General features: G+C 72.6%; 97 protein-coding genes, 1 tRNA gene and 1 riboswitch (1 of these 99 only partly in view). Of the genes, 35 read left to right on the forward strand and 63 right to left on the reverse strand.

Going from position 1 to position 114,462, the window contains the following annotated elements; all coding sequences use genetic code 11:
- Positions 1 to 177: 177 nt before the first annotated feature.
- From ACIOGZ_RS31065 to ACIOGZ_RS31075, 3 genes are all read right to left on the reverse strand, one after another.
- A complete protein-coding gene (locus ACIOGZ_RS31065) occupies positions 178 to 1,878 on the reverse strand; it encodes a methylmalonyl-CoA mutase family protein (RefSeq protein ID WP_363582040.1) in 1,701 nt (566 codons plus the stop codon).
- Between the two features lie 199 nt (positions 1,879 to 2,077).
- Complete coding sequence (locus ACIOGZ_RS31070) at positions 2,078 to 2,419, reverse strand: DUF3817 domain-containing protein (protein WP_363582038.1); 342 nt, start codon at positions 2,417 to 2,419, stop codon at positions 2,078 to 2,080.
- A 77-nt stretch (positions 2,420 to 2,496) separates the two neighbouring features.
- Complete coding sequence (locus ACIOGZ_RS31075) at positions 2,497 to 3,036, reverse strand: MarR family transcriptional regulator (protein WP_363582036.1); 540 nt, start codon at positions 3,034 to 3,036, stop codon at positions 2,497 to 2,499.
- A gap of 493 nt (positions 3,037 to 3,529) precedes the next feature.
- Here ACIOGZ_RS31075 and ACIOGZ_RS31080 point away from each other — a divergent pair, with 493 nt between their 5' ends.
- Positions 3,530 to 5,167, forward strand: a complete 1,638-nt coding sequence (locus ACIOGZ_RS31080) for a M4 family metallopeptidase (RefSeq protein ID WP_363582034.1) — start codon at positions 3,530 to 3,532, stop codon at positions 5,165 to 5,167.
- Between the two features lie 435 nt (positions 5,168 to 5,602).
- Positions 5,603 to 7,231: a M4 family metallopeptidase gene (locus ACIOGZ_RS31085; protein WP_363619292.1), complete on the forward strand. Its 1,629-nt coding sequence runs from the start codon at positions 5,603 to 5,605 to the stop codon at positions 7,229 to 7,231.
- A 116-nt stretch (positions 7,232 to 7,347) separates the two neighbouring features.
- On the opposite strand, the gene ACIOGZ_RS31090 is transcribed toward ACIOGZ_RS31085, so the two are convergent.
- Positions 7,348 to 7,659 carry a DUF3817 domain-containing protein gene (locus tag ACIOGZ_RS31090; RefSeq protein ID WP_371517107.1) on the reverse strand — a complete coding sequence of 104 codons (312 nt, stop codon included), beginning with the start codon at positions 7,657 to 7,659 and terminating at the stop codon, positions 7,348 to 7,350.
- Between the two features lie 290 nt (positions 7,660 to 7,949).
- Between ACIOGZ_RS31090 and ACIOGZ_RS31095 the strand changes: the two genes are divergently transcribed.
- From ACIOGZ_RS31095 to ACIOGZ_RS31115, 5 genes are all read left to right on the forward strand, one after another.
- The gene (locus ACIOGZ_RS31095; RefSeq protein ID WP_363582030.1) at positions 7,950 to 8,747 is read left to right on the forward strand and encodes a DUF2127 domain-containing protein; all 798 of its coding nucleotides are present in this window, start codon (positions 7,950 to 7,952) and stop codon (positions 8,745 to 8,747) included.
- Positions 8,748 to 8,827: 80 nt separating this feature from the next.
- On the forward strand, positions 8,828 to 9,466 hold the full coding sequence (locus tag ACIOGZ_RS31100) for an AIM24 family protein (RefSeq protein WP_079135621.1): 639 nt from the start codon (positions 8,828 to 8,830) through the stop codon (positions 9,464 to 9,466).
- Positions 9,466 to 10,116, forward strand: a complete 651-nt coding sequence (locus ACIOGZ_RS31105; protein ID WP_363582028.1) for an AIM24 family protein — start codon at positions 9,466 to 9,468, stop codon at positions 10,114 to 10,116. Before ACIOGZ_RS31100 ends, ACIOGZ_RS31105 begins: the two co-directional genes overlap by 1 nt.
- A gap of 203 nt (positions 10,117 to 10,319) precedes the next feature.
- Positions 10,320 to 11,129, forward strand: a complete 810-nt coding sequence (locus ACIOGZ_RS31110) for an AIM24 family protein (RefSeq protein ID WP_363582156.1) — start codon at positions 10,320 to 10,322, stop codon at positions 11,127 to 11,129.
- 39 nt (positions 11,130 to 11,168) lie between these two features.
- Positions 11,169 to 11,684, forward strand: coding sequence for a MarR family transcriptional regulator (locus tag ACIOGZ_RS31115; protein WP_350879579.1), 516 nt, complete (start codon positions 11,169 to 11,171; stop codon positions 11,682 to 11,684).
- A 59-nt stretch (positions 11,685 to 11,743) separates the two neighbouring features.
- Here the strand turns inward: ACIOGZ_RS31115 and meaB are convergent, their stop codons facing one another.
- Positions 11,744 to 12,700 carry a methylmalonyl Co-A mutase-associated GTPase MeaB gene (meaB, locus tag ACIOGZ_RS31120; RefSeq protein ID WP_363371930.1) on the reverse strand — a complete coding sequence of 319 codons (957 nt, stop codon included), beginning with the start codon at positions 12,698 to 12,700 and terminating at the stop codon, positions 11,744 to 11,746.
- A 79-nt stretch (positions 12,701 to 12,779) separates the two neighbouring features.
- Positions 12,780 to 13,988, reverse strand: coding sequence for an acetyl-CoA C-acetyltransferase (locus tag ACIOGZ_RS31125; protein WP_363582026.1), 1,209 nt, complete (start codon positions 13,986 to 13,988; stop codon positions 12,780 to 12,782).
- A 301-nt stretch (positions 13,989 to 14,289) separates the two neighbouring features.
- Between ACIOGZ_RS31125 and mce the strand changes: the two genes are divergently transcribed.
- The 3 genes from mce to ACIOGZ_RS31140 all read left to right on the forward strand — a co-directional run bounded on the left by mce (position 14,290) and on the right by ACIOGZ_RS31140 (position 21,008).
- Positions 14,290 to 14,733, forward strand: coding sequence for a methylmalonyl-CoA epimerase (gene mce, locus ACIOGZ_RS31130; protein ID WP_363582154.1), 444 nt, complete (start codon positions 14,290 to 14,292; stop codon positions 14,731 to 14,733).
- A gap of 498 nt (positions 14,734 to 15,231) precedes the next feature.
- On the forward strand, positions 15,232 to 19,971 hold the full coding sequence (locus ACIOGZ_RS31135) for a hypothetical protein (protein ID WP_400988536.1): 4,740 nt from the start codon (positions 15,232 to 15,234) through the stop codon (positions 19,969 to 19,971).
- 107 nt (positions 19,972 to 20,078) lie between these two features.
- Positions 20,079 to 21,008: a hypothetical protein gene (locus tag ACIOGZ_RS31140; protein WP_063347784.1), complete on the forward strand. Its 930-nt coding sequence runs from the start codon at positions 20,079 to 20,081 to the stop codon at positions 21,006 to 21,008.
- 159 nt (positions 21,009 to 21,167) lie between these two features.
- On the opposite strand, the gene ACIOGZ_RS31145 is transcribed toward ACIOGZ_RS31140, so the two are convergent.
- Positions 21,168 to 21,479: a hypothetical protein gene (locus ACIOGZ_RS31145; protein ID WP_363582022.1), complete on the reverse strand. Its 312-nt coding sequence runs from the start codon at positions 21,477 to 21,479 to the stop codon at positions 21,168 to 21,170.
- Entirely contained in the window at positions 21,476 to 22,273 is a 798-nt protein-coding gene (locus tag ACIOGZ_RS31150; protein WP_363582020.1) for an alpha/beta hydrolase, read from the reverse strand. Before ACIOGZ_RS31150 ends, ACIOGZ_RS31145 begins: the two co-directional genes overlap by 4 nt.
- Before the next feature lie 92 nt (positions 22,274 to 22,365).
- Here ACIOGZ_RS31150 and ACIOGZ_RS31155 point away from each other — a divergent pair, with 92 nt between their 5' ends.
- Together ACIOGZ_RS31155 and ACIOGZ_RS31160 are read left to right on the forward strand one after the other, a co-directional pair.
- A complete protein-coding gene (locus tag ACIOGZ_RS31155; RefSeq protein WP_363582018.1) occupies positions 22,366 to 23,370 on the forward strand; it encodes an ABC transporter ATP-binding protein in 1,005 nt (334 codons plus the stop codon).
- Position 23,371: 1 nt separating this feature from the next.
- Entirely contained in the window at positions 23,372 to 24,139 is a 768-nt protein-coding gene (locus tag ACIOGZ_RS31160) for an ABC transporter permease subunit (RefSeq protein ID WP_363628712.1), read from the forward strand.
- Positions 24,140 to 24,144: 5 nt separating this feature from the next.
- Here ACIOGZ_RS31160 and ACIOGZ_RS31165 read toward each other — a convergent pair whose 3' ends face one another.
- Positions 24,145 to 24,468 carry an ATP/GTP-binding protein gene (locus ACIOGZ_RS31165; RefSeq protein WP_363582013.1) on the reverse strand — a complete coding sequence of 108 codons (324 nt, stop codon included), beginning with the start codon at positions 24,466 to 24,468 and terminating at the stop codon, positions 24,145 to 24,147.
- 390 nt (positions 24,469 to 24,858) lie between these two features.
- Here ACIOGZ_RS31165 and ACIOGZ_RS31170 point away from each other — a divergent pair, with 390 nt between their 5' ends.
- Positions 24,859 to 26,019 carry an LLM class flavin-dependent oxidoreductase gene (locus tag ACIOGZ_RS31170; protein ID WP_400988600.1) on the forward strand — a complete coding sequence of 387 codons (1,161 nt, stop codon included), beginning with the start codon at positions 24,859 to 24,861 and terminating at the stop codon, positions 26,017 to 26,019.
- A gap of 119 nt (positions 26,020 to 26,138) precedes the next feature.
- On the opposite strand, the gene ACIOGZ_RS31175 is transcribed toward ACIOGZ_RS31170, so the two are convergent.
- Positions 26,139 to 26,531, reverse strand: a complete 393-nt coding sequence (locus ACIOGZ_RS31175) for an SCO5389 family protein (protein ID WP_063347790.1) — start codon at positions 26,529 to 26,531, stop codon at positions 26,139 to 26,141.
- 480 nt (positions 26,532 to 27,011) lie between these two features.
- Here ACIOGZ_RS31175 and nucS point away from each other — a divergent pair, with 480 nt between their 5' ends.
- Entirely contained in the window at positions 27,012 to 27,671 is a 660-nt protein-coding gene (gene nucS / locus ACIOGZ_RS31180) for an endonuclease NucS (protein ID WP_280676005.1), read from the forward strand.
- A gap of 4 nt (positions 27,672 to 27,675) precedes the next feature.
- On the opposite strand, the gene ACIOGZ_RS31185 is transcribed toward nucS, so the two are convergent.
- From ACIOGZ_RS31185 to ACIOGZ_RS31205, 5 genes are all read right to left on the reverse strand, one after another.
- A complete protein-coding gene (locus ACIOGZ_RS31185; RefSeq protein WP_400988538.1) occupies positions 27,676 to 30,051 on the reverse strand; it encodes an ATP-binding protein in 2,376 nt (791 codons plus the stop codon).
- Positions 30,052 to 30,365: 314 nt separating this feature from the next.
- The gene (locus ACIOGZ_RS31190) at positions 30,366 to 30,686 is read right to left on the reverse strand and encodes an STAS domain-containing protein (RefSeq protein WP_363582008.1); all 321 of its coding nucleotides are present in this window, start codon (positions 30,684 to 30,686) and stop codon (positions 30,366 to 30,368) included.
- Positions 30,687 to 31,074: 388 nt separating this feature from the next.
- Positions 31,075 to 31,944: a 3-hydroxyacyl-CoA dehydrogenase family protein gene (locus ACIOGZ_RS31195; RefSeq protein ID WP_400988539.1), complete on the reverse strand. Its 870-nt coding sequence runs from the start codon at positions 31,942 to 31,944 to the stop codon at positions 31,075 to 31,077.
- Between the two features lie 245 nt (positions 31,945 to 32,189).
- A complete protein-coding gene (locus ACIOGZ_RS31200; protein WP_350879592.1) occupies positions 32,190 to 32,840 on the reverse strand; it encodes a response regulator transcription factor in 651 nt (216 codons plus the stop codon).
- Entirely contained in the window at positions 32,837 to 34,039 is a 1,203-nt protein-coding gene (locus tag ACIOGZ_RS31205) for a sensor histidine kinase (RefSeq protein ID WP_400988541.1), read from the reverse strand. The genes ACIOGZ_RS31200 and ACIOGZ_RS31205 overlap by 4 nt, the downstream gene beginning before the upstream one ends.
- Positions 34,040 to 34,195: 156 nt before the next feature.
- On the opposite strand from ACIOGZ_RS31205, the gene ACIOGZ_RS31210 reads away from it, so the two are divergent.
- Complete coding sequence (locus ACIOGZ_RS31210; protein WP_363582004.1) at positions 34,196 to 34,798, forward strand: hypothetical protein; 603 nt, start codon at positions 34,196 to 34,198, stop codon at positions 34,796 to 34,798.
- Positions 34,799 to 34,826: 28 nt separating this feature from the next.
- On the opposite strand, the gene ACIOGZ_RS31215 is transcribed toward ACIOGZ_RS31210, so the two are convergent.
- The 26 genes from ACIOGZ_RS31215 to ACIOGZ_RS31340 all read right to left on the reverse strand — a co-directional run bounded on the left by ACIOGZ_RS31215 (position 34,827) and on the right by ACIOGZ_RS31340 (position 62,907).
- Positions 34,827 to 35,399 carry a cob(I)yrinic acid a,c-diamide adenosyltransferase gene (locus ACIOGZ_RS31215; RefSeq protein WP_363582002.1) on the reverse strand — a complete coding sequence of 191 codons (573 nt, stop codon included), beginning with the start codon at positions 35,397 to 35,399 and terminating at the stop codon, positions 34,827 to 34,829.
- Between the two features lie 148 nt (positions 35,400 to 35,547).
- The gene (locus ACIOGZ_RS31220) at positions 35,548 to 36,048 is read right to left on the reverse strand and encodes a DUF2550 domain-containing protein (protein ID WP_063347798.1); all 501 of its coding nucleotides are present in this window, start codon (positions 36,046 to 36,048) and stop codon (positions 35,548 to 35,550) included.
- Between the two features lie 149 nt (positions 36,049 to 36,197).
- A complete protein-coding gene (locus tag ACIOGZ_RS31225; RefSeq protein ID WP_363582000.1) occupies positions 36,198 to 36,581 on the reverse strand; it encodes a F0F1 ATP synthase subunit epsilon in 384 nt (127 codons plus the stop codon).
- 182 nt (positions 36,582 to 36,763) lie between these two features.
- Positions 36,764 to 38,209 (reverse strand): F0F1 ATP synthase subunit beta, encoded by a 1,446-nt coding sequence (gene atpD / locus ACIOGZ_RS31230; protein ID WP_363581998.1) that lies wholly within the window; start codon positions 38,207 to 38,209, stop codon positions 36,764 to 36,766.
- A gap of 2 nt (positions 38,210 to 38,211) precedes the next feature.
- Positions 38,212 to 39,126 (reverse strand): F0F1 ATP synthase subunit gamma, encoded by a 915-nt coding sequence (locus ACIOGZ_RS31235; protein WP_400988544.1) that lies wholly within the window; start codon positions 39,124 to 39,126, stop codon positions 38,212 to 38,214.
- Positions 39,127 to 39,158: 32 nt separating this feature from the next.
- Entirely contained in the window at positions 39,159 to 40,733 is a 1,575-nt protein-coding gene (atpA, locus tag ACIOGZ_RS31240; RefSeq protein ID WP_363581994.1) for a F0F1 ATP synthase subunit alpha, read from the reverse strand.
- 161 nt (positions 40,734 to 40,894) lie between these two features.
- Positions 40,895 to 41,710, reverse strand: coding sequence for a F0F1 ATP synthase subunit delta (locus ACIOGZ_RS31245; RefSeq protein WP_363581992.1), 816 nt, complete (start codon positions 41,708 to 41,710; stop codon positions 40,895 to 40,897).
- Positions 41,707 to 42,264: a F0F1 ATP synthase subunit B gene (locus ACIOGZ_RS31250; protein ID WP_363581990.1), complete on the reverse strand. Its 558-nt coding sequence runs from the start codon at positions 42,262 to 42,264 to the stop codon at positions 41,707 to 41,709. The genes ACIOGZ_RS31245 and ACIOGZ_RS31250 overlap by 4 nt, the downstream gene beginning before the upstream one ends.
- Before the next feature lie 34 nt (positions 42,265 to 42,298).
- Entirely contained in the window at positions 42,299 to 42,535 is a 237-nt protein-coding gene (atpE, locus tag ACIOGZ_RS31255; protein ID WP_350879602.1) for an ATP synthase F0 subunit C, read from the reverse strand.
- A gap of 93 nt (positions 42,536 to 42,628) precedes the next feature.
- Entirely contained in the window at positions 42,629 to 43,444 is an 816-nt protein-coding gene (gene atpB / locus ACIOGZ_RS31260; RefSeq protein WP_350879603.1) for a F0F1 ATP synthase subunit A, read from the reverse strand.
- A 285-nt stretch (positions 43,445 to 43,729) separates the two neighbouring features.
- Positions 43,730 to 44,173: a hypothetical protein gene (locus tag ACIOGZ_RS31265; protein ID WP_371517123.1), complete on the reverse strand. Its 444-nt coding sequence runs from the start codon at positions 44,171 to 44,173 to the stop codon at positions 43,730 to 43,732.
- A gap of 301 nt (positions 44,174 to 44,474) precedes the next feature.
- A complete protein-coding gene (locus ACIOGZ_RS31270) occupies positions 44,475 to 45,752 on the reverse strand; it encodes an MraY family glycosyltransferase (RefSeq protein ID WP_363581986.1) in 1,278 nt (425 codons plus the stop codon).
- Positions 45,753 to 45,927: 175 nt separating this feature from the next.
- Complete coding sequence (glyA, locus tag ACIOGZ_RS31275) at positions 45,928 to 47,208, reverse strand: serine hydroxymethyltransferase (protein WP_363581984.1); 1,281 nt, start codon at positions 47,206 to 47,208, stop codon at positions 45,928 to 45,930.
- Between the two features lie 180 nt (positions 47,209 to 47,388).
- Positions 47,389 to 48,030 (reverse strand): protein-tyrosine-phosphatase, encoded by a 642-nt coding sequence (locus ACIOGZ_RS31280; RefSeq protein WP_363372045.1) that lies wholly within the window; start codon positions 48,028 to 48,030, stop codon positions 47,389 to 47,391.
- Between the two features lie 32 nt (positions 48,031 to 48,062).
- The gene (locus ACIOGZ_RS31285; protein WP_063347809.1) at positions 48,063 to 48,710 is read right to left on the reverse strand and encodes an L-threonylcarbamoyladenylate synthase; all 648 of its coding nucleotides are present in this window, start codon (positions 48,708 to 48,710) and stop codon (positions 48,063 to 48,065) included.
- Positions 48,711 to 48,888: 178 nt separating this feature from the next.
- Positions 48,889 to 49,755: a peptide chain release factor N(5)-glutamine methyltransferase gene (gene prmC, locus ACIOGZ_RS31290; RefSeq protein ID WP_063347810.1), complete on the reverse strand. Its 867-nt coding sequence runs from the start codon at positions 49,753 to 49,755 to the stop codon at positions 48,889 to 48,891.
- Positions 49,756 to 49,817: 62 nt separating this feature from the next.
- On the reverse strand, positions 49,818 to 50,894 hold the full coding sequence (gene prfA, locus ACIOGZ_RS31295) for a peptide chain release factor 1 (protein WP_363581982.1): 1,077 nt from the start codon (positions 50,892 to 50,894) through the stop codon (positions 49,818 to 49,820).
- A 156-nt stretch (positions 50,895 to 51,050) separates the two neighbouring features.
- Entirely contained in the window at positions 51,051 to 51,272 is a 222-nt protein-coding gene (gene rpmE / locus ACIOGZ_RS31300) for a 50S ribosomal protein L31 (RefSeq protein ID WP_030057539.1), read from the reverse strand.
- Between the two features lie 138 nt (positions 51,273 to 51,410).
- Positions 51,411 to 52,523 carry an LCP family protein gene (locus ACIOGZ_RS31305; RefSeq protein ID WP_363581980.1) on the reverse strand — a complete coding sequence of 371 codons (1,113 nt, stop codon included), beginning with the start codon at positions 52,521 to 52,523 and terminating at the stop codon, positions 51,411 to 51,413.
- A 138-nt stretch (positions 52,524 to 52,661) separates the two neighbouring features.
- The gene (rho, locus tag ACIOGZ_RS31310) at positions 52,662 to 54,779 is read right to left on the reverse strand and encodes a transcription termination factor Rho (protein ID WP_363581978.1); all 2,118 of its coding nucleotides are present in this window, start codon (positions 54,777 to 54,779) and stop codon (positions 52,662 to 52,664) included.
- Between the two features lie 596 nt (positions 54,780 to 55,375).
- A complete protein-coding gene (thrB, locus tag ACIOGZ_RS31315) occupies positions 55,376 to 56,314 on the reverse strand; it encodes a homoserine kinase (RefSeq protein ID WP_350879612.1) in 939 nt (312 codons plus the stop codon).
- A 361-nt stretch (positions 56,315 to 56,675) separates the two neighbouring features.
- On the reverse strand, positions 56,676 to 57,773 hold the full coding sequence (thrC, locus tag ACIOGZ_RS31320; RefSeq protein WP_063347816.1) for a threonine synthase: 1,098 nt from the start codon (positions 57,771 to 57,773) through the stop codon (positions 56,676 to 56,678).
- 9 nt (positions 57,774 to 57,782) lie between these two features.
- Positions 57,783 to 59,075: a homoserine dehydrogenase gene (locus ACIOGZ_RS31325; protein WP_363581974.1), complete on the reverse strand. Its 1,293-nt coding sequence runs from the start codon at positions 59,073 to 59,075 to the stop codon at positions 57,783 to 57,785.
- Positions 59,076 to 59,213: 138 nt separating this feature from the next.
- Entirely contained in the window at positions 59,214 to 60,656 is a 1,443-nt protein-coding gene (gene lysA / locus ACIOGZ_RS31330; RefSeq protein ID WP_363581972.1) for a diaminopimelate decarboxylase, read from the reverse strand.
- A gap of 85 nt (positions 60,657 to 60,741) precedes the next feature.
- The gene (gene argS, locus ACIOGZ_RS31335) at positions 60,742 to 62,403 is read right to left on the reverse strand and encodes an arginine--tRNA ligase (protein WP_363581970.1); all 1,662 of its coding nucleotides are present in this window, start codon (positions 62,401 to 62,403) and stop codon (positions 60,742 to 60,744) included.
- An 84-nt stretch (positions 62,404 to 62,487) separates the two neighbouring features.
- The gene (locus tag ACIOGZ_RS31340) at positions 62,488 to 62,907 is read right to left on the reverse strand and encodes a response regulator (protein WP_363582150.1); all 420 of its coding nucleotides are present in this window, start codon (positions 62,905 to 62,907) and stop codon (positions 62,488 to 62,490) included.
- A gap of 198 nt (positions 62,908 to 63,105) precedes the next feature.
- Between ACIOGZ_RS31340 and ACIOGZ_RS31345 the strand changes: the two genes are divergently transcribed.
- Positions 63,106 to 63,177: transfer RNA gene (locus ACIOGZ_RS31345), tRNA-Arg, on the forward strand.
- Positions 63,178 to 63,286: 109 nt separating this feature from the next.
- Here the strand turns inward: ACIOGZ_RS31345 and ACIOGZ_RS31350 are convergent.
- The 4 genes from ACIOGZ_RS31350 to ACIOGZ_RS31365 form a co-directional block, all read right to left on the reverse strand.
- Complete coding sequence (locus tag ACIOGZ_RS31350; RefSeq protein WP_363628707.1) at positions 63,287 to 64,315, reverse strand: serine protease; 1,029 nt, start codon at positions 64,313 to 64,315, stop codon at positions 63,287 to 63,289.
- A gap of 116 nt (positions 64,316 to 64,431) precedes the next feature.
- Complete coding sequence (locus ACIOGZ_RS31355; RefSeq protein ID WP_400988547.1) at positions 64,432 to 65,349, reverse strand: carbohydrate kinase family protein; 918 nt, start codon at positions 65,347 to 65,349, stop codon at positions 64,432 to 64,434.
- Positions 65,350 to 65,430: 81 nt separating this feature from the next.
- Positions 65,431 to 66,951, reverse strand: a complete 1,521-nt coding sequence (locus ACIOGZ_RS31360) for an MFS transporter (protein WP_363628705.1) — start codon at positions 66,949 to 66,951, stop codon at positions 65,431 to 65,433.
- 179 nt (positions 66,952 to 67,130) lie between these two features.
- Entirely contained in the window at positions 67,131 to 68,837 is a 1,707-nt protein-coding gene (locus ACIOGZ_RS31365) for a DUF885 domain-containing protein (RefSeq protein WP_363581966.1), read from the reverse strand.
- Between the two features lie 162 nt (positions 68,838 to 68,999).
- Between ACIOGZ_RS31365 and ACIOGZ_RS31370 the strand changes: the two genes are divergently transcribed.
- Positions 69,000 to 69,755: a TetR/AcrR family transcriptional regulator gene (locus tag ACIOGZ_RS31370; RefSeq protein WP_363581964.1), complete on the forward strand. Its 756-nt coding sequence runs from the start codon at positions 69,000 to 69,002 to the stop codon at positions 69,753 to 69,755.
- Between the two features lie 51 nt (positions 69,756 to 69,806).
- On the opposite strand, the gene ACIOGZ_RS31375 is transcribed toward ACIOGZ_RS31370, so the two are convergent.
- The 8 genes from ACIOGZ_RS31375 to ACIOGZ_RS31410 form a co-directional block, all read right to left on the reverse strand.
- Entirely contained in the window at positions 69,807 to 70,658 is an 852-nt protein-coding gene (locus tag ACIOGZ_RS31375) for a fumarylacetoacetate hydrolase family protein (protein ID WP_363628704.1), read from the reverse strand.
- Between the two features lie 208 nt (positions 70,659 to 70,866).
- Entirely contained in the window at positions 70,867 to 72,075 is a 1,209-nt protein-coding gene (locus ACIOGZ_RS31380) for a serine/threonine-protein kinase (RefSeq protein WP_400988548.1), read from the reverse strand.
- A 93-nt stretch (positions 72,076 to 72,168) separates the two neighbouring features.
- Positions 72,169 to 73,155, reverse strand: a complete 987-nt coding sequence (locus ACIOGZ_RS31385) for an ABC transporter substrate-binding protein (RefSeq protein WP_400988550.1) — start codon at positions 73,153 to 73,155, stop codon at positions 72,169 to 72,171.
- Positions 73,156 to 73,337: 182 nt separating this feature from the next.
- Complete coding sequence (locus ACIOGZ_RS31390; RefSeq protein ID WP_400806379.1) at positions 73,338 to 74,129, reverse strand: amino acid ABC transporter ATP-binding protein; 792 nt, start codon at positions 74,127 to 74,129, stop codon at positions 73,338 to 73,340.
- Entirely contained in the window at positions 74,126 to 75,223 is a 1,098-nt protein-coding gene (locus ACIOGZ_RS31395; protein WP_400806382.1) for an amino acid ABC transporter permease, read from the reverse strand. The genes ACIOGZ_RS31390 and ACIOGZ_RS31395 overlap by 4 nt, the downstream gene beginning before the upstream one ends.
- Before the next feature lie 28 nt (positions 75,224 to 75,251).
- Positions 75,252 to 76,202 (reverse strand): ABC transporter substrate-binding protein, encoded by a 951-nt coding sequence (locus ACIOGZ_RS31400; RefSeq protein ID WP_363581952.1) that lies wholly within the window; start codon positions 76,200 to 76,202, stop codon positions 75,252 to 75,254.
- A gap of 10 nt (positions 76,203 to 76,212) precedes the next feature.
- Entirely contained in the window at positions 76,213 to 76,725 is a 513-nt protein-coding gene (locus ACIOGZ_RS31405; protein ID WP_400988552.1) for a GNAT family N-acetyltransferase, read from the reverse strand.
- The gene (locus ACIOGZ_RS31410) at positions 76,722 to 77,882 is read right to left on the reverse strand and encodes an LLM class flavin-dependent oxidoreductase (protein ID WP_400988554.1); all 1,161 of its coding nucleotides are present in this window, start codon (positions 77,880 to 77,882) and stop codon (positions 76,722 to 76,724) included. Before ACIOGZ_RS31410 ends, ACIOGZ_RS31405 begins: the two co-directional genes overlap by 4 nt.
- 660 nt (positions 77,883 to 78,542) lie before the next feature.
- Here ACIOGZ_RS31410 and ACIOGZ_RS31415 point away from each other — a divergent pair.
- From ACIOGZ_RS31415 to ACIOGZ_RS31425, 3 genes are all read left to right on the forward strand, one after another.
- The gene (locus ACIOGZ_RS31415) at positions 78,543 to 79,544 is read left to right on the forward strand and encodes an amino acid ABC transporter permease (RefSeq protein WP_400988556.1); all 1,002 of its coding nucleotides are present in this window, start codon (positions 78,543 to 78,545) and stop codon (positions 79,542 to 79,544) included.
- Positions 79,541 to 81,592, forward strand: coding sequence for an FAD/NAD(P)-binding protein (locus tag ACIOGZ_RS31420; protein ID WP_400806390.1), 2,052 nt, complete (start codon positions 79,541 to 79,543; stop codon positions 81,590 to 81,592). The genes ACIOGZ_RS31415 and ACIOGZ_RS31420 overlap by 4 nt, the downstream gene beginning before the upstream one ends.
- Before the next feature lie 199 nt (positions 81,593 to 81,791).
- Positions 81,792 to 84,077: an FdhF/YdeP family oxidoreductase gene (locus ACIOGZ_RS31425; protein ID WP_363581943.1), complete on the forward strand. Its 2,286-nt coding sequence runs from the start codon at positions 81,792 to 81,794 to the stop codon at positions 84,075 to 84,077.
- Between the two features lie 53 nt (positions 84,078 to 84,130).
- Here ACIOGZ_RS31425 and ACIOGZ_RS31430 read toward each other — a convergent pair whose 3' ends face one another.
- Positions 84,131 to 85,744 carry an NlpC/P60 family protein gene (locus tag ACIOGZ_RS31430; protein WP_400806393.1) on the reverse strand — a complete coding sequence of 538 codons (1,614 nt, stop codon included), beginning with the start codon at positions 85,742 to 85,744 and terminating at the stop codon, positions 84,131 to 84,133.
- A gap of 333 nt (positions 85,745 to 86,077) precedes the next feature.
- Between ACIOGZ_RS31430 and ACIOGZ_RS31435 the strand changes: the two genes are divergently transcribed.
- Both ACIOGZ_RS31435 and ACIOGZ_RS31440 read left to right on the forward strand, forming a co-directional pair.
- A complete protein-coding gene (locus tag ACIOGZ_RS31435) occupies positions 86,078 to 87,262 on the forward strand; it encodes an inorganic phosphate transporter (protein WP_363581939.1) in 1,185 nt (394 codons plus the stop codon).
- Between the two features lie 26 nt (positions 87,263 to 87,288).
- Complete coding sequence (locus tag ACIOGZ_RS31440; protein ID WP_063347835.1) at positions 87,289 to 87,537, forward strand: hypothetical protein; 249 nt, start codon at positions 87,289 to 87,291, stop codon at positions 87,535 to 87,537.
- Between the two features lie 101 nt (positions 87,538 to 87,638).
- Here ACIOGZ_RS31440 and ACIOGZ_RS31445 read toward each other — a convergent pair whose 3' ends face one another.
- Positions 87,639 to 89,186 (reverse strand): MDR family MFS transporter, encoded by a 1,548-nt coding sequence (locus ACIOGZ_RS31445; RefSeq protein ID WP_063347836.1) that lies wholly within the window; start codon positions 89,184 to 89,186, stop codon positions 87,639 to 87,641.
- A gap of 197 nt (positions 89,187 to 89,383) precedes the next feature.
- Complete coding sequence (locus ACIOGZ_RS31450; protein ID WP_363581937.1) at positions 89,384 to 89,833, reverse strand: MarR family transcriptional regulator; 450 nt, start codon at positions 89,831 to 89,833, stop codon at positions 89,384 to 89,386.
- A 112-nt stretch (positions 89,834 to 89,945) separates the two neighbouring features.
- Here ACIOGZ_RS31450 and ACIOGZ_RS31455 point away from each other — a divergent pair, with 112 nt between their 5' ends.
- Positions 89,946 to 90,998: an ABC transporter permease gene (locus ACIOGZ_RS31455; protein WP_363581935.1), complete on the forward strand. Its 1,053-nt coding sequence runs from the start codon at positions 89,946 to 89,948 to the stop codon at positions 90,996 to 90,998.
- Between the two features lie 69 nt (positions 90,999 to 91,067).
- Here the strand turns inward: ACIOGZ_RS31455 and ACIOGZ_RS31460 are convergent, their stop codons facing one another.
- From ACIOGZ_RS31460 to ACIOGZ_RS31475, 4 genes are all read right to left on the reverse strand, one after another.
- Positions 91,068 to 92,288 (reverse strand): ROK family transcriptional regulator, encoded by a 1,221-nt coding sequence (locus tag ACIOGZ_RS31460; protein WP_363581933.1) that lies wholly within the window; start codon positions 92,286 to 92,288, stop codon positions 91,068 to 91,070.
- Between the two features lie 18 nt (positions 92,289 to 92,306).
- Positions 92,307 to 92,849 (reverse strand): GtrA family protein, encoded by a 543-nt coding sequence (locus ACIOGZ_RS31465; RefSeq protein ID WP_363581931.1) that lies wholly within the window; start codon positions 92,847 to 92,849, stop codon positions 92,307 to 92,309.
- A gap of 91 nt (positions 92,850 to 92,940) precedes the next feature.
- The gene (lon, locus tag ACIOGZ_RS31470) at positions 92,941 to 95,337 is read right to left on the reverse strand and encodes an endopeptidase La (protein ID WP_363581929.1); all 2,397 of its coding nucleotides are present in this window, start codon (positions 95,335 to 95,337) and stop codon (positions 92,941 to 92,943) included.
- 167 nt (positions 95,338 to 95,504) lie between these two features.
- Complete coding sequence (locus ACIOGZ_RS31475; RefSeq protein ID WP_363581928.1) at positions 95,505 to 96,302, reverse strand: rhomboid-like protein; 798 nt, start codon at positions 96,300 to 96,302, stop codon at positions 95,505 to 95,507.
- 565 nt (positions 96,303 to 96,867) lie between these two features.
- Here ACIOGZ_RS31475 and ACIOGZ_RS31480 point away from each other — a divergent pair.
- The 6 genes from ACIOGZ_RS31480 to ACIOGZ_RS31505 all read left to right on the forward strand — a co-directional run bounded on the left by ACIOGZ_RS31480 (position 96,868) and on the right by ACIOGZ_RS31505 (position 105,345).
- Positions 96,868 to 97,605 (forward strand): response regulator transcription factor, encoded by a 738-nt coding sequence (locus ACIOGZ_RS31480; RefSeq protein ID WP_063351140.1) that lies wholly within the window; start codon positions 96,868 to 96,870, stop codon positions 97,603 to 97,605.
- A 92-nt stretch (positions 97,606 to 97,697) separates the two neighbouring features.
- Positions 97,698 to 98,828 (forward strand): cell wall metabolism sensor histidine kinase WalK, encoded by a 1,131-nt coding sequence (locus ACIOGZ_RS31485; protein WP_063347842.1) that lies wholly within the window; start codon positions 97,698 to 97,700, stop codon positions 98,826 to 98,828.
- Positions 98,829 to 99,110: 282 nt separating this feature from the next.
- A complete protein-coding gene (locus ACIOGZ_RS31490; protein WP_400988557.1) occupies positions 99,111 to 102,872 on the forward strand; it encodes a multifunctional oxoglutarate decarboxylase/oxoglutarate dehydrogenase thiamine pyrophosphate-binding subunit/dihydrolipoyllysine-residue succinyltransferase subunit in 3,762 nt (1,253 codons plus the stop codon).
- Between the two features lie 126 nt (positions 102,873 to 102,998).
- Positions 102,999 to 103,178 (forward strand): DUF6104 family protein, encoded by a 180-nt coding sequence (locus ACIOGZ_RS31495; protein ID WP_063347844.1) that lies wholly within the window; start codon positions 102,999 to 103,001, stop codon positions 103,176 to 103,178.
- Positions 103,179 to 103,403: 225 nt separating this feature from the next.
- On the forward strand, positions 103,404 to 104,312 hold the full coding sequence (locus ACIOGZ_RS31500; protein ID WP_363581924.1) for a DUF4097 family beta strand repeat-containing protein: 909 nt from the start codon (positions 103,404 to 103,406) through the stop codon (positions 104,310 to 104,312).
- Position 104,313: 1 nt separating this feature from the next.
- The gene (locus ACIOGZ_RS31505; protein WP_363619329.1) at positions 104,314 to 105,345 is read left to right on the forward strand and encodes a PadR family transcriptional regulator; all 1,032 of its coding nucleotides are present in this window, start codon (positions 104,314 to 104,316) and stop codon (positions 105,343 to 105,345) included.
- A gap of 284 nt (positions 105,346 to 105,629) precedes the next feature.
- Here the strand turns inward: ACIOGZ_RS31505 and ACIOGZ_RS31510 are convergent, their stop codons facing one another.
- Together ACIOGZ_RS31510 and ACIOGZ_RS31515 are read right to left on the reverse strand one after the other, a co-directional pair.
- Entirely contained in the window at positions 105,630 to 106,592 is a 963-nt protein-coding gene (locus ACIOGZ_RS31510) for a zinc-binding dehydrogenase (protein ID WP_400988559.1), read from the reverse strand.
- 125 nt (positions 106,593 to 106,717) lie between these two features.
- Positions 106,718 to 107,911 (reverse strand): NADP-dependent malic enzyme, encoded by a 1,194-nt coding sequence (locus tag ACIOGZ_RS31515; protein WP_363588855.1) that lies wholly within the window; start codon positions 107,909 to 107,911, stop codon positions 106,718 to 106,720.
- A 1,007-nt stretch (positions 107,912 to 108,918) separates the two neighbouring features.
- Here ACIOGZ_RS31515 and ACIOGZ_RS31520 point away from each other — a divergent pair.
- From ACIOGZ_RS31520 to ACIOGZ_RS31535, 4 genes are all read left to right on the forward strand, one after another.
- Entirely contained in the window at positions 108,919 to 109,848 is a 930-nt protein-coding gene (locus tag ACIOGZ_RS31520) for an ABC transporter substrate-binding protein (RefSeq protein ID WP_400988560.1), read from the forward strand.
- 37 nt (positions 109,849 to 109,885) lie between these two features.
- A complete protein-coding gene (locus ACIOGZ_RS31525) occupies positions 109,886 to 110,860 on the forward strand; it encodes an amino acid ABC transporter permease (protein WP_350879646.1) in 975 nt (324 codons plus the stop codon).
- Positions 110,857 to 111,654 (forward strand): amino acid ABC transporter ATP-binding protein, encoded by a 798-nt coding sequence (locus tag ACIOGZ_RS31530; protein WP_363588850.1) that lies wholly within the window; start codon positions 110,857 to 110,859, stop codon positions 111,652 to 111,654. The genes ACIOGZ_RS31525 and ACIOGZ_RS31530 overlap by 4 nt, the downstream gene beginning before the upstream one ends.
- Before the next feature lie 113 nt (positions 111,655 to 111,767).
- The gene (locus ACIOGZ_RS31535) at positions 111,768 to 112,358 is read left to right on the forward strand and encodes a CGNR zinc finger domain-containing protein (RefSeq protein ID WP_363588848.1); all 591 of its coding nucleotides are present in this window, start codon (positions 111,768 to 111,770) and stop codon (positions 112,356 to 112,358) included.
- Positions 112,359 to 112,384: 26 nt separating this feature from the next.
- Here ACIOGZ_RS31535 and sodX read toward each other — a convergent pair whose 3' ends face one another.
- On the reverse strand, positions 112,385 to 112,819 hold the full coding sequence (gene sodX, locus ACIOGZ_RS31540) for a nickel-type superoxide dismutase maturation protease (protein WP_363588859.1): 435 nt from the start codon (positions 112,817 to 112,819) through the stop codon (positions 112,385 to 112,387).
- A 223-nt stretch (positions 112,820 to 113,042) separates the two neighbouring features.
- Between sodX and sodN the strand changes: the two genes are divergently transcribed.
- Both sodN and ACIOGZ_RS31550 read left to right on the forward strand, forming a co-directional pair.
- Entirely contained in the window at positions 113,043 to 113,438 is a 396-nt protein-coding gene (gene sodN, locus ACIOGZ_RS31545) for a superoxide dismutase, Ni (protein ID WP_063347853.1), read from the forward strand.
- An 88-nt stretch (positions 113,439 to 113,526) separates the two neighbouring features.
- Positions 113,527 to 113,665: riboswitch (cobalamin riboswitch) on the forward strand.
- An 89-nt stretch (positions 113,666 to 113,754) separates the two neighbouring features.
- Positions 113,755 to 114,462 carry the 5' portion of a FecCD family ABC transporter permease gene (locus ACIOGZ_RS31550; RefSeq protein WP_400988561.1) on the forward strand. It continues 375 nt past the right edge of the window, so only the first 708 of its 1,083 coding nucleotides appear in the window; it begins with the start codon at positions 113,755 to 113,757; its stop codon lies beyond the right edge, outside the window.

The raw sequence follows: 114,462 nt of genomic DNA on the forward strand, positions 1-114,462 counted from the left end.
CGGTCCGATATCCGCTCACTCGCAGGCGCCTTGACCTGCCCCACCCTCGCCACACCACAACCAACGAGACACCGACCACAAAGTCACCGGCATTGCAACTAGGCCCTGTCCGGCCGAACGCACGGCGAAGCCGCCCCGCACGGAGAAGCTCCGTAGGGGGCGGCCCACCGGCACGTCCTAGAAGGACGCGTTCTCCCGGTACGTCCCCCACTCCTCGCGCAGCGCGTTGCAGATCTCGCCCAGGGTCGCCTCGGCGCGCACCGCGTCCAGCATCGGCGGGATCATCGACTCGCCCGAGCGCGCGGCCGCCAGCATGGCGTCCAGCCCGGCCCGCACCGCCGCCTCGTCCCGGGCCTCCTTGCGCTCGCGCAGCACCCGCACCTGCTCGCGTTCGACCTCGTGGCTGACCCGCAGGATCTCCAGTTCGGGGGTGACGCTGCGCGGGTGGCAGTTGACGCCGACCACGCGCTTGTCCCCCTTCTCCACCGACTGCTGGTACTGGAAGGCCGCCTCGGCGATCTCGCCGGTGAACCAGCCCTCCTCGATCCCGCGCAGGATGCCGGAGGTGATCGGGCCGATCCCGTGGTCCTCGCGGCCCTTGTCGAGACGGCTCTTGTTCAAGATCTGCTGGAAGATCGCCTCGGCCTGCTGCTCGATCCGGTCGGTGAGCGCCTCGACGTACCAGGAACCGCCCAGCGGGTCGGCCACGTTGGCGACGCCGGTCTCCTCCATCAGCACCTGCTGGGTGCGCAGGGCGATCTCGGCGGCCTGCTCGGACGGCAGCGCCAGGGTCTCGTCCAGGGCGTTGGTGTGCAGCGAGTTGGTGCCGCCGAGCACCGCGGACAGCGCCTCCACGGCGGTGCGGACCACGTTGTTGTACGGCTGCTGCGCGGTCAGCGAGACGCCAGCGGTCTGGGTGTGGAAGCGCAGCCACTGCGCCTTGTCGGTCTTGGCGCCGAAGCGGTCGCGCATCCAGCGGGCCCAGATCCGGCGCGCGGCGCGGAACTTGGCGATCTCCTCGAAGAAGTCCAGGTGCGCGTCGAAGAAGAAGGACAGGCCGGGCGCGAAGACGTCCACGTCCAGGCCCCGGGACAGGCCCAGCTCGACGTAGGCGAAGCCGTCGGCGAGGGTGTACGCGAGCTCCTGCGCGGCCGTCGCCCCGGCCTCGCGGATGTGGTAGCCGGAGACGGACAGCGGCTTGTACGCGGGAATGCCCTGGGCGCAGTACGCCATCAGGTCGCCGATCAGCCGCAGGTGCGGCTCGGGGGCGAAGAGCCACTCCTTCTGGGCGATGTACTCCTTGAAGATGTCCGTCTGCAGGGTGCCGTTGAGCACCGCCGGGTCGACGCCCTGGCGCTCGGCGGCGACCAGGTACATGCAGAAGATCGGGACGGCCGGGCCGCTGATCGTCATCGAGGTGGTGACCTCGCCGAGCGGGATGCCGTTGAACAGCACCTCCATGTCGGCGGCCGAGTCGATGGCGACGCCGCAGTGGCCCACCTCACCGAGCGACTTGGCGTCGTCGGAGTCGTAGCCCATCAGGGTGGGCATGTCGAAGGCGACCGAGAGGCCCCCGCCGCCCGCCTCCAGGATCATCCGGTAGCGCTCGTTGGTCTGCTGCGCGTTGCCGAAGCCGGCGAACTGGCGGATGGTCCAGGTGCGGCCCCGGTAGCCGGTGGGGTGCAGCCCGCGGGTGAAGGGGTACTCGCCCGGCCAGCCGATCCGCTCGAAGCCCTCGACGGCCTGCCCGGGGGCGGGACCGTACGCCGGCTCGACCTCGTCGCCGGACAGGGTGGTGAAGTCCGCGTCCCGCTTGCGGGCGCTGTCGTACCGCTGCTGCCAGCGCTGCCGTCCGCGCTCGATCTCCTCGGCGTCCATGACCCCGAACTCCGCTCCGTACGGCCGCCACGGCACCGGGGCGGCACAGCTATTAGGACGTCCTACTAATTTACTCGGACGTCCTAGCAGCTGTCGATGGATGCCCGGGTCGAAACGCCGCGGGCCGCCCTCCCGGGGCCCGGAAACACGCGAGTGCCCCTTCCCCCGCGGGGGAAGGGGCACTCGCCGGGGCGTCGGATCAGACGCCGGCGGGCTGGCGGGCGTCCGTGCCGGTCGAGAGCCGCTCGGCGGCCTCGCGGACCACCTTGCGCTCGAAGACGAAGGACGCGAACGGGATGCAGCCGGCGGCCAGGGTCAGGATCATCCGGCCGAGCGGCCACTTCAGCTTCTGCCCGAGCAGGAAGGTCACCACGAAGTACCCGATGTACAGGTAGCCGTGCAGCATCGCGACGTACGTGGTCAGGTCCTCGGCCGCGTCGAAGCCGTACTTCGCGACCATGAAGCCGCAGAACACCAGCAGGGCCACACCGGTCGCAATGGCCAGGGCCCGGTACCAGCCCAGCAGGGGGGTCGCCTTCATACTCTTCATCGCCTCGTTCGGCAGGGATCGACCGGTACGCCCGGATCCGCGCACCGCTCCCACGAGGGTAACCGTCCTCACGGCCGCTCCCGCGCAGCCCCCTCGCCGCGGTCGTCGGTGAAGTCGCCGGCGGCGATCCGCAGCGGCCTGAGCAGTTCGAACACCTGCCGACACTGCTCGGTGTCGTACTCCTCCAGCCCGAACTCCATCGCCATGAGTTCCCGGGTGGCCTCCTCGACCGTCTCGCGGCCGCGGCCGGTGATCGTGGCGAGCACGCCGCGGCCGTCCAGCGGGTTGGGGCGGCGGGCGACCAGGCCGGCCCGCTCCAGCCGGTCGACGGTGTTGGTGACGCTGGTCGGGTGGACCATGAGCCGCTCGCCGATCTTGGACAGCGAGAGCTCGCCGGTCCGGCTGAAGGTCAGCAGCACCAGCGCCTCGTACCGGGCGAAGGTCAGCCCGTACGGCTTGAGCACCGCGTCGACCCGGGAGAGCAGGATCTGGTGGGCTCGCATGATCGAGGTGATCGCCGCCATCGAGGGGACCCCGCCCCAGCGGCGGGTCCAGAGCTCGTCGGCGCGGGCGATCGGGTCGAAGTCGAGGGCTAGGGGCTTGGGCACCTCCTTACCGTACCGGCGGAGGGGGCGGGCGCTACCAGCCGTCCTGATGGTGGACAAGCGCGACGCGTGGCGGGAACCCGCCAAAAGGGCGGCCAGGTCCATACCAGGACATTGCGCCGGTGTGAATGCGGGGCAACGGGACCGGGGCGCGGCGGAGTTGACGGCCGATCGGTCCGCAGCCGCACTATCAGGCCTCGGTTCGGATGGTAACCCGCTGAAAGGCCGGGTGATTCACACCTTTTGTCCGCCCGTTCACAATCCCTCCGGCTGGCGGGACTTGGCCAATTCATGAGCAAGACCTGTCATTTGATTTGCTCGATTGTCATGCTTTCCGCCAACCCCGTCCGGTAGCCACCACCCCCACCCACCGGTGGCCCGCCGCTCGACCGCACGGGGTCCGCACGTCAGCGCCCGTCCCGCCCCTCAGGTGCCGACCCCGGCCCCCGGGACGCGGCGCGACCGCCCACACGCGGTTACCCGGAAGGACTCGTCCGTGAAGCGAAAGCTCGCAGCAGTCGCCGTACTCTCCGCCACCGCCCTGCTCACCGGCGTCGTCCAGGTGAGCACCGCCGCCCAGGCCAGCCCGATCCCCGCGGCGCAGGCGCAGGCCGCCGAGCAGCACGCGGCGGCGCTCGCCCTGGCGGGCGGCCAGTCCGGCCCGCTGGCGAAGGCCCTCGCCCTCGGCGGCCAGGAGCAACTGGTGGCGAAGGACGCCGTGGTGGACCAGGACGGCACCCGGCACCTGCGCTTCGAGCGCACCTACGCCGGCCTGCCGGTGCTCGGCGGCGACCTGGTCGTCCACCAGAGCGCCCGCGGCGCGGTGGAGTCGGTCGACAAGGCGGTCTCCGCGCAGCTGAGCCTGCCGAGCCTGGCCCCGCAGATCCCGGCCGACAAGGCCGCCGCGCAGGCCACCGGCGCCGTCCAGGCCACCGTCGGCGTCGCCGCGGACAAGGACGAGTCCCCGCTGGCGGCCGTGCACCAGACCGGCAAGGCCGAGCTGGTGGTCTGGGCGAGCGACGGCAACCCGCGCCTGGCGTACCGGACCACCGTCGAGGGCGTGCGCGCCGACGGCACCCCCAGCAGCCAGCTGCTGGTCACCGACGCCGCCACCGGCCAGGTGCTGTCCACCCACGAGCAGGTGCAGACCGCCTCCGGTACCGGCAAGGGCGTCTTCGTCGGCAACGTCCCGCTGACCACCACCCAGAGCGGCACCTCGTACCAGCTGAAGGACGCCACGCGCGGCGGCCAGTCGACCGTCAACCTGAAGAACAAGACCTCCGGCACCGGCACGCTGGTCGCCAACTCGACCAACGCCTTCGGCAACGGCCTGGCCTCCAACAGCGAGTCCGCCGCCGTGGACGCCCAGTACGGCGCCGCGGCCACCTGGGACTTCTACAAGAACACCTTCGGCCGCAACGGCATCAAGAACAACGGTGTCGGCGCGACCAGCCGGGTGCACTACGGCTCCAACTACGTGAACGCGTTCTGGAGCGACGCCTGCTTCTGCATGTCCTACGGCGACGGCAGCGGCAACACCCACCCGCTCACCGAGATCGACGTGGCCGGCCACGAGATGAGCCACGGCGTCACCTCCGCCACGGCGAACCTCAACTACTCCGGCGAGTCCGGCGGCCTCAACGAGGCCACCTCCGACATCTTCGGCACGATGGTCGAGTTCTACGCCAACCTGCCCTCCAACCCGCCGAACTACTGGATCGGCGAGTTGATCAACCTGAACGGCGACGGCACCCCGCTGCGCTACATGGACAAGCCCAGCAAGGACGGCGCCTCGGCGGACTCCTGGTACTCGGGCGTCGGCAACCTCGACGTCCACTACTCCTCGGGCATCGCCAACCACTTCTTCTACCTGCTGTCCGAGGGCAGCGGCGCGAAGAGCATCAACGGCTTCAGCTACAACAGCCCGACCTCCAACGGCTCGGCCGTCACCGGCATCGGCCGGGACAAGGCCGCGCAGATCTGGTACCGCGCGCTGACCGTCTACTTCACCTCCACCACCAACTACGCGAGTGCCCGCACCGGCACCCTGAAGGCCGCCTCCGACCTGTACGGCGCCACCAGCGCCGAGTACAAGGCGGTCGCGGCCGCGTGGAGCGGCGTCAACGTCAACTGACGCACGGCGCACGGTGACAGGACGTCCGGGGCCCCCGTGGAGGGCGGCCCCGGGCGTCCGCGCACCCCCTCGCACGCCCGCCCCTGCACGCCCGCCCTCCCCCGCGCGTGCCCGACCGCTCCGCTCCCGGGGTGGCGAAGTCCCGCCAGCCGGACGAACCGCCCGTAGCGGGCACTGGGCGGCAGCCGAACCATCCGCACCGACAGTGGCGGATCCCGGCCAATCCCTGTCCGTGGTCTGTCATTTCCTGCCATCGATTGTCATGCTTCTGCCCAAGCCCCGTCCGACGCCCGTCACCCCCACCCGTCGACGGATCGTCAGGTACCGCACGGGAGCAGCACGTCCGCGCCCTACCGCCCCACGGCGCCAACCCCGGCGCCCCGGTACGCGGCGCAACCGCGCGCACACGCGGTTTCGTGGAAGGAACCCCCGCACGTGAAGCGAAAGCTGACAGCCGGCGCCATACTCTCCGCCACCGCCCTGCTCGCCGGCGTGATCCAGATCGCCATCGTCCCCGCCGCCCAGGCCGCCGCCCCGTCGCCGGAGCAGCAGCGCGCCGCGCTGCTCGCGGTGGCCGCCGGGCAGAGCAGCCCGGTCGCCCAGGCCCTGGCCCTCGGCGGCCAGGAGCGGCTGGTGGTCAAGGACGTCGTCGCGGACGCCAACGGCGAACGCCACCTGCGCTACGAGCGGACCTACGCCGGCCTGCCGGTGCTCGGCGGCGACCTGGTCGTCCACCAGCGCGCCGACGGCTCGGTGGACTCGGTCGACCGGGCCTTCGACGGCAGCCTGTCGCTGCCGAGCCTGGCCCCGGGCCTCGCCGCCGGGCAGGCGGCCGAGCGGGCCACCGCCGCGGTGCGGGCGACCGTCGGGACGGCCGCCGACGAGGACGAGGCGGCGCTCAGCCGGGTCGACGGCGCGGGCGCGGCCGAGCTGGTGGTGTGGGCGGCCGACGGCGCGCCGCGGCTGGCCCACCGCACGGTGGTCCGCGGCGAGCGGGCCGACGGCACCCCGAGCAGCCAGCAGGTCGTCACCGACGCCGCCACCGGCGAGGTGCTGTCCACCCGCGAGCAGGTGCAGACCGCCTCCGGCACCGGCAAGGGCGTCAACGTCGGCACCGTCACGCTGACCACCACCCAGAGCGGCTCGACCTACTCACTGAAGGACGCCACCCGCGGCGGCCAGTCCACCACCGACCTCAAGGGCGCCACCTCGGGCAACGGCACGCTGTTCGCCAAGACCAGCAACTCCTGGGGCAACGGCCTGGCCTCCAACCGCGAGTCCGCCGCCGTGGACGCCCAGTACGGCGCCGCGGCCACCTGGGACTACTACAAGAACACCTTCGGCCGCAACGGCATCAAGAACAACGGCGTCGGCGCCGCCAGCCGCGTCCACTACGGCTCCAACTACGTCAACGCGTTCTGGGACGACTCCTGCTTCTGCATGACGTACGGGGACGGCTCCGGCAACACCAACCCGCTGACCGCGATCGACGTCTCCGGCCACGAGATGACCCACGGCGTCACCTCCGCCACGGCGAACCTCAACTACTCCGGCGAGTCCGGCGGCCTCAACGAGGCCACCTCCGACATCTTCGGCACCATGGTCGAGTGGTCGGCCAACCTGCCCGCGGACCCGCCGGACTACCTGATCGGCGAGAAGCTCAACATCTTCGGCAACGGCAAGCCGCTGCGCTACATGGACAAGCCCTCCAAGGACGGCAGCTCCGCGGACTCCTGGTACTCGGGCGTCGGCAACCTCGACGTCCACTACTCCTCGGGCATCGCCAACCACTTCTTCTACCTGCTGTCCGAGGGCAGCGGCGCCAAGGTGGTCAACGGGGTCAGCTACAACAGCCCGACCTCCAACGGCTCGACGGTCACCGGCATCGGCCGGACCAAGGCGGCCGCGATCTGGTACCGCGCGCTGACCGTCTACATGACCTCCACCACCAACTACAAGGCCGCCCGCACGGCGACCCTGAAGGCCGCGACCGACCTGTACGGCGCCACCAGCACCGAGTACAAGACCGTGGCGGCCGCGTGGAGCGGCGTCAACGTCAACTAGTGCGCGCCCCAGCACCCCCCAGCCACCCCCGGTAAGAAACGGCGACAGGCTGCCGCGGCCCTTTGGGAGAGGAGGCCGCGGCAGCCTGTCGACCGTCGCGTGGCGGGCGCGCGTCCCTACGCGGTGGCCGGCTTCAGCTCGCCGCGCTCCTCCTTGGCGAGCATCCGCTCGGCGAAGAAGCCGCCGGTGGGCAGCACCGAGAGGACGAACAGCAGCACGCCGCGCTTGGCGTCCCACTTCTGCGCCTGCCAGGCCTGGATCCAGAAGACGACGTACAGGATGAACAGGATCCCGTGGACCATGCCCATCACCGGGACGCCGTCGAAGGACGTGGTCCGCTTCAGCACGGAGCAGATCAGCAGCAGGATGAACGAGACCCCTTCGGGGCCGGAGACCAGGCGCAGGCGGTGGACGGCGCTGCTGTTCACGATGGGTACCTCAATACGGGGGTCGGAGGCGTACCTGCTTGTGAAGCGACTCACAAGCCTTCCGGCCATTATCACCGAGCACCTGTCCGAAGCCCCGGCCGGGGTGGTCACCGTGCCCGACGCCACAACCACCGTGTCCCGCCCCGGCGCCACGGCCGTCGTGTCCGTGTCACAGCTGTGCGCCAGAACCCGGCTCGTCGCGCCGGCCCGTCACCCGCTGCCCCTATCCTGCTGCCCGCGCCCGACGCACCGGGCGCCGTAGACATCGGACGACCGGGGGTAGCGACCACATGTTCAAGCGGGACTGGGACCGAAGGACCTGCGCCAAGCGCGGCCACACCACCTACGCGCCGACCGAGCCCGAGCTGGCCGCCCGGCTGCACGCCGCCACCGCCCTCGGCGACGCCTGGCGCTGCCTGCGCTGCGGCGACTTCGCGCTCGGCGCCCCGCACGGCTCCGGCCCGGCGCAGGACGCCCCGCTGGTGCCGCGCGGCAAGGCGCTGCGGGACCTCTTCATCCTGCGCTTCCTCGCCGTCGAGCGGGTGCTGCGCGGCCTGCTGATCATCATCGTGGCCTGGGCCGTCTGGAAGTTCTCCAACAGCCAGGACGCCGTGCACCGGGTCTTCGACGAGAACCTGTCGGTCTTCCGGCCGGTCACCGACCACTTCCACTGGGACCTCGAACACTCCCCGATCGTCGACACCATCCGCAAGACCTTCGACTACAGGAAGAGCACCCTGCTGATCGTCGCGGGCGCGCTGCTGGCCTACGCGCTGATCGAGATCGTCGAGGCGGTCGGCCTCTGGCTGGGCAGGCGCTGGGCCGAGTACCTCACCGTCGTGGCCACCGCCGCCTTCCTGCCGCTGGAGGGCTACGAGCTGAGCGAGCACGTCAGCGCCGTGAAGATCGGCACGCTGGTGCTGAACATCGCCGCGGTGCTCTGGATCATGCTGTCCAAGCGGCTGTTCGGGCTGCGCGGCGGCGTGGTGGCCTTCGAGGCGGAGCGCCACTCGGCCTCGCTGCTGGAGGTCGAGGAGGCGGCCGGCGCCGTCCCGCACGCCGCACGGGGGGCGCACGCGCGGGCGTGACCGGCGCGTTTGTCGCAGACCGGTACCAGTTCCGCCCCCGCCCCTCCCCCCGCACCGGCCGCGCCCGCTAGATTGCGGCCGTGGCACAGTTCAGACTCCAGGGATCCCGGGTACTCGCGGTCGAGTTGGCCGGCGAGGCCGTCAAGGCCAGACACGGCTCGATGGTCGCCTACACCGGCCAGATGAGCTTCAAGAAGCTGACCGGCGGCGGGGACGGCCTGCGCGGCATGGTCGCCCGCCGGCTCACCGGCGAGCAGATGACCGTCATGGAGGTGAAGGGCCAGGGCACCTGCTACTTCGCCGACAAGGCCACCGAGATCAACCTGGTCCGGCTGAACGGCGAGACGCTGTTCGTCGAGGCGGACAACCTGCTCTGCACGGAGGGCTCGCTGCGCACCGGCACCACCTTCACCGGACTCAACGGCATGTCCTCCGGCAACGGCCTCTTCACCACCAAGGTGGAGGGCCACGGCTGGGCCGCCGTCACCTCGAACGGGCCCGCGATCATCCTGCGGGTCGGCCAGGGCCAGCCGCTGCGGGTGGACCCGGGCGCCTACGTGGCGCACACCGGCAGCCTGCACCGCAGCCTGAAGTCGGGCGCGGGCTGGACCACGGTGATCGGCGAGGGCGGCGGCGAGGCCGTCCAGGTGGAGTTCACCGGAGAGGGCCTGGTGTACGTGCAGCCGTCGGAGAAGGTCACCATCGGAGGCGACGTCTGATGGGCTTCACGAAGATCAACGGCAAGATGGTCGAGGCCGTGGTGCTGCCCGGGCAGCGGCTGTTCAGCCAGCGCGGCGCGATGCTCGCGTACACCGGGGACGTCCGCTTCACGCCGAACATCACCGGCGGGCAGGGCGGCGTGATGTCGATGATCGGCCGCCGGGTGGCCAACGAGGACACCCCGCTGATGACCGTCGAGGGCCAGGGCCGGGTGATGTTCGGCCACGGCGGCCACCACGTGCACGTGATCGACCTGGCCGGCGACACCCTGTACGTCGAGGCGGACCGGCTGCTGGCCTTCGAGGGCACGCTGCGCCAGTCCACCATGTTCATGGGCTCGCAGGGCGGGGTGATGGGCATGGTCCGCGGCCAGGTCACCGGCCAGGGCCTGTTCACCACCCAGCTGGACGGCAAGGGCTCGGTCGCGGTGATGGCGCACGGCGGCGTCTTCGAGCTGCCGATCGTCCCGGGCCGGCCGGTGCACGTCGACCCGCAGGCGTACGTGGCGCACCGCGGCCAGGTGCAGAACAAGCTGTCCACGGCGCTGGGCTGGCGCGACATGATCGGCCGCGGCTCCGGCGAGGCCTTCCAGCTGGAGCTGTCCGGACAGGGCGCGGTGTACGTCCAGGCGAGCGAGGAGAAGCTCTGATGTCCTACCCGCCGCAGCCGCCGCACGGGCAGTCGCCGTACGACCAGCCGACCCAGCCCGGCTTCGCCGCCCCTCCCCCGCCGGGCTACGCGCCGCCGCCCGCGCAGGGTTACCCCCAGCAGGGCGGGTACCCGCCACCGCCTCCCCCGCAGCAGCCCCAACAGGCCTACGCCCAGGAGCAGTTCGGCGGCCCGCAGGCCCCGCTGCCGAGCGCGCACGGCGGCTCCGGCCCGGTGGTGCACGACGCGTACAGCCTGCCGGTGAACGACAACGTCAACCCGTACGCCTTCTCGGTCGACCTGAACGGCTCGTACTTCCTCCAGAAGGGCAAGATGGTCGCCTACTACGGCGACATCACCTTCAAGGGCGTCGGCGCCGGCATGCTGGACCGGGCGATCGGCCAGCACTTCAACTCGCCGATGCACGCGGCGGACTGGGTGGTCGCCCAGGGCCGCGGCAAGCTGCTGCTGGCCGACCGGGCCTTCGACCTCAACTCCTACGACCTGGACGACGGCAACCTGACCGTCCGCTCGGGCAACCTGCTGGCCTTCGACCCGTCGCTGCGGCTCAAGCAGTCGATCATCCCGGGCTTCCTGACCCTGATCGGCACCGGGAAGTTCGTCGCCGCCTCCAACGGGCCGGTGCACTTCGTCGAGCCGCCGATCCGGGTGGACCCGCAGGCGCTGGTGGGCTGGGCGGACTGCCCGGCGCCGTGCCACCACTACGACCACGACTACATGCACGGGCTGATCGGCGGCATCCGACGGCTGACCGGGCTGGGCGGGGCCTCCGGCGAGGAGCACCAGTTCGAGTTCATCGGCGCCGGCCAGGTGCTGCTGCAGTCCAGCGAGAAACTGATGGCCGAGCGGTCGGTGGGCCAGGTGGACGCCGAGGCGGGAGTGCCGGTGGGCGGGGTGCCGTCGCAGCCGGCGGCGTCGGGCCACGGCGGGGGCAACCTCAACGTGCCGGGTCTCGGCAATCTGGGCGATCTGGGGCGACGTTTCGGCCTGTAAACTTGTACAAGATTGAACTAAATAGGGTATGCTGAGCCCATGGATACGCACACGATCAACACTGCGGACACCCCTCCGTCGCAGCCCGAGGAGGAGACTCCCTGGCTGACCGCCAGGGAGCAGCGGATGTGGCGCGCCCATCTGGAGGTCGCCAAACTGCTGGAGTACCAGCTCAGCCGTGAACTCCAGCCGCACAACCTGGCGATCAACGACTACGAGATCCTGGTGGTGCTCTCCGAGGCCCCCGACCGCCGGATGCGGATGACCGACCTCGCCACCGCCACCCTCCAGTCCAAGAGCCGGCTCTCGCACCAGATCACCCGGATGGAGAACGCCGGCCTGGTGCTGCGCCAGGAGTGTCCCGGCGACCGCCGCGGCCTCTACGCCCACCTCACCGAGCACGGCTGGGAGACCATGCAGCGGGTCGCCCCCGACCACGTGCGCAGCGTCCGGGCCCACTTCATCGACCGCTTCACCCAGGAGCAGCTCGACGCCATGTACGAGGCCCTCGCCCCGGTCGCCGAACACCTCCGCGGCCTCCGCGGCCGCGCCTGACGCGCCGCCCCCCCGGCACACCGGGGCCGGCCCCACCGGGGGCCGGCCCCGCGCCGTCCTCAGCCCCGGGTGAGGCCGGCCACGAGTTCGTCGGCCGCGCCGTACGGGTCCAGTTCGCCCGCCACCACCCGCTCGGCCAGGCCGGCCAGGTGGCGGTCCCCGCGCAGGTCGCCGATCCGGGTGCGCAGTTCGGCCAACGCGATCGCCTCGATCTCGTCGGAGGCCCGACGGCGGCGGCGCGCCGCCAGTTCGCCGTGCTCCTCCAGCCAGGCGCGGTGCTTCTCCAGCGCCTCGACCAGCTCGTCGACGCCCTCGCCGCGGGCGGCGACGGTCTTGACGATCGGCGGGCGCCAGTCCCCCGCCCCGCGGGCCTCGCCGAGGCCGAGCATGTGGTTGAGCTCGCGCGCGGTGGCGTCGGCGCCGTCCCGGTCGGCCTTGTTGACCACGAAGACGTCGCCGATCTCCAGGATCCCGGCCTTGGCGGCCTGGATGCCGTCGCCCATGCCGGGGGCGAGCAGCACCACGGTGGTGTCGGCCTGGGCGGCGATCTCCACCTCGGACTGGCCCACCCCGACGGTCTCGACCAGGATCACGTCGCAGCCGGCCGCGTCCAGCACCCGCAGGGCCTGCGGCGCCGTCCAGGACAGCCCGCCGAGGTGGCCGCGGGTGGCCATCGAGCGGATGAACACCTCGGGGTCGGTGGCGTGGTCCTGCATCCGGACCCGGTCGCCGAGCAGCGCCCCGCCGGAGAACGGCGAGGACGGATCGACGGCCAGCACCCCGACCCGCTTGCCGAGCCGCCGGTAGGCGGAGACCAGCGCCGAGGTGGAGGTGGACTTGCCGACCCCGGGCGAGCCGGTCAGGCCCACCGTGTAGGCCTGACCGGTGTACGGCGCGAGCGCGGCCATCGCCTCGCGCAGTTGCGGGGCGGCGTTCTCGACCAGCGTGATCAGCCGGGCGACCGCCCGCGGCCGGCCCGCCCGGGCCTGTTCGACCAGCGTGGCGACATCGATCATCGGGAGCTCCTCGCGCGGATGCCTTCGGGGCTGCGGCGCCGCTCGTGGCGGTCCGCAGCCCCGAAGGCATGTCAGCTGATCAGGCCTTCGGGCTGGCGTCCTTGGGGACGCGCACGATCAGGGCGTCGCCCTGGCCGCCGCCGCCGCACAGCGCGGCCGCGCCGACCCCGCCGCCGCGCCGCTGGAGCTCCAGCGCCAGGTGCAGCACCACGCGGGCGCCGGACATCCCGATCGGGTGGCCGAGCGCGATCGCGCCGCCGTTGACGTTGACGATGTCCGAGGAGACGCCCAGGTCCTTGGTCGACTGGTGGGCGACGGCCGCGAACGCCTCGTTGATCTCGATCAGGTCGAGGTCGGAGACCTCCAGGCCCTCCTTGGCCAGCGCGTGCTTGATCGCGTTGGACGGCTGCGACTGCAGCGAGTTGTCCGGGCCCGCCACGTTGCCGTGCGCGCCGATCTCGGCGATCCAGCTCAGACCCAGCTCCTCGGCCTTGGCCTTGCTCATCACGACCACCGCGGCGGCGCCGTCGGAGATCTGCGAGGAGGTGCCGGCCGTGATCGTGCCGTCCTTGGCGAACGCCGGACGCAGCTTGGCCAGGCCCTCGACGGTGGTGTCCGCGCGGATGCCCTCGTCCTGGCCGAACAGCACCGGCTCGCCCTTGCGCTGCGGGATCGCGACCGGGGTGATCTCGGCGTCGAAGACGCCGTCGGCCTGCGCCTTGGCGGCCCGCTGGTGGGAGGCCGCGGCGATCTCGTCCTGCACCTCGCGGGCGATGCCCAGCCGGGTGTTGTGCTTCTCGGTCGACTCGCCCATCGGGATGTTCTCGTAGGCGTCGGTGAGGCCGTCGTGGGCCATCGAGTCGAGCATCCCGATCGCGCCGTACTTGTAGCCCTCGCGGGACTTCGGCAGCAGGTGCGGGGCGTTGGTCATCGACTCCTGGCCGCCGGCCACCACGACGTCGAACTCGCCGGCCCGGATCAGCTGGTCGGCCAGCGCGATGGCGTCCAGGCCGGAGAGGCAGACCTTGTTGATGGTGAGCGCCGGGACGCTCATCGGGATGCCGGCCCGGACGGCGGCCTGGCGGGCCGGGATCTGGCCGGCGCCGGCCTGCAGCACCTGGCCCATGATCACGTACTGGACCTGCTCACCCGTGATGCCGGCCCGCTCCAGCGCGGCCTTGATCGCGAAGCCGCCGAGGTCGGCACCGGAGAAGCCCTTGAGGGAACCGAGCAGGCGACCCATCGGGGTCCGCGCACCGGCAACGATCACAGAGGTGGTGTTGGTCATGGGACGAGCCCCTTCGCACGTCGTGGCCAGGTGAGGATGCGCTCAATGTACTGACCCGTTACCCGCCCGTCACCGGAGCGACGGTGTGATCGAGCGCACTGGCACCTTCCAGTCAACACCGTGTCAACGCGGCCCGGGTGAACCCCGGCGTCCGCCCCGGGTGAGCCCCCGGTGTGCGGCCCGGGTGGACCTCCGGCGTGTGAGCAGACTCGCACGTCCGGCGCTGGCGCCGGTCAGCGGCGATGCGCTGCACTGGTGCCACCTGGTTCCCGAGGTACCCAACCCGCCCCCGGAGGTCGCCGTGCTGACCCGTATCGACCACATCGGCATCGCCTGCCGCGACCTCGACAAGACGGTCGAGTTCTACCGCGCCACCTACGGCTTCGAGGTGTTCCACACCGAGGTCAACGAGGAGCAGGGCGTCCGCGAGGCCATGCTCAAGATCAACGACACCGGCGACGGCGGCGCCTCCTACCTCCAGCTGCTGGAGCCCACCCGGCCCGACTCGACCGTCGCCAAGTGGCTGGAGAAGAACGGCGAGGGCGTGCACCACATCGCCTTCGGCACCGCCGACGTGGACGGCGACGCCGAGGCCGTCCGGGCCAAGGGCGTGCGGGTCCTCTACGACGAGCCCCGGATCGGCTCGATGGGTTCGCGGATCACCTTCCTGCACCCCAAGGACTGCGGCGGCGTCCTGACCGAGCTGGTCACCTCCGCCGAACCGGGCGTCCACGACGCCCACTGACCCCCGCCAGGTGCCGCCCACGACCGGGCGGCACCCCCGAATCGCCGGTCATGACCCGTCAGTAACCTCGTCCGACAGCCGGAAAACCACCACGCGGCCATTCCCCCGCGGTGCGCTCCCACTACAATGCCCAGGTGCGCGAAGGCTCCGGGGGACGGAGGCGACGGGCACGGCCGATGACAGGCCCGTCCGCCCAGCGGTGGCCGGCCCGTCGCAGGGGAGTCCACAACGCGGGCACGGCTGAACAGTCGCAACACTGATCTGTCACCATTCTCCACAAGGCAAGAGTTCGCCCAGGAGTCCACCCGGACGGGGGAACGCGGCATCACCGCGCTTCCACGCCCAGGGCTCCGACGACCGCGGCGGGCGGCCCCGGATTGACCGGCGGGCCGTCCACCGGCTGCGGATGCAAGGAGCCAGTCGGACCAGTACCCGGACAACGGGTGCCCTGGACCGGCCGGGTCGAGGACGCGACCAGGAGATGGATGGGACCGCGGAGTGCGGGGCAACGACCGCTACGAGGTTGACGATCACCTCTCCCAGTTCGAGGCCGAGATGGGTCGGACTCGAAAGGAGCGGGACAAGGCAGTCGAGCATGCCGAGGACCTCGCCTACCAGGTGGAGGTGCTCCGGGCCAAGCTGCACGAGTCCCGCCGCATGCTCGCCCAGCCGCGCGCCTTCGACGCCGTCTCCGGCCAGGCCGAGCAGATGCTCCGCACTGCCGAGATGCAGGCCCAGCAGCTGCGCGCCGACGCCGAGCGCCAGCTGCGCGACTCCCAGGCCGCCACCCAGCGGATCATGGCCGAGGCCGCCGAGCGCACCGCCCGACTGGAGGCCGAGCTCACCGCCCGCCGCCGCCAGCTGGAGGACGAGCTCACCGAGCTGCGCCGCACCGCCGAGCAGCACGTCAACGGCTGGGCCGAGCAGACCAGGACCGGCTCCGAGCAGGAGGCCCAGCGCCTGCTCCAGGACGCCCGCGCCGAGGCCGAGCGCATGGTCGCCGCCGCCCGCGCGGAGGCCGTCGCGCTCTCCGACCAGGCCCGCGCCCAGACCGCCGCCGACGTCGACGCCGCCCGCGGCGAGGCCCAGGCCGCCGCCGAGGCCGCCCTCCAGCGGGCCCAGAGCGACGCCGAGCGCCTGCTGCGCGCCGCCTCCGAGCACGCCCAGCAGGCCGGCGCCCAGGCCGCCGCCGACGTGGACGCCGCCCGCGGCGAGGCCCAGCAGCAGCTGGCCGCCGCGCACGCCGCCGCCGAGCAGCAGCTCGCCGTCGCGAAGGCCGAGATCGGCCGGCTCAAGGAGCAGGCCTCCGCCGAGCAGATCCGGGCCGAGCAGCAGCTCGCCCACGCCCAGGCCGAGATAGAGCGGCTGCGTGCCGAGGCGATCGCCGAGGCCGAACGCACCCGCCGCGAGTCCGCCGAGCTGCGGGCCCAGGCCGAACAGGCCGCCGAACAGCTCCAGGCCGACGCCGAGGCCGCCGCCGAACGCAAGGCCGCCGACGGCGAGGCCGCCAACGAGCAGCGCTCGCAGACCGCCCGTGCCGAGGTCGCCCGGATGGTCGCCCACGCCACCAAGGAGGCCGAGGCGATCCGCGCCGAGGCCACCACCAAGCAGGCCGAGGCGGAGGCCGCCAAGGCCGCCGCCGCCGAGGAGAGCGAACGGCTGCGGGCCACCGCCGAATCGGTGGCCGGCGAGCTGCGCGCCGAGGCCGAGGCCGCGATCGCCGAACTGCGCGCCCAGGCCGACCGGGAGGTCGCCGAACTCCGCGCCCACGCCGAGGCCGAGGCCCAGCGGCTGCGCCACGCGGCCGAGGAGGAGGGCCGGGCGGCCGGCGCCAAGGAAGCCACCGTCCACCTCGCCAAGGCCGCCAAGACCGCCGAGGAGGTGCTCGGCCAGGCCGACCAGGACGCCGAGACCGCCCGCACCGAGGCCGCCACCGAGGCCGAGCGGATCCGCACCGAGGCCGCCGCCGAGGCACAGCGCCTGCGCGAGCAGGCCCAGGCCGCCGTCGAGCAGGCCCAGAACGCCGCGCTCGACGACGCCGCCGCGATCCGCGAGCGGATCGAGCAGATGCAGGACGAGGCGGCCCGCCTGCGGGCCGAGGCCGAGGAGCTGCGCGCCCAGGCCGCCGCCGAGGCCGACCGGGTGCGCGGCGAGGCCCGCCGCCAGGCCGTCGTGCAGATCGAGGAGTCGGCGAAGAACGCCGAGGAACTGCTCACCAGGGCCAAGGCCGACGCCGACGAGCTGCGCGCGGGCGCCGCCGGGGAGATCGAGCGGCTGCGCGCGCAGGCCCAGGAACAGGCCGCCGAGACCCAGGGCCGGGCCGAGCAGACCCTCGCCCGGGCCCGCACCGAGGCCGAGAAGACCACCACCGCCGCCGAGCAGCAGGGCCAGGACGCCCTCGCCGCCGCCAAGGCCGCAGCCGCCGAGAACCGCGCCGCCGCCGAGCGCGAGACCGCCGAACTCCGCCGGGACGCGACCGAGTTCGACCAGCGGGTCCGGGCCGAGGCGAACGCCGCCGCGACCGCCCTCAGCGCCGAGGCGCAGGCCGAGGCGAACGCCGTCCGGGACGCCGCGGTGGCCGACGCCGAGCGCGTCCGCACCGAGGCCGACGCCGAGGCCGCCCGTGCCCGCAGCGAGGCCGAGGCCGCCGCGAACGCGCTGCGCGAGGAGAGCCGGCGCGAGCACGAGGAGGCCGCCGCCGGGCTGCACCGCGAACGCGAGGAGACCGCCGAGCAGCTGGCCGCCGCCCAGGCCGCCCACGAGCAGGCCGAACAGACGGCGACCGAGCTGCGGGCCCTCGCCGAGCGGGAGAGCGCCGAACTGCGCGAGCTCGCCGAGCGCGAGACCACCGAGCAGCGCACCGCCGCCGAGGCGTACGCCGCCGACGTCCGGGCCAAGGCCGAACAGGCCGCCACCGAACTCACCGAACGCACCACCGCCGAGACCACCGAACAGCGCGAGGCGACCGAACAGCACGTCGCCGAGCTGCGCGCCCTCGCCGAACGCGAGACCACCGAACTGCGCGAGCTCGCCGAACGGGAGAGCGCCGAACTGCGCGAGCTCGCCGAGCGCGAGACCACCGAGCAGCGCACCGCCGCCGAGGCGTACGCCGCCGACGTCCGAGCCAAGGCCGAACAGGCCGCCACCGAACTCACCGAACGCACCACCGCCGAGACCACCGAACAGCGCGAGGCGACCGAACAGCACGTCGCCGCCCAGCGCGCCGAAGCCGAGGAACTGCTGGAGGGCGCCCGGAGCGCCGCCGAGCAGCGCCAGGCCGAGGCCGCCCGGGACGCCAAGGCCGTCCGGGAGAAGGCCGCCGCCGAGCTGGCGTTCGCCGCCGAGCAGGCCGAGACGGTCCGCGCCGAGGCCGGCCGCGAGCTGTCCGAGGCCCGCGCCACCGCCGACAGCATCCGGGCCGAGGCCACCGCCGTCCTGGAGCAGGCCCGGGTCGACGGCGAGGAGCTGGTCGCCGCCGCCGGTGTCGAGGGCGCCGCCCTGGTCGAGGCCGCCGAGGAGGAGGCCGCCGAGGTCCGCCAGTCGGTGGCCGGCATGCACGAGGCCGCCGCCGAGCAGATCGCCGAGCGGAAGGCCGCCGCCGAGCGGGAGGCCGCCGAGGTCCGCGACCGGGCCGAACAGGCCGCCGCCGAACTGCGCGAGCTGGCCGAGCGCGAGACCGCCGAGCAGCGGGCCCTCGCCGTCGCCGAGACCACCGCCCTGCGCGAACTCGCCGACGCCGAGACCGCCGAGCAGCGGGCCCTCGCCGACCACGAGACCGCCGAACTGCGCGCCCGTACCGACGCCGAGACCACCGCCCTGCGCGACCTGACCGACCGCGAGCTGGCCGCCGAACGCGAGGCCCACGAGGCCGAGTTGGGCCGTCAGCGCGCCGAGGCCCAGGCCTACGACGAGCACCTGCGGGCGGAGGCCGACGCCGTACTGCACGCGGCCCGGGAGGCCGCCGGGCAGTTGCGCGCGGACGCCGAGGCCCAGGCCGTCCGGACGATGGCCGCCGCCGACGAGCGCTCGGCCGGTCTGGTCGCCGACGCCGAGGAGCTGGCCGCCGCCCTGCGCGCCGAGGCCGAGGAGTACGCGCTCGCCACCCGGACCCTCGCCGACGAGTACGACGCCGCCGCCCACGGCCGCGCCGACGCGTACGACGCGGAGACCCGGGAGGCCGCCGAGCAGTTCGACAAGGCCACCCGCGAGCAGGCCAACTCCGTCCTGGAGAAGGCCTTCGCGGACGCCGAGTCGCTCGGCGAGGACGCCCAGACCACCGCACTGGCCACCACCGCCGCCGCCGAGGAGCAGGCGGACGCGATGGTCGCCGCCGCCCGCAAGGAGGCCGACCGGCTGGTCGCCGCCGGCGAGGCGGCCGGCCAGGCCGAGGTGGAGAAGGGCCGGTCCGACGCCGACACGCTGCTCGCCGAGGCCCGCCGGGACTCCACCGCGATCCGCGAGCGCGCCGAGGAGTTGCGCGAGCGCACCGACGCCGAGGTGGAGGCGCTGCACGAGCGCGCCCGCAAGGAGAACGCGGCGGCCATGAAGTCGGCCGGCGAGCGGGTCGACGCCCTGGTGACGGCCGCTCAGGAGCAGCTGACCGAGGCCGAGGAGCAGGCGGTGGCCACCGTCGCCGAGGCCGAGGACCGGGCGGCGGCGCTGGTCGCGGCCGCCGAGGACCGCGCGGGCGAGCTCACCTCGGAGGCGTCCGCGGAGGCCAGCAAGGTCCGGATCTCGGCCGTCCGCAAGGCCGAGGGGCTGCTGAAGGAGGCGGAGACCAAGCTCGCCGACTCCACCAGCCGCGCCGAGGCGCTGATCGTCAAGGCCGAGGCCAAGCTCCAGTCGGCCGAGGCCGAGGCCGAGGAGCGGCTGGAGACCGCCGCCACCGAGGCGGAGAAGCGGCTGCGGGACGCCGACCGCAGCGCGGACGAGCAGGTCGAACTGGCGAAGGCGGAGGCCGAACGGCTGCTCGCCGAAGCGCAGGCCGAGGCGAAGCGGGTCACCGACGAGGGCCGTCGCGAGCTGGACGAACTGGTGCGGCGGCGCAAGGACATCAACACCGAGATCTCCAGGGTGCAGGACGTGCTGTCCGCGCTGGAGGCGTTCGAGGCACCGGCACCGGTCGCCCAGACCAACGGGGGAAGCAGCACCAAGAAGGACGGGGGTGCCAAGGCGGGTGCCGGAATTGGTTCCCCCCGGTCGGGCGGCAATCGTTCCAAGAACGCACCACCCGATTGAGCGGACATTGTCCGCGGGACGACGGCATCTCGCCGTCGACACTCCGGTACCGTGTCAGGATTCCCTCAACCACCTCAGCGGTTTGACGACAGGAAGCCCAGAACCCCATGAGCGACAGTCACTCCCCTCACGGCTTCGACCTGGTGCGCCGTGGGTACGAGCGCGCCCAGGTCGACGAGCGGATCACCAAGCTGGTGGCCGACCGTGACAGTGCCCTGACCCGGATCAGCGCGCTCGAGAAGCGCATCGAGGAACTCCACCTGGAGACCCAGACCGCGCAGGCGGCGGTCACCGAGGCGGAGCCCTCGTACGCCGGTCTCGGCGCCCGGGTCGAGAAGATCCTGCGACTGGCCGAGGAGGAGGCCAAGGACCTGCGCGACGAGGCGCACCGCGCCTCCGAGCAGCACCGCGAGCTCGCCGAGGCCGCTGCCCAGCAGGTCCGCACCGAGGCCGAGAACTACGCCAAGGACCGCAAGGCCAAGGCGGAGGACGAGGGTCTGCGGATCGTCGACAAGGCCAAGAGCGACAGCGCCCAGCTGCGCGCCGAGGCCAACAAGGACGCCCAGAACAAGCGCGAGGAGGCGGACGCCCTCTTCGAGGAGACCCGCACCAAGGCCGCCCAGGCCGCGCTGGAGTTCGAGACCAACCTGGCCAAGCGCCGCGAGCAGTCCGAGCGTGACCTGGCCGCCCGTCAGGCCAAGGCCGAGAAGCGCCTGGCCGAGATCGAGCACCGGGCCGAGCAGCTGCGCCTGGAGGCCGAGAAGCTGCGCACCGACGCCGAGCGCCGCGCCCGCCAGACCGTCGAGACGGCGCAGCGCCAGTCCGAGGACATCGTGGCGGACGCCAACGCCAAGGCCGACCGGATCCGCAGCGAGTCCGAGCGCGAGCTGGCGGCGCTCACCAACCGCCGCGACAGCATCAACGCCCAGCTGACCAACGTCCGCGAGATGCTGGCGACGCTGACCGGCGCGGCCGTGGCCGCCGCCTCGCTGCCGGGCGACGACACCATGGGCGTGCCCGCCCAGCAGTCGCGCTGACGCCGCCGCCGGGCGCCGGCGCCCGGCGGTACGTGCGGAACGGACGGCACGTGCGGAACGTGCGGCACGTGCGGAACAGCGGACAGGCCCTCACCCACCAGGGTGAGGGCCTGCCGTCTTTCCACCGTCATCATCTCGGGTGACCTGGGTGAGCGGGCGTCACCTGGGGTAGGCCCCGTCGGGCCGCTGGTGCCCGCTGCTGAGCTGGTTGCCCTCGTCGTCGGAGACGGTGCCGAACCACGAGGTGCACCAGACCGACACCGAGTCCGGCCAGTACTGCACCTCGAACGGGTGGCCGGAGCCGTGGTCGCCGTACGAGGTGACGATGAAGGTCTCGCCGGGGCGCAGCCAGTAGTCCTCGCCGAGCGGTTCCAGGGTCAGTTCGACCAGGCCCTCGCCGCGGTTGGTCACGGGCATCCGGCCGGTCACCTCCAGCGCCGAGAAGTCCCAGCCGGTCGCTTCCTCCCTCATCCCGCCGTCACCCGGGCCAGCAGGTCGCGGACGGCGGTGTTGAACGCCTCCGGTGCCTCCAGGGCGCTCAGATGGCCCGCCCCGGGAATGACGGTCAGTTCGGCGTCCGGCCGGGCCCGGAGCATCGGTTCGGCCTCCTCCGGCGCCACCAGGCCGTCCTGCGCGCCCGCGACGACGGCGGTGGGCACCCGCAGCCCGGCCAGCACGTCCAGCGCGTCCGGCCGGGCCGCCATGGCCCGCTGGGCCCAGGCGACGGCGGCCGGCGACGCGGCCGCGACCAGCGACCGCACCCGCTCCACCAGGTGCAGCGAGTCCGGCCCGAGCTGCCCGGCGGCGACCTCCTCGTCGAGCAGCAGTTGGACGCTGCCCCGGGCGGTGACGGCGGCCGCGATCCGCTCCCGGTTGGCCCGGACGGCGTCGGTGTCGGCGGTGGCGCGGGTGCTGGCCAGCAGCAGTCCGGCCAGCCGGTCCGGGTGGCGGCGGGCGAAGGCCAGCGCCACGTAACCGCCCATGGAGAGCCCGCCGACCACCGCGCGCTCGATCCCGGCCGCGTCCAGCAGCAGGGCGAGGTCGTCGGCGACCAGGTCCAGCGAGGGTTCGTCGGCCCCCAGCTCGGTGCCGCCGAAGCCGCGCTGGTCCGGGGCGAGCACCCGGGCCTCGTCGCCGGTCAGACCGGGCAGCGCGTCCAGTTGGGCGGACCACATCGAGGCGTTCAACGGAAAGGCGTGCAGCAGCACGAGGGGTGTTCCGGTGCCGCTCTCGCGGACCGACACTGCGGAGGGGGGCTGGGTCATGGGCCCACCGTATTCCGGCACGCCCGGCGGGCCCACTCAGCGGGCCGTGATATCCGCTTTGTCCTAGCCTTACCAGGAGTAAGGGAGCGCGAATGATCGAGTTGCACGACCTGACAAAACGTTACGGCAGGACCCTCGCGGTGGACCGGCTCAGCTTCCAGGTCCCCCAGGGCGTGGTCACCGGCTTCCTCGGCCCCAACGGCGCAGGCAAGTCCACCACCATGCGCATGATCCTCGACCTCGACCGCCCCACCAGCGGCCGGGTCACCATCGACGGCAAGCGCTACGGGCAGCTCAGCGAACCGCTCAAGTACATCGGCGCGCTGCTGGAGGCCAAGGCCGTCCACCCCGGCCGCACCGCCCGCGACCACCTGCTCTGGCTCGCCCAGAGCAACCGCATCCCGACCCGCCGGGTGGACGAGGTGCTCAACCTGGTGGGCCTCACCCCGGTCGCCCGCAAGCGGGCCCGCGGCTTCTCGCTCGGCATGGGCCAGCGCCTGGGCATCGCCTCCGCACTGCTCGGCGACCCGGAGATCGTCATGTTCGACGAGCCGGTCAACGGACTGGACCCGGAGGGCATCCTCTGGATCCGCAACCTGATGAAGCGGCTCGCCACCGAGGGCCGGACCGTCTTCGTCTCCTCCCACCTGATGAGCGAGATGGCCGTCACCGCCGACCACCTGGTGGTCATCGGCAAGGGCCGGCTGCTCGCCGACCTGCCGATGCCGGAGTTCATCCGGCGCAACTCCCGCTCCGCCGTCCGGCTGCGCACCCCGCACCCCGAGCGCCTGCTCGACGCACTGTCCGGCGCCGGGCTCCGGTCCGAACCCGGGCCCGGCGGCTCCTACGAAGTGGTCGACGGCGATCTCGCCCGGCTCGGCGACCTGGCCGCGGCCCACGGCGTCGTCCTGCACGAACTCAGCCCGCAGCAGGCCTCGTTGGAGGAGGCGTTCATGCAGATGACGGCCGACTCGGTGGAGTACCACGCGGGCGACGGCCCGGGCCGGGACGCGGCCGGCGCACCCGGCGTCTGGGGCGCCGGCTGGAAGGCGGACGGCGCCCCGCAGACCGCGGCGGCCCGGCAGGAGGAGAACTGAGATGACGTCCTTCCCGGCGATCCTGCGCTCCGAGTGGACGAAGATCCGCAGCGTCCGCTCGACGATCTGGACGCTCGCGCTGACCTTCGTCGTCACCGTCGGCATCGGCGCGCTGCTGTCCCTGCTCACCAACAGCAACTTCGGCGAGTTCCGGCGGGGCGACCAGTCCGTCTTCGACGCCACCGGCACGGCCTTCTCCGGCATCATGCTCGGCGAGCTCGCCATCATCGTGTTCGGCGTGCTGGCCATCGGCAACGAGTACAGCACCGGCATGATCCGGGTCACCCTGGCCGCCGTCCCGCAGCGCGGCACCCTGCTCACCGGCAAGGCGGTGGTGCTCGGCACGATGGCCCTGGCGGTCTCGGTGGTGACGGCCTTCGTCACCTTCTTCACCGGCCAGGCGCTGCTCGGCTCGCACTCCACCAGCCTCGACCAACCGCACGTGCTGCGCGCGGTGTTCGGCGCCGCGCTGTACCTGACGATGCTCTGCCTGTTCTCGGCCGGCGTCACCACGATGCTGCACAGCCAGACGCTGGCACTGGGCGTACTGGTCCCGTTCTTCTTCCTGCTCTCGCCGATCCTCTCGGCGGTGCCGAAGGTCAAGACCCTGGCCCACTACTTCCCGGACTACGCGGGGTCGCGGATGCTGCTGGTGTACGAGCAGCACGGCCAGCCGTACGGGCCGTGGGAGGGCTTCGTGATCTGCCTGGCCTGGACGCTCGCCGCCCTGCTCGGCGGCGCGCTGGTGCTCAAGAACCGGGACGCCTGACCGGCTCAGTACCGCGGAGCGCCGCGGCCCCGCAGGACGTTGGAGGCCCGGCGCTCCCGCGCGCCCCAGCAGGCGCGGTGCCAGTGCCGCCGGTCGTCCACGCCCGCGCCGTACATCGGCCAGGCCACCACGTGGCCCATCCCGGGCGGGATCTCCTGGTCGCAGCCCGGGCACCGGTAGTGCCGCCCGGCCGTCCCGGCGACCGTCTGGACCACCCAGTCGTCGCCCTGGTGGCTCTCGGTGCGGCGCAGCGATCCGCCGAGCGGGGAGGCCTGCTCGGCGCTCCCGCCCGGGTCGGCGCTCTTGATCCGGTTGCGGCGCGGCGACACGTCGGACTACCTCTCTTCCGGGATTTCGGGTCGTTCCAGCCTACGGCCGGCCGCCCCTCCGGCAGGCCACTATCACGGCATCGTCCGACGCTCCCGCGTTTTTGCCGAGATCCACCCGATCTTCGACGAAATCCGGGTTTCCGCGTGCCATTGGCACATGACATCGGATACCCACAAGGGGAACAGGCGGGGCCCGCAGACCCTGCGCGCACCCGAGGAGGCCCCACCATGACCAAGACCAGCGCCCGCGCCGAGACCCGTCGGCCCGTCGGAGTCCGGCCGCCCGCCCCCGGGCCGGTGCTGACCTCGCCCATCCCGGTCACGGCCGCGGCGGGCGAGCCGCTGCCCGTGCCGCAGCGGGCGGGCGCGCTCCCGCCGGACACCGCGCCGGTGCGGGTCGGCGCGTTCCTGCTGTCCGCGCAGTTCCCCGGGCAGAGCCACCGCGAGGCGCTGGACCGCACCGTCCGGGCCGCCGTCGAGGCCGAACGCGCGGGCCTGGACAGCGTCTGGCTGGCCGAGCACCACTTCGTCCCGTACGGGGTCTGCCCCAACGCCGCCACGCTGGCCGCGCTGCTGCTCGGCCGCACCCGCCGGATCGGCGTCGGCACGGCGGTCAGCGTGCTCTCCACCGCCCACCCGGTGGCGCTCGGCGAGCAGGCCGCGCTGCTGCACCTCACCTCGGACGGGCGCTTCACGCTCGGGGTGGGCCGCGGCGGCCCCTGGATCGACCTGGACGTGTTCGGCGGCGGCGTGGACGCCTTCGAGAACGGCTTCCCGGAGCGGCTGGACCTGCTGCTGCGCTGGCTGCGCGGCTCCCGGGTCGGCGCGGACGGCCCGCAGTTCGCCTTCCCCGAGGTGGCGGTGGTGCCGCGCGCCACCGAACCGGTGCGCCGGTCCGGACTGGGCAGCTGGCTCGGTCTCGGCGAGCGGTCCGGCCCGGTGCGCTTCCCGCGCCAGCGCCAGGACGTCGAGGGCCTCGGCGAGGGCGTCGGTGAGGAACTCGACCCGTCCGGGCGGCCGGTGGCCGGCCCGCCGATGGTGGTCGCGTGCACCTCTCCGAGCGGGGTGCAGCTGGCCGCCGAACGCGGCCTGCCGATGCTGCTCGGCATGCACTCCGGCGACGACGACAAGCTGCGCATGCTGGAGCTGTACCGCAGCGCCTGGCTGGCCGCCGGGCGCGGCGAGGAGCAGCTGCGCCGGGTGAACCGCCGGCACGTCGCGGCCGGGGTGGCCCAGGTCGACGACCGCACCTCAGCGGCCCGCGCCACCCTGCTGAACGCCATGCCGGGCTGGTTCGAGTACGGGCTCGGCGCCCACCGCACCGTGGACGGCCGGGAGCGCAAGATGCGCGACCCGCGCGAGTACACCGAACTCCTCTGCGACCTGCACGCGGTGGGCACGCCGCGGCAGTGCGCCGACCGGCTGCTGGCCACCGCCGAGCGGACCGGCATCCGCCGCTTCGCGCTGCTCGCGGAGGGCAGCGGCGACCGCGAGGCGACCCTGCACAACATCGCCCGGCTCGGCTCCGAGGTGCTGCCGCAGCTGGGGTGAGCCCGGGGGTGGAGCGGCCGGGCCCGGTCCGGGCCGCCGCCCCTCCCCCCGCACCGGGGGACGGGGGCGGCCCGACGACCTTCCGGGACCTAGGGCCCGGCATCGGCGGTGCTGCCGGGTCAGCAGTCCCGCAGTTCCTCGGACTGGTTGAGCAGCTGCTCCCGGACCGAGGTGAAGCGTGCGTGCCGTGCCTCGTTGGCGTCCGACGGCAGGAAGACCGCCACCCGGTGACAGTTCTGGAAGGCCAGCCGCACCCCGAAGTGCCGCTGCAGGGCCCCCCGGATGGCGTCGCTGGCGAGGGCCCGCAGGAGCTGGCCGCGGGCCTGCTCGCTGGGCGGCGGTACCTGGTTGTCGGCGAAGTCGGTACCGTCGACCTTTGCCTGGGCGACCAGCGAGCTGATCAGGTCCCAGGCGTACGGCAGCGAGACGCGGACGCAGTCGACGAATTCCCGCTCGTCGACCTCGCCCCGCTCGGCCTTTTCCAGCAGGGCCGGTGAGACGTCGAGCGACATGGATTCTCCTCTCGCGGTCCACCCGCGCGGCGCCCGGGTGGTCGTGCGTAGTCCAAGCTCACAGTGAGGGTGGGCGGATCGCGCGTGGTGTCCGGAACGCCGTGGAACGGGCGTTTTTGACACCCCGCGAAGGCGGCGGCACCACGGGACGTGACGTCCCGGACACCGACCGCGCTCGGAACAGCGTGGCAGTCAACGGCGGGACGGGCCGGTCATTCCTGTGGATTGCTTCGGAAATACGCGGCGGTGCACCACATTGGCCGGATCCCGTCGGATCGTTCATCTGAAGTCTCCGTCCCCGTTGACAGCGATCCCGCACGCGTGCCGTCACGTACGGTAGCGACCCCAGGACGTGGGCGCCAGACCGCGACGGGAGGTGAGCGGAATTGCCGAGCCTCCATGTTCGCGGGGTTCCCGGTTTCTTCACCCGGTCGTCGTGGAATCGCATCAACTGGCCCCGGTGGGCTAGCGTGGTCGACCGTGCGTCTCGTAATTGCCCGCTGCTCAGTCGACTATGCCGGTCGGCTCTCCGCCCATCTGCCCTCCGCCACCAGGCTCATCCTGGTCAAGGCCGACGGCAGCGTCAGCATCCACGCCGACGACCGCGCCTACAAGCCGCTCAACTGGATGTCCCCGCCGTGCGCGCTCAAGGAGGCGGACGGGGTCTGGACGGTGGAGAACAAGGCCGGCGAGAAGCTCATCATCACGCTGGAGGAGGTGCTGCACGACTCCTCCCACGAACTCGGGGTGGACCCGGGCCTGATCAAGGACGGCGTCGAGGCACACCTCCAAGAGCTGCTCGCGGACCGGATGGAGGTGCTCGGCGCCGGCTGGTCCCTGATCCGCCGCGAGTACCCCACCGCGATCGGCCCGGTCGACATCCTCTGCCGCGACTCGGACGGTGCCACGGTGGCCGTCGAGATCAAGCGCCGCGGTGAGATCGACGGCGTCGAGCAGCTCACCCGCTACCTCGAACTCCTCAACCGGGACCCACTGTTGGCCCCGGTCAAGGGCATCTTCGCCGCCCAGGAGATCAAGCCCCAGGCCCGCGTGCTGGCCACCGACCGGGGCATCGGCTGCGTGGTGCTGGACTACGACGAGCTGCGCGGCATCGACGACGACAAGCTCAAGCTGTTCTGACCGGTCAGCTCGCGGACGGCGAGGGCGTCGTCGGCGGAGGACTGGACGTCCCGGTCGTGGGGCCCGTCGTGGCGGGCGGCGGTGTGGTCGCGGTCGCCGAGGGCGACGTGGTCGACGGCTTCGGCGGGGGCGGCGTGCTGGCGCCTCCGCCGGGCTGAGTGCCCCCGGAGTTGCCACCGCTGCCGCCGCCGGTGCCGCCGCCGCTGCCACCCTGCGGCGGGCCGGACTGCTGGGCCGGCGGCTGCGACTGTCCCGGTGCGGGCGGCTGCGACTGCTGCGCCTGCTCGGTGGCCCCCGCGGTCTCGCTCGGCCCACGGCTCGGCTTCTTCGACGCGCTCGGCGAATGCGAGGCGCCACCGCTCGCCGACGGTTCCGGGCTGGTCCCGCCCGCCGCCGCACCGCCCCCCGCGTCCGTCCCCGGCGCCCCCGCACCCGGCGCCCCCGTACCGGTGGCACCGGCCCCGGCGGTCGGGCCACCGACGTGCGGGGACGGGAGCGGCCCGCCCTGCCCGCCGTCGGGGTCGTCGAGCCGGGTGTGCGGGTCGTTGCCCGGGTGCTGCTCCGGACCGGTGGCGCTCATCGCCACCGCCGTCCCGAGCGCCCCGAGCGCGAGGACGGCCGCCGACGCGGCGATCACCCGACGCCTGGTCCCGGAGCGCAGGCTGGACGGCACCTTGGCTATCGCGCGGATGACGGGCCGCCGCACGGGCGCCGGCCCGGGGGACGCCGCGGGCGGCAGCTGCCGCCCGTCGGCACGCAGCAGGTCCAGCATCCGGCCGGCTGCCGCGACGCCGCGCTGCTCGCCGGCGGCGGACCGCAGGGTGAGCGCCGTCTCCAGCTCGGCCATCGCCCGGGACGGCTCCCGGACGCAGAACGCGTGCACGCCCGCCTCGTGGTGGAACCAGGCCTGGTCGGTGCCGGAGCCCGTCCGGCGGGCCGCCTCCAGCCCCAGCTCCAGGACCCTCTCCCAGGCGCCCCAGCGCAGCGCCAGCGCCAGCGCGGGCGCGGCCGCCCGGGCCAGGCGCACGACGGCGTCGTGCCGGCCGGCCGCCCGGTCCGCGACCAGCACGCCGACCACGACCTCCGCCTCGGCCGCGACCTGTTCCAGCGACACCGAGCTGTGCCCGACCCACCAGGCGAAGTGCTGGGCGGCGCCGTCCAGGCAGCCGCGGGCCGGCCAGTGCGGGGCGAGCAGGTCCAGCACCCCGGCGGTCAGCCGGTGGTGCCCGCCGATGGACACCGCCAGCCCGGCGTCGGCGAGTTCGGCGAGGGCGCTCTCGCCCTGGCCGACGTCGATCAGCGCGGGCAGGTGCGGCGCGGTGGGACACTCGCCGCCGAGCGCGACGGCGAGCCTCAGGACGGCCTGGGCGGGCTCACTCAGCCCCTCCGCGAGCCGGACGGCGGGTGAGGCGGTCTCGGCGACGGACGGCAGCGGGACGGTGCGGCGCAGCGCGTTCTCACGGACGGCCGGATCGGGGTCGTGGACGGGCTCCTCGACCGCGCCGAAGACCCCCATCCGGTCCTCCTCGGCGGCGACCAGCGCGTCCACCGCCACGTCCCGCTGGCGCAGCAGCGCGGCGGCCTGGACGAAGCGCAGCGGCAGCCCCTCGGACTCGAACCAGAGGTCGACCGCCCAGGCCTTCTCCTCGACGTCCAGCGGCCGCCCGGCCTGGCGGGCGGCGAGGGCGAGGCAGGCGGAGCGGGAGAGCCCGGCGACCAGGTGGTCCTGCAAGCGGGAGCCGGGTGACGGCGCCGGGCTCCCGGGGGCGGCGGAGATCAGGAAGGCGCAGCCGGGGGCGAGGGCGAGCAGGTCCTCCAGCTCGGCGCCGGACTGCTCCGCGCCGTCGACGACCACGATCGCGCCGACCTCGGCGAGGTGCACGGCCAGCTGGCCCGGGTCGGGCCGGTAGCCGGGGGCGTGGTGGGTGGCCGCGAAGAGGTCCTGGAGCAGGTCGGCGGCGGTGCGGCGGTGCCCGCAGAGCTGGACGACGCCGCCGGGGGCGAGGTCGGCGGCGGCCTCGGCGACGGCCGACAGCAGCGCGCTGCGGCCCGAGCCGGCCTGGCCGACCAGGCGTATCGAGCGGCCCTCGGCGAGCAGGCCGAGGAGTTCGGCGACGTCGGCCTCGCGGTCGAGCAGCGGCAGGTCGGCGGGCCCGGCACCGAGGGCGAGCGGGCCGACCGCGCGGCCGACGCCGCCGACCGGGCCCCGGGCGGGCTCGCTGCGCTCGATCCGGCGCGGGCGGGGCCGCCACTCCTCGGGGCAGGGCCTGACCTCGGAGCCGTCCGGGGCGCCGACGCCGACCAGCAGGGCGCCGGAGACGAGTTCGCCGCCTCGGGTGCGGGCGGCCTCCTGCCGGAACTCCCCGGTTGGCTGTGCCACGTTCTGCTCCGCATCCTGCTCGGCCGCCGGCGTCCCGCGCCGGCCGGCTGACGTCTCGGTCGCGGCCGCGCGCGGGCTGGGGGCAGCTGGCTGGGGCGGCCGTCATCTGACGGGCAGACTCTTGCACATCCGGGCCCGCCCGCGCAGGGGCGGCCCGGTCGGGGGCCGGGCGACGGCCGATCAGAGCCAGGTCGGGGCCCGGACGACGGCTGATCAGAGCCAGGTCGGGGGCCGGACGAAGAGCGGGCGGGGAACGAACGAAGGCAGGGAACGAACGAGCACCGGGGCCGGACGGGGGCAGGAGCGGCCAGGCCCTAGAGGGCGATCCCGTGGGCCTCGGTGACGCCGTCCACGGCCAGGATGCGGTGCAGCTTGGTGGCCACCAGCAGTCGCTGGAGCTGGGCCGGGACGGAGCGCAGCACCAGCCGCCGGCCGATCCGGCCGGCCCTGCGGTGGGTGCCCATGATCACGCCGAGGCCGGTGGCGTCCCAGAACTCCAGCCGGGCGAGGTCGAGCACGAGGTCGCCGAGGCCGCCGTCCACGGCCTGGTGCAGCCGGGCGCGCGCATCGGCGGCGGTGCGCACGTCGAGGCGGCCTTCGATGGCCAGCGCCCTGTGGTCGCCGGTGATGCGCATGCTCTCCTCCTTCGCCTGACCGGTCCGGTACGGGGGTGGTCCGACCCGGCCGTGCCGGGGCGGGGGGTGGGGGTGTCCATCCGGGCGGGCCGTGGCCCCTCGCCCGGGTCCGGTCGCAGCCTCGTCGTGCTGGGCCGGGTCTCCCTCTTCTGACGGCGAACCAGCAGCGCAGGTTGCTGGTTCCGGCCAGATCTGAAGCAACTTCACTCGTCCGAGGGAATATACGCAGTCAGTCTCCACACCTACGCTCGATTACCGCCCAAATCACCCGTCTGCGGCACCTGGCGTGAGGAAACTCACCCGCCCCCGAGCGGGCGGGCCGTACGGTGTTCCGCCGCACGGCCCGCCCGGTCGCCGGGCGTCGTCGTTCACCCGTTCCGGCGGGGGCTCACTTGCCCTCGTACGGGTAGAAGCCGCGGCCGCTCTTGCGGCCGAGGTCGCCGGCGGTGACCATGCGCGCCATGATCTCCGGGGCGGCGAACTTCTCGTCCTGGGTCTCGTCGTAGATGTTGCGGGCGGCGTGCAGCAGGATGTCCACGCCGGTCAGGTCGGCGGTCTCCAGCGGGCCCATCGGGTGGCCGAAGCCGAGGCGGCAGGCGGTGTCGATGTCCTCGGCGGTGGCGACGCCCGACTCGTACAGCTTGGCGGCCTCGACGACCAGCGCGGTGATCAGGCGGGTGGTGACGAAGCCGGCCACGTCCCGGTTGACCACCACGACGTCCTTGCCGACGCCCTCGGCGAAGGCGCGGGCGGCGGCCAGGGTCTCGTCGCTGGTCTTGTAGCCGCGGACCAGCTCGACGAGCTGCATCAGCGGCACCGGCGAGAAGAAGTGCACGCCGACGACCGACTCGGGGCGCCGGGTGGCGGCGGCGATCCGGGTGATCGGGATGGCGGAGGTGTTGGAGGCCAGCACCGCGCCGTCCTTGGCGAGCTTGTCGAGCTCCCGGAAGACGCCCTCCTTGACCTCGAACTGCTCGAACACGGCCTCGACCACGATGTCGGCCTCGGCGACGGCGCCCAGGTCGGTGGTGGTGGTGATCCGGCCCAGCGCGGCCTCGGCGTCCTCGGCGCTCAGCCGGCCCTTGGCGACGAACTTCGCGTAGGAGGCGCGGATGCCCGCGAGACCGCGCTGCAGGGCCTCCTCCGTGACGTCCCGCAGCACCACCGGGTGGCCGGCCTGCGCGGACACCTGGGCGATGCCGGCGCCCATCAGGCCGGCACCGATCACGGCGATCTGCTTGCTGGACGCATTGCTCATGGCTGGGTCTCCCGATGCCGTCGCCGCCCTGGGGCGGGCCCTGAAGGCGGCTCAGGGCAGGGGTCACCGCCGGAGAGCCGCGTCGCTCGTTGCCGGGACTCTAATGCCCAATCCGGCCCCGTGGTGTCAATCGGGAGTGTGATCTGCGCCCGACCTGGTCGGGCGACCCAGACCCGCCGTGACCAGCCGATCAGACCGGCCGATCGGACCATCTGACCGGACCGGCCGACCGGACCGTCAGACGCTCAGACGGTCAGCCCGAGGTCCTGCGCCAGGATCGCCGCCTGCACCCGGTTGCGCAGCCGCAGCTTCGCCAGGATCCGGCTGACGTGCGTCTTGGTGGTCGCCTCCGCCATCTCCAGCCGGGCCGCGATCTCCCCGTTGGACAGCCCGGCCCCGATGCAGGCCAGCACCTCCCGCTCACGCGGGGTCAGTCCGGCCACCGCCTCCCTGGCTTCCGGCCCGACCGCCCGGTCCGGCCGGGCGAAGGCGCCGATCAGCCGCCTGGTCACCGAGGGCGCCAGCATGCCGTCCCCGCGCGCCACCGTCCGGACGCCCTCGACCAGGGTGTCCGCCTCCAGGTCCTTGAGCAGGAACCCGGCCGCGCCGGCCCGCAGCGCGCCGTAGACGTACTCGTCCAGGTCGAAGGTGGTCAGCACCAGCACCTGGCCGGCCCCGGCGGCGACCACCTGCCGGGTCGCCGAGACGCCGTCCAGCCGGGGCATCTGCACGTCCATCAGCACCACGTCGGGCCGCAGCTCCAGCGCCAGCCGGACGGCCTCCTCGCCGTCGGCGGCCTGCCCGACCACCTCGATGTCCGGCTCGGCCCGCAGGATCATCACCAGCGCCGCCCGTACCGCCGCCTGGTCCTCGGCCACCAGCACCCGGATCGTCATGCCCCTGCCCCGCTCTCCCGCCCGCGCGGCAGTACCGCGCGCACGCTCCAGTAGTCGTTCCGCGGCCCCGCCTCGAAGCTGCCGCCGAGCAGCCCGGCCCGCTCCGCCATGCCGACCAGCCCGGCCCGGGCGCCGGGCAGTTCGCGGCCCGGTCCGTGCCGGTACGGGCTGTCGACGGCGATCCGCAGTTCCTCGGGGCCGAACTCCATCCGCACGCTGACCAGTCCGGGCCCGGCGTGCTTGAGCGCGTTGGTCAGCGACTCCTGGACGATCCGGTACGCGGCCAGCCGGACCGGCACCGGGACCTCCCCGCGCTCGCCCCGCTCGGCGAGTTCGAAGTCCAGCCCGACGTCCTGGCCGGCCGCCCGGGCCTTGGCCAGCAGGGCGTCCACGGCGGCCAGGTCGGGCGCCGCGTACGACTCGTCCGCCTCTCCCCCGCCGCTGTCGCGCAGCAGTCCGATCATGCGGCGCATTTCGGCCAAACCCTGGACGCTGCTCTCCCGGATCACCGCCAGCACCTCCACCAGCGGGTCGTCCCCGGCCAGCCGACGGCGCCGGGCGACGGACTGCGCGCCGGTCGCGTGGATCGCGATCGCCGACAGGTGGTTGGCCACCACGTCGTGCAACTCCCGTGCCATCCTCGCGCGTTCGGCGACGACGGCCTCACGCCGGTCCATCTCCGAGAGCAGCGCGGTCTGTTCGGCCCGCAGCCGCTCGCTCACCGCCCGGTCGCGGTGCTTGCGGACCACGTCCCCGGTCCAGACCGGCGCCAGGTAGATCAGGACGGTGAGCACCACCACCGCCACCGCGTTCGAGGCGTCGCTGTAGATCAGCACCAGGGTGGACAGCACCAGCACCGAACCCGTGCCGGTCAGGTGCAGGATCCGGGACATCCTCGGGGTCCCGTAGAGCACCGCCGCGTAGAGCAGGTCGGTGTACATCAGGCTGGTCGCCAGCAGGGCGCCGGTGAAGATGCTGTACCCGAAGGCGAGCCCGCCCAGCGTCGTGGTGAGCACCGGCCTGGTCCGGCGGAACAGCTCCAGCACCGCCATGACCAGCAGCGCCGGCACCACCGCCCCGCGCGGGATCCGCGAGGAGTTGTCGTAGACCTGGAGCGCGATCAGCAGCGCTCCGCCGAGCAGACCGAGCAGGGCGATCCCCCGGTCCTCCTGGCGCGGGGTGAGGGTCGGTCTCAGCACACCTCCATCTCACCATCCCCGGGCGCCGCCCGGCTCCGGTCCCCGGAGGAGCCGCCGTACATCGAAAGGTGCAGGCCGGGACGGCACCCGGCGACGACGACGCGGCCACGCCCGCGCGCCAGGCTGGAGGCACCGCCGACCGCCCGGGAGCACAACGTGATCGTCACCCTCATCGTCGCGGCCGAGATCTCCTTCTGGATCCTGCTCGGCCTCGGTCTCACCGCCCGCTACCTGCTGCGGTGGCGCCGCACCAGCACCGCCCTGCTGGTCGGCCTGCCGGCGGTGGACCTCACCCTGTACGTGCTCACCGTGCTCGACCTGCGCGGCGGCGCCGCCGCGAGCTGGACGCACGCCCTCGCGGCGAGCTACGCGGGCTTCTCGATCGGGTACGGGCCCTCCCTGGTCCGCTGGGCCGACCGGCACTTCATGTACCGCTTCGCCGGCGGCCCCAAGCCGCCGCGCTCACCGAAGTACGGCCTGGCGCGGTCCCGGTACGAGTGGCAGATCTGCCGCCGCACGGTGGTCTCGGCCGCGATCACACTGAGCCTGATCACCCTGCTGGTGCCGCTGTCGGGAGGCTCCGCACACTTCGGCACCTTCCTCCAGTGGTACCTCAAGCTGGGCATCGCCGCCGTGGTCAACGTGGTCATCGCCGTCAGCTACACGCTCTGGCCGAAGCAGCCGCCGGCCGGCGAGCAGGACGCGGACGACCCGATCGCCGAGCAGCCCGTCGCCGGCGTCCCGGAGAAGCGGCTCTGAGGGGCTTGCCGGCGGTTCTGAGGGACCGCTAGCGGTTCTCGCCCGGCACCCAGAGCACGTCGCCGCGCTCCTTGTTGGCCGCCCGGGCCAGGATGAACAGCAGGTCGGAGAGCCGGTTGAGGTACTTCGCGGTCAGCGGGTTGACGCTGTCCCCGTACTCCGCGATCGCCGCCCAGGTGGCCCGCTCGGCCCGCCGCACCACCGTGCAGGCCAGGTGCAGGTAGGCCGCGCCGGGCGTACCGCCGGGCAGGATGAAGCTGCGCAGCTTCTCCAACTGCTCCAGGTAGTGGTCGCAGTCCCCCTCCAGCCGGTCGACGTACGACGGCAGCACCCGCAGCGGCGGGTACTTCGGGTCCTCGACCACCGGCGTGGACAGGTCCGCGCCGACGTCGAACAGGTCGTTCTGGATCCGGACGAGCACCGTGACGATGTCCTCGGGCAGCGATCCGGCGGCGACGGCCACGCCGATCGCCGCGTTCGCCTCGTTGGTGTCGGCGTACGCGACCAGGCGGGGATCGGTCTTGGTGGTCCGGCTCATGTCACCTAGCGCGGTGGTGCCGTCGTCGCCGGTGCGGGTGTAGATGCGCGTCAGATTCACCATGCGGCCAGCGTAGCCGGACGGGTTAGGCGGCGTTAACCCCGAGCGGGACCAGCCCTACCCGGCGTTGTCCCCGAGGGTCTCGCCGCTACGCGACGTTGACCTCCCCCAGCCTCCGGCCGGGGGTACCCCCACCCCGAGGGTCCCGCCGCTACGCGACGTTGACCCTCTGCCCGGGCGGGGCGGCCTCCAGCCAGGCGAGGAAGCCGGTGAGCGCGTCCTCGCTCATCGCCAGCTCCAGCGGCTCCCCGTTGTGCAGGCAGCGCAGCACCACCGAGCCGGAGAGCAGGGCGAGCTCCTCCTGGCCCTCCGGGTAGCGCCGGCCGAGCACCTCGATCTCCCGGCGCGGCAGCACCCTGCGCGGGCGCGGGGCGTACGAGAAGACCCGGAACCACTCGATCGAGTCACCGCTGTAGCGGCCGATACCAAAAACCCACCCCTTGCCGTCGGTCTGGGGGACCGGGGCCGAGGTGGGTTTGCCGTTCTCGTCGAGGTCGGGCTGCGTCGAGGCGTCGGCGGGCATTTTGAGTCGGTAACTGCAGTCGAACGTGCCGCCGACCCGCTGGATCAGGCGGCGTCGTACCGCGAACGCCACCAGGCCGATCACACCCAGCGCCACGACCGCCGCACACACCACAAGCGCGAGGACCATGCTCACCTACCTCCTCGCTACCCGCGTTCCCCGTATCGGTCGTATCAAGCGACCGCGTTGACCTACCAACTACGACGACAGTCCCGGGGTCACGCTCACGCGTCCCCGGGACCGTCGGTCGACCCCGCTGAACCAGGGTCTTGGCGCACTCAGACGTGGGCCTTGAGGCCGCGCGCCGCGAACAGGCGGACCTCGGCGCGCCGCTCGGCGTGCTCGTCCAGGCCCGACTTGGCCTTCTCCAGCGCGCGCTCGGCACGGGCGACGTCGATCTCGTCCGCCAGCTCGGCGATCTCCGCGAGCAGAGACAGCTTGTTGTCGGCGAAGGAGATGAAGCCGCCGTGCACCGCGGCGATCACGGTGCCGCCGTCCGCCGTGCGAATGGTGACCGGACCGGTCTCCAGCACGCTCAGCACCGGGGTGTGACCCGGCATGATGCCGGTGTCGCCGGAGGCCGTACGGGCGACGACGATGGTGGCCGCACCGGACCACACCTTGCGGTCGGCTGCGACCAGCTCGACGTGCAGCTCAGCCAACGTGGGCTCCTAGGCTCATGCAACCCCCGATTACTCGGGAGTTTCGGTAAGAATAACGGCCGCGCGCCTCCGGCATGAAACCGGCGGCACGGATTTGACCGGAATCACAGCCGATGCGACGCGAGGGGTGGTCCCGGGCTCGGGGCCACCCCTCACGGTCACTCAGCTGCTACCGGCCGCGACTACTTCTTCGCCAGCTCGGCGGCGTTCTTCTCGAGGTCCTCGATGCCACCGCACATGAAGAAGGCCTGCTCCGGGATGGAGTCGTACTTGCCGTCCGCGATCGCGTTGAAGGCCTCGATGGTCTCCGACAGCGGCACGGTCGAACCCTCGACACCGGTGAACTGCTTCGCCACGTAGGTGTTCTGCGAGAGGAAGCGCTCGATGCGACGGGCACGGTGGACCGTGACCTTGTCCTCCTCGGACAGCTCGTCGATACCGAGGATCGCGATGATGTCCTGGAGGTCCTTGTACTTCTGCAGGATCCCCTTGATACGGAGGGCCGTGTCGTAGTGGGTCTGCGCGATGTACCGCGGGTCGAGGATGCGGGACGTGGAGTCCAGCGGGTCGACGGCCGGGTAGATGCCCTTCTCCGAGATCGGGCGCGACAGAACGGTCGTCGCGTCCAGGTGGGCGAAGGTGGTGGCCGGGGCCGGGTCGGTCAGGTCGTCCGCGGGGACGTAGATCGCCTGCATCGAGGTGATCGAGTGACCGCGGGTCGAGGTGATGCGCTCCTGGAGGAGGCCCATCTCGTCGGCCAGGTTCGGCTGGTAGCCCACCGCGGAGGGCATGCGGCCGAGCAGGGTCGACACCTCGGAACCGGCCTGGGTGAACCGGAAGATGTTGTCGATGAAGAGGAGCACGTCCTGCTTCTCGACGTCACGGAAGTACTCCGCCATGGTCAGCGCGGAGAGCGCGACGCGCAGACGGGTGCCCGGCGGCTCGTCCATCTGGCCGAAGACCAGCGCGGTCTTGTCCAGAACGCCCGAGTCGACCATCTCGTCGATGAGGTCGTTGCCCTCACGGGTGCGCTCGCCGACGCCGGCGAACACCGACACACCACCGAAGTTCTCGGCGACGCGGTAGATCATCTCCTGGATCAGAACGGTCTTGCCGACACCGGCACCACCGAACAGACCGATCTTGCCACCCTGGACGTACGGGGTGAGGAGGTCGATGACCTTGATGCCGGTCTCGAACATCTCGGTCTTGGACTCGAGGTCCTTGAACTCCGGCGCCTTGCGGTGGATCGGCCAGCGGACCTCGACCTGCTGGTCGAACTCCTTCTGGTCCACGTTCAGCACGTCGCCGAGGGCGTTGAAGACCTTGCCCTTGGTGATCTGGCCGACGGGCACCGAGATGGCGGCACCGGTGTCGGTGACCTGGGTGCCACGGACCAGACCGTCGGTCGGCTGCATCGAGATGCCGCGGACCATGCCGTCGCCCAGGTGCTGGGCGACCTCGAGGGTCAGGGTCTTCTTGCCCGAGCCGTCGGGGTTCTCCGCCTCGACGTGCAGGGCGTTGAACATGTTCGGAATAGCGTCGACGGGGAACTCCACGTCGACGACCGGGCCGATGACCCGCGCGACGCGGCCCGTCGCCGTGGTCGGCTCAACAGTGGTGGTCATTCTCATTCGCTCCCGCGGCTAGCGTCGGCGAGGGCGTTGGCACCGCCGACGATCTCGCTGATTTCCTGGGTGATCTCGGCCTGACGGGCCGAGTTGGCAAGCCGCGTGAGCGACTTGATGAGCTCGCCGGCGTTGTCCGTCGCGCTCTTCATCGCGCGTCGGCGGGCGGCGTGCTCGGAGGCGGCCGACTGCAGCAGCGCGTTGTAGATCCGGCTCTCGACGTACCGCGGCAGCAGCGCGTCCAGCACGCCCTCCGCCGACGGCTCGAAGTCGTACAGCGGGAAGATCTCCGCCTTGGCCGGCTGGTCGTCGCTGAGCTGGACCTCGTCCAGCTTCAGCGGCAGCAGCCGGGCCCCGACCGCGTTCTGCGTCAGCATCGACACGAACTTGGTCGAGATCAGGTGGAGTTCGTCCACGCCGCCCGTCTCGGCCGTGAAGGCCTCGATCAGGTCGGCCGCCACGGTCTTCGCGTCCCCGTAGGTCGGCTTGTCCGAGAAGCCCGTCCACGACTCCGCGATGTCGAAGCCGCGGAACGTGTAGTACGAGACGCCCTTGCGACCGACGATGTACGTCACCACGTCCTTGCCCTCGGCCCGCAGACGCTCGCTGAGCGACTGCGCGGCCTTGATGGCGTTGGTCGAGTAACCGCCCGCCAGGCCGCGGTCCGCCGTGATCAGCAGGACGGCGGCGCGCGAGGCGCTCGGGTTCTCGGTGGTGAGCGGGTGCTTGGCGTTGGACCGGGTGGCCACCGCCGTCACCGCACGGGTGAGCTCATCGGCGTACGGAGTGGAGGCGGCCACCGCGCGCTGCGCCTTGACGATGCGCGACGCGGAGATCATCTCCATCGCCTTGGTGATCTTCTTCGTCGCGGTGACAGAGCGGATCCGGCGCTTGTAGACCCGAAGCTGTGCTCCCATGGGTCGTTACGTCCTTTCCCTCGCTACCGGACTCAGGCCTGCTCGGAGAGCAGCTTGCCGTCAGCGGTCTGGTAGCCCTGCTTGAACGCGTCGATGGCGCTGGTCAGCGCGTCGACGGTGCCCTCGGCGAGCAGACCGGTCTCGACGATGCCCGCGAGCAGGTCCTTGTGCTGGAGGCGCACGTGGTCCAGGAACTCGCGCTCGAAGCGGCGGATCTCGGCGACCGGGACGTCGTCCAGCTTGCCGGTGGTGCCGGCCCAGATGGAGACGACCTGCTCCTCGACCGGGAACGGCTGGTACTGACCCTGCTTCAGCAGCTCGACCATGCGCGCACCGCGCTCCAGCTGGGCCTTGGAGGCCGCGTCCAGGTCGGAACCGAAGGCGGCGAAGGCCTCCAGCTCGCGGTACTGGGCGAGGTCCAGACGCAGACGGCCGGCGACCGAACGCATGGCCTTGATCTGGGCGGAGCCACCGACGCGGGAGACCGAGATACCGACGTTCACGGCCGGGCGGATGCCGGCGTTGAACAGGTCGGACTCCAGGAAGCACTGGCCGTCGGTGATGGAGATGACGTTGGTCGGGATGTACGCCGAGACGTCGTTGGCCTTGGTCTCGATGATCGGCAGACCGGTCATCGAGCCGCCGCCCAGGGCGTCGTTCAGCTTGGCGCAACGCTCCAGCAGGCGGGAGTGCAGGTAGAAGACGTCGCCCGGGTAGGCCTCGCGGCCCGGCGGACGGCGCAGCAGCAGCGACACGGAGCGGTAGGCCTCGGCCTGCTTCGACAGGTCGTCGAAGATGATCAGGACGTGCTTGCCGTCGTACATCCACTCCTGGCCGATGGCCGAACCGGTGTACGGGGCGAGGTACTTGAAGCCGGCCGGGTCGGAGGCGGGAGCAGCCACGATGGTGGTGTACTCCAGCGCGCCGGCCTCCTCCAGGGCGCCGCGGACGGACGCGATGGTGGAGCCCTTCTGGCCCACGGCGACGTAGATGCAGCGGACCTGCTTCTCCGGGTCGCCCGAGCGCCAGTTGTCGCGCTGGTTGATGATCGTGTCGACGGCCACCGCGGTCTTGCCGGTCTGGCGGTCACCGATGATCAGCTGACGCTGGCCACGGCCGATCGGGGTCATCGAGTCGATGGCCTTGATGCCGGTCTGCAGCGGCTGCTTGACCGACTTGCGGGCCATGACGCCGGGGGCCTGCAGCTCCAGGGCGCGGCGACCGCTGGAGGCGATGTCGCCCAGACCGTCGATCGGGTTGCCCAGCGGGTCCACGACGCGGCCGAGGTAGCCGTCGCCGACCGGAACCGAGAGGACCTCGCCGGTGCGGCGCACGGTCTGGCCCTCTTCGATGCCACCGAACTCACCGAGGATGACGACACCGATCTCGCGGGTGTCGAGGTTCAGCGCGAGGCCGAGCGTGCCGTCCTCGAACCTCAGCAGCTCGTTCGCCATGACCGAGGGCAGGCCCTCGACATGCGCGATGCCGTCCGCCGCGTCAGTGACCGTGCCGACCTCTTCCACAGAAGCGGCGTCCGGCTGGTACGACTGGACAAAGTCGGCCAGCGCGTCCCGGATCTCCTCCGGACGGATCGTAAGCTCCGCCATCAGGCTTCCCTGCTCTCCTAGTTTGCGATCCTCGGCCCGCCATTGAGGGCCGCAAGTATTCGACTCTCGGCCGGGTCTGCCGAACCGGCCGTCCGATGTGCCGGCTCCTTGGGGAGCCGGTTTCCCGACCGAGGGTCGGATGTGCTGCTGCTTCGGTGTGCTCAGCCTTCGAGCGACTGGCGAGCGCCTTCGAGGCGGCTCGACACGGTGCCGTCGATGATCTCGTCGCCGACCTGCACCCGGACACCGCCGACGACCTCGGGGTCGACGTCGATGTTCAGGTGGACCTGGCGGCCGTACATCCGGCCCAGAGCACCGGACAGGCGCTCCTTCTGGGTGTCCGACAGCGGCACCGCGGTGGTGACCAGGGCCACCACGCGGCCGCGGCGTGCGGCGGCGAGCTTCGAGTAGGACTCCAGGCCCTGCTCCAGGCTACGGCCACGCGGCGCGTTGACGATGGCCGTGACCAGCCGGACGGTGCCCGCGTGGGCGCGGCCACCGAGCAGCTTCTTGATCAGCGCGGCCTTCGCGGCGGTGCCAGCCTTCGGCTCGGTCAGCGCGGCGCGCAGCTCGTGCGAGCCGCCCACCACCCGGCTGAACCGGAACAGCTCGTCCTCAACGTCGTCCAGGGCGCCTGCCCTGTCCGCCGCGATGACCTCGGCGTACGCGGCCAGCTCCTCGGTCCCGTCCACCAGGTCGCGCGAGCCCGACCAGCGGGAGCGGACCAGACCGGAGACGAGGTCGACGGTCTCGCCGGAGACCTGACCGGTCAGCAGCGAGGAGACCAGCTGGGCCTTGTCCTGACCCGACCGGGACGGGTCGGTCAGGACACGGCGCAGCGACACCTCACGGTCCAGCACGGCCGTGACGGCGGTGAGCTCCTCGGCGAGCTTGGCCGCGTCCACCGAGGTGGAGTCGGTCAGGCTCTCCAGGTTCTGCCGGCCGGCGGCGAGGGCCTCGCGGCTGGCGCCGATCACTTGGCCGCACCCTGAGCAACGGCGGCCTTGGCCTCCAGCTCGTCCAGGAAACGGTCGATCACGCCGCTCTGCCGAGCGCTGTCCTCGAGGGACTCGCCCACGATGCGGGAAGCCAGCTGGGAGGCCAGCGAACCCACGTCCTGGCGCAGGACGGCAGTCGCCTGCTTCTTGTCGGCCTCGATCTGCGCGTGGCCGGCGGCGACGATGGCCTCGCGCTGACGCTGGCCCTCCTCGCGCATCTCGGTGAGCTGGGCAGCGCCCTGCTCGCGAGCCTGCTCGACGATGCGGGCAGCCTCGTGACGCGCCTCGGCGAGCTCGGCGCGGTACTGCTCAAGCAGGGCCTGGGCCTCCGCCTGAGCGGCCTCGGCGCGCTCCATGCCGCCCTCGATGGCGTCCCGACGCTCCGACAGCACCTTCTCGATGCTGGGGAGGAGCTTCTTGCCGAGGAGACCGAAGACGATGAAGAAGCAGAGCAGGCCGATGATGATCTCGGGCCACGCGGGGAGGAGAGGGTTCATCTTCTCCTCGGCCGCGAGCGTAACCGCGATGCTCATATCTGGACCTTCCTCGAATGGGTCTGCGGCAGGATTACTTGTTGCCGAAGACGAACGGCATGACGATGCCGATGAGGGCGAGCGCCTCGGTCAGCGCGAAGCCGATGAACATGTTGGAGCGGATCAGGCCGGCAGCCTCGGGCTGACGGGCCATGGCCTGGACACCGTTGCCGAAGATCAGACCGACGCCGATGCCGGGGCCGATCGCGGCGAGGCCGTAGCCGATGGAGGCGACGGAACCGTAGACGTTGCCCTCAGCGAGGATGCTCATTGACGTTGTCCTTTGCAGGGGTGGTGAACCGGTGGTGATTGGCCACCGGGCAATCCGGAGAGGTTGGTTCAGGGAGGGCCGAAGCCCCCTGGCTCAGTGCGCCTCTTCGAGGGCACCGGCGATGTAGCTGCTGGCCAGCATCACGAAGATGTAGGCCTGCAGGAACTGGACCAGCAGCTCGAAGGCGGTCAGCGCGACGGCGACGATGAACGAGGCCGAGCCGTAGAGCGCACCCAGGGTCGGGCTGAGCAGGTACCAGGAGGCGATGGAGAACATCACGATCAGCAGGTGGCCGGCGAACATGTTCGCGAAGGCTCGGACCGCGAGCGTGAAGGGGCGCACGAAGATGTTCGAGAAGAACTCGATCGGCACCAGGATGAACATGACCCAGCCGGGGATGCCCGAGGGCCAGCAGAGGTTCTTCAGACCGCCGACGAAGCCGTGCTTCTTGAAGGTCAGCGTCATGTAGGTGATCCACACGACCGCAGCGAGGCCGGCCGGGAACGCGATCGCCGCCGAGACGGGGAACTGCGCGAAGGGGATGATCGACATGATGTTCATCAGCCAGATGAAGAAGAACATCGAGACGAGCATCGGGACGTACTTCTCGCCCTTCTTGCCGATCGTCTCCAGCACGATGGAGCGCTTGACGAAGTCGTAGCCGATCTCGCCGACGAGCTGCAGCTTGCCGGGGACCAGGCGCGGCTTGGCGAAGGCGGCCCAGAAGAAGACGACGACCAGCAGCGCAACGATGACCGACAGCAGCATCGGCTTGTTGAACTCGATACTGCCGATCGAGAAGATCGGCTTGAACTGGAACTCGTTCAGACCCGGGGCCGGGAAGCCGCAGCCAGCGTCCCCGAAGTGGCAACTGCCTGAGGCGAGGAACGTGAGCTGATCAGCACTCACCACGGACTCCTTCGTCGTGACGCATGGTTACGGCAACCTCGGTGTGTCGGCGTGGCCTGCGGCCACGGAGCGGCACTGGAACTTGATGGGTTTCTCGCGGATCCCGCGCGCCGGTGCGCCGCACCACAGCGGGATCATCGAAGACTGCGCGGATCCGGGGGGCGATCCGTCCGCTGTTCGGACAGACCTGGCCGCTTCCCGTACTCCGTTGTTGCGACGGACGATAGCAGTCCGTCAGTGCGGCATAAACACCGCCCCCCTCGTTGGGGGGACAGCCAGGGCTCGTCACTGTTGACGCCCCGAGTCGGAGGGCTTGTCGCCCTTGTTTTCGGAGGCGTCGGGGTCGACGTAGAAGGTCTTGGCCTTCAGCGCACCGCGCACCTGGAACCCCGTCCAGATCAGCGCGCAACCGAGCAGGGTGAAGGCGAAGGCCTGCCGGTTGAAGAGCTCGGTGTTCTTGAAGACCGCCAACACGATGCCGACCAGCAGGATCTGCGTGGTGTACACGAGCAGCGCCGCGGCCATCATGATGTGCGGGTTCGACCTGGTCAGCCGGTCGAGCGCGACCTGGCCGAAGCTGAAGAAGGCCATCACCAGGAGTGCGCCGAAGAGGGCGCCGAGCAGCCCCTTCCCACCGGCGACGGCGAACGAGATCGCCATGGCGATGATCCCGGCGGCCGCAGTGGGAATCGCGGCGCCTCGGAGGATCCGGGCGTCGGTGGACGGCATGTCGGCAGCTCCGGCGGCATGTCGATGTGACGGGGGACGGGGCACAGAAGGTGGTGGGTGACACCGGACCGAGAGGCCGCCGCCCGGGCCGCCCGCTGGAGCGGCGGGCCCGTCGAGGGAGACCGACCAGGGACGGAAGTCCTCCACCTGTCAGGTCTTTCGGCGTGTTCTCGGTACTCGTGAACGGTATCACAAACTATTTGATGAGAGCTTTACCATGAATGTGTGGCACCTGTCACACCGACGGCGCAACGGTGCATCCGAACGGGTGAGGCCATTTGACGGAACATCAACTGCCTTGCTAGCGGCGGCCGGTGGCCCGGCCGTGGTCGTCGAGCGCGGAGGCTCCCCGGTCGGCTTCACCAAGAAGTTGCTTGTCCTTTGCCGACAGTTCAGCCATGGGGGCGGACGGACGGCGCCGGTAGCGCGGCGGGACGAAGGCCTGCACCGCCTTCGGCGCGCGCGGCCGGAACTGCGGCGTCAGCAGCACCACCAGGCCGACCAGGCAGAGCCCGGCGAGCGTCAGCACCACCGTGCGGCCGGTGTTGGTGACCGAGAAGGCCACCGTGCCGAAGGCGATCAGCGCGGCCCAGAAGTACATGATCAGCACCGCGCGGCTGTGCGAGTGCCCGACCTGGAGCAGCCGGTGGTGCAGGTGGCGCTTGTCCGCGGCGAACGGCGACTGGCCGGCCCAGGTGCGGCGCACCACCGCGAGCAGCAGGTCCGCCAGCGGCAGCGCGATGACCGTCAGCGGCAGCAGCAGCGGGATGTAGATCGGCACCAGGGCGTGCACGGTCGCGGTCTGCGAACCGGTCTCGCTGCTGATCAGGTCCGGGTCGACGCGGCCGGTGATGGAGATCGCGGCCACGGCCAGCATCAGGCCCAGCATCATCGAGCCGGAGTCGCCCATGAAGATCCGCGCGGGGTGCATGTTGTGCGCCAGGAAGCCCAGGCACATGCCGATCAGCAGCACGCTGAACAGCACCGCAGGCGCCGCGTCGGTGATCGTGTAGCCGTACCAGAGCCGGTAGCTGTACAGGAAGAACGCCATCGCGGCGATGCAGACCATGCCGCCCGCCAGGCCGTCCAGGCCGTCGATGAAGTTCACCGCGTTGACCATGACGACGACCAGGGTGACCGAGATGACCATGCCCTGGGTGGGGCTCACCGCGACCGCGCCGACACCGGGCACCGGGAGGGTGATCACCGTGACGCCCTGCCAGACCATCACACCGGCGGCGATCATCTGGCCGCCGAGCTTCACCAGCGCGTCCACGCCCCACTTGTCGTCGAGCACCCCGAGCAGCCACATGATCCCGGCGCCGGACAGCAGCGCGCGGATGTCGGTGCCCTGGGAGAACACCTTGCTCAGGTTGTCCAGCTGGGAGGCGACCAGGATGCCCGCGCACAGCCCGCCGAACATGGCGATCCCGCCGAGCCGCGGTGTCGGCTCGCGGTGCACGTCCCGGGCGCGGACCGGCGGCATGGCGCCCGCCGCGATGGCGAACTTCCGGACCGGGCCGGTCAACAGGTAGGTGACGGCGGCGGTGCAGAACAGCACCAGCAGATACTCACGCACCACCGGCCTCCTGCGTCACTGTCCAACGGGGAGGTACCGAAGGTACTCCCCTGCGTTCCCGGGGTTCGAGGTGCGTCGCCACGCCCCACACCTTATTGAGTCGGACGCTCAAGGCACGCATCGCGGTTCGCTCTCCCGGGTAGGAGATCCGAATATCCGTCGACGACGCTCTTGTTCACCGCCGGTCGGCGAAGGACAGGGCCAGCTCCCGGACCCGGTTCGCCACCCGCGCGCCCGTGCCCCCGGCGAGCACCTGGGCGATCAGCCCGGCGAGCTCAGCGAGTTCCGCCTCGCCCATCCCCTGGCTGGTCACCGTGCCGGTGCCCAGCCTGATCCCGGAGGCCTCGGCCGCCGGCGCCGGGTCGTAGGGCAGCGCGCACTTGCCGAGCAGCAGTCCGGCCACGGCGCAGCGCCGCTCGGCCTCCGCGCCGGTGACGCCCAGCGGGCTCACGTCCGCCGTCACCAGGTGGGTGTCGGTGCCGCCGGTCAGCGGGCGCATCCCGGCCGCCGCGAGCCCTGTCGCCAGCACCCGCGCCCCGTCCACCGTCCGCTGCGCGTACGCCCGGTAGCCGGGCGTCGCCGCCTCGGCCAGCGCCACCGCCTTGCCGGCCACCTCGTTCATCGCCGCCCCGCCCTGGCTGAACGGGAACACCGCCCGGTCGATCCGCTCGGCCAGCTCCGCGGTGGACAGCAGCAGGCCCCCGCGCGGGCCGCGCAGCAGCTTGTGGGTGGCCGCCACGGTGACGTCCGCGTACGGCACCGGGGAGGGCGCCACCCCGGCGGCGACCAGGCCGGCGGTCTGGGCGACCGAGGCGATCAGGTAGGCGTCCACCTCGTCGGCGATCTCCCGGAAGGCGGCCCAGTCCGGGTGCCGGGGGTGCGAGATCGAGCCCGCCACGATCGCCTTCGGGCGGTGCTCGCGGGCCAGGTCGCGCACCTGGTCGAGGTCGATCAGGCCGTCGGCCTCGCGCACCCCGTACCCCGTGAAGGCGAACCAGCGGCCGGAGAAGTTCGCCCGCGAGCCGCAGCTGAGGTGGCCGCCGTGCTCCAGCGACATCGCCAGCACCCCGTCGCCGGGCCGCAGCAGCGCCGCGTACGCCGCCAGCATCGCCGAAGTCGCCGACCGGGGCTGGACGTTGGCGTGCGGGGCGGCGAACAGCTCACGGGCCCGGTCGATCGCCAGCAGCTCGGCGGCGTCCGCGAGGGCGCAGCCGGTGTGGTGCCGGCGGCCCGGGTAGCCCTCGGCGTACTTGTCGATCAGCGGCCCGGTCAGCGCCGCCAGGACGGCCGGGGAGGTCAGGTTCTCCCCCGCCAGCAGCTGGACCGTCTCGGCCCGCCGCTCGGCCTCGGCCGCCAGCAGGTCGGCCACCTGCGGATCGGCCCGGTGCAGTGCCTCGGAGGCCCACGGGCGCCCTCTGGTCGCGGTCGGGCCGGTCGGGGCGTCGGTGACGGTCATGGCGGGGCTCCGGGGCGGCGTGGGGGCGCCTCCCGGCATGGGGGCCGGGAAGGGTGGGTTCCTCCAGCGTAGGACCGGCCGGGCCGGGCGGCTCGTCGGCGCGGGGCCATTCGGCGCTCGGCCGCCGCGGGCCGTCCCCGGGCCGCCGGGGGGCCTTCGGGCCGCTCGCGGCGCGGGCGGTCAGCGCAGCGCGGGCACGCCGGTGAGCGCGGTGACCACCGGGTCGACCGCGTGGAATATCTCCTCGCCGCAGTTGCGGAACATGCCGATCGGGGCCCCGTACGGGTCGTCCAGTTCGTCGGACTCCGGGGTGGCGGCGAGCAGCCAGCCGCGCAGCGCGGCGGCCGCCCGGACCAGGGCGCGGGCGCGCTCGGTGACGTCGGCGCCGCGGCGCGGGTCGGGCAGGGTGCCCGGGTCTATCGTCCGCACCAGGCGGGTGAACTCCTTCAGGGTGAAGGTGCGCAGTCCCGCCTCGTGGCCCATCGAGATGACCTGGGCGCGGTGGTCCAGGGTCGCGGTGAGCACCAGGTCGGCCTCGACCACGTGCTCGTCCAGCAGCTCGCGGCCGGTGAAGCCGCCGCTGTCGGCGCCGTACTCGTCCAGGACGGTCGCGGCGTGGTCCTCCATCGGCGCGCCCACGTGGCCCCAGGTGCCGGCGCTCTCCACCAGGATCCGGCCGGCCACCCGGGGGCTGAGCCGGGTGTCCAGCTCACGCCGGGTGAGCCGCTCGGCGATCGGCGAGCGGCAGATGTTGCCGGTGCAGACGAACAGGATCCGGAAGTGGTCCAGCGGCCTGGGACCCACGCTCAGGTACGGCGCTATGCCGGGCCCGGCATGGAGCGAGGCGATGGGCGTCAACTGCCGGCCTCCAGGTCGGGGACGACCTCCCTCAGCTGCTCGACGCTGATCGCGCCCGCCCGCAGCAGGACCGGGACCTTGCCCGTGACGTCGACGATGGACGAGGCGGTCGCGTGGTCCGCCTGTCCGCCGTCCAGGTAGACCGAGATGGCGTCGCCGAGCTGCGCCTGCGCCTCGTCGCAGGTGGCCGGGGACGGGCCGCCGGTCTTGTTGGCGCTGGAGACGGCGAGCGGGCCGGTGGCGTTCAGCAGCTCGATGGCGACCGGGTGCAGCGGCATCCGGACGGCGACGGTGCCGCGGGTCTCGCCGAGGTCCCAGCGCAGCGAGGGCTGGTGCTTGGCGACCAGGGTGAGCCCGCCCGGCCAGAACGCGTCGACCAGCTCCCAGGCCTGCTCGGAGAAGTCGGTGACCAGGCCGTGCAGGGTGGTCGGCGAGCCGACCAGCACGGGCGAGGGCATGTTGCGGCCGCGGCCCTTGGCGGCCAGCAGGTCGCCGACGGCCTCCGGCGAGAAGGCGTCCGCTCCGACCCCGTACAGGGTGTCGGTGGGCAGCACGACGAGTTCGCCCCGGCGAATGGCCGAGGCGGCCTCGCGCAGGCCGGTGGCGCGGTCCCCGGCGTCGGCACAGTCGTAACGGCGGCTCATCGGTGCGGTCCCCTTCCGGAATGGCTCATCACAGCGTTCACAGCACGGTCTTCACGGCGCGGCCGGGCGAGCGGCGGTACCGCGGCCCGGCCGGTCACGACGACGCCCCTCGGGTGGGCGTACGGCACTCGACCGCTCACAACGACGCCCTGCGGGCTGTCGTACTGTGCTCGATCGTTCACAACGACGCCCTGCGGGCTGTTGTGAAGCGCGGTCGGTTGTTCAGGTCGCGGTGGTCGGCGGTGTCCGTCCAGCCGCGTTCCTCGTTGAAGATCCACGGGACCTGCCCGCCCTGCTGGTCGGCGTGCTCGATCACCACCGCGCCGCCGGGGCGCAGCAGCCGGGCGGCCACCCGCTCGATGCCGCGGATGGTGTCCAGGCCGTCCTCGCCGGAGAACAACGACATCTGCGGGTCGTGGTCGCGGGCCTCCGGGGCGACGTACTCCCACTCGGTGAGCGGGATGTACGGCGGGTTGGAGATCACCAGGTCGAAGCGGCCGTCCCAGGAGCGGTCGTCGGCGAAGGCCCGGGTGGCGTCACCGGCGTGCAGGGTGACCCGGGCGCGGTCGGGGCTGGCCTCGATGTTGCGCCGGGTGTACTGCAGCGCGCCCTCGTCGAGTTCGAAGGCGTGCACGGTCGAGCGCGGCAGCTCCTGGGCCAGGGCGAGCGCGATGGCGCCGGAGCCGGAGCACAGGTCGACGACCAGCGGCTCGGCCACGTCCATGTCGCGGACGGCGTCTATGGCCCACTCGACGACCGTCTCGGTCTCCGGCCGGGGTACGAACACCCCGGGGCCGACCTCCAGTTCGAGGTAGCGGAAGAACGCCCGCCCGGTGATGTGCTGGAGCGGTTCGCGCGCCTCGCGGCGGGAGACGGCCTCCCAGTAGCGGGCGTCGAAGTCGGCGTCCTTCACCGAGTGCAGCTGGCTGCGCTTGACGTTGTGGACGTAGGCGGCGAGTTCCTCCGCGTCGAAGCGCGGCGACGGCACGCCGGCCGCGGCCAACCGCTGGGTGGCCTGGGCCACCTCGGCGAGCAGCAGGTTCATCCGTACGACCTCTTGTTTCTGCGCTCCGGCTCGCGCCGTCGCTCGGGCTGGGCGCGCCGGTCTCAGTTCTGTTGGGCCGAGGCGAGCTTGGCCGCCGCGTCCGCGTCGACGCAGGACTGGATCACCGCGTTCAGTTCGCCGTCCAGGACCTGGTCCAGGTTGTACGACTTGAACCCCGTGCGGTGGTCCGAGATGCGGTTCTCCGGGTAGTTGTACGTCCGGATCCGCTCGGAGCGGTCCACCGTACGGACCTGGCTGCGACGCGCGTCCGAGGCCTCGCGCTCGGCCTCCTCCTGCGCGGCGGCCAACAGGCGCGACCGCAGGATGCGCATCGCCTGCTCCTTGTTCTGCAGCTGGCTCTTCTCGTTCTGGCAGGACGCCACGATACCGGTCGGCAGGTGGGTGATCCGGACCGCGGAGTCGGTGGTGTTGACCGACTGGCCGCCGGGGCCGGACGAGCGGTAGACGTCGATCCGCAGGTCGTTGGCGACGATCTCGACCTCGACCTCCTCCGCCTCGGGGGTGACCAGCACGCCCGCCGCGGAGGTGTGGATGCGGCCCTGGGACTCGGTGGCGGGGACGCGCTGCACGCGGTGCACGCCGCCCTCGTACTTCAGCCGGGCCCAGACGCCCTGCCCGGGCTCGGCGTTGCCCTTGGTCTTCACGGCCACCGAGACGTCCTTGTAGCCGCCGAGGTCGGACTCGTTGGCGTCGATGATCTCGGTCTTCCAGCCGATCCGCTCGGCGAAGCGCAGGTACATCCGGAGCAGGTCGCCGGCGAACAGCGCGGACTCCTCGCCGCCCTCACCCGCCTTGATCTCCAGGATGACGTCCTTGTCGTCGCTCGGGTCGCGCGGCACGAGCAGCAGCCGCAGCTCCTCGGTCAGCCCCTCGCGGCGCTGCTCGCCCTCCTTCACCTCGGCGAGGAACTCCGGTTCCTCGGCGGCGAGTTCGCGCGCGGCCTCGATGTCCTCGCCGGCCTGTCGCCACTGCCGGTAGACCCGGGTGATCGGGGTCAGCTCGGCGTACCGCTTGGCCAGCTTGCGAGCGTTGGCCTGGTCGGCGTGGACGGACGGGTCGGCCAGCCTCTTCTCGAGGTCGGCGTGCTCGACGAGGAGCTCTTCGACTGCCTCGAACATGGAGTGGGCCTTCTTCCCGTGAGAACCGTTGGAAGCCGGTGAGGACCGGCCGGTCGTGCGAACCGCTGGAGGGGGTGCTGGGGGATGCGAACGGCGCCGGCCCCCAGCGCCCCCGGAACGAGTACGGGGGCACCGGGAACCGGCGCCGTGGGAGCGCTAGGCCTTCGCGCTGTGCTGCTTGCCGAAGCGGGCCTCGAAGCGGGCCACGCGGCCACCGGTGTCGAGGATCTTCTGCTTGCCGGTGTAGAACGGGTGGCACTGCGAGCAGACCTCGGCGCGGATCTCGCCACTGGTCTCGGTCGAGCGGGTCGTGAACTCGGCGCCGCAGGTGCAGGTCACACGGGTGACCACGTACTCGGGGTGAACGTTGGGCTTCAAGGGGTTCTCCTAGGTTTCGGGAGGGCACCGGGTCGGCGGCTGGAGCGCCGCACGTGAACCGGGACCGACGGACCAGTCTGCCAGGACCGGCCGCATCTTCCCAAACCGGGTCGTGTTCCGGGATATTCCGGGCACCGCTCAGCGCCTGGCGGGAGCCTTCGCCGGGGCCGTGGGGGCGGCCGTGGGGGCGGCCGTGGGGGCGGCCTGGGCGGGGTTCTCGGGCTGCGCCGAGACGATCGCCTGCGGGACCGGCTGGTCGGCCTTGAGGGCCGCCCAGAGCTGGTCCGCCTGCGGCTGCTGCTCGACCACCCGGTTGGGGTCACCGGGGGCGGTCATCACCGGCAGGGTCACCATGCCGAGCTGGTCCGGCCCGATCCCCTTGAGCTCCTGGACGAGCCCCACCAGGGCGTTCACCGAACCCAGCGCGGAGTCGGTGGTGATGCTGCGGGTCATGGTGTCGCCGATCGACCAGAGCTTGACCGGGTTGGAGAACAGCCCGATCCCGCCGGCCTGCTGGAGCAGCGACTTCACCATCTGCTTCTGGAGTTCGATCCGGCCGAGGTCGCTGCCGTCGCCGACGCCGTGCCGGGTGCGGACGAAGGCCAGCGACTGCTGCCCGTCGAGGTGGTGCTCGCCCGGCGGCAGGTCGAGCCCGCTGTCCTTGTCGTGGATGGCCACCGCGGTGCTCACGGTGGCCCCGCCTATCGCGTCCACGACGCGGGCGAAGCCGGCGAAGTCGATCTGCACGTAGTGGTCCATCCGCAGCCCGGTGAGCTGCTCGGTGGTCTTGACCGCGCAGGCCGCGCCGCCGGCCTCGAAGGCGCTGTTGTACATCGCGCGCTTGGCGCCGGCCACCGCCTTGCCGGCGGCGTCGGTGCAGTCGGGCCGGGTGACCAGGGTGTCGCGCGGGATCGAGACGACCTCGGCGTGCGAGTGGTCCTGGTTGACGTGCAGCACCATCGCGGTGTCCGAGCGGGCGGTGTCGCCGGTGTCGCCGCCGGCCAGGTCGCCGTTCTCGCCGTTGCGCGAGTCGGAGCCCAGCACCAGGACGTTGAACGAGCCGTCGGTGGCGGCCGGCGGGCGGGCGTCGCCGAGGCGGGCGTTGATGTCGACGCTCTTGATGTTGCCGTTGAGTTCGACGTACGCGTACCCGGCCGCTCCGGCGCCGAGGACGACGAGCGCGGCGAACGTGCAGGCGGCCGCCCGCAGGATCTTGCGGCGGCGGGTCAGGACCCTCTTGTGCTCGGCCATACGGTCCAGAGTAAAACGGACAAGATGATCAAAAAGCCTCATGATGTCCCAACTCTGGAACAAAGCCGAGTGGACGCACCGAACCCCGGACCGCTCGCGCGGTCCGGGGTTCGGTGGGCGACAACCGTCCGGCTACGGTCAGTCGTTGGAGCCGGGGGTGGTCTTGGCGATCTGCATCAGGAACTCGGCGTTGCTCTTGGTCTGCTTCATCTTGTCCAGGAGCAGCTCGATCGCCTGCTGCGAGTCGAGCGCGTGCAGCACCCGGCGCAGCTTCCAGACGATGGCCAACTCCTCGCTGCCGAGCAGGATCTCCTCCTTGCGGGTGCTGGAGGCGTCCACGTCGACGGCCGGGAAGATGCGCTTGTCCGAGAGCTTCCGGTCGAGCTTGAGCTCCATGTTGCCGGTGCCCTTGAACTCCTCGAAGATCACCTCGTCCATGCGCGAGCCGGTCTCGACCAGCGCGGTGGCCAGGATGGTCAGCGAGCCGCCGTTCTCGATGTTGCGCGCGGCGCCGAAGAACTTCTTCGGCGGGTACAGCGCGGTCGAGTCGACACCACCGGACAGGATGCGGCCGGAGGCCGGCGCCGCCAGGTTGTAGGCGCGGCCGAGGCGGGTGATCGAGTCCAGCAGGATGACCACGTCGTGGCCCAGCTCCACCAGGCGCTTGGCGCGCTCGATGGCCAGCTCGGCGACGGTGGTGTGGTCCTCGGCCGGGCGGTCGAAGGTCGAGGAGATGACCTCGCCCTTCACCGACCGCTGCATGTCGGTGACCTCTTCCGGACGCTCGTCGACCAGGACGACCATCAGGTGGCACTCGGGGTTGTTGTGGGTGATCGCGTTGGCGACCGCCTGCAGCACCATCGTCTTGCCGGTCTTCGGCGGCGCGACGATCAGACCGCGCTGGCCCTTGCCGATCGGCGACACCAGGTCGATGATCCGGGTGGTCAGGATGCCCGCGTCGGTCTCCAGACGCAGCCGGTCCTGCGGGTAGAGCGGGGTGAGCTTGTTGAACTCGGGGCGGCCGCGGCCGCTCTCCGGGTCCATGCCGTTGACGGAGTCCAGCCGCACCATGGCGTTGAACTTCTCGCGGCGCTCGCCGTCCTTGGGCTGGCGCACCGCGCCGGTGATGGCGTCGCCCTTGCGCAGGCCGTTCTTGCGGACCTGGGCGAGCGAGACGTAGACGTCGTTCTGGCCCGGCAGGTAGCCGGAGGTGCGCACGAACGCGTAGTTGTCGAGGATGTCGAGGATGCCCGCGACCGGGATCAGGACGTCGTCCTCGCCGACCTGCGGCTCGGCGGGGCCGGCCTCGAAGCCCTCGCGGCGGGCGCCACGGCCCCGGCGGTCGCGGTAGCGGCCACGGCGGCCACGGCGGCCGTCACCGAACTCGTCGTCGTCGTAGCCGCCCTGCTGGACCTGCGGCTGCTGGGTCTGCTGGCCGCCCTGGCGGGCCTGCTGGCCGTCGCCCTGACCGGCCTGCTGCTGGCCGCCGCCCTGCTGGGGCTGGCGGTCGGTGCGCTCGCGGCGGTTGCGGCGGTCGCGGCGCGACTCGCGGGAGTCGCCGTCCTGGGCCTCGCCGCCGTCCTGGCGCTCGGCGCGCTCGGGGCGGTCGGCCCGCTCCGGGCGGTCGCCGCGGTCCCGGCGGTCCCGGCGGTCGCGACGGGTCTCGGTGCGGCCCTCCTCGCGGCCCTCGAAGGCGCGGGTCTCGGCCTGGCGGGTCTCGGCCTGCTTGGGCTCGGCCACCGCAACGGCGGCGTCGGCCGTGGCGTCGGCGGTCGGGGCACCGGCGGCCGAGGTGGCGCGGCGGCGGGTGCGCTCGGCACGGGCAGGCGCGGCGGTCTCGGCGGCGGCCTGGACCGGGATCTCGATCTGGGCCTGCGACTCGGCGGCGGCCGGGGCCGCGGCGGCGGTAGCGGCAGCGGCGGCGGCCTTGGTGCGGCGGGCCGGCTTCTCGGCCGGCGCCTCGGCGGCGTCCGCCTTGGCGGCGGTGCGCTTGGCGGCGGCCGGAGCACCACCGGCGGCGAGCAGCGGGTCTCCGCCGCTCTTCTCCTTGATGGTCTCGATCAGCTGGCTCTTGCGCATGCGTCCGGTACCGGTGATGCCCAGGTCCCCGGCGAGCTTCTGCAGCTCGGCCAGGACCATGCCGTCCAGGCCGGCGGCGGCGGTACGGCGGCGCCGCGCCGGGGCCGCGGGGGCGGCGGCTGCGTCCGACGCCTCGGCGTCCGGGCGCGCGCCCATCAGATCGGTGGAGTCGCTCACTAAGGGTCCTTCCCTGGAGCGGACGTCGGCCTGTCTGGCTCGGCGACCGGTTGTGCTGTCCTGACCGACGCTCGACTGCGTCGGTCCGAGGCGGTGATCCCCCGAAAGGCGGAAGCCGGTCGAGGGAGAGCTGCGAGGTGCGGTGCGTGAAGCACGGTGGTGCTGAGTGGCGCGGCGGGCCGGTCGGTCGTGTGCCGACCGGGCGTACCCCCACGCTTGCCTGCGAATCCCGGGCCCCCGTCGCGTGACGGTGGACCGCGCTCCGCCCGTCCTGGCCTCAAGGTGGGAGGCCGCGGGTGGGAGTCAGGTGCCGTCACGGCTTCGGGATGCGGCCGCGTGTCGCGCAGGCAGGCTGCGTACGCGCTGCGGTGGGCTCCCGGAGAATCGTCGCCCCGTGCATCGCCGCGACTCCACGGCAGTGGAGTGCTGGGATCGGGACGCGGCGCACCGAGCCCCGGAGGGCACCTGGTGCAGCAATGAGGTTAACACTACCGACCCCCTCAGACATTCCCCAGCCTTGCGCTTGCCAATCGTGTCCGGACGGCCCGGCTCTCAGGTGGCCGGGCCGGGCCGGACGAGCAGCCCGGACGGGCCGTTCAGCCGTCCAGCGGGAGCACGGTGGCCCCGATCCGGTCGAGCTCCAGGCGGTGCGCGGCGAACGCCGGGTCGCCGCCGTGGCCGTGGTGCCCGGCGAAGGAGAGCACCTTGTCGGCGCCCGCCTCGTCGGTGAGCGCGAGGACGGTCGGGCCGGCCCCGGAGATCACCGCGGGGACGCCCTCCGCGCGCAGCGCGCCCACCAGGGCGGCGCTGTCGGGCATGGCGGAGGAGCGGTAGTCCTGGTGCAGGCGGTCCTCGGTGGCGGCGAGCAGCAGCTCGGGCCGCCTGGTCAGCGCCTCGACCAGCAGCGCGGCGCGGCCGGCGTTGACGGCGGCGTCGGTCAGCGGCACGGTCTTCGGCAGCAGGCCGCGGGCGGTCTCGGTGAGCACCTCGTCAGCGGGGACGAACACCACCGGGACGACCTGGTCGGAGGGCTCCAGGCTGACCGCCTTGGCCGACTCCTCGTCCGTCCAGGCGATGGTGAAGTTGCCGCGCAGGCAGGCCGCGACGTTGTCGGGGTGGCCCTCCAGCTCGGAGGCGAGGGCCAGCAGCGCGTCGTCGTCCAGCGCGGACGGGCCGCCGATGGTGACCGCGCGGGCGGCCACGATGCCGGCGCAGATCGCGGCCGAGGAGGAGCCGAGGCCGCGGCCGTGCGGTATCCGGTTGGCACAGACCACTTCGAGGCCGCGCGGCTGGCCGCCGAGGCGGTCGAAGGCGGCGCGCATCGAGCGGACCAGCAGGTGGCGCTCGTCGCGGGGCAGCGTGTCGGCACCCTCGCCGGCGATGTCGATGGAGAGCCCGGAGTCGGCGACCCGGACGACCACGTCGTCGTACAGGCCCAGCGCGAGGCCGAAGGCGTCGAAGCCCGGGCCGAGGTTGGCACTGGTCGCGGGAACCCGGACCCGGACGGCGGCGGCACGGAACGCGGGACCGGCCATGCGGTGGACTCTCCTGGGGAAATCGGGCGGCGCGGATCGCGTCGTCGGTGCGAAGGCGGGGAATGGACCACAGGCCCCGGCGGGGCGGGCGGTCACGGTCGTTGGCGCGGCCTGGAGAAGGCCGGACCCGGGGCATGTGCCACACGGCCGAACCCAGAGTATCGAAGAGAGGTTCCCCAGTGGTACACCCCGTGGTCCTCCGATCTGGTGTGTTGCCGCTTCTGGCCGGAATGCGTACCGGAATCGGATCGGAATGCGCGGCGTAATTGACACAAAAGTGTCACCGGAGAACATCGACGGGCCGCCCCCCGAAAGGGTCGGCCCGTCGAGGCGTCGGGCGCCCGTGGAGCCCGACGGCAGGTCAGTCGAGCAGGCCCAGGCGCTGCGCCGCCGCCTCCGGGTCGATCGGGACGATCTGCGGCTGCGGCGCGCCGGCCACCGCCCAGTCCGGGTCCTTGAGGCCGTTGCCGGTCACGGTGCAGACGATGCGCTGGCCCGGGTCGACCAGGCCGGCCTCCGCCTTGGCCAGCAGGCCGGCCACCGAGGCGGCCGAGGCGGGCTCCACGAAGACGCCCTCCTGCGCGGCCAACAGCCGGTAGGCGGAAAGGATCTGACGGTCCGTCACCTTGTCGATGAGGCCGCCCGACTCGTCCCGCGCGGCGAGCGCGAAGTCCCAGGAGGCCGGGTTGCCGATCCGGATCGCGGTGGCGATGGTCTGCGGCTTGAGCACCGGCGCGCCGTCCACGATCGGGGCCGAGCCGGAGGCCTGGAAGCCCCACATCCGCGGGGTGCGCGTGGCCAGGCCGTCGGCGGAGTACTCGCGGTAGCCCTTCCAGTACGCGGTGATGTTGCCCGCGTTGCCGACCGGCAGGACGTGGATGTCCGGGGCGTCGCCGAGCATGTCGACGATCTCGAAGGCCGCGGTCTTCTGGCCCTCGATCCGCACCGGGTTCACCGAGTTGACCAGCGCCACCGGGTACTTCTCGGACAGCTCACGCGCGAGGGTGAGGCAGTCGTCGAAGTTCCCGTCCACCTGGAGGATCTTGGCGCCGTGCACCAGCGCCTGGCCCATCTTGCCGAGGGCGATCTTGCCCTGCGGGACGAGCACCGCGCAGACCATCCCGGCCCGCACCGCGTACGCGGCGGCGGAGGCCGAGGTGTTGCCGGTGGAGGCGCAGATGACGGCCTGCGCCCCCTCCTCCTTGGCCTTGGAGATGGCCATCGTCATCCCGCGGTCCTTGAAGGAGCCGGTCGGGTTGGCACCCTCGACCTTGAGGTAGACCTCGCAGCCGGTGCGCTCGGACAGCACCTGGGCGGGGACCAGCGGCGTGCCGCCCTCCAGCAGGGTGACCACCGGGGTGGCCGCGGTGACCGGCAGGCGGTCCCGGTACTCCTCGATCAGGCCGCGCCACTGGTGGGTGTGCGCGCCTCGGACGACGTTCTCGGCAACGGCGTTCATGGCTGTTCCTTACTCCCCTTCGACCCGCATGATGCTGGCCACGTCCCGCACGCTGTCCAGCGCGCGGAGCTTGTCGACCGTCGCCGACAGCGCGGCGTCGGTGGCACGGTGAGTGACCACGACGAGCGAGGCGTCGCCGTCGCGGCCCTGCTGGCGCACGGTGTCGATGGAGACGCCGTGCTCCGCGAAGACGGACGCGACCTGGGCGAGGACACCCGCACGGTCGTCCACGTCCAGGCTGACGTGGTAGCGGGTGACCACCTCGTCCATCGGCTTGGCGGGCAGCTGCGTGTACACCGAGTCACCGGGACCGGTGGCACCGGCCAGCTTGTTGCGACAGACCGCGACCAGGTCGCCGAGCACCGCGGAGGCGGTCGGCGAGCCGCCCGCGCCCGGGCCGTAGAACATCAGCCGGCCGGCCGCCTCGGCCTCGACGAACACCGCGTTGTACGCCTCGCGGACGGAGGCCAGCGGGTGCGACAGCGGGATCATCGCCGGGTGGACCCGCGCGGTGACGGACTCGCCGTCCGCCGCCCGCTCGCAGATCGCGAGCAGCTTGACCACGCAGCCCATCTCCTTGGCGGAGGCGATGTCGGCGGCCGTCACCTCGGTGATGCCCTCGCGGTAGACGTCCGCCGCGGTGACCTTGGTGTGGAAGGCGATGCCGGCCAGGATCGCGGCCTTGGCGGCGGCGTCGAAGCCCTCGACGTCGGCCGTCGGGTCGGCCTCGGCGTAGCCCAGCGCGGTGGCCTCCTCCAGCGCCTCCGAGTAGCCGGCGCCGGTGGTGTCCATCTTGTCGAGGATGAAGTTGGTGGTGCCGTTGACGATGCCCAGCACCCGGTTGACCTTGTCCCCCGCGAGGGACTCGCGCAGCGGGCGCAGCAGCGGGATCGCGCCCGCCACCGCGGCCTCGTAGTACAGGTCCACCCCGGCCGCGGCGGCCGCGGCGTGCAGTTCGGTGCCGTCCTTGGCGAGCAGCGCCTTGTTGGCGCTGACCACCGAGGCGCCCCGCTGGAACGCCGACAGGATGAGGTGTTTGGACGGCTCGATGCCGCCCACGACCTCGACCACCACGTCGATGTCGCCCCGGTTGACCAGGGCCTCGGCGTCGGTGGTGATCAGGTGCTCGGGCACGCCCGGGCGCACCCGGCCGGCCCGGCGGACCGCGATCCCCGCGAGCTCGACCGGGGCACCGATGCGCGCGGCGAGGTCGTCGGCCGTCGTCGTCATGATGCGCGCCACCTCGGAGCCCACCACACCACAACCCAGCAACGCCACCTTCAGCGGGCGCGTACGCATCATCCGACTCCGCTCTGCATTCTTCGTGCTTCGGTAATTCCGGCGGGATTCTGGGGGCCGCCGGGAACTTCGGTCCGTACCAGTCTCGGGGACTTCCCGCACGGATCTACGGTCGTTCCATGATCTGAGACAAGGATTTCGTCATCCGATATCGAGACGCAGGAGATCCTCCTCCGTCTCGCGCCGGACGATCACCCGCGCGGCGCCGTCCTTGACGGCCAGCACGGGAGGCTTCAGGGCGTGGTTGTAATTGCTCGCCATCGAGCGGCAGTACGCGCCGGTTGCGGGCACCGCGATCAGGTCGCCCGGGGCCAGGTCGGCCGGCAGGAAGGCGTCCCGGACCACGATGTCGCCTGACTCGCAGTGCTTGCCGACCACCCGCACCAGCATCGGCTCGGCGTCGCTGCGGCGCGACACCAGGGCCACCGAGTACTCGGCGTCGTACAGCGCGGTCCGGATGTTGTCGGACATCCCGCCGTCCACGCTGACGTAGGTGCGCAGGCCCTCCAGCGGCTTGACGGTGCCGACCTCGTACAGCGTGAACGCCGTCGGGCCGACGATCGCCCGGCCCGGCTCCACGCTCAGCCGGGGGGTGTTCAGGTTCGCGGCGGCGCACTCGCGGCGCACGATGTCGGCCAGCGCGGCCGCGATCTCGGCCGGCTCGCGCGGGTCGTCCTCGCTGGTGTACGCGATGCCCAGGCCGCCGCCCAGGTCGATCTCGGGCAGCTCGACGCCGTGCTCGTCGCGGATCTCGGCCAGCAGGCCGACCACCCGGCGGGCGGCCACCTCGAAACCGGCGGTGTCGAAGATCTGCGAGCCGATGTGCGAGTGGATGCCGCGCAGCTCCAGGCCCTCGTGCCCGAGCACCCGGCGCACCGCCTCGGCGGCCGAGCCGCCCTCCCGTCGCCCACCACCACCCTCGACCGAGCCGCTTCGCGGCGCGGCCAGACTCAGGGACAGCCCGAACTTCTGGTCCTCGTGCGCCGTGGCGATGAACTCGTGGGTGTGCGCCTCGACGCCGACGGTGATCCGGATCAGCACCTGCTGGCGGACGCCCTGGCGGGCCGTGATCGCGGCCAGCCGCTCGATCTCCTCGTAGGAGTCGACCACGATGCGCCCGACGCCGGTCTTCACCGCGTGTTCGAGCTCGTCCGCCGTCTTGTTGTTGCCGTGCAGCGCGATCCGCTGCGGCGGCATCCCGGCGGCCAGCGCCACCGTCAGCTCGCCGGAGCTGCACACGTCGAGGTTCAGGCCCTCCTCGTGCAGCCAGCGCACGATCGCCTTGGAGAGGAACGCCTTGCCGGCGTAGAAGACGTCCGCCTCGGTGCCGAAGGCGTCGCGCCAGGCCCGCGCCCGGGCCCGGAAGTCGTCCTCGTCGAGCACGTAGGCCGGCGTGCCGAACTCGGCCGCCAGGGACTTGACGTCGATCCCGCCGACGGTGGCCACGCCCTCGGCGTCGCGGGCGACGGTGCGCGACCAGACCTTGGGGTCGAGCGCGTTCAGGTCGGCCGGCGGGGCGGCGTAGTGGCCCTCGGGCAGCACGTCACCGTGACGGGGGCCTGCGGGGTGTGCGGAGCGAGACATGTCCTGCTTCCTTGACCTATGGCGAGGGGCGGCGACGGTCTCCGTTGACCGTCAGCCGCCCCCGCTGCGCACTTGGGGGTGGTGCCTACATCCGCTCGGGCGCCGTGACGCCCAGGAGCGTCAGGCCGTTGGCCATCACCGTTCGCGTGGCCTCGACCAGCCAGAGCCGGGCGCGGTGCGTGTCCGTGAGCTCCTCGTCGCCCTTGGGCAGGAACATGCAGTTCTCGTACAGGCGGTGGTACTTGCCCGCCAGGTCCTCCAGGTAGCGGGCGACCCGGTGCGGCTCGCGCAGCTCGCCGGCCGTGGCCAGGATCCGCGGGAACTCGCCGAGGGCACCGAGGATGTCGTTCTCCCACACGGTGGCGAGCAGCTCGGGCTTGAAGTCCTCCGCCGCGCCCTTGTCGACGCCGAGCTGCGCGGCCTTGCGGGCCACGCCGCACATCCGGGTGTGCGCGTACTGGACGTAGTAGACCGGGTTCTCGTTGGACTGGCTGGTCAGCACGTTGATGTCGAGCGTGATGGTGGAGTCCGTGGGGGACCGCGTCAGGGTGTAGCGGGCGGCGTCCACGCCGATCCACTCGATCACGTCGTCGATCGTGATGATGTTGCCGGCCCGCTTGGACATGCGGACCTCTTCGCCGTCGCGAAGCATCTTCACGAACTGGCCGATCTTGACCTCGATGTTGCGGTTCATGTCGTCGCCCGCGCAGGCCACGATGGCCTTCAGCCGGTTGACGTAGCCGTGGTGGTCGGCGCCCAGCATGTAGACGGAGACCTCGGCACCGCGGTCCCGCTTCGACAGGTAGTACGCGGCGTCGGCGGCGAAGTAGGTGGTCTCGCCGTCGGCCTTGACCAGGACGCGGTCCTTGTCGTCGCCGAAGTCGGTGGTGCGCAGGAAGACCGCGCCGTCCTGCTCGAAGACGTGGCCCTGCTCGCGCAGCCGGTCCATGGCCTTCTCGACCGCGCCGGATTCGTGCAGCGTCTTCTCGGAGAACCAGACGTCGAAGTGGGTGCCGAACTCCTGCATCGAGCGCTGGATCTCGGCCACCATGAGCTTGAGGCCCTCGGTGCGGAAGGCCTCCAGCTGCTCGGCGTCGGGCAGGTCGAGCACGCCCGGGACGCCGTCGGTGATCGCCTTGGCGATGTCGCCGATGTACTCGCCCACGTAGCCGTCGGCGGGGACGGGCTGACCGTTCGCGGCGGCCTTCAGCGAGCCGGCGAACTTGGAGATCTGCACGCCGGCGTCGTTCAGGTAGTACTCGGTGGTGACGTCGGCGCCGCTGGCCCGCAGCACGCGCGCCAGCGAGTCGCCGACGGCGGCCCAGCGGACGCCGCCGATGTGGATCGGGCCGGTCGGGTTGGCGGAGACGAACTCCAGGTTGATCTTCAGGCCCTTGAGCGCCTCGTTGCGCCCGTAGGCCTCGCCCGTCTCGACGATGGTGCGCGCCAGCGCGCCCTGGGTCGCGGCGTCCATGGTGATGTTCAGGAAGCCCGGCCCGGCGATGTCGACCTTGGCGACGCCGGTGATCCCTCGCAGGCGGTCGGCCAGCAGTTCCGCCACGGCTCGCGGCGGGCGGCCGGCCGCCTTGGCGAGCTGGAGGGCCACGTTGATCGCGTAGTCGCCGTGGTCCCTGTTCTTGGGTCGCTCGACCGTCACGTGCTCGGGCACGGCGACGGTCAGCTCGCCCGCCTCGACGGCGGCGCTCACTGCGGCCTGGACTGCCTGGGAAAGCTCTGCGGGTGTCACGACGCCAAGCGTAGGCGAGACGGGGTGCCCGCCCGCCACCCGGTTTGCCGGTCGGGACGCCCGCGAGCCCTCCCGTCAGCGGTGTCAGCCTCGATCGGTCCGCTCTGTTCGCTCAGGGCGAAACCCGCCCGGCTGTCCCCCCAGAGCCATCAGCCGCCGCACCAGCGCCACCAGATCGGCCGGGTCGAAGGGCTTGCCGAGGTAGCCGTCCACCCCGACGGCCTCCCCCAGGTCCAGATCGGCCGGGGTGCAGGCACTCACGATCGCGATCGGCAACCGGCTGGTCCCCGGGGTCGCGCGCAGCCGGGCCGCCGTCCGCAGGCCGTCCAGGCGCGGCATCATCACGTCCAGCGTCACCACGTCCGGCTTCACCCGGCGGACCACCTCCAGGCACTCGGCGCCGTCGGCGGCGGTCACCACCTCGAAGCCCTCGAGCTCCAGGTTGACCCTGATCAGCTGGCGGATCACCTCGCTGTCGTCCACCACGAGGACCCGCCCGGACACTCCCGACACCTCACCGAGGGTATCGGCGCCCCCGCCGCCCCGTCCGGCCTTTGGGCACTTCCGCCGACCCCCGCCGCCCGCCGCCGGCGCACCCCACAGCTGCTCGGCCGCCCCCGCCGGAAACCCGTGCACGGACCACGCCCGGAGCCTGGTAGTGTTCTTCACGTCGGAGGCCGAAACGCCGACGACACCGAGCAGGCCCCCGTAGCTCAGGGGATAGAGCACCGCCCTCCGGAGGCGGGTGCGTAGGTTCGAATCCTACCGGGGGCACTTCGCAAGGAGTGCAACTGAGGCCCAGATCAATGGAGTTGATCCACGGATCTGGGCCTTCGTCATGTCCGGGCCCGGTTGGCGGCGCGCGGCGCGGGCCCGGCCGGGCTCAGGACGAGGCGCCCTCGACCTGGGAGACCAGCCCGGCGATGGTGTGGTCGAAGTAGGCGCTGTAGGACACGTCGTCGGTGTCGCCGCCCTGCTGGTAGCCGCCGATGGCGCCGACCACGTCGCCGGTGGCGACGTTGATCCAGGGGCCGCCGCTGGTGCCGGACGGGTAGGCGGGGCAGTCGATGACGCGCTGGTAGGTGCTCTGCCGGCCGGTGGTGTTGGTGCACAGGATGGGCTCCTCGGCGTCGCCGGGGTAGCCGTAGAGGCGGACGGTCGCGCCGAAGGGCTCGTCGGCGCCGAGCCGGTTGCCGCCGACCACGTCCTCGACGTTGCGGCCGTTGCTCGGGGCCGTCTCCAGGACGGCGAAGTCCTCGTCCTGGTCGCCCTTCTGGGACCAGCCGGTGGTGGTGTGGACCGCGGTGACCTGCCAGCTGCCGTACGGGGCGGAGCCGTCGCGGTAGCCGGGGACGAAGGTGACGCCGCCGGCGCTGCTGAGGCAGTGCGCGGCGGTCAGCAGCAGGTTGCCGCCGGGGCTGTGCAGCACGCTGGCGGTGCAGAAGTGGTTTCCGGCCGCCACGGTGCCGCTGAACAGCGCGCCCACGGTGGCCGCTTCGGGGGTGGCGGCGGCGGTGGCGGTGGTGCCGAGGACGGCGCCGCGGGTGTCGGGGGTGGCCGGCGCGGAGGGCGTCGGGGTGGCCGCCGGGGCGCTGCCGGGGTCGGCGCTCGCACTGTCGGTCGGGCTGTCGGTCGGGCTGTCGGCCGGGGCGGCGGAGGGGCTGTCGGTCGGAGCGGGGGCGTCGACCGGTGCGGGTGCGGCGGGCGCCTCGGACGCGGGCCCGGTCGCGGCCGGCGCGACGGCGGCCCGGGAGCTGCGGGCCGCCTTCCCGGCGGCCGTCGCGTCGGACAGGCTCAGCCCGTGCGTGCCGGTGACCACGGCGGCCACCACCACCGCCGAGAGCGCGGTGAACAGGGTCGGCCCCAGAAGGCTGCGGCGGCGGCGCGACGTCGGGCGGCGGTGCTGACCCATGTCTGTCTCTCCTGCCAGTGATCGACGGTTTCCCGGGGGCTGCGTGCGATCAACGACTATGCCGTTTCAGCCTGGAAAGGTCGTTACCGGTGGCTGGGATATCCATGAGAAAAACCTCACCCGTCGGCGAGTAAGCGGTCCAGCGCGCTCCCCAACTCCTCGGCCCCGACGAAGGCGGTGTGCGTCCCGGCGACGGTGCAGGTGAAGGCACCCGCGACCGAGCCGGCCCGGGCGCACTCCAGCGGCGGGCGGCCCCGGAACCAGGCGGCGAGGAAGCCCGCGACGAAGGCGTCCCCGGCGCCGTTGGTGTCCACCACCGGGTGGCCCGGGTCGACGGCCGGGAGGTGGTGCACCTCGTCGTCGTCCCGGGTGAGCAGGTAGCAGCCGTCGGCGCCCGCGGTGGCGGTGACGACACCGGCGCGGCCCTCGGCGAGGATCGCGCGCATCACCTGTTCGTGCCGGCCGCGGCAGCCGGCCACCGAGAGGAACACCAGGTCCGAGCCGAGCGCGTAGTCGCGGTGGTGCGGGTTGGTGCCGTCCCAGTCGTGCAGGTCGGTGGAGGTGGTGCGGCCGAGCCGGTGGAGGTCGGCGTACATGTCCCGGTTGACGCCGGTGATGGAGAGGTGGACGTGCCGGCTGCGCCGCGCGTACGGCAGGTAGAACTCGGGCGGCAGCCGCAGGTCGGCGGGGTGGCGGCCGTCGAAGAAGGAGAACCGGCGCCCGGCGGCGTCCACCAGGTTGACCCCGCGCGGGGTGCCGTGCGGGCTCACCAGGTGCGCGAAGTGCAGGCCGTGGCGCTCGTAGGAGGCGCGGACCAGGGCGCCCTGCGGGTCGTCGCCGAGGAAGTCGAGGAAGGCGGTGCGCAGGCCGAGGTGGTGGGCGCCGAGGGCGACGCCGTTGCCGGCGTGGCCGACGTAGTCGCGGACGGGTCCGACGAACAGCGAGTCGCCGGGCGGGACCTCCAGCCGGTCCACCCGGACGATGGTGTCGACGCCGGAGCCGCCGACGACGAGCAGGTCGAACTCGGGCAGCACGACGGCGCCTCCTCGGTTCCTGGACGGTGGCCAGGAGTCAAGCAGGCGCCGGAGGTTGACTGCAAGGTCTTGCTGAAAATTTCAGGGTTCTCGTCGGGGCTCCGCCGGGACGGCCGTGTGGGCCTGCGCCCCGCCCGGGACGACGGTCGTCACAGCGGGCGCCGGCCGGTGGTCGATCACCCGGAAGGCGATCAGCGCGGCCAGCAGCAGGACGCCAGTCGACACCCAGGTGGCGACCACGTAGCCGTGCACCGTGCCCTGGGCCCGTACCGCCGGCGACGAGGCGATCCGGGTGGCCAGGAACGACGCGGTGGCACTGGCCGCGACCGTGTTCAGCAGCGCCGTGCCGAACGAACCGCCCACCTGCTGGGCCGAGTTGATGGTGGCCGAAGCCGCGCCCGCCTCGCGCGGCGAGACCCCGAGGGTGGCCAGGTTCATCGACGGCATGAAGACCAGGCCCATGCCGGAGCCGAGCAGCAGCTCGGCGGGCAGCACCGTGCCGGCCCACGGGCTGTCGACCGTCATCCGGGTCAGCCAGGCCATGCCGGCCGCGGCGAGCAGCAGCCCTGGGCAGACCAGGTTCCGGGTCGGCACCCTGGTCATCAGCCGGGCCGCGAAGCCGGTCGAACTGAGCACGATGGCGGCCGTCATGGGCAGGAAGGAGACGCCCGACAGCACCGGTGAGAAGTGCTTGATGACCTGGAGGTAGTAGGTGAGGAAGAGGAACAGGCCGAACATGCCGATCATGGCCAGGCCGACCGAGAGGGCGGCGCCGCCGCGGTTGCGGTCGGCGACGATGTGCAGCGGCAGCAGCGGGTGCGCGGTGCGCCTCTCGACCAGGACGAACACCGCGAGCAGCGCCAGACCGACGGCCAGCGAACCGAGCACCAGCCCGTCGCCCCAGGTCCGGGTGACGGCCTCGGAGGTGCCGAAGACGATCGCCAGCAGGCCGCCGCAGCCGAGCAGCGCGCCGGGCAGGTCGAGCCGGACCCGGCGCCCCCCGGCGGCGTTGTCGCGCTCCAGGAGGCCGGTGGCCGCGAGGGCCGCGGCGGCGGCGATCGGGACGTTGACGAACAGGCACCAGCGCCAGTCCAGGTACTCGGTCAGCAGCCCGCCCAGGATCAGGCCGAGTGCGGAGCCGCCGGCGGCGATCGCGCCGAAGACGCCGAAGGCCGTACTGCGCTCCCTGGGGTCCGTGAAGGTGGTGGAGAGCAGCCCCAGGGCCGAGGGGGCGAGCAGGGCGCTGAACCCGCCCTGGAGGGCGCGGGCGCCGAAGAGCATGGCGGAGCCGTCCGCCGAGCCGCCGAGGGCGGAGGCGGCGGCGAAGCCCAGCAGGCCGACGGTGAAGACGCGTTTGCGGCCGAAGAGGTCGCCCAGCCGTCCGCCGAGCAGCAGCAGGCCGCCGAAGGCGAGCGTGTAGGCGGTGATCACCCACTGCCGGTCGGCGTCGGAGATGCCCAGGTCCCGCTGCGCCGACGGCAGCGCGATGTTCACGATGGTGACGTCGAGGACGATCATGAGCTGGGCGATGGCGATGACCACCAGCACCCACCAGCGGCGGCTGTCCGCGTTCTCATGACCGGTGGCGGTTTGCGCAGACACTGGTCAGCCTTCCGGAGGGGTACGGAGGGGTCACGCAGTCGGGGATGTCACGCAGTCGCCTTCAAGCGAAGCTCCCGCACGGGCGGATGGCAAGGAAAAACCTCGCCAAATCGACCTTTTCGGGCCAAAGGACCAGCGGCCCCGGGACTCGCGGACGAGGCCCGGGGCCGACGGCCGCCCTACAGCGCGGACAGCTCCTCGACCAGGTCGTCCAGCCCCAGCGAGCCCTGCGAGAGCGCCGCCATGTGCCAGGCCTTGAGGTCGAACTCCTCGCCGCGCGCCTCGTGCGCCGCCCGCGCCGCCGCCCGGCCGCGCAGCCAGGCGCGCTCGCCCAGCTTGTAGCCGATCGCCTGGCCGGGCATGCCCAGGTAGCGGACCAGTTCGCTGTCCAGGTAGTCGGGGGTCAGGCCGCAGTACCGGCCGAAGAACTCCCGGGCCGCCTCCGGGCTGACCGGCTCGCCCGGCAGGTACGGGGAGTCGGCCGGGAAGTCCAGGCCCGCGTGCATGCCGATGTCGACGATCACCCGCAGCGCGCGCATCATCTGCGCGTTGAGGTAGCCGAGGCGGTGTCCCGGGTCGGTGAGGTAGCCGAGCTCGTCCATCAGGCGCTCGGCGTACAGCGCCCAGCCCTCCAGGTTGGCGCTCACCCCGCCCAGGCTGACCTGGTAGGTGGAGAGCCGGTCCGCGACGTAGTTCCACTGCGCGAGCTGCAGGTGGTGGCCCGGGACGCCCTCGTGGTACCAGGTGGAGACCAGGTCCCAGACCGGGAAGCGCTCCCGGCCGAGCGCCGGCAGCCAGGTCCGCCCGGGGCGGCTGAAGTCCAGCGAGGGCGCGCTGTAGTACGGCGCGGCCGCGCTGCCGGGCGGGGCGATCCTCGACTCGACCCGGGTGATCGGCTCGGCCAGGTCGAAGTGGGTGCCCTGGAGGTCCCGGACGGCCTGGTCCATCAGCTCCTGGAGGTACACGCGGGTGGCCTCGGCGCCCTCCACGGCCGGGCCGTCCGCCTCCAGCCACTTCATCGCCGCCATCGGGCCGGCGCCCGGGCGTACCTTCTCGGCCTCGGCCTCCATCTGCGCGAGCAGGTCGTGGAACTCGCCCCAGGCCCACGTGTAGGCCTCGTCCAGGTCCAGGTCGGAGCCGGTCCAGAAGCGGACGAAGCGGCGGTAGCGCTCGCGGCCGGTGGTGTCGGGGGTGTCGGCGGCGGCCGGGCCGTAGACGTCGCGCAGCCAGTCGCGCAGGGCGGCCAGCGCCTCCCCGGCGGCCAGCGCGGGCCCGGACAGCTCGGCGCGCAGGCCCTCCGGCGCGCCCTGGACGAACTCGCCGAACCAGCCGCCGGGTACGTCCCCCTCCAGCCACTCGCCGAGCTGCCCGACCACGGTGGCCACCTGGCGCGGGCCGGACAGCAGGCCGCGCTCGATGCCGGCGGCCAGCGTCTCCCGGTACTGCGCCAGCGCGAGCGGGACGCGGGCCAGCCGGCGGCCGACCACCTGCCACTCGGCCTCGGTGTCGGTCCCCATCAGGGTGAAGACGTCCCGGACCTCGTGCACCGGGGAGCCCAGGTTGCGCACCGCGCGGAAGTTCTCCCCGGCCTCGTGGACGGCGAGGGAGGCGGTCAGCCGCTCGCGCAGCAGCCGGGCGCAGCGGCGCTCCGCCTCGTCCTGCGCGGCGTCGGAGCGTTCGGCCTCGGCAAGGGCCGCCAGGGTGCGGCGGCCGAGGTCGGCGATCGCCTCGGCACCGGCCGGCGAGAGGTCGGGCAGCCGGTCGTCCTCGGGGCTGAACCCCAGGTAGACCGCGGTCAGCGGGTCGAGTTCGGCCAGGGCCCGGACGTAACCGTCGGCGATGCGACGCGGGGTGGTGGCGTCGGAGGTGATCAGTTCTTCAACCATTCGGACATCATGGCGTGGCGAGGGCCGATTGCAAGCCTTTACCGGGCGATCGGTGACATGCACCGGCCGACCGCCGCCGGGCGGGCCCGGACAAACACACGTTCGGGAAACCGCCGCGCGCGACAGGATCCGATCGGGCCCACGCCCATTACGCTGACCGCCATGGAAGCCCGCCCCACCACGGCAACCGACCAGGTGCCCGCCCCGGCCGCACCCGGCCCCCGCCCGCGCCGCACCGGCTACCGGCGACTGCCGGTGCAGCAGCGTCGTGAACAGCTGATCGCGGTCGCTCTGGAACTGTTCGCCGCCCGGCCGCCCGAGGAGGTGGGCCTGGACGACGTCGCCGAGGCCGCCGGAGCCTCCCGCCCGCTGGTCTACCGCTACTTCGCGGGCGGCAAGCAGCAGTTGTACGAGGCCGCGCTGCGCAGCGCGGCCGACGAGCTGACCAGCCGCTTCGCCGTCCCGCTGGCCGGGACCCCGTCCGAGCAGCTGGCGGCCGTCCTGGACGGCTACTTCGCCTTCGTGGCCGAGCACGACGCCGGCTACTCGGCGCTGCTGCGCGGCGGTTCGGTGGTGGAGACGGCCCGCACCTCGGCGATCGTCGACGACGTCCGGCGGGCGGCGCTCAAGCGGACCCTGCGGCACCTCGGCGTGCGGGAGGCCGGGCCCCGGCTGACGCTGCTGGTGCGCTCGTGGATCGCGGTGGTCGAGGGCGCGTCGCTGACCTGGCTGGACGAGGGGCGCACGCTGCCGGTGGGCGAGCTGCGCGACTGGCTGGTGGACCAGTTCACGGCGATGGCGGCGGCGACCGCGCTGCACGACCCGCAGACCGCGCAGGTGCTGGCCCTGCTGCTCGCGCTGGAGGGGCCGCAGGCGTCGCGGGCCGAGCGGCTGCGCGAGGTGCTGGCGGCCCGGTGACCCGACCCCCGTGCCCGGGGTCGGGGCGGCCGGTGCCGCGCCGGCGGGGCGTTACGCCGTGCCGAGGACCTGCCGCTGGCGGCCGAGGCCCTCGATCTCGATCTCGACGATGTCGCCCGGGGCCAGGAACGGCGTACCGGGGTGGCCCAGGGTGACGCCGGCCGGGGTTCCGGTGACGATCACGTCGCCCGGCTCCAGGACCATGAACTGGCTGACGTAGCGGACCAGTTCGAGCACCGGGAAGATCATCTCGCCGGTGTTGCCGTCCTGCCGCAGCTCGCCGTTGACCCACAGCCGCAGCGGCAGCTGCTGCGGGTCGGCCACCTCGTCCGCGGTGACCAGCCAGGGCCCCAGCGGGGTGAAGGTCTCCGCCGACTTGCCCTTGTCCCACTGGCCGCCGCGCTCGAACTGGAAGGCCCGTTCGGTGACGTCGTTGGCGATCGTGTAGCCGGCGATCACCGCCGCGGCCTCCTCGTGCCCGGCCAGGTAGCGGGCGGTGCGGCCGATCACGAGGGCCAGCTCGGCCTCGTAGTCGGTCTTCTCGCCGCCGCGCGGCACCAGCACCTCGTCGTACGGGCCGACCACGGTACAGCTCGGCTTGAGGAAGATCACCGGCTCGTCCGGGGCCGCGACCCCGGCCTCGGCGGCGTGGTCGCGGTAGTTGAGCCCGATGCCGACCACCTTGCCCGGACGGGCGACCGGCGCGCCCACCCGCTGCCCGGCGAGGTCCACCCGGGGCAGCGCCCCGGCGGCCACGTCCCGCGCCAGGGCGGCGGCGTCCAGCCCGGCCAGGAAGGCCCCGTCAATGTCCCGGGCACGCCCGGAGAGGTCGTACCCGATGCCGTCCTGGCCCAGCACGACCGGGCGCTCGGCGCCCGGGGGTCCGACGCGGAGGAGCTTCATCGATCCGTCACCAGCCTTTTCGTCGTAGCTCGCCGGGGCGGCCGAAGACACCGCGCCCGACTCCGGCAACGAGGTATATCAACGCCACCGGTCGGTGGACCAGACAGTCCCGATGGGCGGATTCCTATCAATTCCCACAGTCGCCGCAGGCGGCGAATCAGCGGCCCGCACGGTTGACAGCCTCCCGTCCGTGCGGCGCCGAGGGCCCTCAGCCGCCCTGCGGGCCGCCGCCGAGCAGGCCGGCCAGGCTCAGCGCCCGCGGCCGGCCCGGCCCGCTCCGGGCGGCCTCCCGGTGCCAGCGGTCCAGGTCGCGCAGCGCGTCGGCCCGGACGTCCGGTTCGGCGGTCGGCTCCGCGGCCAGCTCGCGCAGCAGCGCGACGGCGGCGCCCGGGCTGCCGTCCTGGGCCAGCCAGAGGGCCAGGTCGTGGCAGGTGCGCAGGGTGCGCGGGTCGGCCGGGCCGCAGATCCGGGCGAGGTCGGGGATGAGCGCGGTGAGCATCTCGACGGCCTCCCCGGGGGCGCCCTGCGCGCCGCGCCGCCAGGCCTGGTCGGCCCGGCGGCGCAGCTGCTCCGGGCTGGGGTCGTCCGGGCGGAGCACCCCCGGCCGGATCCGGCGCAGCCGTTCCAGCACCTCGGCGGCGGTGGCCGGCCGGTCCGCGGGCCGTTTGGCGAGCAGCCCGGCGACCAGGTCGGCCAGCGCCGGATCGGTGCTGCGCACCCGGGGCGGGGTCTCCTCCAGGTGCTTGTACATGTACTCGGCGGCCGAGGAGGCGCGGAACGGGCGCCGCCCGGTGCAGAGTTCGTACAGCATGACGCCGAGCGCGTAGAGGTCGGCCCGGCCGTCCACGGCGGCGCCGGACCAGCACTCGGGCGCCAGGTACGGGACGGTGCCGACCACGCTGCCGGTGGAGGTGAGCACCGCGGACTGGGTGAGCAGCCGGGCGATGCCGAAGTCCAGCACCTTGGCCTTGCCGCCCGCGTCGACCATCACGTTCTCGGGCTTGATGTCGCGGTGGACGACGCCCGAGCGGTGCGCGGCGTCCAGTGCCTTGCAGACCTGGCGCATCCACTTCAGCGCGGCCTCCTGGTCCGGGGCGCCGTCCTTGAGGATGTCGGACAGGGCCCGGCCGCGGACGAGTTCCAGCACCAGGTAGTGGGTCCCCCCGGCGGCGGTCGTGACCAGTCCGTAGTCGTACACCGTCACGATGTGCGGATTGGAGAGACCGCCGGCCGTGCGGGCCTCGCGGACGAACCGCCCGACGGCCTCCCGGTCGGCGGCGTGCTCCGCCAGCAGCAGCTTGACCGCGACCTCGCGGTCGAGCCGCCGGTCGGTCGCCTTCCAGACCACGCCGAAGCCGCCCCTGCCCAGCCACTCGTCCAGCCGGTACCGGCCGTCGAGCACCTCCCCCTGCTGCATGTCCTCCCCCAAGTCCGCCGCGTCCGGGCGGTGTTCGCCGCCGGAGGGGTCACCATAGCGGCGGGGGGCGGCGAACGGGTGAACGGACGGGCCCTACTGCTTGGGCAACCCGGGCGGGTTGACCTCGGAGGTCGGCACGGCCTCGTTGTCCAGGCCCCAGCGCTTGAGCACCTGGCCGTAGCTGCCGTTCCTGATCACCTCGTTCAGCGCCTCGTTGAGCGCCCGGACCAGCCCGTTGCCCTTGCGGGTGGTCGCGGCGATCTTGCCGAGGACGTCCGCGCCGCCGCCCGAGTAGGTGCCGACGATCTCGGTCTCGCCGGTCTGCGCGACGTGGAAGGCCAGGCTGGGATTGGGGCCGACGTAGGCGTCGATCCGGCCGGAGGAGAGCGCCAGGTAGAACTCGGTGCCCTGGAAGTACTTGATGTCGATCGGCTTGAGGCCGTTCCTGGTGTTCTCCTCGCTCCAGGAGATCAGCAGCTTCTCCTGGTTGGTGCCGGAGGAGACGCCGACCGACCTGCCCGCCAGGTCCTTGGCGCCGGCGACCTTGAGGCCGCTGCCCTTCCTGGCCTCGAAGCCGAGGACGTCCAGCCGGTAGGTGGCGAAGTCGTACTTCTCCTTGCGCGCCTCGGTGACGGTGATGTTGGAGAGGCCGACGTCGTACTTGCCGCTGTCCAGGCCGACGAAGATGTTCTCCCAGGAGACCGGGTTGAACTCGACCTTGAGGCCGAGCACGTTGCCGACCAGGGTGGCGATGTCCGGCTCGACGCCGATGATGGTCCTGTCGTCGTTGGCGTAGAAGTCCAGCGGCGGGGTGGTGCCGAGGGAGTCGACGACGGCCAGCGTCCCCCTCCGCCTGATCTCCTCCGGGACGAGCGCCGCGATCGCGTCGACCTTGGCCGTGGTCACCCGGTTCTGCTCGGCCGTCAGGTTCACCACGGCGCCGTTCGGCGCGGTGCTGCCCTTGGCCGGGGCGAGTTCCGCCGTGGCTCCCGAGGACGCGCCGCCGCAGGCGGTCAGGGCGAGGGCGGCGGCGAGGGCGGCGGCGGCGGCGGTCACCAGGGCGCGACGGGGTAGGGGCATGGCGGAACTCCTGCTCGGTGAAGGGGGTTTCGGTGCGGCGGGGAGGGCTGGAGCACCTTGGCTCAGGACACCTCGGTTCAGGACACCTCGGTTCAGAGCACCTCGGTTCAGGACACCTCGGCTCAGGGCACCTCGGTTCAGGACACCTCGGCTCAGGGCACCTCGGTTCAGAGCACCTCGGCTCAGAGCACCTTGGCGAGGAAGGCCCGGGTGCGTTCGTGCCGGGGGCGGTCCAGGACTTCGGCCGGCGGACCCTGCTCGACCACCACGCCGCCGTCCATGAAGACGACGGTGTCGGCGACCTCGCGGGCGAAGCCGATCTCGTGGGTGACCACGATCATGGTGGTGCCGGTCCGGGCGAGGTCCTTGATGACGTCCAGCACCTCGCCGACCAGCTCCGGGTCGAGCGCCGAGGTGGGCTCGTCGAACAGCAGCACCTTCGGCTCCAGGGCCAGCGCCCGGGCGATCGCCACCCGCTGCTGCTGGCCGCCGGAGAGCTGCCGGGGGTACGCGGCGGCCTTGTCGGCCAGCCCGACCCGCTCCAGCAACGCCAGCGCCGTCGCCCTGGCCTCGGCCCTGGGGCGGCGCAGCGCGGCGATCGGCGCCTCGACCAGGTTCTCCAGCACGGTGAGGTGCGGGAACAGGTTGAAGTTCTGGAACACGAAGCCGATGTGGGTGCGCTGGCGCAGCACCTCGCGCTCCTTGAGCTCGTACAGCCGGTCGCCGGAGCGCCGGTAGCCGATCAGCTCGCCGTCGATGGCGACGTAGCCGCCGTCGAGCTTCTCCAGGTGGTTGATCGCGCGCAGCAGCGTGGACTTGCCGGAGCCGGACGGGCCGAGCACCACGGTGACCGAGCCGACCGGGACGTCCAGGTCGACGCCGCGCAGCACCTCCAGTGGCCCGAAGCTCTTGTGCAGGCCGCGGACCTGCACCATCGGTGCGGCCGCCGGTTCGGTCCTGGTGAGCGTGGTCATCGACGTCCTCCGGTGGTGCGCGCGGTCGCTGCGCGAGTGGTCGGCGTGCGGGCGGTCGGCGTGCGGGCGGGCAGGCTCCGGACGAAGGCCCGGGCGCGCTGGAGCGGGGTGGGCGGCGGGGTGCGCTGCGCGCCGCGGGCGAAGTAGCGCTCGACGTAGTACTGGCCGATGGACAGCACCGTGGTCAGCAGCACGTACCAGACGGTGGCGACCATCAGCAGCGGCACCACCCGGCCGGTCCGGCCGTAGACCACCTGGGCCTGGTAGAAGAGCTCGCCGATGGCCATCACGTAGACCACCGAGGTGCCCTTGAGCAGTGAGATCACCTCGTTGGCGGCGGCCGGCAGGATGCCGCGCATCGCCTGCGGCAGCACGATCCGCCAGCCCTGGCGCCAGCGCGGGATGCCGAGCGCGGTGGCGGCCTCCCGTTGGCCGGCGTCCACCGCGATGACGCCGCCGCGGATGATCTCGGCGGCGAACGCGGCCTGGTGCAGCCCGAGGCCGAGCACGGCGGCGCCGAGCGCGCTCAGCACGCCGACCGTCTCGAAGTCCCCGAAGGTCGGGCCGAACGGGATGCCGATCCCGAACCGCTTGTAGAGGTACGACAGGTTGAACCAGAACACCAGCTGGACGATCAGCGGGATCGAGCGGAACACCCACACGTACGCCCAGGCGATGGACTGGAGGATCGCGCTGCGGGACAGCCGCATCGCGGCCACCACGGCGCCCAGCAGGAAGCCCAGCCCGGTGCCGTAGACGGTGAGTTCGAGGGTGCGGCCGACCGCCTGGACGATCGTGTCGGCGGTGAAGTAGACCCGGAAGGTGGCCCAGTCCCAGCCGGGATTGGTGGCCAGGCCGTGGGCGAACTGGGCGAGCACGACGAGGGCGGCGACCCCGATCCCCCAGCGCCAGGGGTGCCGGGCGGGGACGGCCCGCAGAGCGGCCAGTTCGTCGAGGTCCAGACGGGCGCCGGTGCCCGGACCGGGATCGGGTCCGGACGCCGGTGCCCGCTCGACCCGGGCCTGGGCCTGGGCCTGGGCCTCGGCTTGAGCCTCGGCTTGGGCCTGGGACGTCGCGGTGGTGCTGGCGGTCATCGGGGGGCTCCTTCGGCAGACCCGGGGATCACTGGTGTTCGGGCGGGCTGATCAGGGACTCCTTGATCGCCGATTCGGCGACCCCCCACTTCTTGAGGATCCGCTCGTACGTCCCGTCCTTGATCAGCTGGTTGACCGCCGCCTGGAAGGCCGGGGTGAGCTTCGAGCCCTTCTTGAACGCGAAGCCGACGTCCAGCCGGTGGAACTCGCCGAGGAAGCGCGTCCCGGAGGCCTCCTGCGCGGCCTGGTAGCGCAGGCCGTTGATGGTGGACATCAGGACGTCGACCCGGCCCTGCTGGAGGCCGGTGAGCACGGCCCCGGGGTCGCTGAACGCCCTGACCTCGTACGGCTTCTTCCCGGCGTCGGTGCAGGCGTTGCGCTTCGCGTTCAGCGTGGTCTCGAAGGTGGTGCCGGCGCCGGTGCCGATGGTCAGCCCGCAGAGCTGGAGCAGGTCGGTGACCGGCTGGACGGCCTGGTTGTCCTTGCGGACGGCGAAGCCCTGGCCGTCGTCGATGTAGGTGACGAAGTCGATGGTCTTCAACCGGGCCGTGGTGACCCCGAAGTTGCCGGTGCCGACGTCGAACTTGCCGCTGTCCAGGGCGGGCAGGATGGTCTCGAAGGCGGCCTCCTGGCGCTGCACGGTCAGCCCGAGCAGCCTGGCCACCGCATCGGTGAAGTCCACGTCGATCCCGGCCGGCTTCTTGGTGGCCTGGTCGGCGTAGAAGGCGGTGGGCGGCGAGCCGAAGGACGCGCCGAAGGTCAGCGTGCCGGCCTTGCGGACCTCCTCGGGCAGCAGCGCGGCGGCGGCGTCCGACTTCGCGAGACCGGAGACGACGTCCTGGGAGACGGCGGTGGCGGCGGGCCCGCTCGCCCCCGCCGGGCCCGCGATCTTCGGGTCCGAGCCGCACGCGGCCAGCGCCAGCACCGGCAGCAGGGCGGTGGCCGCGAGCAGGCGGCGGCGGACGGTGGTGCTTCTCACGGGGGGCCTTTCAGGGGGTCGGAGCCAGCACCGGCAGGTGCTTCTCGAAGGGAAGCGGGCCGATCGTCAGGGGATCGGCGGCGACGTCGAACAGCGGGGTGTAGCCGGACGCCAGGTAGAGGCCCCTGGCCTCGGGCTGGCGCGGACCGGTGGTGAGGTAGATCCGGGCGTAGCCGGCGGCGGCCGCCGTCCGCTCCAGCTCGGCCAGCACCCGACGGGCCAGGCCGCGGCGGCGGTGCGCGGAGTGCGTCCACATCCGCTTCAGCTCGGCGGTGCGCTCGTCGTACCGCTTGTACGCGCCGCCGGCGACCGGCTCGCCGTCCTCCAGCAGGAGCAGCAGGACGCCGTGCGGCTCGGCGAAGGCGTCCCGGGGGTAGCGGGTCATCTCCTGGTGCGCCTCGGGGCCGTAGCGGCTGACGTACTCGTGGGTGAGCTCGCGCAGCAGCGGTTCGACCAGCGGGTCGTCGATGGTGACCCGGCGGAACCCGGCCGCCGGGCCGACCCACCGGTCCGGAGCGCTCACGCCTGCACCGCGATCAGCTGGTGCCGGTCCCGCTCGGCGCGCTCGGCCGCCGCCGCGGCCTTGGCGGCGTCCCGCTTGGCGACCTCCTCGCGGACGATCGGGATGACGTGGCGGCCGAAGTCGATCGCGTCGTCGAGCAGGTGGTAGCCGCGGGCGGAGAGGATGTCCACGCCGAGGTCGTAGTAGTCGAGCAGCGCCTCCGCGACCGTCTCCGGGGTGCCGACCAAGGCGTTGGAGTTGCCGGCCCCGCCGGTGGCCGCGGCGGTCGGGGTCCACAGCGCGCGGTCGTAGCGCTCGCCGGCCTCGGCGATCTCGATCAGCCGCTGGGAGCCGGTGTTCTCGGGCGCTGCGGCGCCGAGCGGGCGGCCCCGGCGGACGAGTTCCCCGGACTCCCGGCGGGCCTTGATCGCGGCCACCGTCCGGTGCGCCTTCTCCCAGGCCAGTTCCTCGGTCGGCGCGATGATCGGCCGGAACGCCACCTGGATCCGCGGCACGTCGGTGCGCCCGGCGGCCCGGGCCGCCTCCTTCACCCGCTCGATCTGCTCGGCGGTGCGGGCCAGCGGCTCGCCCCACAGGCAGTAGACGTCCGCCTCGGCGCCGCCGGCCGCGTAGGCGGCGTCCGAGGAGCCGCCGAAGGAGACCCCGGGGCGCGGCTGCTGGACGGGGAAGACGTCGGAGACGAAGTCGTTGAAGCGGTAGTGGGCGCCCTCGTGGTCGAAGGGCTCCCGGCTGGTCCACGCCTTCTTGACGATGCCGATGTACTCGCGGGTGCGCTCGTAGCGCTCGTCCTTGGACAGGAAGTCGCCCTCGCGCTGCTGCTCGTGGTCGCTGCCGCCGGTGATGAAGTGGACGGTCAGCCGCCCGTCGCTGATCTGGTCCAGGGTCGCGAAGGTCTTGGCGGCGAAGGTCGGGTAGGAGACGTTCGGCCGGTGCGCCAGCAGGATCTGCAGCCGGTCCAGGTGCGAGGCGAGGAAGGCCGCCGCGGCCGCGGGTTCCGGGGAGCCGGCGCCGTACGCGAAGAGCACCCGGTCCCAGCCGTGGTCCTCGTGGGCCCGGGCCAGCCGCAGGGTGTAGTCGCGGTCGAAGGCCGCGGTGGAGCGGGGGGTGGTCTCCGAGCCGTCGCCGGTGGCGGCGATACCGAGGAATTCGACGGGCATGGCGGAACCTTTCGGGGTGAGCGGAGTCCGGTGGACTGCGGGTGGGCAGGCCGGAGCCGGCCGGGGCGGGGCGGCCGTGGACACGGGTGCGCGGCGGCCGCGCCGACGGTGGGGTCGGCGCGCGCGGCGGGAGGAGGTGGGAGGCAGGCGTGGACGAGGGAGTACTGCCGGAGTTCAGTGCGAGGTCGTCGGACGGCAGCGTGCGCCTGGGACGCCGTCAGCTGCGGACGGCTGGTCCCGGCCCGCGGCGGGGCAGACCGAGGGAGGGCTCCCCGCGGGAGATCAGGGCCGGACGGGCGGCCCGCTGCCGGGTCAGCCGCGACACGCCGCGGACCACACCCGACCGAAGTCGATGTGGTCGCGGGTGACCAGGGGCTGCTCGGCGTACATGGCCTCAAGTTGAACAGCCCGCCAAGTGGTCCGTCAACCACCCATCATTGCCGCTCTGTTGCGATCTCCTGTCGCCCTGCGACCGGTCCGCGCCGGGCCCCGGTCGGGACCCGGACCACCCTTGACAGCCGTCGATCGCGCATGCGTACGATCACGGCGGAGTGCAGTGCACAGCGCCGGCCGTGTTGAGGGACGCGGGCCGGTGCGACGGCCGTACGTGACCACACCCGTACCTCCCGCCCGCCCGCACCTCCGCCAGGAGCCGCCGCCATGGCCACCCCGCAGGACCTCCTCCCCGCCCGCTCCACCCCCGCCCCCGCGGGCGCCACCGCCCCCGACCGCCCCGACCGCCCCGACCGCCCCGGCCCGCCGCCCGACCCCGCCGCCCGGATCGTCGCCCGCCGCCGGCCCGGGCAGTGGGTCTGCGCCGGGATCGCGCTGCTGCTGGCCGCGATGGCCGTCAACTCCGTGGTGCGCAACAAGGCCTTCCAGTGGGACGTGGTCGCCGACTGGTTCACCGCCGGGTCGGTGCTCAACGGCCTCACCCTGACCCTCTGGCTCACCGCCGTCACCCTCGCCCTCGGCTTCGTCCTCGGCGCCGGCCTCGCCGTCATGCGAATGTCCGGCAACCCGGTGCTGCGCACCCTGGGTTGGGGCTACATCTGGATCTTCCGCTCCACCCCGCCGCTGGTGCAGCTGCTGTTCTTCTTCAACATCGGCGCGCTCTACCCGACCCTCGGCCTGGGCATCCCGTTCGGCCCCGAGTTCGTCACCGTCAAGACCGTCAACCTGATCGGCCCCACCCTCACCGCCGTCATCGGCCTCACCCTGCTGGAGACCGCGTACGCCGCCGAGGTGATCCGCGGCGGCATCCTGTCCGTCGACCGCGGCCAGCTGGAGGCCGCCTCGGCGCTCGGCCTCGGCCGGTGGCGGGTGCTGCGCCGGATCGTCGTCCCCCAGGCGATGCGCTCGATCGTGCCGACCGCCGGGAACATGCTGATCAGCGCGCTCAAGGGCACCAGCATCGTCAGCGTGCTGGCCGTCTCCGACCTGCTCTACTCGGTGCAGCTGGTCTACCTGCAGTCGTACCGGGTCATCCCGATGCTGGTGGTCGCCACCATCTGGTACCTGGTGGTCACCACCCTGCTGTCCGTCGGCCAGTACTACGTCGAGCGCCACTACGCCAAGGGCGCCACCCGGGACGGCCTGCCGCCCACCCCGCTCCAGCGGGCCCGGGCCGCCCTACGGCGGCTGCGGGAGGTGGCGGCATGAGTCTTCTGGTGATCGTCGGCGCGGGCCCGCGGGGCACCGGGCTGCTGGAGCGGATCGCCGCCAACGCGGCCGAACTCCTGCCCGCCGAACGGCCGTTGCACGTCCACCTGGTCGACCCGCACCCGCCCGGCGCGGGCCGGATCTGGCGCCACGAACAGTCCCCGCTGCTGCGGATGAACTCGATGGCCGAGGACGTCACCATGTTCACCGACGAGCGCTCGACCATCGACGGGCCGGTCCGCCCGGGCCCCTCGCTGGCCGAATGGGCGCTCCGGCGGCGGGAGTTCGCGCCCTACCGGGAGGTCGCCGACCCGGCCGTCCGGGCCGAACTGGACGCCCTCGCGCCCACCGACTTCCCCACCCGCCGGGCCCAGAGCGCCTACCTGGACTGGGCGTTCCGCCGCGCCGTCGCCGACCTGCCCCCGCACGTCACGGTCACCGTGCACCGGGACACCGTCCGGCGGATCGACGGCCCGCCCGACGGCCCGCAGACCGTCCACCTCACCGGCCGCACGCTCACCGCCGACCACGTCGCCCTCACCCTCGGCCACCTCGACTCCACCCCGCACCCCCGGTACGCCGCCGACGCCGACTTCGCCGCCCGGCACGGCCGCTTCCACCTCCCGCCCGCCTACTCCGCCGACGCCGACCTGGACGGCATCGTCCCCGGCGAGCACGTCGTGCTGCGCGGCCTCGGCCTGGCCTCCGTCGACCTGGTCGCCCTGCTCACCGAAGGGCGCGGCGGCCGCTTCGAGCCCACCGGGGACGGGCTGCGCTACCGCCCGTCCGGCCGCGAACCGGTGCTGCACCTCGGCTCCCGGCGCGGAGTCCCGTACCACTCCAAGACCGGCTACCGCCTCCAGGGGCCGCCCGCCCCGCTCCCCCGGTACTTCGACGCGACCGCCGTGGACACCGTCCTCGCCACCGGCGGTTCGCTCGAACTCCGGCGCGACTTCTGGCCGTTGATGGCCAAGGAGACCGCCTTCGGGCACTACCACGAGCTGTTCCACGCCCACCCCGAGCGCACCGCGCTGCCCTGGCCGGAGTTCCTGGCCCGGTTCGACCGGCACGACTGGTACTCCCCCGCCCTGGCCGCCCTGGTCGCCGAGGCCGTACCCGACCCGGCCGACCGGATCGACTTCGAACGGCTCGACCACCCGCTGGCCGGCCTCGAACTCGGCTCCGCCGAGGAGCTCCAGCAGCACCTGCGCGCCTACGTCACCGCCGACGCCGACCGCCGCGCCGACCCCGCGCACAGCGCCGACCTCGGTGCCTTCCTCGCCCTGCTCTCGCTGTTCGGCCAGCTCCCGCGCATCCTCGCGACCGGCCGGCTCACCGCCCGCTCGGTCGCCGAGGAGGTGGACGGGTGGTTCTTCGGCTACTTCAGCTACCTCGCCTCCGGCCCGCCCGGCTTCCGGCTGCGCCAGCTGCTCGCCCTCTCCGAGGCCGGGATCGTGCGCTTCCTGGGCGCGGGCGTCCGGGTCGAACGGGACGAGGCCACCGGCACCTGGCGGGCCGGCGGCGACACCGTGCCGGGCCACACCGTCGCCGCCACCGCCCTGGTCGAGGCGTACCTGCCCAAGCACCAGCTGACCCGCACCCTCGACCCGGTGCTACGCGAACTGCACCGCGCCGGGCGACTCGTGGAGGAGGTGGTCGCCGACGAGGACTACACCCACCGCTCCGGCCTGGTCACCATCGCCCCCGGCGACAGCCGGCTGCTCGACCCGGCCCTGGGCGGCGCCCCGCACCCCCGGCGCACCGCACTCGGCCCGCACACCAGCCTGCGCGCCGCCGCCGCCTTCGCCCGGCCCCGCACCAACTCCCCGGGATTCCGGCAGAACGACGCCGCCGCCCGCGCGCTGCTGCGGGCGCTGGCCGCGCTCCCGGCCGCCGCCCCGGGGCCCGTCGACGATCCCCCGCCCGCCCGCCGCCGCCAGGGCACCCGCCTCGCCGCGCTGTCGGCGGTCGCCGCCCCTGCTCCGCCGTGCGGTCAGCGCACCCCGCCACCGCCGCGCCCGCCCTCCGGCCGGACGAGGGGGGCCTGAGGGCGGGCCCCGGGGTGGGCCCGGCAGCGGGTTCCAGGGCCCACCCCGGCCTCTCCGACTCCACCGACGCCCGTTCGGCCCCCCTCCCCCCGCCTTCACCCGGATGGAAGGATGGGCCCTGAGCCCCCGCGACGAAGCGGCGGGCCCGACGGCCCCGGTGTCGCGGCCGCCGGACGAGCAGAGCCGAGGAGAAGCGGTCATGGCCAAGCAGGCCCCGCAGAGCGACCCGGCGCAGGACGCCCCCGAGGTGTCCGCGCCCCAGCACGCGGCGGCCGGGCTGCCCGCGGTCGGCCACAGCCTGCGGATGGCCGCCGAGCAGATGGGCCCCCTCCGCACCCTCGCCACGCTGCGCAAGGTCAACCAGCCGGACGGCTTCGACTGCCCCGGCTGCGCCTGGCCGGAGCCGGGGAAGACGCACACGGCGGAGTTCTGCGAGAACGGCGCCAAGGCCGTCGCCGAGGAGGCCACCGAGCGCCGGATCCGCGCCGAGTTCTTCGCCGCCCACCCGGTCGCCGAGCTGGCCGGGCGCTCCGGCTACTGGCTGGGCCAGCAGGGCCGCCTCACCCAGCCGATGCTGCTCGACGAGGGCGCCACCCATTACACGCCGGTCTCCTGGGACGACGCCTTCGCGCTGATCGCCGAGGAACTGCGCGCCCTGGACACCCCGGACGGCGCCGCCTTCTACACCTCCGGGCGGACCAGCAACGAGGCCGCCTTCGCGTACCAGCTGTTCGCCCGCCGGCTGGGCACCAACAACCTGCCGGACTGCTCCAACATGTGCCACGAGTCGTCCGGTTCGGCGCTCACCGAGACGCTCGGCGTCGGCAAGGGCAGCGTCAGCCTCAAGGACCTCTACCAGGCCGACCTGATCATCGTGGCCGGCCAGAACCCGGGCACCAACCACCCCCGGATGCTCTCCGCGCTGGAGCGCGCCAAGCGGGCCGGCGCCACCATCGTGAGCGTGAACCCGCTGCCGGAGGCCGGCCTGGAGCGCTTCAAGAACCCGCAGCACGCGCGCGGCCTGGTCGGCCACGGCACCAAGCTGACCGACCTGTTCCTACAGATCCGCCTCGGCGGGGACCTGGCGCTGTTCCGCGCGCTCAACCGGATGATCCTGGAGCAGGACGGCGTCGACCGCGCCTTCGTCACCGAACACTGCCACGGCTTCGAGGAGTTCGAGGCGCAGGCGGAAACGACCGACCGCGCCGAGGTGCTCGCCGCGACCGGCCTGCCGTGGGAGCAGATCGAGGAGCTCGGCCGGCTGGTGCTGGGCTCCCGGAAGATCATCGTCTGCTGGGCGATGGGCCTCACCCAGCACAAGCACGCCGTCCCGACCATCCGCGAGGTGGTCAACTTCCTGCTGCTGCGCGGCAACGTCGGCCGCCCGGGCGCCGGGGTCTGCCCGGTGCGCGGGCACAGCAACGTCCAGGGCGACCGGACGATGGGCATCTTCGAGCGGCCCTCGACGGCCTTCCTGGACGCGCTCGGCGAGGAGTTCGGCTTCGAGCCGCCGCGCGCGCACGGCCTCGACTCGGTGGACACCATCCGGGCGATGCGCGACGGCCGGGTCGGGGTGTTCTTCGCGATGGGCGGCAACTTCGTCGCGGCCACCCCGGACACCGACGTCACCGAGGCGGCGATGCGCCGCTGCCGGCTGACCGTGCACGTCTCCACCAAGCTCAACCGCTCGCACGTGGTCACCGGCGCCCGCGCACTGATCCTGCCCACCCTGGGCCGCACCGACCGGGACGTCACCGGCGCCGGCGCCCAGTTCGTCAGCGTCGAGGACTCGATGGGCCAGGTGCACTCCTCGCGCGGCGGCCTGCGCCCGCCCGCCCCCGGCCTGCTCTCCGAGACCGCGATCGTCTGCCGGCTGGCCCGCGCCGTCCTCGGCCCCGGGGACACCGTGCCGTGGGAGGACTTCGCCACCGACTACGACACCCTGCGGGACCGGATCGCCCGGGTCGTCCCCGGCTTCGAGGACTACAACGAGAAGGTCCGCCGCCCCGGCGGCTTCACCCTGCCGCACGGCCCGCGCGACTCCCGGACCTTCCCCACCGCGACCGGGAAGGCCAACTTCACCGTCAACCCGCTCACCGCCCCCGAGGTCCCGCCGGGCCGCCTGCTGTTGCAGACGCTGCGCTCGCACGACCAGTACAACACCACCGTCTACGGCCTGGACGACCGCTACCGGGGCATCAAGGGCGGCCGCCGGGTGGTCCTGGTCAACCCGGCCGACGCCGCCGAACTCGGCCTGGCCGAGGGCGACTTCGTCGACCTGGTGAGCGAGTGGCGGGACGGCGTCGAGCGGCGCGCCCCGCACTTCCGGGTGGTCCACTACCCGGTGGCCCGCGGCGGCGCGGCGGCCTACTACCCGGAGACCAACGTGCTCGTCCCGCTGGACTCCACCGCCGACATCAGCAACACGCCGACCTCCAAGGCCGTGGTCGTCCGCTTCGAGCCGGACACCGGCGCCCCGGCGTGACGCACGCGAAGGCCGCCCGGCGTCCGCGGACGCCGGGCGGCCTTCCTCATGACTCAGTTGGTGCCGAGCGGCAGTGTCGCGGTGGCGCTGCCCGGGGCCCCGGCGCTCGCCGAGCCGGTGGTGGTGGAGGCGGCGGTGCCGGTGGAACCCGGGGTGCCGGCGCCGGTCGGGATGGGCGTCGCCGGGCCCGTGCCGGTCGGCGCCGGGGTGCCCGTCCCGGTCGGGGCGGGCGTGCCGGTCCCGGTGCCGGTCCCGGTCGGCGTCGGGGTGGGCGTGCCGGGGGCGGTGGTGCCGGTGCCGGACGGCGTCCCCGGGTCGGTGGGCGTTCCGGTGCCGGACGGCGTGCCGGTGCCGGTGTCCGCGGGCGTGCCCGGGGTGGTGGACGGCGTGCCCGGGGTGGCCGGCGGGTCGGCGGGCGTGCCGGGGGCCGGGGCGGTCGGGACCTGGTTGGCCGGGCTGGGCGCGATCGGGGTGACGGTGTCCCAGCCGGCGGGCAGGTCGGGCACCTTCCAGCTGCCGCCGGCCTCGTCCGCCGCGCCGGACGGGTCGGGCCGCACCGCCCCGAGGATCGGCATCGAGCCGATCGGCGACACCTTGATGACGGCGCCCGGCCGAGGTGCCTGGACGACCAGCCCGCCGCCGATGTACATCGCGACGTGCGTGGCGCCCTCGAAGTAGATGACCAGGTCGCCGGGGCGGAGCTGGTTCAGCGCGATGTGCGGGAGCTGGGCCCACTGCTCCTGGCTGGTGCGCGGGATCGGCAGCCCGGCGTGCAGCCAGGCCTGCGAGGTGAGGCCCGAGCAGTCGTAGGAGTCCGGCCCCGCGCCGCCCCACAGGTACGGCTTGTTGAGCTGGGCGAGCGCGAAGGCGACGGCGGTGCGGCCGGCCGCCGACGGGGTGCGCTCGCCCTTGCCGAGGGCGCCGGAGGCGAGGAAGGCGAGCTGGGCCTCGTCGGCCTTGGCCTTCTCCAGCTTCTCCAGTTCGGTGCGCTGGGCGCCGGTGAGCGAGGAGACCAGCTGCTCGACGGAGGCGAGGTCGGTGGCGACCTTGGCCTTGGCGGCGTCCTGCTGGGTGACCAGCGTCTGGGAGGTCCTGAGCGCGTCCTCGGTCTGCTTCGTCAGGCCGGCGAGGGCCTCGCGGTCGGTCTTCAGCCGGTCCAGGAACTCGGACTGCGAGCGGCTGGCGGCGGTGAGCAGTTCCGCGATGGTGACGGCCTCGTACGGGTCCTTGGAGAGCAGCAGTTCGGCGTAGGCGGAGGCGGCGCCGTTGCGGTACTGGGCGGCGGCGAGCTGGGAGGCGATGTCGGTGCCGGCGTCGACCTGCTTCTGCTGGCGGTCCAGCCGGCCCTGGAGGTCGGTGAGCGCGGCCTGCTGCTCGGCGACCTTGGCGACGGCGCCGTTGTACTGCTCGGTGGCGGTCTCGGCGCTCTGGTAGAGCGTGTGCAGCTGGTCGAGCAGCGGGCCGAGGGTGGCCTTGGCGGCGGCGAGCGGGTCGTCGCCCGGGCTGGCCGCGGTGATCGAGGCGCCCGGATCGGGGGCGGCGTACGCGGCCTGCGCGGCGAGCGGGAGGGCGAGCGCGGCGGCCGCGAGGGCGGCTCCGCAACGCAGTGCCGCCCGCAGCCAGGGCCGTACGACTGCCGATTCAGTGCGCTGTGCAGCCCCGCCCATGGGTTGGTCCTCCCCGCCCCAGCCTGTCACCGGCGTCCCCGGATCCCGCAGATCCTCCCACGGGTTACTCACCGGAAACAGGGCGCATCCGGACTGGGAGGTTAATTCTCGGTTGATCTGTGAGACAGCTCTCAGCAAACCGGAGCGAACCGGGGCGAACTTCGCTAATGTCCAGCTCAGCGCGACCGCCGACACCCCTCCGAAAGCTTCCGGACACCACTGGGACACCAGCGGAACCACGATTCCCGGCTCAGTTCACCTTCCGTTTACCAAGCAGACCTACGGTCGCGACGACACCAACGTCCGTGCGACAACTACGACGATTGTTTGGGTATGGAACACATCTCGTTCCTGGTAGCCGTTGTGATCATCACGGCGCTCGCCTTCGACTTCACCAACGGGTTCCACGACACCGCCAACGCGATGGCCACCTCCATCGCGACGGGAGCCCTCAGGCCGAAGGTCGCGGTCACCATCGCGGCCGTCCTCAACTTCGCGGGCGCGTTCCTGTCCGTGAAGGTCGCCACCACCATCTCCGGCGGCATCGTCAACGAGAAGAGCGGCATCCACCCCGAGATCATCTTCGCCGCACTGGCGGGCGCGATCCTCTGGAACCTGCTGACCTGGCTGCGCGGCCTGCCGTCCAGTTCCTCGCACGCGCTGTACGGCGGCCTGATCGGCGCCACCGTGGTCGGCGTCGGCATGAACGGCGTCAACTTCGACACCGTCCTCTCCAAGATCCTGATCCCGGCGATCGCCTCCCCGCTGGTCGCCGGCCTGGCCTCCTGGGGCGCCACCAAGCTGGCCTACGCGATCACCCGCAAGGGCAACGAGGCCACCGCCACCAAGGGCTTCAAGACCGGCCAGATCTTCTCGTCCTCGCTGATCTCGCTCGCGCACGGCACCAACGACGCCCAGAAGACGATGGGCATCATCACCCTGACCCTGGTGTCGGTCGGCGCCCTGCCGCACGGCGCGCTGCCGCCCACCTGGGTGATCATCTCCGCGGGCGCCGCGATCGCGCTCGGCACCTACATGGGCGGCTGGCGGATCATCCGCTCGATGGGCAAGGGTCTCGCCGACATCAAGGCGCCGCAGGGCTTCGCCTCCGAGTCGGCCGCCGCGACCGTCATCCTGACCTCCTCGCACATGGGCTTCGGCCTCTCCACCACCCAGGTCTGCTCCGGCGGCATCATGGGCGCCGGCCTCGGCGGCCCGAAGGCCGAGCTGCGCTGGAGCCTGGTGCGCCGCATGGTCTACACCTGGGCGCTGACCCTGCCGGCCGCCGCGCTGGTCTCGGGCGGTGCCGCGCTGCTGGTCCGCCAGGGCACCTGGGGCATCGTCCTGGTGGGCGCCGTGCTGGTGGCCGGCTCCGGCGCGATGTGGCTGATCTCCCGCCGCCAGCCGATCAGCGCGGACAACGTCAACGACGTCAACGACGTCACCCCGGTGGAGATCCCCGCCACCGCCGCCCCCGCGAACACCCCCACCCCCGCCTCGACCACGGTCGCGGCCTGAGCGCCGCAGGCTGAGGAGCACCCGCCATGCACATCAAGTGGAACGCCCTGGCCCAGACCGCCGGTGCCAGCTTCGGCATCACCGTCGCCGTGGTCTCCGTCTTCGCGCTCGGCATCCTGGCCCTGTCCCGCCGCGAGGCCGCGCTGAGCGCCCGCGAGGGCGAGGCCGCCCAGGAGCCGGGCGGCGGCCGGCTGGCCCTGGCCGGCGCCTACGCCTGCTTCGGCCTCTGCGCCGCGGCCGTCGTCTACGGCCTGGTCCTGATCGCCGCGCCGTAGGCGCGGTCCGACGGTTCCCGCCGTCCGCGCGCGGGACGAACCGAACGGGCCGGGGAGTGTGATCCACACTCCCCGGCCCGTTCGCGCGTCCCCGCCCGGAGTCAGCCCTGCTGGCTGGTCTTCAGCGCGGTCTCCCGGATGAACAGCACCGTGACGAAGGCCAGCGCCGCGAACGGCGCGGCCCACAGGAAGACGGTGCCGACGCCGTGCCCGAACGCGTCCGTCACCAGCGGGACGATCGGGGCGGGCAGCTTGTGCAGGTCCGGGATGCCCCCGCCGCCGGCCGCGCTCGCGGCCGGGATGTGCGCGGCGGCCAGGTTCTCCGCGAGGTAGTGGGTCACCTTGCTGTTCATCAGCGCGCCGAGCGCGGAGACGCCCATCGCGCCGCCCATGGTGCGGAAGAAGGTCACCACGGAGCTGGCCGCGCCGAGCTCGTGGCGCGGCACCGTGTTCTGCACCGCGAGCACCAGGTTCTGGCTGGTCAGGCCGAGGCCGATGCCGGTGATCGCCATGTAGACGCAGAGCAGCTTGTAGTCGGTGTCGGCGCGGGCGGTGGCGAGCAGGCCGAAACCGATCGCGAGCAGCGCCGTGCCGGCGACCAGGTAGGCCTTCCACTTGCCGTACTTGGTGATCAGCCGGCCGGCGACGGTGGAGGCGAGCGCCAGGCCGAGGATCATCGGCAGGGTCATCAGGCCGGCCATGGTCGGGGACTTGGCGCGGGCCAGCTGGAAGTACTGGCTGAGGAAGGTGGTCGCGCCGTACATCCCGACGCCGACCAGCACGCTGGCCACCGCGGCCAGGGTGACGGTGCGGTACTTGAAGAGGTCCGGCGGGATGATCGGCTCGGCGGCGCGGCGCTCGATCACCACGGCCAGGGCGCCCAGCAGCAGGCCGCCGCCGACCATCGCGGCGGTCTGCCAGGACAGCCAGTCGTAGTTCGTGCCGGCCAGCGTGATCCAGATCATCAGCAGGCTGACGGCGCCGGTGATGACCAGCGCGCCCAGGTAGTCGATCTTCGCCTTGCGCTTGACCACCGGCAGCTTGAGGGTGCGCTGCACCACCAGGATCGCGGCCAGCGCGAACGGGATGCCGACGTAGAAGCACCAGCGCCAGCCCAGCCACGAGGTGTCCACGATGACGCCGCCGATCAGCGGTCCGCCGATGGTGGCCAGCGCGAAGACCGCGCCGAAGTAGCCGCTGTAACGGCCGCGTTCGCGCGGCGGGACCATCGCGGCCAGACAGATCTGGCCCAGTGCGACCACACCGCCGGCACCGATGCCCTGGAGGGCGCGGCAGGCGATCAGCTCGGCGGTGTTCTGGGAGAGGCCGGCCAGGGCGGAGGTGGCGATGTAGATCAGCAGGGCTATCTGGAGCAGCAGCTTCTTGCTGACGAGGTCGGAGAGCTTGCCCCAGATCGGGGTGGAGGCGGTCAGGGTCAGCAGGGCCGCGGTGATCACCCAGGTGTAGGCGGACTGGCCGCCGTGCAGGTCGGTGAGGATGTGCGGCAGGGCGTTGGAGACGACGGTCGACGAGAGCACGGCCACGAAGAGGCCGAGCAGCAGGCCGGACAGCGCCTCCATCACCTGCCGGTGGGTCATCGGTTGATCGTCGACGGCGGCTCCGACGGTCGCCTCGGCTGTGACGGTCATCTGGGTCCTTCGGCGGGAGGAGTGAGCGGGGGGCGGGGGTGCGCGGGCAGGGAAAATCGTTGCCTTACGCAACCATAGGCCCGATGGTTGACTAAGGCAACTTTCTTCAAGCCCAAGTAAAGGCCTCGCCCCAGCCGCCGCCCCGGGCCCGGCCCCAACCGCCGCGGACCGGCCCCGCCCCGGGGCCCGGCCACCGGTCACTCCGCCGGCGGATCCCCGATCACGTCGTTGAAGCGGTGCAGCAGCACCGCGAAGCGGTCCACGTCCTCCGGCGACCAGCTACCCAGCAGCTCCCGCACCCGCCGCATCCGGACGTCCCGGGCCGCCAGGTAGCGCCGCCGCCCGTCCTCGGTCAGCGAGACCAGCGCGGCCCGACGGTCCAGCGGATCCGTCTCCCGGGCCACCAGACCCAGCTCCTCCAGCGCCCGGATCTGCCGGCTCACCGTGGCCTTGCCGACCGCGAAGTGCACGCCGACGTCCGTCACCCGCACCCGCCCGGCCTGCTCGATGTAGCCGAGCATGCTGTAGGCCATCCCCTCCAGCTCGGGGTGCACCCGGCGTGAGAGCTCCGCCACTCGGGCCCGGCCCCGCCGGAACATCAGCGCGACCTCGCGCTCCACCGCCAGCAGGGATTCCTCGTCACTCACCGCGCCAGTATCCCGCAGCCGCGTTGGCCGGAACGCGGCGCGCGGGGTGCGACAAGCCAACTAGTTCATGGTATGAAGTATCCGTTTTCCCCCAATACACAAGGAGATGTGGATGGCCGCCCCGGGGCAGGGTTTCGTCGCTGAACTGAAGGGCGCGGTCACACCGCGTGCGGCACTGCTCGTGATCGGCGTGCTGCTGCTGCAGCTCGGCTTCATCACCTCGTACGTCGGGGCGCTGCACCACCCGGCCCCGCACGAGCTGTCGATCGCGGTGGTCGCCCCGCCGCAGGTCACCCCCAAGCTGGTCCAGGGGCTGGAATCCGTGCCGGACGACGCCGTCAAGGCCGTCACCGCCCCGGACGCCGAGACGGCCACCCAGCAGATCAAGGACCAGAAGATCTACGCCGCGCTGGTCGTGAACCCGACCGGCACCGAGGACACCCTGCTGGTCGGCGGCGCCCGCGGCACCTCCGCCGCCAAGGCCGCCGAGTCCATCACCACCGCGCTGGACAAGTCCCAGGGCCGCACCGTCAAGGTCGAGGACGTCGTGCCGCTCGCCAAGGGCGACACCAACGGCCTCTCCGCGTTCTACCTGGTCATCGGCTGGTGCGTCGGCGGCTACCTGGTCGCCTCGATCCTCGGCATCAGCGCCGGCTCCAAGCCCGCCAACGTCCACCGCCTGCTGATCCGCCTCGGCGTGCTGGCGCTGTACTCGGTCGGCGCCGGCCTCGGCGGCACGATCATCGCCGGACCGGTGCTGGACGCGCTGCCCGGCTCGATCCTGGCCCTGACCGGCATCGGCGCCCTGGTGGTGTTCACGGTCGGCGCGTTCACCATGGCGCTGCAGTGCCTGTTCGACGTCATCGGCATCGGCGTCGCGGTGCTGATCTTCGTGGTGCTGGGCAACCCGAGCGCCGGCGGCGTCTACCCGGCACCGATGATGCCGCCGTTCTGGCGGGCCATCGGCTCGCTGATCCCGAACGGCGCCGGGACCAGTGCCACCAAGTCGATCGCCTACTTCGGCTCCACCAACCTGGGCATGCCGATCGTGGTCCTGGTGGTCTGGGCGCTGATCGGCATCGGCGTCGCCTACCTGGCCGTGCTGCGCGGCCCGCGCTCCGGCGGCCGCGAGATCGTCGCCGCCGAGGCGTCCTCCGAGGCCTGATCCCCCGCGTTCCTCACCCGGAGCCCCCTGCCGCCCGGCCGGGGGCTCCGGTGCGTCCCGGGCCGGGAGTCAGCCGCCGGCGAACCGGCCCGGGTCCGCGACGACCGCCCGCACCACGCCCACCGCGGCGCCCAGCAGCGGCCCGCGCCGGCCCAGCCGGGACACCGTCAGCCGCTCGTCCGACCAGGGCCGCACCGTCACCCGGGCGGCCAGCTCGGCCCGCATCGCCGGCAGCAGCCAGGACGCCAGCCGGGCGTAGCCGCCGCCCAGCACCACCTCGGCCGGGTCCAGCAGGTTGACCGCCCCGGCGGCCGCGATGCCCAGCGCCGAACCGGCCCCGGCCAGCACCGCGAGGGCCGCCTCGTCCCCGGCCCCGGCCCGCCCGGCGAGCAGCGTCACCCAGTCGCCCCGCGCGCCCGCCGGCCCGGCCGCCCGCAGCACGGCCGCCTCCCCCGCGTACTGCTCCAGGCAGCCGTGCGCGCCGCAGGCGCAGCGGTGGCCGTCCGGGTGGACCGGTACGTGGCCGAACTCGCCCGCGTAGCCGCGCGCCCCGCGCAGCAGCCGCCCGCCGACCACGATCGCCGCGCCGACGCCGGCCTCGGCCGAGACGTACAGGAAGTCCTCCGGGCCGCCGCCCAGCCACCGTTCGGCCAGCCCGCCCAGGTTGGCCTCGTTGTCCGCCTCGACCGGCAGCTCGGCCAGTTCGGCCGCGCCGGCCGCGCGCAGCGCGGGGCGCAGTTCGGCCGCCAGCGGGACGTCCCGCCAGCCCAGGTTGGCGGCCCGCTGGAGCACCCCGCCGGAGGTGCCGACCAGCCCGGGGACGGCCAGGGTCAGCCCGGCCGGGCGCAGGCCCGACTCGGCGACGGCCGCGTGCAGCAGTTCGGCGAGGTCGGCCATGACCGCGGCGGGCCGGCGGCCCCGGTTGCGGACCTCGCGGCGGCGCCAGGTCCGGACCTCGCCGCTCAGGTCGACCACGCAGGCGCCGAGGTGCTCCACGCCGATCTCGGCGCCGAGGCCGCCGGGCCCGAGCGGGTTGAGCCCGAGCGCGGTGCCGGGGCGGCCGACCTTGCCGCTGGGCGCGGCCGGGCCCTCCTCGACGACCAGGCCGCCGGCGATCAGCTGCTCGGCGAGCGAGGAGACGGCGGCCCTGGTCAGGCCGGTCTCGGCGGCCACCTCGGCCCGGGATCGCGGGGCGCGCGCGATCACCCCGAGCACCAGGGCCAGGTTGGCCCGGCGCATCCCCTGCTGGCTGGCGGGCCCGCTCCGAACCGCGTCCGGTTCCCCGCGCATAACCCTCACCTCACGGCCTTATGGCGCATCCCGTGGCATCTCGGGTGCAGCGTAACCGGGTTCGTACCTAGGGTGCGCCCGTTCGGCGGGCCGGGTGAAGACCCACCGCTGCATCGCCCAGAAGCGGAACAGCATCGCGGCGAAGGTGCCGACGACCATCCCGCTGAGGAAGTCCGCGGTCTCCTGGGCGAACGGGCCGACGTACGGCTCGCGCAGGTCCAGGGCGTAGCGGGAGAGTGCCAGCGGCAGGTCGTTGACGGCGATCGCCATGGCGCTGACCAGGAAGAACAGCAGTGCCTCGCGCGGGTGCCCGGCCGTCCGGAAGGCCCAGCGACGGTTGAGCACGTAGGAGACGACGGTCGAGATCACGGTCGCGATCGTCAGCGCGACCACCGGCTTGCGCTCCAGCACGGTGAACTTCAGCTCGAAGTCGATCACCAGGGTGAGGGTGAAGCAGGCGCCGCCGACCAGCAGGAACTTCACCAGCCTGCGGTGCCGCACCAGGAACGGACGCAGCCGGGCCGGCACCCGGGCCAGGGCGCGCTGCGTGGGGGACGGCATCTCCGCAGTGTGGCACGCGCAGACGCCGTCCTCCCGTCGATCCTCCCGTCGATCCTCCCGTCGGTCCGCCCGTCGACCCGGCGCGGCCGGGTCAGGCCGCCGCGGCCAGGACCTTGGCCGGTTCCAGGGCCAGCTCCAGCACCTCCCGCACGTCCGCCACCGGGTGGACGGTGAGCCGCTCCAGCACCTCGGCCGGGACGTCGTCCAGGTCGGCCTCGTTGCGCTTGGGGATGATCACCGTGGTGACGCCGGCCCGGTCGGCGGCGAGCAGCTTCTGCTTCACCCCGCCGATCGGCAGCACCCGCCCGGTCAGCGACACCTCGCCGGTCATCGCCAGGTCGGTGCGCACCTTGCGGCCGGACAGCAGCGAGGCGAGCGCCGTGGTCATGGTGATGCCGGCGCTCGGCCCGTCCTTGGGGACGGCCCCGGCGGGGACGTGCAGGTGCACGCCGCGGTCGCGCAGCGAGGTGACCGGCAGCTCCAGTTCGGCGCCGCGCGAGCGCAGGTAGGAGAGCGCGATGTGCGCGGACTCCTTCATCACGTCGCCCAGTTGCCCGGTGAGGGTGAGTCCGGTGCCGCCGGTCTCGGCGTCGGCGAGCGAGGCCTCGATGTAGAGGACGTCGCCGCCGGCGCCGGTCACGGCGAGGCCGGTGGCCACGCCGGGGACGGCGGTGCGCCGCTCGGCCGGCGCCTGGGCGGCCTCCGGCACGTGGTGGGGCCGGCCGATCAGGGCGCGCAGCTCGTCCGGGCCGATCGCGGCGGGCAGTTCGCGCTCGCCGAGTTCGGCCTGGGCGGCGATCCTGCGCAGCACCCGGGCGATCGAGCGCTCCAGGTTCCGCACGCCGGCCTCCCGGGTGTACTCCCCGGCCAGTCGGCGCAGCGCCGCCTCGTCGACGCTGACCTGGTCGCCGCCCAGTCCGGCCTTCTCGCGCTGGCGCGGGAGCAGGTGGTCGCGGGCGATGACGACCTTCTCGTCCTCGGTGTAGCCGTCGAGGCGGACGAGCTCCATCCGGTCGAGCAGCGGCTCGGGGATGGCCTCCAGCACGTTGGCGGTGGCGAGGAAGACGACGTCCGAGAGGTCGAGCTCGACCTCCAGGTAGTGGTCCCGGAAGGTGTGGTTCTGCGCCGGGTCCAGCACCTCCAGCAGGGCGGCGGCCGGGTCGCCCCGGTAGTCGGAGCCGACCTTGTCGATCTCGTCGAGCAGGACGACCGGGTTCATCGAGCCGGCCTCCTTGATCGCCCGCACGAGCCGGCCGGGCTGCGCGCCGACGTAGGTGCGCCGGTGGCCGCGGATCTCGGCCTCGTCCCGGACGCCGCCGAGCGCGACCCGGACGAAGGTGCGGCCCATGGCGCGGGCCACCGACTCGCCGAGCGAGGTCTTGCCGACGCCGGGCGGGCCGACCAGCGCCAGCACCGCCCCTCCGCGCCGGCCGCCGACCAGCCCGAGCCCCTGGTCGGCCCGGCGCTTGCGCACCGCGAGGTACTCGACGATGCGGTCCTTCACGTCGGCCAGGCCGGCGTGGTCGGCGTCCAGCACGGCGCGGGCGCCGGCGATGTCGTACGCGTCCTCGGTGCGCTCGTTCCAGGGCAGCTCCAGGACGGTGTCCAGCCAGGTGCGGATCCAGGGGCCCTCGGGAGACTGCTCGGAGGCCCGCTCCAGCTTGTCGACCTCCTTGAGGGCCGCGTCGCGGACCTTCTCGGGCAGGTCGGCGGCCTCGACCCGGGCGCGGTAGTCGCCCTCCTCGTCGGCCGGGTCGCCGTTGAGCTCGGCCAGTTCCTTGCGGACGGCCTCCAGCTGGCGGCGGAGCAGGAACTCCTTCTGCTGCTTGGCCACGCCCTCCTCGACGTCCTTGCGGATGGTGTCGTTGACCTCCTCCTCGGCGAGGTGGTCGCGCAGCAGGGTCAGCGCGTACTCCAGGCGGGCGACCTGGTCGGCCTCCAGCAGCACCTTGAGCTTCTGCTCGGCGGTGGCGAAGGGCGCGTAGCCGATGTTGTCGGCGAGCTCGCCGACGCCCTCGATCTGGGCCACCCGGTCGACGATCTGCCAGGCGCCGCGCCTGCGCAGCCACTGGGTGGACAGCGCCTTGTACTCCTTGACCAGCTCGGCGGCCCGGCCGGCCACCGGGGTGTCCACCGAGGACTCCCGGAAGGGCGTGGTCTCCACCCAGAGGGCGGCGCCGGGGCCGGTGGTGCCGGCCCCGATGCGGACCCGGCGCACGGCGCGCACCAGCGCGGCCGGCTCCCCGTCGGCCAGTCGGCCGACCTGTTCGACGGTGGCCAGGGTGCCGACCGCCGCGTACGAGCCGTCCACCCGCGGGACCAGCAGGACCTGCGGCTTGCCGGTGCCGGTGGCCGCCGCGCGGGCGGCCTCGACCGCGGCGCGCACCTCGGTGTCCTTGAGGTCCAGCGGGACGACCATGCCCGGCAGGACGACCTCGTCGTCGAGCGGCAGCACGGGCAGGGTGAGCGGTGTGGACGTCGATGCCATGATCTCTCCCCAGTCAGTGAAGTTGAGTCGACCTGACTAAGGCCTGGCGCGCGCCGGATGTTCCCGGGGCGGCGTTCGCCGTGAGCGAACAGGAGCGGGTGTGGAGCGAGCAGGGGGAGGGCGAGGGAAGTGCCGTCAAAAGCGCCCGGGGGCGACACCCGGAAGGGTCAGCGCACGTCCAGGACCGGAGCGCCGCCCGGCGCGGGCGAGGAGCCCGCGGCCGGCGCCTCGACCCGGCGCGTCCGCGGCTTCGGCCGCGGCCGGCGGGCCTGGGCCCGGCGCAGCCAGCGCCACAGCGCCACCCCGGTGAGCACCGCGGCCGGGTGCCCCACGGCGGTGACCAGGTCCCGCTCGGTGAGGATCTGCTCGGCGATCAGCAGCCCGGCGCCGCCGAGCGCGACCAGCCGCCCGCGCCACGGCAGCAGCCCGGCCACCGCGCCCAGACAGGTGAGCACGCCGTAGCTGACGCCGATGTCCAGGTAGTCCAGTGCCCCGGCCTCCATCCGCCCGGTCTCCACCGCGGTGATCACCACGCCCTGGGACAGCAGCGTGGCCGTGACGTGCCCGATCGCGAAGACCGCCGCCGCCCGGGCGGGGCCGATCCGGCGCTCCAGCGGCGCGAGGGTGACGGCGAATCCCCACAGGTACGGCATCCACACCTCGCCGGCCACCCAGAAGCCGCTGAGCACCAGCGCGCGCAGGGGGTGCTGCAGGAGGTTGTGGCCGTCGGAACTGGAGGCCTCCTGCAGCCGCTGCACGAGTTCCGGATCGGCGAGTTTGGCAAAGGTCGTGGTGGCGCCCACCACGGCGAGATAGCCGAGGGTGAAGGGGTTTCGCCGGGGTGTCGGCACCCGCGCCAGCAGCCACTCGACGACGCCGGTGCGCAGACCGTGCCGGAGCATCCCGTACGGCGGGCCGGCGGGCGGCGCCCCGACCCGTCCGGCACCTCGCCGCAGTCCAGCCATGCCGCCCTCCGCTCCACGCCGGCAGCCACCGGCCCCTCACCCAGGTGCCCAACGTACCGGCGCGCGCCGCGGATCCCGCCCTGCGGGGGCGTTGTCGTGGCCACGTTACGTCGAGGTTCTGAGAGGCATCTGAGAAAAGCCGGTGAAGACCGTCAGGAAACCGGTCGACCGGATTCCTGATATTGGTCCAGACCTTCTTTCGGCGAGCGCGCCGACAGGGGCTCTGACCGGCGACTTGGCGTCAACTCGACTGCATACGTACCGTTACGCAGAGAAAAATCGCCGGGTAAGGTATCGGCCCGTGCCCACTCGTGCAGTGGGCTCCGAGGGCGGCCCGACAGCCGGCCCACGGGCCGGAAACGTCCGGTCCACCTGCCGGGAGGCATCCGCTGTCCGTACGCTGCGAAGTGCGCGGGAGAAGTGGGCGGGCGACAATCCGCCCGCCGACCCGCACGCACGACGGGACGGCGGACCCGGCACAGTCCACGACGGAACAAGACTACGAGCGGAGTCCCGCCATCCCCACAGGTGGCCGGCCCGCAGCCCTGGGGGCGGTGGCGTGACCGTGACAGAACTTCAGCAGGACAACAACCACAGCGGCGGCACGGTGAGCAGCCAACGCAGAGTGCTGGTGGTGGAGGACGAGCCGACGATCGCGGAGTCGATCGCGGCCCGGCTGGGCGCGGAGGGCTTCAAGGTCGCCGTGGCCCACGACGGGCCGGGCGCGGTCGACGGCTTCCACACCTGGCAGCCGGACCTGGTGGTCCTCGACATCATGCTGCCCGGCTTCGACGGCCTTGAGGTGTGCCGCCGGATCCAGGCGCAGCGCCCGGTGCCGGTGCTGATGCTGACCGCGCGCGACGACGAGACGGACCTGCTGGTCGGCCTCGGCGTGGGCGCCGACGACTACATGACCAAACCGTTCTCGATGCGCGAACTGGCCGCCCGGGTCAACGTGCTGCTGCGCCGCGTCGAGCGCGCCCAGCAGGCGGCCCGCACGCCCGCGCTCGGCTCGCTGCGCTTCGGCGAGCTGGAGATCGACCACGTGCAGCGCCGGGTCCGGCTCGCCTCGGGCGACGTCCACCTGACGCCCACCGAGTTCGACCTGCTCGCCTGCCTGGCCGCGCAGCCGCGCGCCGTGCTGACCCGCGAGCAGCTGCTGGCCGAGGTCTGGGACTGGACGGACGCGTCCGGCACCCGCACCGTGGACAGCCACGTCAAGGCGCTGCGCCGCAAGATCGGCGCGAGCTGGATCCGTACCGTCCACGGCGTCGGGTACGCGCTGGAGGCCCCGCTCTCCTAGCGGCGAGCCTCGGGCGACGGGCCTCCGGGGGGCCCGTGTCCCGAACTGCCGCGCACCACGCGGGGGACGTACGCGGGGATCACAGGGGACCAATGACCTTTCCACAGCAACGCAACGGGGACACCGGCGGCACGCGGTCGCAGACGCTGGCCGCCCGCGCCGCCCGCCGGGTCTGGGCCGACATCCGGCCGCTCGACCCGGTCCGCTCGATCAAGGGCAAGCTCGCCCTGCTGGTGATCGTCTCCGTCTTCCTGGCCACCGGCATGGTGGTCGTGGCGATCCGGTCCGAGACCCAGATCCGGATCATCATGGTCTTCTCCATGATCGCCTCGCTGCTCTTCATGCAGTTCCTCGCGCACGGGCTGACCGCCCCCCTGCGCGAGATGACGGCCGCCGCCCGCGCGATGGCCTCCGGCGACTACAGCCGCCGGGTCGAGGTGAACTCGCGCGACGAGATCGGCGAACTGGCGACCACCTTCAACCAGATGGCCGCCGATCTGGGGGCCGCCGACCGGCACCGCCGCGAGCTGGTCGCCAACGTCTCGCACGAGCTGCGCACGCCCATCGCCGCGCTGCGCGCCGTGCTGGAGAACGTGGTGGACGGCGTCGTCCAGCCCAATCCGGCGACCCTGGGGGCCGCCCTGGAGCAGACCGAGCGGCTCGGCCGCCTGGTCACCCACCTGCTGGACCTCTCCAAGATCGACGACGGCGTTGTCGACCTGGACGCCCGCCCCTTCGAGGTGCGCGAGTTCCTGGACGGCGTGCTGCGCGGGGTCACCGTGGACGGCGCGACGGCCGGCGGGGCGTTCTCCCGGCGCGGCGACGTCCGGCTGGCGCTGGAGGTCAGCCCGACCGGCCTGACCGGCGTGGCGGACCCGGAACGGCTCCACCAGGTGGTCGCCAACCTGGTCGACAACGCCTGCAAGCACTCCCCGCCCGGCGGGACCGTGACGGTGCGCGCGCGGCCCGACGGCGGGCCCGGCGGCCTGCTGCTGGAGGTCGAGGACGAGGGCCCGGGCATCCCGCCGGCCGACCGCGGCCGGGTGTTCGAGCGGTTCAGCCGCAGCGGCACCGCGACCGCCCAGGGGCCCGGCTCGGACGGCGGCACCGGCCTCGGCCTGGCCATCGCCCGCTGGGCGGTGGACCTGCACGGCGGTCGGATCGCGGTCGCCGAGTCGCCGCGCGGCTGCCGGATCGAGGTCCGGCTGCCGGGGCAGCGCTGAGGGTCGGATGTGTCACAGAAGCGACACAGACGTACACGAAGATCATTGGATGATCCGCATGGGGCTTTGTCCGGTTTTGCCCGGATATGCCCTATGGGTGGAGGCGATCGCTTCCCCTCAGATACGGCTTTCTAACGCACATTTTCAGCCAAACTGCAGGTCAGGACTGTGATCTGGGCGACGCCTGGGTCCCGGGGACTGCGCGATCACTGGTCAGGGGCGTAGCCTTAATCCCCGCTGTCCAAACATCCCAAAAGGAAGCGGAAGAGGGCGGTTGCCGCCGTGTCGCCACAGTCCCCTGAAACCCCCAATAGCTCGGCTAGCTCCACTGGCTTCGGTCCCAATGAGTGGCTCGTCGATGAGATCTACCAGCAGTACCTCCAGGACCCGAACTCGGTCGACCGAGCCTGGTGGGACTTTTTCGCCGACTACAAGCCCGGTACCGAGGTGACCCCAGTGACCCAGGCCGCGACCCAGGCCGGCCCCACGCCGACCCCTGCCGCTGCCCCCGCGCCCGCTGCTGCTGCTCCGGCCGCGACCGCCCCCGCCGCACCGGCCGCCCCGGCCGCTCCGGCGCCGGCCCCCGCGCCGCTCGCCGCAGCTCCCGTCGCGCCCCCGGCCCCGGCCCCCAAGGCCGCCGCCCCGACCGCTCCGGCCGCCGCCGCGGCGGACGCGCCCGCCGGCCCCGAGCTGATCCAGCTGCGCGGCCCGGCCAAGGCCGTCGCCACCAACATGGACGCCTCGCTGGAGGTGCCGACCGCGACCTCGGTCCGCGCGGTACCCGCGAAGCTGTTGATCGACAACCGCATCGTCATCAACAACCACCTGCAGCGCGCCCGCGGCGGCAAGGTCTCCTTCACCCACCTGATCGGCTACGCCCTGGTCCAGGCCATCAAGGCCGCCCCGGGCATGAACTACAGCTACAAGGTGGAGAACGGCAAGGCCTTCCTGGTCAAGCCCGAGCACGTCAACCTCGGCCTGGCCATCGACCTGGTCAAGCCGAACGGCGACCGCCAGCTCGTCGTCGCGGCCATCAAGAAGGCCGAGACCCTCGACTTCTTCGGCTTCTGGCAGGCCTACGAGGACATCGTCCGCCGGGCCCGCGCCAACAAGCTGACCATGGACGACTTCACCGGCGTCACGGTCTCGCTGACCAACCCCGGCGGCATCGGCACCGTGCACTCCGTGCCGCGCCTGATGCAGAACCAGGGCACCATCGTCGGCGTCGGCGCCATGGAGTACCCGGCCGAGTTCCAGGGCTCCGCCCCGGAGACCCTGTCCCGCCTGGGCGTCTCCAAGATCATGACGCTGACCTCGACCTACGACCACCGCGTCATCCAGGGCGCGGCGTCCGGCGAGTTCCTGCGCGAGATCCACCGCCTCCTCCTCGGTGAGAAGGGCTTCTACGACGAGATCTTCGAGTCGCTGCGGATCCCGTACGAGCCGGTCCGCTGGGCCACCGACGTCGCCACCACCCACGACGACGAGGTCAACAAGACCGCCCGCGTCATGGAGCTGATCCACGCGTACCGCGTGCGCGGCCACCTGATGGCCGACACGGACCCGCTGGAGTACAAGCAGCGCAAGCACCCCGACCTGGACGTCACCACCCACGGCCTCACCCTGTGGGACCTGGAGCGCGAGTTCGCGGTCGGCGGTTTCGGCGGCCAGAAGATGATGAAGCTCCGCGACATCCTCGGCCTGCTGCGCAACACGTACTGCCGCACCGTCGGCGTCGAGTACATGCACATCCAGGACCCGAAGCAGCGCAAGTGGCTGCAGGAGCGCCTGGAGAAGCCCTACTCCAAGCCCGAGCGCGAGGAGCAGCTGCGCATCCTGCGCCGGCTGAACTCGGCCGAGGCCTTCGAGACCTTCCTGCAGACCAAGTACGTCGGGCAGAAGCGCTTCTCGCTGGAGGGCGGCGAGTCGCTCATCCCGCTGCTGGACGCCACCATCGACGCCGCCGCCGAGCACCGCCTCGACGAGGCCGTCATCGGCATGGCCCACCGCGGCCGCCTGAACGTGCTGGCCAACATCGTCGGCAAGCCGTACGGCAAGATCTTCGGCGAGTTCGAGGGCAACCTCGACCCGAAGTCGATGCACGGCTCCGGCGACGTGAAGTACCACCTCGGTTCCGAGGGCACCTTCACCGGCCTGGACGGCGAGACCATCAAGGTCTCGCTCGCCGCGAACCCCTCCCACCTGGAGACGGTCGACCCGGTCGTCGAGGGCATCGCCCGCGCCAAGCAGGACATCCTGGACCAGGGCGGCACCACCTTCCCGGTGCTGCCGATCCAGATCCACGGCGACGCGGCCTTCGCCGGCCAGGGCGTCGTCGCGGAGACCCTGAACATGTCGCAGCTGCGCGGCTACCGCACCGGCGGCACGATCCACCTGGTGGTCAACAACCAGGTCGGCTTCACCGCCGCCCCGGCGTCCTCGCGCTCCTCGATGTACTGCACCGACGTGGCCCGGATGATCGAGGCCCCGATCTTCCACGTCAACGGCGACGACCCGGAGGCCGTGGTCCGCGTCGCGCGGCTCGCCTTCGAGTTCCGCCAGACGTTCCACAAGGACGTCGTGATCGACCTCATCTGCTACCGCCGCCGCGGTCACAACGAGGCCGACAACCCGTCGTTCACCCAGCCGCTGATGTACGACCTGATCGACAAGAAGCGCTCGGTGCGCAAGTTGTACACCGAGGGCCTGATCGGTCGCGGCGACATCACCATGGAAGAGGCGGAGCAGGCGCTCCAGGACTTCCAGGGCCAGCTGGAGAAGGTCTTCGCCGAGGTCCGCGACGCCGCCCAGACCCCGGCCCCGGCCACCGCCGGCAAGCCGGTCGCCGACTTCCCGGTCAACATCCAGACCGGCATCTCCCAGGAGATGGTCAAGCGGATCGCCGCCTCGCAGGTCAACCTGCCGGACTGGCTGACCGTCCACCCGCGCCTGCTGCCGCAGCTCCAGCGCCGCGCCGCCTCCGTCGAGGACAACACCATCGACTGGGCGACGGGCGAGACCCTCGCCATCGGCTCGCTGCTCATGGAGGGCCACCCGGTCCGCCTGGCCGGCCAGGACAGCCGCCGCGGCACCTTCGGCCAGCGGCACGCCGTCCTGATCGACCGCAACACCGGCGAGGACTACACCCCGCTGCAGTACCTCACCGAGGACCAGGCCCGCTACACCGTCTACGACAGCCTGCTGTCGGAGTACGCGGCGATGGGCTTCGAGTACGGCTACTCGCTGACCCGCCCGAACTCGCTGGTCATGTGGGAGGCGCAGTTCGGCGACTTCGTCAACGGCGCGCAGACCGTGGTGGACGAGTACATCGCCTCCGCCGAGCAGAAGTGGGGCCAGCACTCGGGCGTCACCCTGCTGCTGCCGCACGGCTACGAGGGCCAGGGCCCGGACCACTCGTCCGCCCGCCCGGAGCGCTTCCTGCAGCTGTGCGCGCAGAACAACATGACGGTCGCCATGCCGACCCTGCCGTCGAACTACTTCCACCTGCTGCGCTGGCAGGCGCACAACCCGCACCACAAGCCGCTGGTCGTCTTCACCCCGAAGTCGATGCTGCGTCTCAAGGCCGCGGCGAGTGCGACCGAGGAGTTCCTGTCCGGCTCCTTCCGCCCGGTCATCGGTGACAACACCGTCGACCCGGCGCAGGTGCGCAAGGTCGTCATCACCGCCGGCAAGTTCTACTACGACCTGGCGGCGGCCCGCACCGAGCGCGGCGTCACCGACACCGCGATCGTCCGGGTCGAGCGGCTCTACCCGCTGCCGGTGGCCGAGCTCCAGGAGGAGCTCGCCCGCTACGGCGACGACGTCCAGTTCGTCTGGGCGCAGGAGGAGCCGGACAACCAGGGCGCCTGGCCGTTCATCGCGATGAACCTGGTCGACCACCTCCAGGTCGTCGTCGGCCGCAGCGCCAACGGCTCGCGGCTGCGCCGCGTCGCCCGCACGACGGCCTCGTCCCCGGCGGTCGGCTCGGCCAAGCGGCACGCCGCCGAGCAGCAGGCGCTGATCGAAGAGGTCTACTCGCTCTGAGGCCCTGACGCCCCGAGGCGCTGGAGCACCGACGCCCGCGGCCCCCGTCCTCCCCTGGGAGACGGGGGCCGCGGGCGTCCCCGACTATCCTGACCAGGTCAATCCCCATCGGACCGGAGTGAACCCGTGTACTTCACCGACCGCGGCATCGAGGAGCTGCAGAACCGGCGCGGCGACGAGGAGGTCACCTTCGAGTGGCTGGCCGAGCGACTGCGCGAGTTCGTCGACCTCAACCCGGACTTCGAGATCCCCGTCGAGCGGCTGGCCACCTGGCTGGCCCGGCTCGACGACGAGGACGACGAGTGACCGGTGCGGTGCCGTCGCACTGAACCGCTGATGAGGGGCCCGGGAGGCGATCGCCTGCCGGGCCCCTCACGTATCCGCGCCCGCCCGTAGGGGGCGCCTCGGGGGCGGCTCCGGGACGGCTCAGGGATGGGATCCGGGACGGCGCGCTTGACTTGCGCGTCACGCGATATATCGTCTTTGGAAGAGAACGCGATACATCGCGATCGGCAACGGGAGGCGGCAGAGATGAGCCAGTGGACGGTCGAGGGACCCGAGAGGATCACCATCGACGAGGCGGTCCGGGCGCTGCACGTGCGGATCATCGAGGGCACGGTGAACGTGGTGGCGGCCGAGGGCCCGGCCCGCCTGGAGGTCACCGAGCTCCAGGGCGAGCCGCTGCACGTGACCCTGGTGGACGGCGTCCTGACGGTCACCTACAAGGACATCAACAGCTGGGGCGAGTTCGGCGACCGGCTCAAGTCGGTCGACGCGGTCAAGGGCTTCTTCAGCTCCTTCAAGCGCAAGCGCGTCGCCGGCGTCACCCTGACCGTTCCGGCCGACGCCGAGGTCAAGGTCGGCACCGTCTCGGCCGACGCCACCGTCTCCGGGATCACCGGCCACGTCTCGGTGCAGAGCGCCAGCGGCGACGCCACCCTGGTCGGCCTGACCGGCCGCACCGAGGCCAACACCGTCACCGGCGACGTCGACGCCCAGTCGGTGGCCGGCCAGCTCAAGGTCAACACCGTCTCCGGCCAGCTCACCGTCGTCGCCGGCACCGCCGACCGGGTCCAGGCCAACGCCGTCACCGGCGCCGTCACCCTGGACCTCGACGTCGCCAACCCGGCCGACGTCAAGGTCACCACCGTCAGCGGCCCGGTCGTCATCCGGATCCCCTCGCTGGCCGACGCCAAGGTCGAGGCCGGCTCCACCAGCGGCGACATCTCCAGCACCTTCGACGGCCTCAAGCTCAGCGGCAGCTGGGGCGCCAAGCGCCTGTCCGGCCAGCTCGGCGACGGCCGGGGCAGCCTCGCCGTGACCACCGTCTCCGGCGGCGTCACCGTGCTGCGCCGCCCCGACCCCGAGGACGAGGCGCCGGTGGTCGTCAAGGAGCTCCCGGCCGGACTCGGCAAGCCCGACCTCACCAAGGAGGCGTGAGATGACGCCCGTGTTCGGCCACGGCCGGCTCCGGCTCTACCTGCTGAAGCTGCTCGACGAGGCCCCGCGGCACGGCTACGAGGTGATCCGCCTGCTGGAGGAGCGCTTCCAGGGCCTGTACGCGCCCTCCGCCGGGACGGTCTACCCCCGGCTCGCCAAGCTGGAGCAGGAGGGCCTGGTCACCCACAGCACCGAGGGCGGCCGCAAGGTCTACCGGCTGACCGACGCCGGGCGCGCCGAACTGGAAGCCCGACAGGGCGAGTTGGACGACCTGGAAGTGGAGATCCACGACTCCGTGGCGCAGTTGGCCGGGGCGATCCGCGAGGACGTCCGGGACAGCGCCAAGGACCTGCGCGAGGAGCTGTGGCAGGCCGCCCGGCAGGCCCCCCGGCCGGACCGCGCCGAGGGCGGGGACCCGTGGTCCGGACCGTGGGGCGACAACGAGTCCTGGCAGCGCGCCAAGGAGGAGTTCGCCCAGTTCAAGCGGCAGGCCAAGGACCAGGCCAAGCGCGCCCGGGAGCAGGAGAAGGCCGCCAAGGCCAAGGCGAAGGCCGCCGAGGAGGAGGCCCGCAGGCTGCGCGAGCAGGCCAAGGCCTCGCGGACGGCCGCTCAGCAGGAGGCGCTGCGGATCAAGCGCCGGGTCGAGCAGCAGGTGCGCGAGCACGCCGCGAAGGGCGACTGGCCGACCGGCCTGGCCGAGGGCCTGGCCGAGCTGACCAAGGGCCTGTCCGGGCTGGCCGACGCGGCCCGCTGGGGCCAGTCGGCCGACGGGCCGGCCGAGGAGGTCACCGTCACCCGGATCGACCTGGACAAGGACGAGCCGACCACGCCGACCGCCCCGGCCGACCTGCCGCCGTGGGCGCGGACCGACCCGGCCGGCGACCCGGCCCGCGAACTGGAGCGGCTGCTCGACCGCTTCCGCGACCAGGTCCGCGACGCGGCCCGGGACGGCGGCGTGAGCAGCGACAAGCTGGCCGAGGCCCGCTCGGTGCTGGGCTCGGCCGGCGAGCGGCTGAAGCGCCTGCTCGGCTGACCGGCAGGCCGCCGGACCACCACCGGCCCCGGGCGCGCCCCCCCCGGGGGGGGGGCCGGGGCGCGGGGGGGGGGCCCCCCGCCCCCCCCCGCCGCGCCCCCCCCGCGCGGCGCGCCGCCCCGGCCCCCCCCCCCCCCCCGCCCGGCCCCGCCCCCCGGCGGGGCCGGGGCCGGTCCGCGTCAGGGCCGCACCGGCGTCAGAGCCGGACGGCGCCAGGGCCGGACGGCGCCAGGGCCGCAAGACGTCACGGCGTCACGGCGTCACGGCGTCACGGCGTCACGGCGTCACGGCGTCAGCACGATCTTGCCGAAGACGTCGCCCTTGGCGAGCCGCGCGAAGCCGTCCCGGGCCTCTGCCAGCGGCAGCACCGAGTCGATCACCGGCCGGACGCCGCTGGTCGCGCACAGCGAGAGCAGCCCGGCCAGTTCCTCCTTGGTGCCCATCGTCGAGCCGACCACCTTGAGCTCCAGGAAGAAGATCCGGTTCAGCTCGGTGGCGCTCGGGTTGGGGCCGGAGGTGGCACCGGAGATGACGACGGTGCCACCCGGGCGCAGCGCCTTCACCGAGTGCGCCCAGGTCGCGGCGCCGACCGTCTCCATCACCGCGTCCACCCGGGCGGGCAGCCGGGCGCCGCTCTCGAAGGCGGCGTCGGCGCCGAGTTCGACCGCCCGGCGGCGCTTGGCCTCGTCCCGGCCGGTGACCCAGATCCGCAGCCCGGCGGCCTTGCCGAGGACGATCAGCGCGGTCGCCACGCCGCCGCCCGCGCCCTGCACCAGGACGGTGTCACCGGGCTTGACCCCGGCGTTGGTGAACAGCATCCGGTAGGCCGTCAGCCAGGCCGTGGGCAGGCAGGCGGCCTCTTCGAAGCTGAGTTCGGCGGGCTTGGGCAGCAGGTTCCAGGTGGGCACGGCCACCTGCTGGGCGAAGGTGCCCTGGTAGCGCTCGGTCAGGATGGACCGGGGTTCGTCCGGGCCCACCCCGTGGCCGCTCTGGCCGATCACCGAGTGGAGGACGACCTCGTTGCCGTGCTCGTCGACACCGGCGGCGTCGCAGCCGAGGATCATCGGCAGCCGTCCGGCGGGCAGGCCGACCCCGCGCAGCGACCACAGGTCGTGGTGGTTGAGGCTGGCGGCCCTGACCGTGACCACGCTCCATCCGGGGCGGGCCTGCGGCTCGGGGAGTTCACCCAACTCCAGTCCGCTGAGCGGGTCATCGGCGTCGATACGTGCGGCGTAGGCAGCAAACATGCTGCGGACGATAGCCGCGCCGGCCGGGGCCGGGAACCACGCGCGGGTGTGACGCGTGTCCCGGCCCCGGCCGTGTCGGCGGCGGCGCTCCCGCCGGGTCCTGCCCGGCAGCGGCGACCGGATCGTCAGATCCGGGCCACGCCCTCGGCCCGGGCGGCCTCGGCGACGGCCTTGGTGACCGCCGGGGCGACCCGCTCGTCGAACGGCGAGGGGATGACCTTCTGCGGCGTCAGCTCGTCGGCGACGACACCGGCCAGTGCCTTGGCGGCGGCCAGCTTCATGCCCTCGGTGATCCGGCTGGCCCGCACCTGGAGGGCGCCGGCGAAGATGCCGGGGAAGGCCAGCACGTTGTTGATCTGGTTCGGGAAGTCGCTGCGCCCGGTGGCGACGACCGCCGCGTACTTGTGCGCGACCTCGGGGTGGATCTCCGGGGTGGGGTTGGCCATCGCGAAGATGAACGCGCCCGCGGCCATGGTCGCGACGACCTCCTCCGGCACGGTGCCGCCGGAGACGCCGATGAACACGTCGGCGCCGGCCAGCGCGTCGGCCAGGGTGCCCCTGAGCCCGGTGCGGTTGGTCAGTTCGGCGATCTCGGCCTTGACGTCGGTGAGGTCGCCGCGGCCGTCGTACACCACGCCCTTGCGGTCGCAGACCGCGACGTCGCCGATGCCCGCCGCCACCAGCATCTTGGCGATGGCGATGCCGGCCGCGCCGGCGCCGGAGATGACGGCCCGCAGCGAGCCGATCTCACGGCCGGTCACCTTGGCCGCGTTCCACAGGGCGGCGGTGGTGACGATCGCGGTGCCGTGCTGGTCGTCGTGGAAGACCGGGATGTCCACGGCCTCCTGGAGCCGGCGCTCGATCTCGAAGCAGCGGGGGGCGGAGATGTCCTCCAGGTTGACGCCGCCGAAGGAGGGCGCCAGCCGCACCACGGTCTCGACGATCTCGTCGACCTCGGTGCAGGCGAGCGCGATCGGCACCGCGTCCACGCCGCCGAACTGCTTGAACAGGATGGCCTTGCCCTCCATCACGGGCAGGGAGGCCTCCGGGCCGATGTCGCCGAGGCCCAGCACGGCGGTGCCGTCGGTGACCACGGCGACGGTGTTGGACTTCCAGGTGTAGTCGTTGACCAGCTCCGGCTGCTCGGCGATGGCCGTGCAGACGCGGGCGACACCGGGCGTGTAGGCGAGGGACAGGTCGTCCGCGTCGCGCACCGGGACGGTCGCCCGGATCTCCATCTTGCCGCCGCGGTGGAGCGCGAAAACGGCGTCGACCGGATCGACGGTGTCCTGGGTGCTGCTGATGATCTCCGCTGCCACGATGACCTCTTCGTCATTGATCTGGCGAGGGTGCGCGACCGACGGACAGGACGACCCGTCCGGAAACCGGAAACCGGGTACGCCGAAGCGGACCCGGGGGCTGGGTCGGGGCGCTGCCGTCGGGCGGCGCCCTCGGATGAGGGTTTTATGGGTCTTGTTGGTCCGCGTAGTGCTTCCGGGCCGAGCGTAGGACGGACCAAGGCATCGCACCTATGCCTTTTCGTCCTCGTCACGTGCAGTTCATCGCCGAGCTGTCGCGTCACTGGGGCCCGGCGTCGGAAGCGCCGGGCTCCGGCGGCGGCAACGGTGATGGCGGCACGCGCACCCGCAGGAGTGAACGCAGACGCGCTGGGGAGTCGGCGTCCCGGATACGGAGCCACGTGATGACTTCCGTTCCCGGACACCCCGAGCCTGTCGGGACTCGTCGGTCTGGTTCGAGCGTTCGGGGGTCACCCGGTACCGAATTCTGACACACCCGCCGCCGGGCCCGGCAGGGCGGGATGGCCGGATCGCGTGTCCGCCATTTCGCGTACACCCGCGCGTCACCGTGGCGGCCGCACACCCCTGCGCCGTGGTCGACGGCGGCATCCGAGCCGGGGCGGCGGGCCTCCGGGCACCGGGCGGGGGGATCTGCATACTTATGCACGGAGTGACAGGAACACGGAATAAGTCCGAATAGCGGACAGCCCGGGCCCTCGTTATCCGATTTTGATCTGGATGAGGGCCATCCGACCGTCCACAGATGGCAGGATTCCCCCCATCTCGGATCGAGCCGGCCACTGGTCGAGGCGGTTCGCTCGACGTCCACCTCGGCGGAGGGTGGCGGAAGCAGTACCCCGTAGCAACCTGGGCGGCCCTGCCGCGCAGGCATCGCACCACCCGGCCCTGCACGTACGACGACGTACAGCGAAATACACCCGTACAGCGCCGCACGGCCCTGCCACCCCGGTGTGCCGCCCCCGCGGCGCGCTCCGCCCGCCCCTCTCCCTCAGGAGGAGATCCCCCTCATGACCGCCCGTACCCAGCGCACCCGGCTTCTCGCGGCCGGCGCGGTTGCCGCCTCCGTCACCCTCGTCCTGACCGGCTGCAGCAGCAGCAAGAGCGACGGTGGCAGCGGCGCGCCCAACGCCTCCGCGACCGTCAACGCGGTCAAGGCCGACGACAAGCTCGCCGCCCTCGTCCCTGCCGACGTCAAGTCCTCCGGCAAGCTCGTGGTCGGCGCGGACGCCTCGTACGCGCCGGACGAGTTCAAGGACGACAGCGGCAAGGTCATCGGCATGGACGTGGACCTGGCCAACGCCATCGCGGCCAAGCTCGGACTGAAGGCCGACGTCCAGGACTCCGGCTTCACCGCGATCATCCCCGGCATCCAGTCGAACAAGTTCCAGCTCGGCATGTCGTCCTTCACGGACAACAAGGAGCGCGAGCAGATCGTCGACATGGTGACCTACTTCAACTCCGGCAGCGCCATCGCGGTCAAGAAGGGCAACCCCGACAAGGTCGACCCCGCCGACCTGTGCGGCAAGAAGGTCGCCGTCCAGACCGGCACCACCCAGGCCGACGAGATCAAGGACACCCGCAACCCGGACTGCGCCAAGAACGGGAAGCCGGGCATCCAGAACGACGGCGACAAGTTCGACCTCCAGACGGACGTCACCAACGCCGTCGTCTCCGGCCGCGACCAGGCGATGATGGCCGACTCCCAGGTCGTCGACTACGCGATCAAGCAGGCCGGCGGCCAGCTGGAGAAGCTCGGCTCCACCTACGGCGTGGCCCCCTACGGCGTCGCCGTCACCAAGGGCTCCAAGCTCACCCCCGCGATCCAGGGCGCCGTCCAGTCGCTGATCGACGACGGCACCTACAAGCAGATCCTCACCAAGTGGGGCGTCGAGTCCGGCGCCCTCGACAAGTCGACCGTCAACGGCGCCGTGAACTGACCGTCCGCCTGCTCCATCTCTCCCCCGAGGCCACACCGTGAACTCTCTGGACAAGGGGAAGGCGGAGGAGGGACGGCCTGAGACCATCAAGGCCGTCCCGGTCCGCCACCCCGGACGCTGGGTGGGCGCCGTCGTCATCGCCCTGCTCGCGGCGATGCTGCTGAGCGCCCTCTTCACCAACCCCGCTTTCAAGTGGGACATCGTCGGGCAGTACCTGTTCCACGACAGCATCGTGCACGGCATGGTCGTCACGCTGGAACTGACCGTCCTCTCCATGCTGATGGGCGTGATCGGCGGCATCGTCCTCGCCGTGATGCGCCTGTCCCCGAACCCCCTGCTCTCCGGCACCGCCTGGATGTACATCTGGGTCTTCCGCGGCACCCCGGTGCTGGTGCAGCTGGTGTTCTGGAACTTCCTCGGCCTGATCTGGGCCAAGCTGTCGATCGGCGTCCCGTGGGGGCCGGAGTTCTGGTCCGCGGACACCAACGTCCTGATCCCGACCTTCGTCGCCGCCCTGCTGGGCCTCGGCCTCAACGAGGCCGCCTACATGGCGGAGATCGTCCGCGGCGGCATCCAGTCGGTGGACGAGGGCCAGACCGAGGCCGCCCACGCGCTCGGCATGAGCCGGTTCCAGACCATGCGCCGGATCGTCCTGCCCCAGGCCATGCGGGTGATCATCCCGCCGACCGGCAACGAGACCATCTCGATGCTCAAGACCACCTCGCTGGTCAGCGTGATCTCCCTGGAGGAGATCTTCCGGGCCGGTCAGGTCATCTACTCCCGGAACTACCAGAACATCCCGCTGCTGATCGTGGTCAGCCTCTGGTACCTGTTCTTCACCTCGCTGCTGACCATCGGCCAGTACTACATCGAGCGCTACTACGCCCGCGGCTCCAACCGGACCCTCCCGCCCACCCCGTTGCAGCGGCTGCGGGGCCTGTTCGCCGGGAAGCCCGCCCCGAAGACCGGCGCCGACGTCGTCCCGGGGCTCGAGGGAGGTGGTCACGTATGACCGACCTGAGCAAGACCCCGGCCGCCGCCACCGGACAGCCGATGGTGCGCGCCGAGGGCGTCCACAAGTCCTACGGCTCCGTGCACGTGCTCAAGGGCATCGACCTGGAGGTCAAGCAGGGCGAGGTGTTCTGCCTGATCGGCCCCTCCGGCTCCGGCAAGTCGACCTTCCTGCGGTGCATCAACCACCTGGAGAAGATCAACGGCGGACGCCTCTGGGTGGACGGCGAACTGGTCGGCTACCAGCAGAAGGGCGACAAGCTCTACGAGCTCAAGGACCGCGAGGTCGCCGTCAAGCGGCGCGACATCGGCATGGTCTTCCAGCGCTTCAACCTGTTCCCGCACATGACGGCCGTCGAGAACGTCATGGAGGCCCCGGTCCAGGTCAAGGGCGAGAGCAAGGCCGCCGCCCGGGAGCGGGCGATGGTCCTGCTGGAGCGGGTCGGCCTCGCCGACAAGGCGAAGAACTACCCCTCCCAGCTCTCCGGCGGCCAGCAGCAGCGCGTCGCGATCGCCCGCGCGCTGGCCATGAAGCCCAAGCTGATGCTGTTCGACGAGCCCACCTCGGCGCTCGACCCCGAACTGGTCGGCGACGTCCTCGACGTCATGCGCGGCCTCGCCGAGGAGGGCATGACCATGGTGGTCGTCACCCACGAGATGGGCTTCGCCCGCGAGGTCGGCGACGCGCTGGTGTTCATGGACGGCGGCGTGGTGGTCGAGTCCGGCAACCCCCGCGAGGTGCTCACCGACCCCCGGCACGAGCGCACCCGCGCCTTCCTCTCCAAGGTGCTGTAGAACCGTACCGACCGGCGCCCGGCAGGCTGCTCCTGCCGGGCGCCGACGTTTTCCCCACCCAGGTAATAGGCTGGACGCAATCAGCCCGTTACCGACCTTCTGGAAGGACCTCCGTGGAGCTCGCCTCGTACGCCGATCTCGCCGTTCGGCTGGTGAACACCGAGGAGCCCGGGCGCGGCACCGACACGCTGACGTCCGTGGACGCGGTGCGCGGCCTGTTCTCCGACTCCTCACGGGCCGCCGCACAGGCCGACGAGTCCGACCTGCCCCGGCTGCGGGCGGTGCGGACCAGGCTGCGCGGGGTCTTCGAGGCCGCCGCCGAGGGCGACGAGATCCGGGGCGTCGACCTGCTGAACAGCCTGCTGATGGAGTACCCGGTCAGCCCGCTGGTCTCCGGGCACGACTACCTGGACGACGCCGGCCGGCCGCGCTGGCACCTGCACCTGGCCGACAACTCGCCCACCGCCACCGCGCACTTCAGCGCGGTCGCCTGCATGGGCCTGGCCGTCCACCTGACCGAGCTGGGCGCCGACCGGCTCGGCATCTGCCAGGCCGCGCCCTGCCGCAACGCCTACCTGGACACCTCGACCAACCGCTCCCGCCGCTACTGCTCGGACCGCTGCGCGACCCGCGCCAACGTCGCCGCGTACCGGGCCCGCAAGCGCCAGGAGGCCGAGGCCGCGGCACTCGGCGCCGCCGGCTAGGTCCTGTCCGGGCCGGGCCCAGGGGGTCAGAGCTCGTCCGCCCAGACGCCCAGGCGGCGGGCCAGACCCGGCACCCGGGCCAGCCGGGTGCCCAGCAGCAGCCGCTCCAGCCGCCGCCCCGGCGCCAGCCAGGCCGGGCGCGGGCGCAGCCGCAGCAGCACCCGGCCGAGCACCAGCTCGTCCGGGACCGGGCCGTAGCTGCGGCTGTCGCTGTCCACCGGCCGGTTGTCGGACAGCAGCCACCAGCCCCTCGGACGCCGCTCGGCGGCCCGCTTCACCACCAGCAGGTCCTGCTGGAAGGGGTGCCGGAAGAGCACCACCGCGCCGGGCCGGATCGGCGCGCCGTAGCGCACCAGCAACTGGTCGCCCTCGCGCAGGGTCGGGACCATCGACGGGCCCGCCACGTCGACCAGCCCGAACGGCACCGCGCCGCCGCCCCGGCCCCGGGGTTCCGTGCCCATCGGTTCCGCGTCCGCCGGTTCCGTGCTCCGCGCCACGACTCCTCCTCCCGGACCGCCCGGTCCCAGTCTGCCGTACGGACCGTCACCCCGTTCGATCCGTTCGATGTCCGGATTACCCCGGTTCCGGGTCCGCCTTTTGCCCTAGGCCCACCGCCCGATCGCGAAACCCCGGGTGCGGAAGGGTAATCTCGGGCGCGGGAAGACGATCTAAGGAAGGACTCCCATGTTCTCTCGTCTGTTTGCACCGCGCGCCACCGCCCACGCCCACTGTGACCTGCCCTGCGGCGTGTACGACCCGGCGCAGGCCCGGATCGAGGCCGAGTCGGTCAAGGGCACCCAGGAGAAGTACCAGGCCAACGAGGACCCGGCTTTCCGCACCCGCGCCCTGATCATCAAGGAGCAGCGTGCCGAGGCCGTCAAGCACCACATCTCGGTGCTGTGGAGCGACTACTTCAAGGCCCCGCACTTCGAGAAGTACCCGCAGCTGCACCAGCTGATCAACGACACCCTGAAGGCCGCCTCGGCCGCCAAGGCGTCCACCGACCCCGCCACCGGCCAGGCCCTGCTGGACCTGATCGCCGAGGTCGACAAGATCTTCTGGGAGACCAAGCAGGCCTGAGCCTGACGCGTCGCCACCCGACCGCCCCCGTCCGCGAGCCCGGACGGGGGCGGTCGTGCGTTCACGCCCCATCCGAGCCCGGTAAGGGTTGCCTAGCCTGAGTGGCTGTTATGCTGCCAGGGCGTCCGAGGGGGAAGTCCGGTGTGAATCCGGCGCTGACCCGCAACGGTGAGCACGGCCCCGGGGCCGCGCCAGCCCGATCGCCCCCGGCCGCTGAACTCCCGACAACTCGCCGTGGACTGCGAGGGGATGGCGCCCGGGCCCGCGCCCGACCGGTGCCGCCCCCGCGCACCCGCGGCCCGAGGCAAGGCGCACCGTGAGCAGCACCGCAGCCGCGGGCAGTGGCGCAACGAGCCCGCCCGCCCGCCGAATACCCGCCCTCCCGCTCGCCGTCGGCCTGGCCGCCGCCCTGCTGCTCTCGCTGCTCTGCGGCGTGGCGCTGGGCGCCTCCGGGATCGGCCTGCCCCGCGCCCTGCGGCTGCTGGCCGCCGGGCTGACGGGCGGACGGCTGGAGGCGGACGAGGCCGCCGCCTACGCGATCGTCTGGGAGATCCGGCTGCCGCGCGCCGTGCTGGCCTCGGTGGTCGGCGCCGGGCTGGCCGCCACCGGGGTCGCCGTCCAGGCCCTGGTGCGCAACGCGCTGGCCGACCCGTTCGTGCTCGGCATCTCCTCCGGCGCGGCCGTCGGCGCCAACGCCGTGCTGCTGCTCGGCGCCTTCGCCTCGCTCGGGGTGTGGGCGATCTCGGCCTCCGCGTTCGGCTCCGCGCTGGTCGCCATGGTTCTGGTCTACCTCGCGGCGCGCACGGCCTACGGGCTCACCCCGCTGCGGCTGGTGCTCACCGGCACCGCGCTCTCCTACGGCTTCTCCGCCGTCACCGCGCTGATGGTCTTCGCGGCCGCCCGAGGCGAGGCCGCCCGGGACGCCATGATGTGGCTGCTCGGCAGCCTCGGCGGCGCCACCTGGGGCTCGGTGCCGATCGCCGCCGCCACCGTGCTGGCCGGCCTGGCGTACCTGGCCTGCGCC

Origin of the sequence: Kitasatospora sp. NPDC088160 (assembly GCF_044741445.1) — a bacterium.
Taxonomy (GTDB): domain Bacteria; phylum Actinomycetota; class Actinomycetes; order Streptomycetales; family Streptomycetaceae; genus Kitasatospora.

Excerpts from the sequence above, each read along its gene's own strand:
- meaB (WP_363371930.1), bottom strand. The coding sequence starts at position 12,700 with ATGATCGATGTCGCCACGCTGGTCGAACAGGCCCGGGCGGGCCGGCCG.
- ACIOGZ_RS31070 (WP_363582038.1), bottom strand. The coding sequence starts at position 2,419 with ATGAAGGCGACCCCCCTGCTGGGCTGGTACCGGGCCCTGGCCATTGCG.
- ACIOGZ_RS31350 (WP_363628707.1), bottom strand. The coding sequence starts at position 64,315 with ATGGGTCAGCACCGCCGCCCGACGTCGCGCCGCCGCCGCAGCCTTCTG.
- ACIOGZ_RS31250 (WP_363581990.1), bottom strand. The coding sequence starts at position 42,264 with ATGAGCATCGCGGTTACGCTCGCGGCCGAGGAGAAGATGAACCCTCTC.
- ACIOGZ_RS31385 (WP_400988550.1), bottom strand. The coding sequence starts at position 73,155 with ATGCCCCTACCCCGTCGCGCCCTGGTGACCGCCGCCGCCGCCGCCCTC.
- ACIOGZ_RS31475 (WP_363581928.1), bottom strand. The coding sequence starts at position 96,302 with ATGGCTGGACTGCGGCGAGGTGCCGGACGGGTCGGGGCGCCGCCCGCC.
- atpA (WP_363581994.1), bottom strand. The coding sequence starts at position 40,733 with ATGGCGGAGCTTACGATCCGTCCGGAGGAGATCCGGGACGCGCTGGCC.
- ACIOGZ_RS31125 (WP_363582026.1), bottom strand. The coding sequence starts at position 13,988 with ATGACCAACACCACCTCTGTGATCGTTGCCGGTGCGCGGACCCCGATG.
- thrB (WP_350879612.1), bottom strand. The coding sequence starts at position 56,314 with ATGGCCGGTCCCGCGTTCCGTGCCGCCGCCGTCCGGGTCCGGGTTCCC.
- ACIOGZ_RS31160 (WP_363628712.1), top strand. The coding sequence starts at position 23,372 with ATGACGTCCTTCCCGGCGATCCTGCGCTCCGAGTGGACGAAGATCCGC.
- ACIOGZ_RS31105 (WP_363582028.1), top strand. The coding sequence starts at position 9,466 with ATGGGCTTCACGAAGATCAACGGCAAGATGGTCGAGGCCGTGGTGCTG.
- ACIOGZ_RS31445 (WP_063347836.1), bottom strand. The coding sequence starts at position 89,186 with ATGACCGTCACAGCCGAGGCGACCGTCGGAGCCGCCGTCGACGATCAA.
- ACIOGZ_RS31410 (WP_400988554.1), bottom strand. The coding sequence starts at position 77,882 with ATGCCCGTCGAATTCCTCGGTATCGCCGCCACCGGCGACGGCTCGGAG.
- ACIOGZ_RS31195 (WP_400988539.1), bottom strand. The coding sequence starts at position 31,944 with ATGAGCAATGCGTCCAGCAAGCAGATCGCCGTGATCGGTGCCGGCCTG.
- ACIOGZ_RS31150 (WP_363582020.1), bottom strand. The coding sequence starts at position 22,273 with ATGACCCAGCCCCCCTCCGCAGTGTCGGTCCGCGAGAGCGGCACCGGA.
- ACIOGZ_RS31440 (WP_063347835.1), top strand. The coding sequence starts at position 87,289 with ATGCACATCAAGTGGAACGCCCTGGCCCAGACCGCCGGTGCCAGCTTC.
- ACIOGZ_RS31065 (WP_363582040.1), bottom strand. The coding sequence starts at position 1,878 with ATGGACGCCGAGGAGATCGAGCGCGGACGGCAGCGCTGGCAGCAGCGG.
- lon (WP_363581929.1), bottom strand. The coding sequence starts at position 95,337 with ATGGCATCGACGTCCACACCGCTCACCCTGCCCGTGCTGCCGCTCGAC.
- ACIOGZ_RS31375 (WP_363628704.1), bottom strand. The coding sequence starts at position 70,658 with ATGAAGCTCCTCCGCGTCGGACCCCCGGGCGCCGAGCGCCCGGTCGTG.
- ACIOGZ_RS31430 (WP_400806393.1), bottom strand. The coding sequence starts at position 85,744 with ATGGGCGGGGCTGCACAGCGCACTGAATCGGCAGTCGTACGGCCCTGG.
- ACIOGZ_RS31455 (WP_363581935.1), top strand. The coding sequence starts at position 89,946 with ATGGCCGCCCCGGGGCAGGGTTTCGTCGCTGAACTGAAGGGCGCGGTC.
- prmC (WP_063347810.1), bottom strand. The coding sequence starts at position 49,755 with ATGAACCTGCTGCTCGCCGAGGTGGCCCAGGCCACCCAGCGGTTGGCC.
- ACIOGZ_RS31520 (WP_400988560.1), top strand. The coding sequence starts at position 108,919 with ATGACCGCCCGTACCCAGCGCACCCGGCTTCTCGCGGCCGGCGCGGTT.
- ACIOGZ_RS31435 (WP_363581939.1), top strand. The coding sequence starts at position 86,078 with ATGGAACACATCTCGTTCCTGGTAGCCGTTGTGATCATCACGGCGCTC.
- ACIOGZ_RS31220 (WP_063347798.1), bottom strand. The coding sequence starts at position 36,048 with ATGGTCCTCGCGCTTGTGGTGTGTGCGGCGGTCGTGGCGCTGGGTGTG.
- ACIOGZ_RS31370 (WP_363581964.1), top strand. The coding sequence starts at position 69,000 with ATGGAAGCCCGCCCCACCACGGCAACCGACCAGGTGCCCGCCCCGGCC.
- sodX (WP_363588859.1), bottom strand. The coding sequence starts at position 112,819 with ATGGGCACGGAACCCCGGGGCCGGGGCGGCGGCGCGGTGCCGTTCGGG.
- ACIOGZ_RS31155 (WP_363582018.1), top strand. The coding sequence starts at position 22,366 with ATGATCGAGTTGCACGACCTGACAAAACGTTACGGCAGGACCCTCGCG.
- ACIOGZ_RS31415 (WP_400988556.1), top strand. The coding sequence starts at position 78,543 with ATGGCCACCCCGCAGGACCTCCTCCCCGCCCGCTCCACCCCCGCCCCC.
- ACIOGZ_RS31395 (WP_400806382.1), bottom strand. The coding sequence starts at position 75,223 with ATGACCGCCAGCACCACCGCGACGTCCCAGGCCCAAGCCGAGGCTCAA.
- ACIOGZ_RS31500 (WP_363581924.1), top strand. The coding sequence starts at position 103,404 with ATGAGCCAGTGGACGGTCGAGGGACCCGAGAGGATCACCATCGACGAG.
- ACIOGZ_RS31420 (WP_400806390.1), top strand. The coding sequence starts at position 79,541 with ATGAGTCTTCTGGTGATCGTCGGCGCGGGCCCGCGGGGCACCGGGCTG.
- sodN (WP_063347853.1), top strand. The coding sequence starts at position 113,043 with ATGTTCTCTCGTCTGTTTGCACCGCGCGCCACCGCCCACGCCCACTGT.
- lysA (WP_363581972.1), bottom strand. The coding sequence starts at position 60,656 with ATGTCTCGCTCCGCACACCCCGCAGGCCCCCGTCACGGTGACGTGCTG.
- glyA (WP_363581984.1), bottom strand. The coding sequence starts at position 47,208 with ATGACCGTCACCGACGCCCCGACCGGCCCGACCGCGACCAGAGGGCGC.
- ACIOGZ_RS31460 (WP_363581933.1), bottom strand. The coding sequence starts at position 92,288 with ATGCGCGGGGAACCGGACGCGGTTCGGAGCGGGCCCGCCAGCCAGCAG.
- ACIOGZ_RS31485 (WP_063347842.1), top strand. The coding sequence starts at position 97,698 with ATGACCTTTCCACAGCAACGCAACGGGGACACCGGCGGCACGCGGTCG.
- ACIOGZ_RS31465 (WP_363581931.1), bottom strand. The coding sequence starts at position 92,849 with ATGCCGTCCCCCACGCAGCGCGCCCTGGCCCGGGTGCCGGCCCGGCTG.
- ACIOGZ_RS31215 (WP_363582002.1), bottom strand. The coding sequence starts at position 35,399 with ATGGTGAATCTGACGCGCATCTACACCCGCACCGGCGACGACGGCACC.
- ACIOGZ_RS31365 (WP_363581966.1), bottom strand. The coding sequence starts at position 68,837 with ATGGTTGAAGAACTGATCACCTCCGACGCCACCACCCCGCGTCGCATC.
- ACIOGZ_RS31175 (WP_063347790.1), bottom strand. The coding sequence starts at position 26,531 with ATGTCGCTCGACGTCTCACCGGCCCTGCTGGAAAAGGCCGAGCGGGGC.
- ACIOGZ_RS31380 (WP_400988548.1), bottom strand. The coding sequence starts at position 72,075 with ATGCAGCAGGGGGAGGTGCTCGACGGCCGGTACCGGCTGGACGAGTGG.
- ACIOGZ_RS31190 (WP_363582008.1), bottom strand. The coding sequence starts at position 30,686 with ATGCGCATCACCGGCGACCACAGGGCGCTGGCCATCGAAGGCCGCCTC.
- ACIOGZ_RS31265 (WP_371517123.1), bottom strand. The coding sequence starts at position 44,173 with ATGCCGTCCACCGACGCCCGGATCCTCCGAGGCGCCGCGATTCCCACT.
- ACIOGZ_RS31200 (WP_350879592.1), bottom strand. The coding sequence starts at position 32,840 with ATGACGATCCGGGTGCTGGTGGCCGAGGACCAGGCGGCGGTACGGGCG.
- ACIOGZ_RS31115 (WP_350879579.1), top strand. The coding sequence starts at position 11,169 with ATGGATACGCACACGATCAACACTGCGGACACCCCTCCGTCGCAGCCC.
- thrC (WP_063347816.1), bottom strand. The coding sequence starts at position 57,773 with ATGAACGCCGTTGCCGAGAACGTCGTCCGAGGCGCGCACACCCACCAG.
- ACIOGZ_RS31140 (WP_063347784.1), top strand. The coding sequence starts at position 20,079 with ATGAGCGACAGTCACTCCCCTCACGGCTTCGACCTGGTGCGCCGTGGG.
- ACIOGZ_RS31235 (WP_400988544.1), bottom strand. The coding sequence starts at position 39,126 with ATGGGAGCACAGCTTCGGGTCTACAAGCGCCGGATCCGCTCTGTCACC.
- ACIOGZ_RS31510 (WP_400988559.1), bottom strand. The coding sequence starts at position 106,592 with ATGTTTGCTGCCTACGCCGCACGTATCGACGCCGATGACCCGCTCAGC.
- prfA (WP_363581982.1), bottom strand. The coding sequence starts at position 50,894 with ATGTTCGAGGCAGTCGAAGAGCTCCTCGTCGAGCACGCCGACCTCGAG.
- ACIOGZ_RS31095 (WP_363582030.1), top strand. The coding sequence starts at position 7,950 with ATGTTCAAGCGGGACTGGGACCGAAGGACCTGCGCCAAGCGCGGCCAC.
- ACIOGZ_RS31390 (WP_400806379.1), bottom strand. The coding sequence starts at position 74,129 with ATGACCACGCTCACCAGGACCGAACCGGCGGCCGCACCGATGGTGCAG.
- ACIOGZ_RS31145 (WP_363582022.1), bottom strand. The coding sequence starts at position 21,479 with ATGAGGGAGGAAGCGACCGGCTGGGACTTCTCGGCGCTGGAGGTGACC.
- ACIOGZ_RS31285 (WP_063347809.1), bottom strand. The coding sequence starts at position 48,710 with ATGAGCCGCCGTTACGACTGTGCCGACGCCGGGGACCGCGCCACCGGC.
- ACIOGZ_RS31530 (WP_363588850.1), top strand. The coding sequence starts at position 110,857 with ATGACCGACCTGAGCAAGACCCCGGCCGCCGCCACCGGACAGCCGATG.
- ACIOGZ_RS31505 (WP_363619329.1), top strand. The coding sequence starts at position 104,314 with ATGACGCCCGTGTTCGGCCACGGCCGGCTCCGGCTCTACCTGCTGAAG.
- ACIOGZ_RS31305 (WP_363581980.1), bottom strand. The coding sequence starts at position 52,523 with ATGGCCGAGCACAAGAGGGTCCTGACCCGCCGCCGCAAGATCCTGCGG.
- ACIOGZ_RS31425 (WP_363581943.1), top strand. The coding sequence starts at position 81,792 with ATGGCCAAGCAGGCCCCGCAGAGCGACCCGGCGCAGGACGCCCCCGAG.
- ACIOGZ_RS31325 (WP_363581974.1), bottom strand. The coding sequence starts at position 59,075 with ATGATGCGTACGCGCCCGCTGAAGGTGGCGTTGCTGGGTTGTGGTGTG.
- atpD (WP_363581998.1), bottom strand. The coding sequence starts at position 38,209 with ATGACCACCACTGTTGAGCCGACCACGGCGACGGGCCGCGTCGCGCGG.
- atpE (WP_350879602.1), bottom strand. The coding sequence starts at position 42,535 with ATGAGCATCCTCGCTGAGGGCAACGTCTACGGTTCCGTCGCCTCCATC.